A 112,323-nucleotide genomic window follows, 5' to 3' on the forward strand; every position below is an offset into this window, starting at 1 on the left:
CCAGCCCTTGATTGGTCACTTGAAGATGCAGCTTGAAACCGTAGTACCATTGCTTTTTGGAAGCACAATACCCCATATCCGCGATCCCTCGAAACCGCTTGACGCGCTGCATTCTTGCGGGATGGCACAACGGAAGAGGCAAGCTGTCGACGACCGCATAAGCATGGTGTTGGCCGCGTTTCGCCAGCTCATGACGGATCCATTTGATGGCGAAACCAAGCGCCCGGCAGCGGCGGTTGTATCGGGAGCGTTCAAGAAACGAGCCGTTTGTGAACAAATTTCCCGTGACAAAACGATGCCAGGCTCGTTCGGAAGAAAAGCCCAGCAGCTTCCCCAAAAGGTGAACCGCCATGACCACTTCGTCTTCTTGCTTGACCAAGTGACGGTTGCGGCGATGAAGATACATTTGAATCAACGACAGTTGGGCAGAAACAAAACAGAAAATAGCGGCATATTGTTTTTGAAGTTTGGCTGGATCTGTAGTAAAATGAAAGTGCTCTTGCATGGGGGATCTCTCCTTTCGAATGTTGGGTGACACTTTCATTCTACTGGAGATCCGCCAGCAAGGGCTATTTTTATGCTTGATCAAGTTTATCTAGCACCACGGGTTTTTTAAAATTCTTTTCCACAATGTTCGACAAGTTTTTCTGCTTTTTCATTTGGCTAAACTGCATGATAGTCAACTCTCCCCCCTCGCTTAAAGCCAAATGAAAGCTTCCAATTGCATCTATAAATTATAGACAAAGGAGTTTTGCTGCTATATTATAGACAAAGGGGTTTTGTTGCGATGAACATCGTCTGTGCGACATTGAACGCCAAATACATTCATATGAATTTAGCCATCCGCTATTTAAAAGCATACGCTCAGCCCGAATTTGACGTCAAGCTTGTTGAGTATACGATCAAAGACCCGGTGCTGAACATTGTGACTGATTTGTACCAACGCCGTCCGGATGTCATCGGCTTCAGCTGCTACATTTGGAACATTGAAGAAACGATCAAAGTCGTCAAGCTGTTGAAAAAAGCAGCGCCGAATATTGTCATCGTCGCCGGCGGACCGGAAGTGTCGTACGATGTGCGTGAATGGATGGAGCGGGTGCCGGAATTGGATTTTATCGTCATCGGTGAAGGGGAAGAAACGTTTAAACAGCTGCTCTTTGCCTTAGAAGGCCGCAAAGAAGTGGCAGATGTCGCAGGGCTGGTGTTTCGCGATGGAGACCGCATCGTCATGAATCCACAACGGAACAAGCTCCGCCTTGCTGATATGCCGTCGCCGTTTCGCTTTCCGGAAGACATCCCACATCTTCCGAACCGGATCATCTATGTGGAGACAAGCCGCGGCTGCCCGTTCAGTTGCCAATTTTGCCTGTCCTCGATTGAAGTAGGTGTCCGCTATTTTGACCGTGAAAAAATCAAGGATGATTTACGCTATTTAATGAAGCACGGAGCGCGGACGATCAAGTTCGTCGACCGGACGTTCAACATCAGCCGCAGCTATGCAATGGACATGTTTCGCTTTTTAATTGACGAACATGTACCGGGAACGGTATTTCAGTTTGAAATTACCGCCGACATTATGCGCCCGGAGGTCATCGAGTTTTTAAACAAGGAGGCGCCGCCCGGGCTGTTCCGCTTTGAAATCGGCGTCCAGTCGACAAACGACGAAGTGAACCGTCTCATTATGCGCAAGCAAAACTTCGCAAAACTTTCGCGAACGGTGACGATGATTAAAGAAGGCGGGAAAATCGCCCAGCATTTGGATTTGATCGCCGGTCTGCCCGAAGAAGACTACAACTCGTTCCGAAAGACGTTTAACGACGTGTTCGCCCTTCGCCCGGAAGAACTGCAGCTTGGCTTTTTGAAACTGCTGCGCGGCACTGGGCTGCGCCTGCGCGCCGAGGAGTACGGCTATGTGTATATGGACCATGCGCCATACGAAGTGCTCGCCAACAACGTCTTGTCGTTTGATGACGTCATCCGCATCAAGCAAGTGGAAGACGTGCTCGAAAAGTATTGGAACGCCCATCGAATGGACGAAACGATCGAGTACTTGGTGACCGATGTGTTCCCATCGCCGTTTGACTTTTTCCAGCAGTTTGGCACGTATTGGGATGAGCGCGGCTGGGCGCGCATTGGCCATCAGCTTGAGGATTTATTCCGCCGCCTGCATGAGTTTTTACGTACGTGTGCGCCAGATGCCCTGCCTGTCGCCGAATCGCTCATGAAATACGACTACTTGCGTGGACAAAAGCATAAGCCGCGCAAGCCGTGGTGGGAAGAAAAAACGGAGAAAACGACGCGCACGACCGTCTACCGCGCGCTGCTTGAGCGCCCCGAGGCGCTTGGGGAGGACTTTGCCGTCCTCGGGCTCGGGGAAAAGGAATTGTTTAAACATACGGTCGTTGAAATCGTGCCGGTCGATGTCGGCCGCTATATCGCCGCGAAGCAGCTCTCGTTTGCGCCAACGGCCATCGTCGCCTATTTCGACCCGTCTGGCACAGGAGCTACGGTCTTTTCTGCACCGCTTTCCACCCTGTTTGCGTCATCCGCATCGGCTTGAACGCCCAAGCGAAAAAGAGCGCTGTTTCCAGCGCTCTTCTTTGTCCGCCCACCGATCCAATCCCATCAAAACGGCGGTCTCACCGCGGCGGCTATTTTTGTTTTGTCTCCTTCTCCTTTGCTTGCTTTTGCTCCTCGATCAGCCAAAACGGCTGATCACGAGCGAAATCGCCCCATTCAAACGCCATTTCTTCATTCGTTCGAGCGGGCCGCTCCTTATGCTCTTTACCCATCGCCGCCTCCTTGTCTCCCTTTTTTCGAATTGCGGTTCGCGCCGCGGATCATGTCCTCCTCGCCGGCATATTGTGCCGCAAATTCGGTATCCGGCAAACTTTCCGTTGGCGTTTTATTGTTGTTTTTCGCTGCGTCAAATTTCACTTTTCGCTTCATCATCGTTTCGTCTCCTCCTCATCAACCGTTTTCCGCTCATAAGCGACAAGCACAATTTCTTCTCCTGTTTCTTCACGCAGCCGCTGTTCGAGTTGCTGAAGCTGGCGAAGCGTCCCGTCATGAAGACGGGCGACTGGAAATGCGACGTTGGCCACACCCATCCTCCTTTCACATTTTTTCTTATCATGCCTCGTTCAGGTGCGTTTTATCATAGTTCCGAAAGAAGACTCCCACTTCAAGCAAAGCGAAGCGGGAGTAGTTCACGCGTCTCCATAGCCGGTACATCTCCCGTCTGTCATCATCCTAATGGAGTCTATATTTCCACCTATATGATGTACGTTTTTTTTATGGATATGCCGAATGAAAAAGGGCTGCCGCCAAAGGAGGACAACCTTCCTTTCGGCAAACAGCCCCTTTTCGCAATGATCGGTAAACCAGTATGCAAAATATCTGTTATTTTCCACCTGTGAATGAAATCCCTTTAATAAAATAGCGATTGAAAAAGGCGTAAATAACCAATACAGGCATGGTAAATACCATTGATGCAGCCATAATGTAGTTCCAGTAGCTAATATATTGCCCTTTGAAGCTGTTAAGCCCAAGCGGCAGCGTAAACAGCTGCGGATCGGACAAAATAATGAGCGGGCGCATGAAATCGTTCCACGAACCCATGAAGACGAAAATGGCTTGAGCCGCCAACGCCGGACGAGCGAGCGGAAGAACAATCCGGAAAAAGATCCCGAGCCGCCCGAGTCCATCAAGTTCTGCCGCCTCTTCCAACTCTTTTGGAAAGTTAATGAAAAATTGCCTCATCATGAAAATAAACGTAGCGTTCACCATCGTCGGCACGATCATTCCTTGATACGAGTTCAACCAACCGAGCTGTTTCAAAATCAAATAGTTCGGAATCATCGTCACTTGGGCTGGAATCATCAAGACAGCCAAAATGATCAGAAACAGCGGTTTTCTGCCGGGAAATTGCAGTCGGGCCAACGCGTAGCCAGCCATAGAGTTGAACAATAAATTCAGCACCGTCACAGTTCCCGCAACCACAACGCTGTTTAGCAGCCAGCGTGGAAATAGCTCCTGTTCGACAAAAATCTGCTTATAATTATCAAGCGTAAACTTTTTCGGAATAAAGGACATGGTTCCGCTCACAATTTCTTCAAGCGTCTTAAACGACGAAGACAGCGCCCATAAAAACGGAATCATCGTAATCACGGCATATGTGATCAAGACCGCATACAGCAACAGCTTTCCAATGCCCATTTTCTTTTTCATCCATGCTCATCCCCTTAATAAAGAGACTCTTCTTTTGACAACTTCCGTTGCAACAATGTCACGATGAAAATCAAAATCGCTAACGCAAACGCGAGCGCAGCGGCATATCCCATTGTCCCTAATGTTTTAAATGCATATTGGTAAATCAAAAGCACAACCGTCAACGTCGAGTTGTTCGGACCGCCGGAACCGCCCGAGAAAATATACGATTGGTCAAACAGCTGGAATGTCCCAATCAGCCCCATGACCACGACAAATGAAGTCACCGGCCGCAAATAGGGAACAGTAATATGCCAAAACTTTTGCCAAGCGTTCGCGCCGTCCAGCTCAGCTGCTTCATACAAGGAATCAGGAATATCTTGCAACGCCGCCAAATAAATGACCATAAAGTATGGGGCTGTCGCCCAAATGTTCATGATCATAATGGCATTCAATGCTACATCGGGATCGCCGATCCAGTTATATGTCGGCAAACCAACCGCTTTCAATACGTGATTGATAAGTCCATTTTGGTTGTACATCCACATGAAAATGAGCGTCAGCACGGCCGAGGACGTCAACGTCGGCAAAAAGTACACAATGCGGAAAAACTTTTGTCCCTTGAGCCCTGCATTTAATGTCGCCGCTAATACAAGCGCTAAAATGGTCTGGCATGGAACGACAATGACGACATATTTCAGCGTGTTCCATAACGCGATTTTGGCCCGAGTATCATCGGCCATGCGCTTGAAATTGTCCAACCCGACGAACTCAAACGAAGTCGTACCCAACAATTGCACTTTGTGAAAGGCCAGAAAAATCGCAAACAAAATCGGGCCGATAATAAAAAGAAGCAGCACAAATAAAGTAGGAGACAAAAACAAGTAGCTTGCCCCCGCTTCGCGCCACATTCGCTTCGTTGACATTCTTTTCATCTTATTCCCTCTCCTTGCCGAGAATCAAATCGCTGTTCCTCTCTTTCTAACGCAGCCAAAAATAGCTGCGGTTAGAAAGAAAGGAACAGCTCCCTGGCAGAGCATGACCCGTCTGCCAAGGGCTGATTCGCCTTATTTGCTTTCGATTTCGCTGTTCGCCGTTTTTTGTGCTTCTTTCAACGCTTCAGCAAGCGGACGTTCACCGAGGAAAGCGCTGACAAATTGGTTATTGAAGTTATTCGTAATAATCGGCAAGTTCGTTCCATTCTGCCATACGGTCGCATACGATGCGCCAGCGACAAGCGGTGCACGCAGCGGATCTTTGTCAAATCCCAATTCAGCAGCGACCGATTTCCGCGTCGGCAAAGCGTATCCCTTGCTCGTCCATGTTTTCATTCCTTCTTTTCCTGTCAAATACTCGATCAGCTTCCAAGCGGCTTCTTTCTTTTTCGAATCTTTGTTCATGACATAGGCAACCGTATAAGCCATAGTCGTTTTTTTGCCGTTGATCGTTGGAATTTCAGCCGTTCCAAATTCTAAGTTCGGGAACGTCTCTTGCAGGAACGGAATCGCCCAGTTTCCTTCAATGACCATGGCCGCCTTGCCTTGACCGAACATCTCGCCGCCCCATGTAGCCCCAACTTCATTAGGTTGGGCTGCCGACTTATCTTTTAAGTGCATATCAACGATCGGCTGGAGCGCCTCGACTACTTTCGGATCAGCGAAGCTCGCTTTATTATCTGTCACAACTTTGCCGCCTTTGGATTCAGCAATGTAGTATAAGCGAGCCAGTTCCGGAGCAACGCCAAATCCGTATACTTGTTTCCCTTTTGTCAGCTTCTTCGCCACTTCCCGCAGTTCGTCCCAAGTTTTCGGGACTTCAACACCCGCTTCTTCGAACATCTTTTTATTGTAAAACAGTGCTAGCGTCGAATAGTCTTTCGGGAACCCATAAATTTTTCCATCTTTCCCTTTAAACGCATCAAGCATCGGTTTTTCAAAATCGTTAATGTCAAAATCGTCCGTTACATATTTGTCAAGCGGCTCAAGCGCCCCTGTTTCAATCAGAGCTGGGGCTTCAAATGCATCAAGGTAAAACACATCCGGCCCTTGCCCACCCGCTAAACGGGTTTTGATGACATCCATATACTGGTCGGCAATGACTTCATACTTGACCTTAATGTTGGGATATTTTTTTTCAAAATCATCCAACGTTTGTTTCAACAACTTTTGCTCCGTTGGATTGCCGCCCCAGCCAGCTAACGTGACTTCTACTTTCTCGCCTTGCTTACTCCCCCCGTTTGCCTTCTCACTTTTCTCACCACCGCCGCAACCGGCCAAAAGGCTGCCAAACAGCATCGTTGTGATGCCTAGCGCTGCCATCCACTTTGTTTTGCCCATGTAAACAACCTCCCCTAAAAATTGGTTTATATACACAGGGAAAGGAATGCTTCCCCTGCTGTTAACGAAGGACAATATCCCAACCCGTCGTATTCTCATCGATTTGGACATGGAAGTTATCCTGCTCACGGGTAACCGTCAATGACAATCGCCCGCCGCCGATTAGGATGTTTTCCACACGCAACATATTCATCGAATCAAGCAACGTCGGCGACAGATAAATATTCTTTTCCAACGCATTAGGAAACAATCCTAATAACGCCTGAACAAACACAAGCGGCGTCCCAGCCGCCCACGCCTGAGGCGAGCAGGCGACAGGATAGCGGACCGGTTTTCCCTCTGACCGGCTGTAGCCGCAAAACAACTCCGGCAAGCGATCATACTCAAAATGCATCGATGCTTCCATGAGTCCTTCAATGACCGTCTTTGCCTCGCGCCGCCTCCCCAGTTTGCTTAAGCCAAGCAAAATGAGGCTGTTGTCATGCGGCCAAATGCTTCCATTATGATAGCTCATCGGGTTATATCCCGCTTCTCCTTCGGCCATCGTCCGGATGCCGTAACCCGAAAACATTTTTTCCGAAAGAAGGGTGTCAATGACGGCATCCGCCCGCCTTCCTTCGAGCATTCCTGAAAACAGCACATGACCTGGGTTCGATGTAATCGTTCTGACAGGGGCTTTGTTTTCATCTAACGCAAGAGCATAAAATTTCCGATCTTCCATCCAAAACTGTTCTTCAAAGCGCTTTTTCAAAGCTTCCGCCTGCGTTCGAAGCGCTTCTGCTTTTTCCACTTCCTGAAGCTGTTCGAAAATGTCGGCAAGCCCCATTTTGGCTTGATAAACGTAGCCTTGGACTTCAACAAGGGCGATCGGCGCGCGGGCATACTCGCCGTTTTCGTGCACAATCGAATCGCCTGAATCTTTCCATCCCTGATTGGCAATCCCCTTGCTCGACTCCTGGAAATACTCGACAAATAAATCGCCGTCGCGGTCGCCATACCGGTCAATCCAATGGAGCGCCGCATCAATGTTGGATCGAAGCTGCCGGACGAGATCGAAGTTGCCGGTCCATTTGACATACTCCACCAACAGAACTAAAAAGAGCGGCGTCGCATCGATCGTTCCGTAATAAGGGGTAAACGGAATTTGATTCGTATTGGCCAACTCACCGAATCGGATTTCATGCATGATTTTTCCAGGCTGTTCATCGCGCCACGGGTCTACTTTCGTTCCCTGATAGCGGGCCATTGTCAACAACGTGCCTTTGGCTATTTCATGGTTGAACGGGAGCAGCTGCAAAGCCGCAATCAAACTGTCCCGGCCGAAGGGAACGCCAAACCACGGAAGTCCGGCCACCGGAAATGGCCCACAGCCAAGATCCGTAAGCAGCACCCGCAAATCCCCAATGCCCCGGCGGACTAAACGCTCAAACTGTCGTTCGTCCGTGATGACGTTCGCTGTTTCCCTTTCCCAACGCTGATAGGATTCTTGCAATCGTTGAAGCGCCTGTTCAGGCGGAATGACCTCCACTCTGCCTGTTTTGCCGGTGATTGGTTCGACCATCAACGTAACCGTCTGCTCTTCCGCCGGGTCGAGCGCAAAGTCAAAAACAATTTCTCCATGTTCCTTAACGGTTTTCTCCTCTCGATCCCAGCTGACCTTCGTTGCCCGTTCCACTCCGTCGGCTCCCTCGTAATGGAACGTGAGCGAACGTTTTCCAATGGTCTGGCCTGTCCGCTTTCCCACCTCTCCTGTCTGGAAGCCGCGAACGATAAACATATCGGCAAAATCGGCATCCATGTGCACGCTGATTTCCAATTGCACCGGCTTGGGATGATAATTTTTCAGCTTAATGGTTTCATAGAGCACACCCGCATAAATAAATCGTTTGCGCTCAATTTCAACGGATTCGCGCCACAAAATCAGCTCTCCGTCCCGTTCAATATGAGGGTTTGTCAATAAAATGGTAGCGACATAATTTTGCGCCGCATCAGACGCCAGCAGCACCGGTTCTTCCCCATTGATGCGCAAACTCCATTTGCTCAAAAAACGGGTGTCTTTTGTATACAGCCCTAATCCGTACGGATGATGTTCAGGGATATCCCCGTCTTGATCTGTCAATAAAAACACATCGTTTTCTTTAATCACTCGATAATCCATGCTGCTTCCCCCTGATTCTAGGTTGTCATCATCGGCTCAACAGCACGATGTCTTTCCTGCGTCAATTATGCTTACAAGCGAATTCCAAAACGTTTTCATTGATGATTCAAAAAAAGTCTGTCTTCATGACACCACAACAATCCGAAACGTTTTGGATCATAACTGAAACTGGCTCAGGGCGGTGAAAAAAGCCCTCATCCATCTTTTTTCACCGTCGACCCCCGTATTTTCAGTTCTGTTTCCAGAATCTTGACATGGGACTGAGCGTTGCCTTCCAACATATCAATCAACAGCTTGGCGGCCTCATATCCCATAGCAAATTTGTCTTGGGCGATGGTGGAGAGTGCAGGCGATGAATAGGACGCTAAAATAATGTCATCGTAGCCAATCACGGCCACATCATCAGGAACTTGCTTCCCCAACCGTTTTACGGCCTTGATGACACCTAGCGCCATTAAATCGCTTGCACAAAAGAAAGCCGTAATTTCTGGATATTGCTGAAGCAGCCTCAATGCCTCCTGCTCCGCGATTTCTTCGCGGAACGCTCCATTGGCAATCCAATATTCGCGTACGGGCAAACCTGCTTCAATCAATGCTTCCTTGAATCCTTTCTCACGCTGTTCACTCACAAATGCGTATTCATATCCATTGATCATAGCGATCCGTTTATGCCCGAGCTCAATTAAATGACGCACCGCTTTTTTCGCACCCAGCACATTGTCCGTTGTCACATAGCCAACGGTTTTGGACTCGATGGGAATATCAATCAGGACACATGGAATTTCGCTTTCCACGACCTCATGCAAATACGGGTCATCCGTACGAATCCCTTGCAAAATCGCCCCATCGACGCGCCGCTCCCGACAAAGCTGTGTATACGTTTTTTCTCTTTGCTTGGTCGATGTCGTGCTGAACAGCACCATATCATAATCGACTTCACTGACATACTCATTGACGCCGGCCAGCACCTCAAAGGTAAAATTATCCTTGGCACTTTCCCTTGTTAATCCAGAAACGAGCAGCCCGATCGTCTTCGATTTATTCATGACAAGCCCGCGCGCCAGTGTATTGGGGCTGTAGTTCAACTGCTTCGCGATATCCATGATTTTTTGTCTCGTTTTTTCATTCACATCGGAATAGCCGTTCAGCGCGCGTGAAACCGTCGTAATCGAAACTCCCGCTGCCTTGGCAATATCTTTAATGGTTGTCACTGCCATTCCTCCAAAACGTTTTCGGTCATCTGCTCGTTTTCATTATAAACAATAACCGAAAACGTTTGCAATCTTTTTTTTAATGAAAAATTCCTCCTTTAATTCCCAACCATATCTCTTTGTTAGATCGTCCATACTAATCATACCGCATCAAAAAAACCATCAAGGAGGAATTTCATATGGCTCGTTCAAGCAACAAACTGCTTGTTCCAGGCATCGAACAAGCGTTGGAACAAATTAAGTACGAAATCGCCCAAGAGTTTGGCGTACAGCTCGGGGCTGGCACGGTTTCGCGCGCCAACGGCTCCGTCGGCGGAGAAATTACGAAACGGCTCATTGCTCAAGCACAAAGCGAATTGGCAGGCCGAAAAACGGAATAAAGCCGAGCGGAATCACTCGGCTTTTTTCGTTTTGGCATCCATCGCTTTCAAATGGCGGTGGGCGTCGGCTTGGCGGCGATGTCCCTCCTTGCCGCTGTCGCCCCCATTCCCCTTTTTCTTTTCATAATGAGCGCCTGGCCGCAACGGACGGGCGTTCCCATGGCTTTTCCATTTCACATAACTCTCTTTTTCAGGAGAAAGGCTTCCTTTGGTCGGATGAGAATGTTTCTGCTTGCGCGGCGGCTGTTTTTCGTTTTTTGATGGCTTCGGGTTTGACTCGTTATGGTTCTGTTTCTTTGACGGCTGTTGTGTCGGTTGTTCTTTGGCCGCTGGCGTTTTGTTTTCTTTTTCTCCACCTTTGGCCTTATCTTTCCAACCTTCTCCTTTCCGGCCGTTTCCATCTGCCGAGCGGACAGATGCTGGCGCAGCCGGTTTCACCTTTTTCTCGATTTGCAATAGTTTTCCGGTTGTCATCCCCCGTTTGACAGCTTGGTTGCGCACTGCCATCGTACTATTGGCCGTGGTAATGACAATCCGGTCATCCGCCACTGACCGCTGGATTTCCGCGAGCGCTGCGGACAGCTTCCGCGCTGAAGAGGCGTCGCTCTCCCTCTCCACCGTCGTAATCAGCACTTCCCCGCCTTTCTTTAAATACCCCTTTTGTTCGCTTAACGCAATGATTTGTTTCGTTACCGAAGAAAACGGTTGACGTTTCCAGGAAGGAAGCGCCGCCAGCACCTTCTTTCCTTCCTCATTGTAAGCCTTCAGCGTCAACACGCGCAGCTCCGCGTCGACACCCGCTTCTATGCTTGGGTTGATGTCGATCGACATGTAGGCGTACACCGCATTGGAAGGCCATTGAATCCAAGTCGCTAGAAGCACCGTGGCCGCCGTTAGAACGCTTATGAGCGCATATCGAAACGAACGGCGGCGAAACGGAAAAGGACGGCCAACCGCATTCGCTTTGACCTCTTCTCCAATCTCGCATTCTTTTTCTTTTTTCAATCGAAGAAATTCCCCTTCCGGCGTCAATACAGTGACGAACTCTTCATCCAACTCCAGCACAATTCCCTTTTTCACGATGAAAGCACCCCTTTTATATAGTCCTTCAAGTAAATGTAATCGCCTGCCAAAATGACCGCGACCGCAATAATGTATTTTCTGTTTCTCTCAATCGTCTTGCGGCTGACCGACGCCATCGTTTCCAGCTGTTTGATCGGCAGTTGCTTTTTTCGAAACAAAATACCAAGCCATTCGTCATTCGCAACAAGCAGTTCAGCCACACGAATAGCGTTGAGGCGGGCGTCTTTATGTTTTGGCGATTGTTCGACTAAATCGTGAAAATGAATGCCGAATTGTTTCAGCACTTGCTGGTAATGGAGAATTTCTTCCCGACGCTGTTCCTGTTCGATTTGCCTATAAAACTCCTCAACCGATAATTTCGCATCTACGTACGTTTGCGCCGCCTGCTCGCCGTTTTCTTCATCTTCGACATGCCATATGGCCTCTCGCGTTCTCACCTCTTTTCGAATGTAATCGATGAGGCGCCGCTTAATGAGCAGCTCCGCAAACGACAGAAAGGAACCTCCTTTGTGCAACGCATATTTTTCAATCGCTTCGTTAAAAGCGATCAGCCCGATGCTCGCCTCATCATCTTCCTCGCGGATGAACCTCTTGCATACACTTGAGACTGTTTTGACGATAAACGGCTTATATTGCCGGATAAGCTCATTGCGCAACGCTTCATTTCCCCGCTGAATTTCCACAACCGTCCGTTCAAGCGTTCTCTCTCTTCTTTTCAATAATGTCCCAAACACCCTTTTCACCCCGCTCATACAAAACCGGACTGACGCTCGTTCTTTATACTATTCGCACATCGCAATCCAAATATGACCGTCGTTCAAAGGGGATTTTTTTAGCTGTGCAAGTGAACACAGGTCCCCAAAAGAGCCCAACGCCGCCGCGCCGAGCACACGCCTTCCATCGGCAAAAAATCAGGTGTTTTTCCCATCTAATGAAAAAGGGGTGAAACGCGGTGTTGCCGAAAAGTTTGACGAAATGGAAAAAGGGGCTGTTTCCCCATTGGGACAGCCCCCTTTCCATTATGTGGCCGCTCATCCAGCCTTTTCTTCCGTCCGTGCCATTTCATTCAGCTCACTATGCTTGCGGCCGTAGATAAAGTAAATCACTAGACCGATCAGCAGCCACGAGACAAAACCGATCCATGTCATCGCCGGAAGCTGAAGAACGAGGTAGCCGCAGAATAAGACAGCCAAAATCGGGACGACCGGGACAAACGGAACGCGGAATGCCCGCTTTAAGTCCGGCTGCGTTTTACGCAACACCAACACGCCGATCGAGACGGTGATAAAGGCAAAGAGTGTGCCAATGTTCGTCAGTTCCGCCAATTTGTTGAGCGGGATGATGCCGGCGAATACCGCTACAGCCGCTCCCGTCAGCCACGTATTGACATACGGCACTTGGCGCGTCGGGCTGATGCGAGCAAACACTTTCGGCAGCAAACCGTCGCGGCTGATGGCGTAGAAGAGACGCGTCTGCCCATACATCATCACAAGGAGCACGGTCGTAATGCCGGCGATCGCCCCGAGCGAAATAAAGCCCGCCACCCAGTCTTGGTGGATATAGTTTAACGCAAACGCCACTGGGTTTTTCACGTTGAGCTGCTCGTACGGAACGATGCCTGTCAATACGAGTGAAACCGCAATATACAACAATGTGCACACAAGCAACGAGACGATGATGCCAATCGGCATATCACGCTGCGGATTGCGCACTTCTTCCGCCGCCGTCGACACCGCATCAAAGCCGATGTAAGCGAAAAACACCGTCGCCGCGCCGGTCGCCACGCCAGAGAAGCCATACGGCATAAACGGCGTCCAGTTCTCCGGTTTGACGTACCAAACACCGACCGCCAAAAAGAGCAGCACGACCGCCACTTTAATGGCAACGATCACCGCATTAAAACGAGCCGATTTTTTCGCACCTAAATTCAACAAAAACGTAATGAACAGAACGATGATAATCGCTGGCAAATCGATGAACGTTCCTTTCGCCGGATCATACGCACTCGTTAGCGCCTTCGGCAGCTCGATGCCAAAACCGGCAAGCAGTCCTTGGAAATAGCCGGACCAACCAACGGCGACCGCCGACGAAGCAACCCCGTATTCCAAAATCAAATCCCATCCCAAAATCCAAGCGATGAGCTCACCAAACGTGGCATAGCTGTAAGTGTAAGCGCTCCCCGACACTGGCACGGTTGAGGCAAATTCTGCGTAACAAAGCGCCGCAAACACACACGCCAACCCAGACAAAATGAACGAAAGAACGAGAGCCGGACCAGCGTGTTCCGCCGCCGCCACCCCAGTCAGGACGAAAATGCCTGTCCCGATAATGGCGCCGATGCCAAGCATCGTCAAATCAAATGCGCCTAACTCTTTTCGCAGCGAAGCTCCTTTTGCCCCCGATTCTTTCATGAGCAACTGAATCGGTTTTTTACGAAACAAATTCATAGATGTCTCCCCTTGTCGTTTTTTGTAGAAAATTGTTGAATTTTATTGTCGAATACAGTTGTCATTCTACATGATCCTTGTTTTTTTGTAAAGTGCGAAAATAAGAAAAACAGCAAAAAATTTTTTCCGTTTTGTGCGGCAAAGCAAAAAATAGTTTTTTTGAAATAACAAAAAATATTAATTTACAAATTTTTCAGATAAATATATAATGAATATGTGACAAATTTGCGACAGAAAGGAGGATGGTTCTTCCGATCATCGTCATGCATCGATATCTCATTTTGAAAACGCTTGAATTCAAATCAAGGAGGGATTTTCATGGCCGTCAAAAAGCAGTCGTTTTCCGATCCGGTCGGCGCTAATTACGAAGCGATCGCCCAGTCAGCTTCATTTCGCGCCCTCATCCAAGCGAAGAAACGCTTTATCGTTCCGGCGACCGTCTTTTTCTTCGTTTTTTACTTCACCCTTCCGGTATTAACGTCGTACTCGAAAGCACTCAATGCGCCGGCGATCGGGCCGGTCAGCTGGGCTTGGCTGTTTGCCTTTGCGCAATTTATCATGACATGGGCCTTATGCATCCTTTATTCGAAACGCGCAGCACAATTTGATGCCATCGTCGAGCAAGTGAAGCAAGAAGCGAAGGAAGGAGGAAACGCCTAATGCACGGGTTGGCCTTTTTCCTCTTTCTCATCATCGTTGCCTTGACGCTCGTCATTACGTACTACGCCTCCAAGCGCACGAAAACAACGAGCGAATTTTACACCGCTGACAGCAGCCTCACCGGCTGGCAAAACGGGCTCGCCATCGCCGGCGACTATATGTCCGCCGCCTCTTTTCTCGGCATTGCCGGCATGATCGCGCTGACGGGATTTGACGGCTTCTTTTACAGCATCGGCTTCCTTGTCGCTTATCTTGTCGTCTTGTATATCGTCGCCGAACCGCTTCGCAACCTCGGCAAATACACGATGGCCGATATGATCGCCGCCCGTTTTGACGATAAGAAAGTGCGCGGCGTCGCGGCGTTAAATACGATCGCCATCTCGATTTTCTATATGATCGCCCAGCTTGTCGGCGCCGGCGGCCTCATCAAGCTTCTGTTGGGCTTAGACTACGTTTATTCCGTCTTGATCGTCGGCGTTTTAATGACCGTGTATGTCGTATTTGGCGGCATGACGGCCACGAGCTGGGTGCAAATCGTCAAAGCCGTCTTATTGATGGTCGGTACGTTTATCATTTCCATCATCGTCTTTGCTAAATTCGATTTCAGCATCGCCAAAATGTTCCATGAAGTCAAAACCGCGACACCGCTTGGCGAAGCGTTTTTAAACCCGGGCAACAAGTTTAAAGACCCGCTCGATACGATTTCCTTAAACTTGGCGCTCGTGTTGGGGACGGCCGGGCTGCCGCATATTTTGATCCGCTTCTTTACGGTCAAAGACGCGCCGACCGCGCGCAAATCGGTCGTGTATGCAACATGGATCATTGGGATTTTCTACGTAATGACGATCTTTTTAGGGTTTGGCGCCGCCGCGTTCGTCGGCTATGACAAAATCGTCGCCGCCAATCCGGCCGGCAATATGGCCGCCCCGCTGTTGGCAGAAGCCCTTGGCGGAGATTTCTTGTTCGCTTTCATCTCTGCCGTAGCGTTTGCGACCATTTTGGCCGTTGTCGCCGGGCTCGTTCTGTCAGCCGCCTCGGCGTTTGCCCATGACTTTTACAGCCATATTTTGCGGCGCGGCCAAGCGACGGAAAAAGAACAAATGCTCGCCGCCCGCTGGGCGTCTGTCGGCGTTTCCGTATTATCGATTTTGTTGGCGCTGGTCGCGCAAAAAATGAACGTCGCGTTCCTTGTATCACTGGCATTTGCGGTCGCCGCCAGCGCCAACTTGCCGACGATCGTATTCACCATTTTCTGGCGCCGCTTTAACACGACTGGAGCGATTACGGGGATGCTTGTCGGCCTGATCAGCGCCTTGGTGCTCGTCTTCTTCAGCCCGAACGTCTGGTCGCCGCAGCCGGGTGCTGCCATTTTCGTCGGCGAACCGCTCTTTAAGCTCGCCAACCCGGGCATCATCTCGATTCCGCTCGGCTTTGTCGGCGCCATCGTCGGCACGCTCGTCTCGTCGAAAAAAGCGGATGAAAAGAAATATACGGAAATTGTCGTCAAGGCGAATACTGGGATCGGACGCGTGTAACACAACGAAGAAGGGGCTGATCCAAAACGCGAATGCGTTTTGGGTCAGCCCCAAATTGGCGTTACAACAGTTTGTATAGGTAATATTCATTGACAAATTCTCCGCCCACTCTTAATGATTGAACCCTCTCGCCTTCTAATACGAATCCCATCTTCCTATATAAGTTGAACGCCTTATCGTTCCCTTTCATGACCGTAAGTCCTAATCTCGAAATTCCAACTTCCTTTGCCCACTCAAACGCTTTGTTGAATAGTTTAGTGGCAATGCCCTGTCCTTGATAGTCTTCAAGAACTCCCAAAACAACATTGGCAGAATGTCGATTTCGTTTTACATCGCCTCCCTTTTATCATCCTTTATGCCGTCGCCGTACGATGAAACACCTTCGCAAACTGCGTATACCGCTCCACTTGGCGGCGGTCGACTTCATAGCCGATGCCCGGGGCGTTCGGCACGCGGATCAAGCCGCCTTGCACCTCGACTTCCGGTGTGATAATATCCCGCTCCCAATAATGGGACGACGCGGCGGTGTCGCCGGGAAGCGCGAAGTTTTCCAACGTCGTGATCGCGATATTGTGGGCGCGCCCGACCCCTGCTTCCAGCATCCCCCCGCACCAGACCGAAACGCCGCGCTCAGCGCAAAGATCGTGGATGCGCTTCGCCTCCCAAAGCCCGCCGACGCGCCCGATTTTGATGTTGATGATGCGGCAGCTGCCAAGGTCAAGCGCCTTGCGCGCATCGTCATAGGAACGAATGCTTTCATCAAGGCAAATCGGCGTCTGAAGAAGCGGCTGCAGCCGGGCGTGATCGACAAGATCGTCAGCGGCGAGCGGCTGTTCGATCATCATCAGCCCAAATTCATCGAGCGCCTGAAGCCGCTTGGCGTCAGCGAACGTATACGCCGAATTGGCATCCGCCATGAGCGGCACGTCGGGAAACGCGCGCCGCACGTCGCGAATGACATCAACATCCCATCCCGGTTTGATCTTCACTTTGATCCGCCGGTACCCTTGCGCCACATACCGCTCAATCACCTGAAGCAGATCGTCGACCGTCGGCTGGATGCCAATGCTGACGCCGACTTCAATTTCCTTTTTCGTTCCCCCGAGAGCTTGACAAAGCGGGACGCCGAGCCGCTTCGCATATAAATCCCATACCGCTCCCTCAAGCGCCGCTTTCGCCATGTTGTTTTGGCGGATGGCGGCAAATCGCTCTGGCAATTCCGCTGGATGCCTAAGCGGCTTCGAAAACAAGAGCGGCACGAGAAACTCTTCAAGCATATGCCAGTTCGTTTTCACCGTTTCCTCGCTGTACCACGGGGCGGAAAACGCAACCGATTCGCCCCAGCCGGAAACGCCATCGCAGTCGACCGCCTCCACTAAAATAAACTCTTTCGTTTGAAACGTGCCGAAGCTCGTTGTAAACGGCGCCTTCAACTCCATTTGCAAATGGCGCAATATGACGTACTCGATGTTGATCGCCATTCCTCTTCCCCTTTCTGCGGCAGTCATTCGTTTCTCCTCACCCATATGTAGTGCATCGCCGGCTCCCCGGAACGGCGCCAAGCGCCGGCGGCAATCCAGCCTTCCGTGAGCAACCGCTGAAACAGAGCGCGCGTCGCCAGCCGCCACTCAAGCGCCAGCGCGAGATCCCGCTCTTTCAGCTGCGGAAAGTCAAGCGGAACCGCAGCCAACAACAACGGCGCCGCTGTTTCATCGATGTCTCTCAGCAAGGGCCGCAACAGACCGTCAGCCCTTTGACCTGCCTCGAGCACCGTCAGACTTCTGGCCTTGAGAAGATCAGCTTTAGCCAAGCTCCGCTCCCCGGTCGGACGCTCATCAAGCCGCCATTCGACAATGAAGCGGTCGGACGGCAGTTGACCGTTCAACGCGTCATTCATTTCGCCGTAGCAGTTTTCCACATACTCGACGCCAAGGGCCCCAAGCTTCGCCAAGTTCAAATAGCCGTTTCGACTTTGCAACGGGTCATACGTCCAGCGGATGACTCGATAACCGCGCCGCCGCGCTTCTTCCGCCTGTTTCATTTTCAAGCGATAGCCGAGGCCACGATCACGAAACGATTCAGCAATCCCCATCATATGGGAACAAAGATACAATTCCCCATTTCGAAACCCAGGAAAGCTGTAGACAAAGCCGACAAGCTTCCCGTCCGCATACGCCCCGATGATAATGCCCCCGTTTTTCGCCACCGTCAGCGTTTGATGGAGCGGAACCGGCGCCGTTTTCCAAATCTCCTCCTCAAGCCTGGCCATCTCTTTCAACTGTTCGATCGTCTCAATGATTTGCAGCGACAGAGACACGTTCTTTCTCTCCCTGTGGCGCAAACGTCGAAAACGTATGGATGACCGTTCGCGCCAAAATTTCCACGCCGGAAAGCAAATCGTCGCGCCGGAATGTCATCTGCGGATGATGGAGCCCAGGGCGCAAGTCACAGCCTAACCCGAGCATCGTTGTCTTCAGCTCCGGTTTTTGAAAGGAATAAAAATGGAAATCCTCTCCTCCCGATGTCACAACCGGCGGAACGCATTTTTCCGTCCCTAAAGTCGTGATAATCGCCTCCTCCATCAGCCGCACAGCATCTGGATCAGGATCAGCGGCGACGATGCGCGTCCGCTCAACAAGCTCAATATCAGCTCCGTAAATCGCAGCGACCCCATTGATCACATGGCGCAGCCCCTCGACGAGCCGCTCCATCGCCTCGTTCGTTTGCGCCCGCAAATCAAGGGCAAATTCCGCGTAGTCCGGGATCGTGTTCGCATCTTTTTCACCGGCGTGAAACTTCGTCATTTTGATCGACGCTGGCACTTGTGGGTCGATATGAATTTTGCCGAGCTCCTGCACGATGGCGCTGCCGACTTCAATGACGTTGACGCCTAAATGCGGCCGCGCGGCATGCGCCGCCACGCCGCGAATCCGCCCCTCGATGCATTGCGCCGCTCCGTGAATGATCGCTGGAGACGCATAACCGCCTTTTACCTCTTGAATTGGGCGCAAATGAACGCCGTACAAAAACGTTAGGCCATCAGCCGCTCCTTTTTCGATCATCTTCAGCGCCCCCGTGCCTTTTTCCTCAGCCGGCTGGAACAAAAACCGCAGCGTCCCCGGCGGCTCATAGCCGATGCGGCGAAGCAATTTCGCCACGCCAAGCACAATCGTCATGTGAGCGTCGTGCCCGCACGCGTGGTTCGGCTGCCAAACGCCGTCAACTTCTTGCCAAAGAGCGTCCATATCGCTGCGCACTCCGACCATCAACGGCCCTGTGCCAATTTCCGCCACCACGCCCGGACAATCGGCAAACGTCCGCGCCCGATACCCTTCGCGCTCCAACTCTCGGCGAAGAAATTCGGTTGTTTGCCACTCTTCCCAACTGATTTCTGGATGACGATGAAGGTGATCGAAAATCTCCCATAGCTCCGCCTTCATCTGCTGAACAATTTCTTTCATCCCGCTCTCCCCCGCTGTTTAAAATCAATAGAAAAAACATGGTTATATTCATTATAATATTCAAGCAAACAAATACAACGATAGGCAAATGATTGGAAAAAACAACTACACGCAGTTAAGGGCGGCGCTTGACCAGTTGGTTGACGACCTCAGAAAAAATGAGCCCCATCGCAATCGCCCCAGAAATCATGAACGCTTTTGCCGCTAGTGAAATGGCCGCATTGTAATCGTTCATGACAACATGGCGCATCGCCTCAAACGCTGTTCCGCCCGGCACAAGGGGAATAATGCCAGAGACGATAAAAATCGTCGCCGGCGTTCGATAGCGGCGGGCGAACCCGTTGCTTACAAAAGCGACGAAAAACGCCGCTGCAAACGTGGCGGCGACACCGTCCACCCCCGACCGGGCGGCGGCCATATACATCGCCCAGCCGCTCATGCCGACAAATCCGCTGTGCGGCAGCAATCGTTTCGGAATATTGAAAATGACGCCAAACAGCGATGACGCCACAAAGCTAAGCAACAGCTGCACAATCATCATCGGTACTCCCTGCTAACGAATCGATAAAATAAAGGCAATGCCGGTGCCGATCGCAAACGCGGTTAAAAACGCCTCAGCACCGCGCGACAAACCGGCGATCAAATGGCCGGCCATTAAATCGCGCACCGCATTGGTAATCGCCAGCCCCGGCACGAGCGGCATCACCGAGCCAATCATCATGTTTCCTACGTCCCTGACAAATCCGGCACTTTCCATCAACAGCACGATCCCACCGGCGACAAAAGCGGCAAAAAATTCAGCGAAGAATCGGATTTTCACGAACCGATGCATCATTTCAAAACACCAAAACGCCATTCCACCAGAAAGAAGGGAAGGGAGAAAATGATTCATGCCGCCTAACAGCGAGGCAAAACAAGCGCTCGCCGCCGCTGCGGCAGCGGTTTGCTGCCAAAGCGGATAACCGAGTGGCAGCTGCTGAACGCGTTCCAGTTCTTTGCGCGCTCCGTCGAGCGACAGTTCGCCGCTGCTGATGCGGCGGGAAATGTGGTTGACAAGCGCCACCTTGGATAAATCGGTCGAACGCTCGGAAATGCGAATAAACCGTGTTACATTCGTTCCCTCAACGGAAAACATGATGCCCGTTGGGGTCACATAGCTGTGTGAGCGGGAAACACCGAACGAAGCGGCGATACGCCCCATCGTATCTTCCACCCGGTACGTCTCCCCACCGCTTTCAAGCATCAATTTTCCCGCTAATAAACAAACATCAACAATGTCATCCACCCGCTCCGTCATGACCGGTTTGCTCCTTTCGTTTTCGCCCGGCATGGCATTGGCCGGTGCCCCCTTATCCCGTCAGCCCCACTAGGCGCTCATCGCAAAAACAAACTCCCACCAAACGGATTGGCAGGAGTCGCCTTGGATATCGTCGTTACCAAACTTGTTTCCATTATACCAAACAGGCGGCTAACTGCCAAACCGTGAAGGGAATCTCACCGTTTCCCTTTCTTTCCTATTTTTCTGCTTCTTTCGCCTGATTTTTCGCGCCTACAGTCGAAAACAGACGGGTCAACTGCGAAAACGTTATAACGAAACCCAAAGCAAAAGGAGGAACGATGGTGATGAACAAGCGATTTTCGCTCCCTCGCATACTATCAACAAGCGCACTTGCCGCTGCTGTTGCGCTCACTCCTTACAGCCCGGCGGTGTTCGCCAGCACAGGAATCGAGGGGAAAACAGACGGCAACACGGCAACCGAAGCAGATGCCGGTGTCAACCACGACGTCCCGGTTTTGTTGCCAGGCGACTTTTTCTACTTTGTCAAAACCATGATGGAAAAAATCGAACTTGCCCTCACGTTTGACGATGCGGAAAAGGCGAAACGGCTCGCTGAATTCGCTGAAGAGCGGCTAGCCGAAGCAAAGGCGCTGCTTGAACGCGGAGACGTCGAGCAAGCAAAAGAAGTGCTCGCCAATGCCCTGAAACAACAAGATCAAGCATGGAATGTGTATGAAAAAACAAAACAAGCGGATGAACCAAGCGGAGAAACCGCAAAACCTGATGCCGAAGCATTGCGCCAACAGCTGGAAGAAAAATTTTCGCAAAACATCACGGCCTTGCAAGCCGCACTTGAACGGGTGAAAAACCCGCGCGCCAAAGAGGTGCTCGCCCGCAACATTGAAAAAGCGAAACAAAAACTGGAAAATAAAATCGAAAAGCGGCTGGCGAAACAGGCAGAACAAAGCAGCCAAGTAGAGGAAATAGGCGATGAACAAACAGCACCGACAGCACCGGCCGGCGAAACGGAGGAAGCGAAAAACGAGAGCGCACCAACGGCTCCTGAATCCATCGAAACAGAAAAGCCAGCCGCTGCACCGGTGGAAGACGATACAGCGGTTCGTCTAGATGAACAAACGAACACCGCCGCCAAAGCAGACACGAAATCGTCGCTGACGCGAGCCATAAAAGCGGAAGCAAAGGGCAGTGTCCGCCAAGGTGTCGCCGCGAGCGCCAAAGCAAACGGCCGGGAACATCAAGCAGCGGCAGCCGGAAAGCAGCAAGCAGCGTTCCGCGCCTCTGTCTCTGTTTCACAACCTCCGAAACAAACAGCCAAACCGCAGGTGAAAAACGACCATTCGCCGGCCCATAGAAAACAAGACAAGGAAGAAAAGAACAAAAAATAAGTTCCGTTTTTGAAGCTGTTGCTAAAGCAAGGGCTGTTTTCCGAAGCGAACGGGAAACAGCCCTTTCTCCTTGACAATAATGGACATCGTCGTTCCATTGTTCTTTCACCTCCGCCTTAACCGCTCGCTTCCTTGCTCTTGCTTCCGTCATTCAGAATATTCGAGATTCTAATAAACCCCAAAACATAGAGGATCGTAAATCCCCAGCTAATCACTTCGCGAATCACAATCGCTCGGTCAAACGCCTCGATGCTATAGCGAATAATCAAATGCGCCTTGATTGCCGCCGGCAATCCATCGCGCAGGGCAAAGCCAACAGCGCTTCCCCATCCCTCGCCCTCCTTACGTCTACTTGCAGTATACGAGTGAATCACTCACCTCGTTTTCACGCCAATGACCCGCAAACGCCCCGGCTCAATCCAAGCGAATACTTCCCCTTCTCCTGCATCCTCGCCATCCGCGTGGATCAGGACAGGAGCGGCAGGGCGGATGCGCACGTTCCGACCAGTGAACACGCAAACTTCTTTCATTCGTACATGCCCGCCCCAAAATACGGTTAAAAACAGCGCAAGAATTTTCCAACGCGGCATCGGCCCGACGACCGTCACATGAAGCAAGCCGTCATCGGCCCGGACGGACGGAGCGATGCGCATTCCCCCACCGTAGTATGGGTGATTCGAAACCGTTGCCAGCCAGGCCTTCAAAAACGAATAATTCTGTCCATCCACACAAATATCAAGGTCAACCGGTTGATAGCGAAACAACTCTCTTACTAAATAAAACACATAAATGAACGAACCGAGTCCAAAACGATTCAGCCTCCCTTTCCATTTTGAACGGTTGGCCATGCGGGCGATATGGGCGTCAAAACCGCAGCCGATGCTGTTGGCAAACACGCCGTCGGGCACGGCGCTGCTGGCAAAACGGCCGAGATCGAAAGCCAAATCCTTGCCGGATCGAACGTCACTCAACAGCCGTTGGAGCGCCTGTTTCGGTTTTCGGGCAAGACGGAAACCGCGGACAAAGTCGTTTCCCGTTCCGGCGGGGATGCAGCCAATCGCAACGTGCGGAAACGAACCCGCTCCGTTCACCACTTCATGCACGGTCCCATCGCCCCCGACCGCCGCGATCACCGTCGGCTCAACGCTTTCCTCGCCGATTCGTCGGGCGATTTCCTTTCCTTCTCCCTTTCGGCTCGTCCAATATGCCTGATAGGCGATTCCTTCCCGATCCAGCAGCGGTTGCAGCTGCTTCCAAATGGACACGGACCGGCCGTTTTTGGCGGCTGGATTGATAATGAAATAAAGGTTCATCCTCTTCCTCCATTCATAACCCCTTTTCTTACCTATTGGCGGTTGGTTTCATTTTTCCTCTCGTCGAAATGAGAAAAATCCGAACCCGCAAACCGGATTCGGATCCTCTGTCATTCCTCGCCAATAATTTTGACTTCCAACTCCAGATCGACCCCGAATTTTTCTTTCACTGTTTTGCGCACCATTTCGATCGTCGCAATGTAATCGGCAGCGGTCGCATTGTTTTTGTTAATAATGAATCCTGCATGCTTCGTCGACACTTCCGCACCGCCGAATCCTTTTCCCTGAAGGCCGCTGTCTTGGATGAGCTTGCCGGCAAAATAGCCCGGCGGACGCTTAAACACGCTTCCGACCGACGGATACTCAAGCGGTTGTTTCGATTCGCGCTGAAAGGTTAAATCATCCATTTTCGCCTTGATTTGTGCATAGTCGCCCGGCCGGAGCGCAAAGACGACTTCAAGCACAATATCATGCGTCCGGCTGATAATGCTTGTTCGATAGCCAAGCTCCAGCTCCTCGTTTTTCAGCGTTTTCAACTCACCGGAGAGCGTCGCCACTTTGACATGGTCAAGCACATCTTTCACTTCACCGCCGTACGCTCCGGCGTTCATCATAATCGCCCCGCCGACCGATCCCGGAATGCCGCAGGCAAACTCCAACCCGGTGAGGTGTTGTTCAAGCGCGAACCGCGACACCGCTTTAATATCCGCCCCGCTTTGTGCGATCACGTTGTTTCCTTCACGCCAAATGCGGTTCAAATGCTTCAGCTGCATGACAATGCCGCGCAGCCCGCCATCGCGGATGATGACGTTCGAACCGTTGCCAAGAAGCGTAAACGGCAGGCCGTACTCTTCTTTCAGCCGCAACACCTCAATGACCTGCTCGTACGTCTCCGGCCAGACGAGAAAATCGGCCTTGCCGCCGATCCGCACCAATGTATGGTTTTTCATCGGCTCATCGCGAAGGACATTTCTTTCTCCACAAATCTCTACGAGTCTTTGATAAATCTGTTCCGCATGTTCCATCGTTCTGTCACCTTCTTTACTTCTTCCGTGCCGCTTGGCGGCATTCATTCCACATCGTTTCCATTATCGCTGGAATCGCGTCGCATATCAAGTGGGCAATGTTCCTTATTCTGTTTTATTCCGGACCAGGAGAAAAGGTGACGTTCGAAGGAAGACGAGATGTTTATGCCTCTTTCAATATGGAAAAGATGATAACAATCAATCATAGTGTAGGAGGGAGTCCATTGTACGACACGTTAGCGGAAGTCAGCGCCATTCTCGGCCGGTCGAAAGAGGCGCTCAGCCAGTTTCAAGCGATTTTAGAGCCGACGATTGAAAAGGCCGCGGACGACCATGAACGGCTGTATTGGCATCATATTTACGAAGAAGAGGAACACCGGTTTGACCGTTTGACCGCCTTGCTTCCAAAGTTGGAGGAGGCATTGGCGGACGAAGCATTCTTATCGCGGGAAAACGGCGACTTTTTGCGCCTGTTGCAAGACATCAGCCTTGAAAAATTCGGCTTGCACAACTTTTTGGAGCATCTCGATTTGTCCCTCTTCCACTATAAAGGGACGGAACATGAACCACCCATTACGGCACTGCGCGACATGACCGCTGCGGACTACCAGCGGATGAAAGCCGCTCTCGAAACGCTCAATCGCGCGCTGGACGCGCCGGTTTCCCTCGCCGCTTCGGTGCCGACTGACGAAAAAGAGCATCAAAAAGACCATTTGAAACTGGCGCAGTACGCCGTCCCGCCTTCCGACCCGGCGCCTGTCCGCCCATCGATCGGAACAAGACGGCAGCTGACAGTCGGCAGCTTAAAACACGGATAAGAAAGGAGAGTAAACATGGATAAAACGAAGCTGTATCCAGAAGCCCCGCTCACAAGCAGCCAATGGGGCGAGCTTGACGAACTGGTCATTGAAACGGCGCGGCGCCAGCTCGTCGGCCGCCGATTTATCGATTTGTACGGTCCGCTCGGCGAAGGTGTCCAGTCGGTCGCCAACGATATTTATATGAACCCGGAACAGGGGGACATGAGCTTCCACGGCAAAGAGCTGAGCCTTTCCGAGCCGGCGCGCCGCGTGCATTTAACGATCCCGCTTTTGTATAAAGACTTTATTTTGTACTGGCGTGACATTGAACAGGCGAAACAGCTCGGCAGCCCGATCGACTTTTCCGCCGCCGCCAACGCCGCCCAGCAGTGCGCGCTGCTTGAGGACGATTTGATTTTCAATGGTTCAACTGAATTTGATGTGCCGGGCATTATGAACGTCAAAGGAAAAATCGCCCACATTCGCAGCGATTGGATGAAATCGGGCAACGCCTTTACTGACGTCGTCGAAGCACGCAACAAGCTGCTTCAGCTCGGCCATACCGGCCCATACGCGCTCGTCTTGTCGCCGGAATTGTATGCGTTGATCCACCGCGTCCATGAAGGAACGCACGTGCTTGAAATTGAGCACATCCGCGAGCTGATGACCGCCGGCATTTACCAAACTCCGGTCATTAAAGGCAAACGCGGGGTCGTCATTGACACAGGGCGGCAAAACATCGACCTCGCTGTTGCCGTCGATGTGCAAACCGCGTTTTTAGATACGGAAAACATGAACTACTTGTTCCGTGTCTACGAATCGGTTGTGCCGCGCATCAAACGTCCAAGCGCCATCTGCACGCTCGAGGATCCGAACGAGTCAGCATGAGCAGCGCCTAATCCGGAGAAGCGGCACGCGGGCTTCCCTTGCCATCAAACAGCAAGAACGGCATATGGCCAGCGATCCGCGCCATGAAAACGAGGCACAGCAAATTCCCTTTAACGAAGACGCGCCCGGACGATAGGGGAGATCGCCGGGCGGTTTCTTGATTTTCCCATTAAGCGGTGCGGGCCGTTTGTCCTTGAACGTTGGAGACGAGCAGCGACAATTCGGGGCTGAGCGCCTCAACACCGATGTCATCGATAATCATTTTCGCTTCCCGCCAAAAATGAACGGTATAACTGCCTTCATAAATCTCAAAGAGGCGTTTTAAATAGCGCCGCTTGTTGTTGATGGCTTCCCGTTTATAAGCGGCGTTGTTCAGCTCACGAATTTTTTTATGTTCAGGCGCAGAGATGACGCTGATGTCATGAACGTTGACGATGAGCCGTTCCCCTTGTTCGGTCACAAAACCGACCGAATAGTATTGGGCGCCTAGTTGATCGATATGAACGATGCAGACGTTTCGATATTCTTCGCCGGAACGGAGGCGGAGAAGCGCCGCTTCCACCGCGCCGCCGACTTTTCGCTCGTTGGCCAAAATCGCTTTCATATCGCGCAGTCCGTTCATCGGAATGCCCATGGTGTCTCCCCCTTGTCCCTAGCCAAGATGGCGTTTTCGCAATTCCTTTTACTATTATGATACCAATCATTCATTCGGATGTAAATGAGATTCATTTTCAAACTAACCATGTAATTTAAAGGAGATGTGTAAAAAAATGGGTAAAACATTCACGGTCGGCTCACTGAAGCCTGCCGTCCGGCCATCGGAGCGCTCCATTTCTGCCGCGCCGCCTAAGCCCGATGGGCCGTCCGCCGTGCGGCCGTCTGTCATTCAAATCGAACAAAAAGGGAAAACGTTCACCGTGCAGCCAGCCCCCGGCGTTTCGCTTCTTGACGCCGCCCTAGGACAAGGTGTTCTGCTCGATCACAAATGCAAAAAAGGAACGTGTGGCCGTTGCATGGTCACCGTTCTGGCCGGCGCTCACCTTCTCGCTCCGAAAACGCGGCGCGAGCGCGAAAAAACGGATCAACCAGCCAAACGGCTTGCCTGCCAAGCACAAATCCAATAAGCCGAGCGCTATTTTAGCACGATCGGCTTATTTTTTCCCATGCAACCGCTCCCACCTACTTTCTCTCATTGCCTGACTCTTTACGCCATGGTATGATGGTGAGAAATACAAAAAACGGAGGGGATGCCTATGAGAACGGTCACCTTAACCGACGTCTTTGCCTATCCGATTGCGCAAAAATATTTAAAACGATCCGGCCTCGCCCACGCCATCACCGCGGCGTACCATGCCTACCACCTTGCCCTCCGCCACGGAGTGAACGTCGACTTGGCGACAAAAGCGGCACTGCTTCATGATATCGGCCATTACACATGGTACAAAAACGGCCGTTGGGACTACGAACAATACCGGCAAAACGACATCCATGCCATCAAAGGGGCCGAGCGCGCCCATAAGCTGCTGATCCGCCTGGGCGAACATCCGCAAAACGCTAAGGAAATTGCCCTGGCGATTTTGCTTCATACCGATTCCTACCTTCCAGAAGGAGAATGGAAACGAACGCCGCTCCAAGCCATCGTCAAATGGGCCGACGAAGCCGACGAGGAGCCCGGCGGCCGCCACCATTATCGAACGATCAGCGACGACTTAGCGTGGAAAAAAATCCGCCAGCTCGACGAACTCGTCAGCCGTCAGCACGGAAAAGAGCGACTCGGGGATATTGTTTGACCGCTTGCCTTGATGTCGCCATTCCCCTTGAACAGACGCGAAACATCGCCACGAACAATGTATGCTCTGAACGGAAACAGCTCACCCTTTCATCAGGTGGGCTGCTCGCGCGCCAGCGACACAGAACGATACACACCATCGAATGCCCTCTTATATCCTCATCGTCCACTCACGCTTTAAGTTTGGCGTGTTGCTCAAGCCACTCTTTTCGTTCTGATGGGTACACGTACGTGTAACACGTGTACTTCTCGCCATCAGCATCTATGGCGGTCACGGTGATCCGTTCATAATGGTTAGGCTGTCCCGGGCCGTGATACCCTTCAAGCTGGTCAAGTATGGCAAGCGCCGTTTCCGGGTCGCCAAGCTGGTTATAGGCGATGGCGCTTGAACCCAGCTGAGCGAAACGTTGAAAAATCGCTTCCCCCCCTCTTCAGCCATACCTCGTCATTGTCGTGCTCCTCTTCCATGAGCCACTGATTCAATTGCTCGCGCAGCCGTTCGATTTCCTGTTTTTTCCCCACTTCTCCCGTCCCCTTTCGCATTCAAAAGCAAGTTTTTTCTCATTATACCAAGGTAAGGCGCCCAAGCCTACCGTCCGACAACAAGCCGCAACATCTCTTTATTGTATAATGCAGCGAGAATCCCTCCGTTAATCATGTTTTCCGTTAAAAACCCGCGTTGGACGATGCCCCAACGCGGGTTTCCTTACAGCTCATCAAACCCATTATCGACTTGTACTTTCGTATACTGGCGTGGTTTTTGCTCGAAGAAGTCTGATTTGCCAAGGTCAACTTCTTCATACGCTTTAATCCAGCGGAGCGGGTTCGTCCGGTAGCCGTCAAACGGGCGGTCAAATCCGAGCTGGTGGGCGCGGACGTTGGCGTAAAACTTAATGTACGCTTCCAAATCAGCCAAGTCGATGCCATCGATGTCATTCCCAATGATTTCCCGAGCCCATTCGATTTCCAGCTCTACCGCTTTCATAAACGTGTTCCGGACGAAATCGGCAAGCTCCGGCGTCCGATACTCTGGGTATTCGTTCAACACTTCCTTGAAAATTTTTGTAAACAAATCAACATGAATGTGCTCGTCACGGTTGATGTAATTGATCATCGTGCTCGTCGCCACCATTTTTTGCTGGCGCGCGAGGTTGTAGAAAAAGGCGAACCCCGAGTAGAAAAACAATCCTTCTAAAATAACGTCAAAGACGATCGACCGCAGCAAGTTTTCCACATTCGGCTCTTCGGCAAACGCCTTGTAGCCGTTCGTCACAAAATCGTTCCGCTTGCGCAGCGTCGGTTCGTTCCGCCAAAAATCGAATACTTCATCTTGCTTCGCTTTCGGCACAAGGCTCGAGAGCACGTACGAATACGAATGGTTGTGAATGACTTCCTGCTGGGCAAGCATGATCATCAAGGCATTGATGCTTGGATCGGTAATGTAATCCGCCACACGTCCGGCGTAATCGGTTTGGATGCTGTCAAGCAGCGCTAAAAGACCGATGATTTTCAAAAACGCCTCCTGTTCGCGGGCGGTCAGCTGCGGAAACTGCTTCACATCTTGCGCCATATTGATTTCAAACGGTGTCCAAAAGTTGGCGAGCATTCGCTTATATTTCGCATACGCCCATGGGTAGGCAATATCGTCCCAGTTCAACACATTCGAGCAGCGGCCGTTGATGATGCCCGTCGAACGGTTCGGCGCCTCCGGATCCATAATCGGTCGTTTGACTAAGCCGATCGTCATCGTCCATTCCTTCCTTTCGTTTTCTAGTATCATGTGCGCGGCCAACCTCGGACGCCCCTCCCGCACAAGGAAGGGAAAGCCCGACCAAAGGCGTTTGTTGCGCCCCATGGTCAGCTCGCACAAGAATCGCACTCGTCGATCGTCCCCGATGTCGAACGCACGTAATACGTCGTTTTCAACCCCGACTTCCACGCCGTCAAATGCAAATCGAGCAACTCTTTTGCCTTAATCGTGTTCATGACGTAGAAGTTAAAGGAGATGGCTTGGTCGACATGGCGCTGGCGGGCGGCGTTTTGCTTGATGCTCCAACGTTGGTCGATATGGTACGCCGATTTGTAATACCATGTCGTCTGTTCGTTTAAATCCGGCACCGTAACGGGAATCTTATAATCTTTCTTTTCCTCGGCGTACACTTTTAAGAAAATCGGGTCAATGCTCGCTGTACTGCCGGCGATGATCGACGTCGAGGCGTTCGGCGCCACCGCCATCACATAGCCGTTTCGCATCCCATAGCGGGCCACGTCTTGCTTCAGCCGATCCCAATCCAATTCACCGTGGCTTTCGTAGCCGCGCCGCTCAAAATAAGCGCCCGTCTGCCAATCCGATCCTGGAAACGCCGGGTAGCTCCCTTTCTCTTTGGCGAGCTCCATGCTCGCTTGAATCGCCAAATACGCGATCGTTTCATACAGCTCGTCGGCATAGCGGACCGCTTCGTCCGACTCCCAGCGAATGCCTTTTAACGCCAACAAATGATGCCAGCCAAAGGTTCCAAGCCCGACAGCGCGGTATTTTTCGTTCGTCAGGCCGGCTTGCAGCACAGGGATATTGTTTAAATCAATGACATTATCGAGCATCCGCATTTGAATCGGGATCAGCCGCGCCAAAACCCCATCGGTCACCGCCCGCGCCAAGTTGATCGACGATAAATTGCAGACGACAAAATCGCCTGGTATTTTTTCAATGATGATCATCCCGTCTTTTACATATTGCCGCTTCATCACCGTTGGGCTTTGGTTTTGCGCGATTTCCGTGCAAAGGTTGCTGCAGTAGATCATCCCGAGATGGCGATTCGGATTTTGCCGGTTCACTTCATCGCGGTAAAACATAAACGGCGTCCCCGACTCGAGCTGGCTGCGCATGATGCTTTTCATCACTTCGATCGCCGGCACTTTTTCTTTCGACAGTCTTGGTTCGTTGACACATTGCCAGTATTTCTCGCGGAAACTCCCGCACCCTTTTTCCTCATCATAAAAGTCTTCCAAGCTAAATCCCATCACCTTCCGCACTTCATGCGGATCAAACAAATACCAGTCGCCGCGCTGTTCGACTTGCTCCATGAACAAATCAGGGATGCAAACGCCGGTGAACAAATCATGCGTCCGCAGCCGTTCGTCACCGTTGTTGAGCCGCGCATCGAGAAACGCAAAAATGTCTTTATGCCACACATCCAAATAGACGGAAATGGCTCCCTTTCGCTGTCCTAACTGATCGACGCTCACCGCTGTATTGTTCAGCTGCTTCATCCACGGGATGACGCCGGAGGAGACCCCTTTGAATCCTTTGATGTCGCTGCCGCGCGACCGGATTTTGCCTAAATAGACGCCGATGCCGCCGCCCGATTTCGATAAATTGGCGATGTCGGTGTTGCTGTCGTAAATCCCTTGCAAGCTGTCATCGACCGTGTCGACAAAGCAGCTCGACAGCTGGCCGTATGACTTTCCGGCATTGGCAAGCGTCGGCGTCGCCACGGTCATGTATAAGTTGCTTAACGCCCAATACGCTTCCTTCACGAGCTCAAGGCGCCGCTTGGGTGGTTCATTCACCATTAGCGTCATGGCGATGACCAAAAACCGCTCCTGCGGCAATTCATACAGCCGCCGCTCATAATCGCGGGCCAAATACCGATCAGCGAGCGTGCGCAGCCCAATGTACGTAAACAGCTTGTCCTTCTCCGGATCAAGAAACGCGCCGATGGCGTCGACTTCTTCTTTCGTATAACGCTCAAGCAAGAACGGGCTGTACACCCCTTGTTCCGTCAGCGCAACAAGCAGCGAGTAGAAATCGCCATACCGCTCGCGTTCATCGTACCCGCGCTGCCGCGCCGCTTCACGGTACAATTGCCGCAAATACAGCCGGGCGCACACAAATGTCCAGTCCGGCTCATCTTCATCAATGTAAGAAAGTCCTTCCAAAATAGCCGTTTGGTGCAGCTGTTCTACCGTGACGGACTCCTTTCGACTGAGAAGCTGCCAAACACGCTCGACGTATTCATCAAGCGACAGACGGCCGAATCCAGCGGCGGCTTGCCCAATCAGCGACGCAAACTCTTCACGTGAAAAAGAAACCGGCTTCCCTTGGTCATCGATGATGATCATTTTCGTCAATGCGGTCATTCGTTTCCCCACTCCTTCAATAAAAAATCCGCTCGGGCAGGCGAGCGGATGAAACGACAGACGGAAAAAAGGCATACGAAACCCTTTTTCTTTTCCCCTATCGTTTCATCTTCTCACACCCCGAAGAACATGAAACGTTCCAAGCAAGGCAGGTCTCCTGACTCGTGCATCGTCCTACTTTGGGGCCTTCCCAGCGGCGCGCCGAATGGCTCTTGCCGCCAGTGGCCATCCCATTTCGTCCGCACATACAGTTGCGGGGGCAGTTCCGGATTCACACCGGATTCCCTATTAAGTCCTGATGGACACCATTGCTTGGCGCAACGATATATAGTTGTTTAAAAAATAGAACAAAACAATATATAGTAGATGATCATCCTGATGGAACAAGCATATACCAAAACCGGGAGAATTGCAAGAGTGGGCGAATCAAATTTTCTCTTCCTCAAAAAATCATTCCGTTGTTCACATTCTGTTCATAAAAGCATGCTACAATTCACCATGTACGAGAATCATACGAAGGAGGGGGACACAAAATGGGATACAGACCCCAAATCTCACCCGCCCATCAAGAGTGGGCAGTGGAAACACACGAATTGGTGAAAACCTTTGGCGACCACCGGGCCGTGGACGGTCTCAATTTGCGTGTGCGCGCGGGCACCATCTATGGTGTGCTGGGCCCCAATGGAGCCGGCAAGACAACGACAATCCGAATGTTAGCGACGTTATTGCGCCCGGACGCCGGTTCCGCCCAAATTTTTGGGTACGACGTCGTCAAACAACCGCAAGTCGTCCGGCAATTGATTGGTGTCACCGGTCAATACGCCTCTGTTGACGAAACGCTCAGCGCAACAGAGAATCTAATGATCTTTTCTAGGCTTCTGGGACTGAGCCGAACAGAAGCAAGGCGAAAAACAAGCGAATTATTGGAGGAATTTGGTTTGACAGAAGCAGCCAAGCGCCCATTGAAACATTTCTCTGGCGGTATGCGCCGGCGTCTGGATCTCGCCGCCAGCCTCATTGCCCAGCCGCCGCTCATTTTTCTTGACGAACCGACCACCGGACTCGACCCGCGCACGCGCAATCAAATGTGGGAAACGATCCGGCGCTTGGTGAATATGGGAACAACGGTGCTGCTGACAACCCAATATTTACAAGAAGCGGACGAATTGGCAGACCGCATCGCCGTAATTGATCACGGCCGAGTCGTCGCTGAAGGGACACCCGATGAACTCAAGGCGTCCATCGGTCAATCGTCATTGCAAGTCAAGCTGCAACATCCTGGAGAGATCGAAACGGCCAAGCGCATCATTGAGCGCGTTCTCCATGTTCGGCCGACGGTATCCTTAGAAACCGGGAACATCACGGCGCCGATGGCCGATCCAGACCATGTGACGGACCTGCTTGTCGCTTTGCGTCAAGAGGGCATCCACTTAACCGAGTTAAGTGTGCAAAAACCAACCCTCGATGAGGTCTTTCTGACCATTACCGGCCATGGAGTGGAAAAACGTGCAGATGAATCCAATGATGTAAGGGAGGAAGCGATGAGATGAAACCAGTGTCTCCTCAATTGGAGGTCAAACGCCAACAGAAAAACCGTACAAGCGTTTCCCAAGCTGTACGAAATTCGCTGACGATGGCCTATCGTGGTTTGTTGAAGGTGCGGCGCACACCCGAACAATTATTTGACGTCACTTTTCAGCCGATTATCTTCACCTTGATGTTTACCTACATCTTTGGTGGAGCCATCGCGGGGAATGTTCATAACTACTTGCCCATGATCATTCCCGGCATTCTCATCCAAACGTTGATCGGGGCTTCCGTCACTTCAGGAGTTCAACTTCGCGATGATATGGATAAAGGCGTGTTCGACCGCTTTAAATCGCTGCCGATCGCCCGCATCGCTCCGTTGGCTGGGGCGTTATTAGCCGATGTAGTCCGCTATGTCATCGCCACCACCCTGACGTTTGTCATGGGATTTCTTATCGGCTACCGTCCGGAAGGAGGGATCGCCAGTGTGGCGCTTGCGGGCGTTTTCGCCATTGGATGCGCGTGGGCCGTCAGCTGGATCTTTGCCTTCTTCGGCGTCATTGCCCGTCATGCGGCCGCTGTACAGGGAATCTCCATGCTGGCGTTGTTCCCACTGATGTTTGTATCGAATGCGTTCGTGCCGGTCAAGACGATGCCCGATTGGCTACAATGGATTGCCAAAGTCAATCCCATTTCCCATATGATCGCGGCCGTCCGCGAGTTGACGAATCACGGAACGATAGGCACCGATTTCGTCCTCTCCTTGCTCGGCGCGGCAGCCATTGTTGCGATCTTTGCTCCGATCACCGTTCGTGTCTATATGCGCCGCGCATAACCACTGGGGATGTCCGCGATGAGCATCCCCGCTTCTCCAATGAATATTAAAAATCAAACCCATCGTTTCATTATCTGCTGTCACGACGAAATTATAAACGAACCAGCTTCAACATTGACGAAGGCCAAGCAAAAGCGACACAATGGAAAATAGCATGAAAGGACAATGAAAGGGGATGACGATGACACGAATTTTAATCGTCGATGATGACGCGCATATCCGCGAACTCGTCAGCCACTTTTTAAACTTAGAAGGATTTACAATCCATGAGGCGGCTAACGGAAAAGAAGCACTTGACGTATTGGAAACAGTGAAAGTGGATTTGGTCATTATGGATATTATGATGCCGGAAATGGATGGTTGGGAGCTATGTCGCGAACTGCGCGACTACGACGATGTCCCCATTTTAATGTTGACGGCCAAAGGGGAAACAAGACAGAAGGTGAAAGGATTCGAGCTCGGGGCGGACGATTATCTTGTCAAACCGTTCGACCCACTTGAGCTCGTCGCCCGGGTCAAAGCATTGCTCAAACGGTATCGAATCGCTACATCGCAAATCGTACAAATAGGCCGTTTATCGTTAAACCGCAAGACGTACGAATGCCGTTTGGGAGACCAAGAGATCTTCTTGCCGCCGAAAGAATTTGAACTGCTTTTTAAATTGGCCAGCTATCCGGGCAAAACGTTTACACGCGACGAGTTGATTGAACAGATCTGGGGCTACGATTATGATGGGGATGAACGAACAGTGGATGTGCATATCAAACGATTGCGCGAACGGTTTGCCCAACCAGATTCTCCATTTTCCATCCGCACGATTCGCGGGCTCGGCTATCGGTTGGAGGCACAGTCATGAAACGATTGCGATTTGTGCTTAAATCCATCTTGACGGTTATCGCTGTAATGTCCATCGTCTCTCTCTTTTGGACTGCGGCATATTTCATCACAGAAGCGCTCTACACCCAATTCGCTTGGCGGCCGCACCCGCTCGTTCGTCAAATCATTTCATCGATCCTCGGCTTTTTGCTGTTCGGGATGACTATGAGCGCGATCAGTCCTTTTTTGCGAAAGCGCGAAAAAGTATTTTGGCAACACTTAATAGATGCCATTAATCGAATCGCCAAAGGCGATTTTCGAGTAAATCTCCAGGCTGACTGGGGCGGACGGAATCATCCGTTTGCCGAACTCGTGACACGCATTAACGACATGGCCGCGAATTTGCAGGCCATGGAAGAAATGCGGCAAGAATTTATTTCTAATGTGTCTCATGAGATCGGCTCTCCGCTCACATCGATCCGCGGGTTCGCCCGAGCGCTCAAAAACGAGGACCTAAGCCGTGAACAGCGGTTGCATTATCTCGACATTATTGAAACGGAGTGCGTCCGTTTGTCGAAGTTAAGTGAGAATTTGCTGCGGTTGGCGATGTTAGACTCCGATCACTACCCGTTTCATCCCACATCCTATCGCTTGGACACACAGCTGCAAACACTCATTCTTCACTGCGAGCCACAGTGGGCGGAAAAAGAATTGAACATGTGTGTCCTGTTTGAGAAAGTCATCATTACAGCCGATGAAGATTTGCTTAGCCAAGTATGGCTGAACTTGATCCATAATGCGATTAAATTTACACCGAAAGGGGGAACCATCACCATCCAGCTACAACGCCGCGGTGAACAAGCCATCGTCACCGTTTCCGATACAGGGCCAGGAATCAACGAACATGACCAGCTCCGCATTTTTGAACGATTTTATAAGGCCGATAAATCCCGCCATCGCGCCGCAGGGGGTAGCGGGCTCGGGTTGTCGATCGCCAAGAAGATTGTCGATATCCATCATGGAATCATCTCCGTGCAGAGCCAGCCGGGAGAAGGAGCGACTTTTACGGTGGAACTCCCCGTTCATGGCCCGGTTTCTTAGCCCTCTCCATTCCCTATGACAAAAACAAACGAGCAGCATGTTCTTCCTTTTGGTGAAACGCCCATTTCGCGACATTGCTCTCGTCATCTAGAAGGTTGTGATGGAATAGAAAACTTTGGTTGAGCGGGAGGATTTCTAAAATGGTGAAACCTTACGAAATCGTTTTTTGTCTGAACAAAAAAACAGACCATGTTCAAGGAAATCATGGTTTTTCACCACCCTCTAAAACAATGGGTTCCTGTTTCGAATATCAAAACGGGCTGAATTCCTTCACTTGAAAGTCAGCCTCTTTCAATCAAGAGATGAACAAACGTCCCGGCTGAGCCCCGGGACGCTTCCTTTCTCTGCTACGCCTCCAAAACAGACGCTGGCCGCTTCTCGTTTTGTACGGATTGAGCAAAATCGTACTTCTTTTCCACATAGACTTGATGCCAAACCATAAACGCCAAGACCGTCCACAGCTTGCGGCTATGATCCGCCTTGTGGCGGGCATGTTCATCCAGCAGCCGATAGAGCACGTCCTTATGGAACAGATGATCAGTTTCGCTTTCGTTGATGAGCTGTCTCGCCCAGTCATACATTTCGTTTTTCAGCCAGTGGCGAATCGGCACGGGAAACCCTAATTTTTTCCGGTTTAACACATGATCCGGTACGATGCCCTCGGCCGCTTTGCGCAAAATATATTTCGTCGTGCCGTTGGCTGTTTTCATGTCAGGGGCGATTTGCCTAGCAACCTCAAATACCTTTTTGTCTAAAAAGGGAACGCGCAGCTCAAGCGAATGGGCCATCGTCATTTTGTCCGCTTTGACTAAAATATCGCCCCTTAGCCATGTATGAAGATCAATATACTGCATCCGGTTGACGGGTGGGTAATGAAGCGTTTCGCGGTAAAAAGGAGCCGTCACCGCCGTATATTCGCGCCCCTCTTGGTACGTTTTGAGCAACGCCGCTTTTTCCTTTTCGCTATAGATTTTCGCATTGCCGACATACCGTTCTTCAAGCGGCGTCGTTCCGCGCTCCAAAAAGCTTTTTCCTTTCATTCCGTCCGGAAGCATCTTCGCGATCACCCGCAACACCGCTTTTACGATGTTTGGCATGCGCGCAAACAGCCGCAACGACTCTGGTTCGCGGTAAATGTTGTAGCCGCCAAACAGCTCGTCCGCCCCCTCGCCGGAAAGCACAACCGTGACATGCTTTCTCGCCTCACGAGCGACAAAATACAGCGGCACAGCCGCAGGATCGGCAAGCGGATCGTCCATATGCCACATAATTTTCGGCAGCTCTTCCATATACTCCTGCGGTGAGATGACATAGCTAATGTTGTCTACCCCAAGCTTCTCTGCGGTTTCTTTTGCGACATCGATTTCACTGAACCCTTCCCGCTCAAACCCGACGGAAAATGTCTTCAGGTGCGGATGGAATTGTTTCGCGATGGCGACGATGAACGATGAATCAATGCCTCCCGACAAAAACGCACCGACCGGCACATCGCTGCGCATATGGACGTTGACCGAATCAAACAGCGCATCGCGGATTTTCTTTACAAGCTCCTCTTCCGATTGGCGAATGGGCTCGAAGGATGCCTTCCAATAACGATGAATGGTGAGCGGTTTTCCGACTTTTTTCTTGAGATAATGCCCCGGCTCCAGCTTGTAAATGCCGGCCGACATCGTCAGCGGCTCAGGGACATATTGGAATGTTAAATAATGCTGCAGGGAATCACCGTTTGGCGATTCCTGTCTGAGGGCCAGCAAGATGCTTTTCTTTTCCGAAGCGAAAAACGTGCGATCTCCTTGCTCCGCATAAAAAAACGGCTTAATGCCGAACGGATCCCGCGCCGCAAACACCGTTTTCTCTTGCTTGTCCCAAATGACAAACGCAAACATCCCGCGCAGCTTTTCGACCGCTTTTTCTTTTTCCGCGCTGTAAAGGGCAACAATCACCTCGGTATCCGAATGCGTCGCAAACGAATATCCTTTCGCCGCCAGCTCTTCCCGCAATTCAAGATAGTTGTAAATTTCCCCGTTAAAAATGATCCAATATCGATCGTTTTCATAAGACAGCGGCTGATGTCCCGCCTCCAGATCGATGATGCTCAAACGCCGAAAACCAAAACTCACGTAGTCATCAAAAAAATACCCCTCATCGTCGGGGCCGCGATGGGTAATCAGGCGGTTCATCTCCACCAACGTTGTTTTCCATGTTTGCTCAATCGCTCTTGGGCGATCATGAATACAGCCAATAAAACCGCACATGGCGATGATTGTCCCCCCACTTTGCTAAGAAGAATCCAAAAACAACACCAAAAACCTTTTTGTTTAAAACTAAAATGATTTATACAAAGACACTTTCATTCTATCGTACACAACATCAAGTTTCAAAAACAATCTGTTTCCATTTTTTCAGGAAAACTGCTTGCAAGATTTTCAGTTTCTCATAATATTAACGATAAAATATGGAGAAAGTGTGAATTTCACCATTTTTGCACATCGATCTGTTACTATAAAAACACACACGTGTTATAAAGGAGTTGAGAATGGCTTGTTAGCGTTTATCCTTTTTTTGACTTTTCTCATCGTTTCCCTTTGTTTTGTTCTCTTGAGAAGACCTCTAAACGGGAGGATGGATCAACTGTCGCTCGGATTGTATATTTCCTGTTTCTTGCTATTGGCCGCCTCATTATCCTATTATGCAAGTTCGGCCCAGACAGGCGATGCCATCAAAGCCTTCATACAGAACAGAAACAGCAGAGAAACCAATCCGTCCCCCAGCAATCAAGCAAAGGAGGCGAATCGATCAGTTGCCTCTTCAAAGAAACAAGCGCTAAGGACATCCGTCCTGATTGACGCCCCCCTTTTGTCTCAGCTTCCGGAACTGCCGAGGGGATGCGAAGTAACCAGCTTGGCCATGCTCTTGAATCATGCCGGCATTCGCGTCGATAAGATGACGTTGGCGAAACAAATCAAGAAAAATCCTACTCCGTATCAAGTGCGAAATGGCCAAGTGTTTTACGGCCACCCAAATGAAGGGTTTGTCGGCGATATGTATACGTTATCGAAGCCTGGATACGGCGTGTACCATAAGCCGATCAAGCAGTTGGCTGAGCGGTACTTGCCTAACCAAATCATCGACTTAACAGGGCAATCGTTTGAGAACATCTATACATACTTGGCCAAAGGCACACCGGTTTGGGTGATCACCAACACCACCTTTCGTCCTCTTCCTCCCTCTGCCTTTCGGGAATGGCAAACCCCGCAAGGCCCGATCAAAATCACGTACCGGGAACACGCGGTGCTCATTACGGGATACGATGAGCAGTACATTTATTTCAATGATCCATTGACCGCTGTCAAAAACCAAAAAGCGCCGAAACAAGACTTTATCGACGCTTGGGTTCAAATGGGACGGCAGGCGATTACCTACCACCGTTAGACATCGGTGAATCCGAATCGCTTGCCTTTTTTTACATTTCAGTTGAACGATTTTCTCCATACATTTTGCACATCTATTTTTTATCATATCATTGCATCTCCCACTACAAGCTTAAGGAGGGAAAACGACATGAAAAAATGGCTGCTTGGCGCCATTTTCGCAGGAGTAGCAGCGATTGGCGCAGCTTGCTCAAATCCATCTTCCATGCAGGGACACGACATGTCCGGCATGAATATGGAAAAAGAAAATACTTCCGCTGAAACGAGCAAGCAGCAATTGCCTTTAGCAACCAATACAGAAGTATTATCCGGGAAAGAAATTCACCTTACTGCGAAGGAAGCGTTATTACCCATTAATGGTCAAATCAAACTCCCGGTATACACGTATAATGGATCCGTGCCTGGTGCACAAATCCGCGTGAAGCAAGGAGACAAAGTAAAAATCGTAGTAAAAAATGAATTGCCGGAACCGACAACGATTCACTGGCACGGCTACCCTGTTCCAAATAACCAAGATGGAGTACCGGGTGTCACGATGGACGCCATTAAACCGGGTGAAACGTTTACGTATGAATTTACAGCAACCGTGCCGGGAACGTATTGGTATCATTCCCATCAAAAAAGCGCCGAGCAAGTGGACAAGGGATTATACGGTACATTAATCGTAGAACCGAAAAATGAAGAAAAAGTCGATCGAGATTACACGCTTGTATTAGATGAATGGATGAGCGACCCGGACGCCGAAAGCCATATGGACATGAATATGAGCGGCATGGATCATAGTAATATGAATAATGGAAATAGCTCTGATAATCAACAAATGGATATGAACAGCATGGGACATAATATGAATATGTACGATATTTTCACGATTAACGGAAAAAGCGGGGCTGCTGTCCAACCGTTAAAAGTGAAAAAAGGCGAAAAAGTGCGGCTTCGTCTGATCAATGCAGGGTACATGTCCCACAAGCTTCATTTGCATGGACATGAGTTTAAAATTGTCGCAACGGACGGCCAACCGTTAAAGAACCCGCAACCAATCAAAGATGAACTGTTGAATATCGCTCCGGGTGAGCGCTACGACATTGAGTTTATCGCCAATAACCCGGGTGAATGGCTGCTGGAATGCCACGGCAATATGAAAGGCACCGATGGCATGAAAGTGAAAATTCAATACGAAGGACAAGCAAACAATACGGACAAAGCAAATGCAAAAGAAAACCTCCCTGTCGTGGATATGACAACATATGGAAAATATGAAACAGGTCCATTTACGTTAGACCAAAAATATGATGTAGAGTATACAATGGATTTAGGAACGGCCATGGGCAAAAATGGCATGATTTTCACGATTAATGGGAAAACGTATCCTGACACAGCGCCTATTCATGTGAAGACAGGAGATTTCGTAAAAGTAAAAATCGTGAACAACTCGCCGATGGATGTACATCCGATGCATTTACACGGCCATTTCTTCCAAGTGTTAAGCAAAAACGGCAAGCCGGTCACAGGCTCTCCATTGATAAAGGATTCCTTAAATGTAAACCCTGGTGAAGAATATGTCGTCGCGTTTAAAGCGGATAATCCGGGAAATTGGATGTTCCATTGCCATGACTTGCACCATGCTTCAGCGGGAATGGTGACAGAAGTCAAATATACCGACTACAAATCGGACTATACTCCAGATCCGAATGACACAACCAATAAAGGTGAATAAAAAAGCTGAAGGGGCTGACCCAAAACACAAATGCGTTTTGGGTCAGTCCCTCTTTTTTTCCGCGCCTGTTACTTTCATTATAACATCTCGCTTTCTCGATATTCTTCAAGAAGAGAAAAAACTTTCCCCAGCCGAGACCCGCTACGTTCTAGATAAAAAAGTGCCCCGTCATCACTTCGGGACACCTTCCGTATGTTATTTCACATCATATCCTTGCTCTTCAATCGCTTCTTTCAGTTTTTCTACGCTGACCTTTGTTTCATCATACTCCACATCGACAGTTCCTTCTTGCAAATGCACCTCTACACGGCTGACGCCATCCAACGCTTGAAGGGCATTGGTCACTGCCGCTTTGCAATGTCCGCATGTCATTCCTTGTACTTGTAATGTAATCGTCATCATCCATTCCTCCTTAAATGTTTATAGTTTCACGCGTTTCAAACGAAGCGCATTGGTAACAACCGACACCGAGCTGAACGCCATCGCTGCCCCCGCGATCCATGGTTCTAATAATCCGAATGCGGCGACCGGAATGCCGATCGTATTATAAAACAACGCCCAGAACAGATTTTGCCGAATGTTTTTCATCGTTTGGCGGCTCAACTCAATGGCTTTCGGGATATGGCGCAAATCGCCGCCGACCAAGGTCACGTCCGCGGTCTCGATGGCGACATCAGCTCCCGTGCCAATCGCCATCCCAATATCCGCTTTGGCCAGAGCTGGAGCGTCATTAATTCCATCACCGACCATCGCCACACGTTTTCCTTGCTTTTGCAATTCCTCGACGATGTTCGCTTTGTCTTCCGGGAGCACCTCGGCGTACACATGCTCAATGCCGACTTCATTGGCGATCGCTTCCGCTGTCCGTTGATTGTCCCCTGTTGCCATATAGACATCGATGCCCATTTGTTTTAATGTTTGAATTGCTTCTTTGGAGCTTTCTTTTACCGTATCCGCGACAGCAATGATGCCGGCAAGCTGTCCATCGATGGCAACGAGCATCACTGTTTTCCCTTGTTTTTCAAGCTCTACCATTTTATCTTCATGCACAGAAATCGCTACAGAGCGCTCCTTCATCAATTTTCGCGTCCCAATAAGGATGCTTTTTCCGTCAATGACCGCTTCAATTCCGTGGCCGGTAATGGCGGAGAAGTGCTCCAATGGCTTCATCGAAATCGCTTGTTTCTTCCCGTATTCAACAATCGCATGAGCCAGCGGATGCTCCGAAGCGCTCTCGGCGGAAACCGCATAATCGAGCATGTCCTCGCGGAAGGCTAGCACATCGGTGACTTCCGGTTTTCCTTTTGTCACGGTTCCTGTTTTATCGAGTAATACGGCATTGATTTGATGCGTTCTCTCTAGGTACTCACCTCCTTTAAAGAGAATTCCTTGTTCTGCCCCTTTGCCGGTGCCGACCATAATCGATGTCGGTGTGGCCAAACCGAGCGCACAAGGGCACGCGATGACAAGAACGGCGATGGCCGCCTCAAGCGCTTTCGCCAAATCACCCGGCGCAACGAAGAAGTACCAGATTAGAAAGGAAACAACCGCAATTCCGACAACAATCGGTACGAAAATGCCGGAAATGGTATCCGCCATCCGCTGAATCGGGGCTTTCGACCCTTGCGCCTCTTCAACGATTTTAATGATATTGGCCAGCGCGGTATCTTTTCCGACTTTTTCGGCACGAATGGTCAGTACGCCATTCGTATTCATCGTCGCCCCGATCACATAGTCGCCTTCCTTCTTATCAACCGGGATCGATTCACCGGTAATCATCGATTCGTCTACGGAAGAAGCGCCGGAGATGACTGTACCGTCTACCGGAATTTTTTCTCCTGGCTTGACAAGGATCGTATCGCCGATCACCACTTCCTCCAGCGGAACTTTCATTTCTTCCCCATTCCGAATGACGGTCGCTTCCTTCGCCTGCAGGCTGACCAACTTCGAGATTGCTTCGGTTGTCCGCCCTTTCGCAAGCGCTTCAAAGTATTTGCCGACAAGCACAAGCGTAATCAAGACGGCGCTCGTTTCAAAATACAGCCTCGGCATATAGTCAGGATTCCCAAGCGTCCGAAAAGCTTCATACAAGCTGTAAAAGTACGCAGCCGATGTTCCAAGCGCTATGAGAACGTCCATGTTTGCGCTCTTATTTCGTAACGCCCGGTACGCCCCGACATAGAAGGGACCGCCGATGTAGAACTGAACCGGTGTAGCTAAAAGAAGCTGGAACCACGGATTCATCAGCAGATGCGGCATCGGCAAGCCTATATCAAACGGCATATGGGCAAGCATCGTATAAAGCAGCGGCAACGATAAGATGATGGAAATGGCAAGTTGCCGTTGTTTTTGTTTCAACCGCTCTTCTTTCCGGCCAGCATCGTCTTGTTCTTCGTTTCGAATTTGCCCCTTATACCCAAGCTTTTTGATTTTCTCTAAAATGTCTTCGACAGATGCAACACCCTCCTTGTATTCAACCACCGCGCTGTTTGTCGCCAAGTTGACAGCAGCGCTTGTCACACCTTCCATCCGATTCAACCCTTTTTCAATCCGTGTCGCACAGGCCGCACATGTCATTCCTTCAATATCAAGCGTCACTTTTTCTGTCGCAACGCCATACCCCAAATTCTCAATTTTCATTTCGATATCGGCTATATTTTGCTTCGATGGATCATATTTAATCGTTGCTTTTTCCATTGCCAAATTGACATTGGCTTCTACGCCATCCATCTTATTTAATACTTTCTCAATCCGATTGGCGCACGCGGCACATGTCATGCCGGTCACTCTAAGTGTGACATGCTTTTGTTCACTCATAATGCTTCCCACTCCTTTCACTTTGAGAACTGTTTAATGACATCCATTAATTCGCGAATGGATTCTTCTCCACTTCCTTCGCGGATCGCTTTAGACACACAATGGCTGACATGACGTTCTAACAAGTTCAATCCTACTTTATTTAACGCTGCCGTGATCGCTGAAATTTGCACTAAAATATCAATACAATAACGATTGTCCTCCACCATTTTTTGCACACCGCGCACTTGTCCTTCGATGCGCTTCAAGCGCTTGATGATGCTTTCGATTTCCTGTTCCGTTCGTGGAACCATTTTTTTATCCATATTATGATCTTCATAATGGTTCATCAAACATCACCTCTTTTAATTACATTATACCGGTAATGGGTATAAAACGCAACAGAGATACCCTCTACAAATCATGTTCACCACAAAACCGTAATCAATACCTGCGCAGGAAAAAGCCCGCTTTCCACAAAAAATTCACAATTTTATTTTACAGTATCGTTATCAAGATCGAAAAGAGAGGATCGATCAATATGAACGATATCAATATATTTCTAGCTTTCGGAGCGGGATTACTGTCTTTTATATCCCCTTGTTGTTTACCGCTATACCCAGCTTTTTTATCTTACATTACTGGAGTATCCGTTGATGAAATAAAGAAAGAAAATGGGATGCTTCAAAAACGAGCAATACTCCATACATTCTTTTTCTTGCTCGGTTTTTCCGTCATCTTCATCGCTATTGGTTTTGGTACTTCTGTAATAGGAAAACTATTCGTTGATTACCAAGATTTAATCAGACAAATTAGTGCCTTATTCATTGTCTTTTTTGGTCTCGTCATTTTAGGTGTATTTTCACCTTCCTTTATGATGAAAGATAAACGGTTAGTTTTCCGGAACAAGCCTTCCGGTTATTTTGGCTCTATTTTAATTGGCATAGGATTCGCTGCGGGCTGGACTCCCTGCACAGGTCCAATTCTTGTATCAGTGATCGCGTTGGCGGCTACCAAACCGAGTGCAGCCATGTTATATATGTTCGCCTATGTATTAGGGTTTGCCGCACCTTTTTTCATCATGTCGTTTTTTATCGGCAAGTTAAATTGGATAAAAAAATATAACACTGTCATCGTCAGAGTCGGGGGAATTCTGATGGTTATCATGGGAATTATGCTGTTTCTTGATTGGATGACAAAAATTATCATCTTTTTTACCGATTTGTTTGGAGGATTCACAGGTTTTTAATATCAAAAACATCCCCCTGAGTGGATAGTCACAATTCCTGTCACTTCCACTCAGTGGGAACCATCATTTACCTTTTATTGAATTCCTGAAATCATGCGATCCATCGTTTCATAAGACATAGGACCTACATATTTATTTCTGATAACTCCATTTTTATCAATGATATACGAGGTAGGAATCGTTATTGCACCATATAGATTTCCAATGTCTCCTTGCTCATCAAGCACAACTTTAAATGTGATCCCTTTCGCTTCCACAAAATCGCTCACCGCATTAGAACCTCTTTCGCTATTCGTCAAGTTGACTGCCAAAATTTCTACATTGCTATCTTTATTGTTTTCGTAGAACTTTTGCATTTCCGGCATTTCAGCTCTGCAAGGCGGACACCAAGTAGCCCAAAAATTCAATATCACTGTTTTTCCACGCAAATCAGACAATTTTATTTTATCCCCTGTAATTGAAAGTAATTCAAAATCCGGAGCAACCTCTCCTTTATTCGTGCCGATTTTTCCCCAATCCAATGAAGTAGATAGAACTGATTTTGATTTGACCTTTCCCGCTTCCTGTTGACTGTTAAAAATAGAAGATACAGCAATACTTACCACCATCACACCTAAAGCGAGTTGATTGATTACATTTCCCCGTCCTTTGTTCCTATCCTCAAGAGCCGCTTCTCTTTCTCGCCTCTCTAACCAATATGAAATACATATAAAAACGATAACGAGAGAGCCGTACAACCATACTTCTTTTGATATGATTACTGTATTTACAACATATTTTTTATACAGGGCTAGTTCGAATTGAATGAGATGGAACCATATCAGAAGTTGCAATAAAGTTTTTTGAGTTTTGACTCGTGATGCTACTATAAAAAAACAAATCGCTACTATTGCTTGCAAAATGATGAAATAATTTTGGGAATTTTCCATTACTCGGATCCATGCAAAAGTGCTAAAATAGCCAAAATATACTGGAACCATTGCCCGCGTATAAGAAGCCACAGGAATATTCTGCTTTTTTACGTATAGCCAAGTATAGACCGTGATAAAAACAATCGCCATACTAATGCCAACATATCCCCCATTAAAATAAAGGATTGTCATCGGATTTTGTAAAACTGAATTCGGATGTAAAACGACATAACTAAATTTCCAAATAAGTACACCGTTAATAAAACTGTTCAAAATTAAATCCATGATATTTCGCTCTATTTTTAATACTTTAATACCATAATAAAACATGACATAACTTATCAATAAGCCGCTGATAAGCAAAAGATTTTCGCCCTGAACGACTATATTGCCGAATTGCAATATACATTCCCCCAAAATTCATATTTCTATCGGTATTAGAAAGGATTCTTCTTTGCGACGAAAAAAATACAACTATAACTACATCACCCTAACCATCTTGAAACGTTCTTCCAAACATTGTTACTGCATCATCTTCTTTAAAACCAATAAGTGATGGTATCTAACACGCCAAGCAATACCATCACAATTCCAGCGGTTTGCTGAATGAGCTTCCCTACCCGTCTTCCTTTTTTCATGACAGCACCGCTCAATCCTAAGTACCAAAGGATGAGGATGAAGAAAATAACCGGTACAGAAGTTCCGACGGCAAAGACGCTCGGCAACAACACTCCATAAGACGTTGAGTATACGAGAGGCATTAGAGTAACAAAAAATAGAACAAACATCGTTGGACAAAAAGCCAACGAAAAGCCAAATCCCATGAAAAACGAACCGATTTTTCCTTTTGCCCATCCCTTCGGCACTCTGAACAAAGTGACATTCCAATACATTTTAAAAAGCCCTAACAAATACAAGCCTACGAGAACAAGAATCGGGCCAATCAGCTTTCTTAACCATGGAAAGTATAGTGTCAGTGTACTTTGAATCTCCTTCCCCATCAACCAGACGATCAAGCCTAACCCGGAAAAAGCGATGACCTTTCCGAAAATAAATAAAAGCAGTTCTTTCCAAGCGATCCCCTTTTGCAGAGATTGGTTGCTGTACAACGTGATTGCTCCTAAGTTGCTAGTCAGCTGGCACGGAGCCATCGCTCCGACGATGCCAAGAAGAAACGCTGACAAAACAGGAAGCGCTGTTGTGCTGTTGGCCATATTCAGAAACGGCTGGCTCAGCAGGTTGCTGATTTGGCTTAGGAATGAATACACTCTTCTTCTCACCCTCTCCATCCGTTACTTATATTGTAGCAGTGAATTTTGCAAAAATTATGGAGCGATATATTTTTAGGCAAACAAAAAGACATGCGCCCGCATGTCCCTATATTTCCCCTTCTGATGCTAGTTTTGTCCAACTTCCACCGTTATTTTTTGTCATAAAAATATCCCCGTTCATTGTAACGATCACAATTTCTTTGTCGTTTGCTGGATTAGAAGTTATATACATGATATGATCTTTTTCATCCAATGGCGGAACAGCAAGAACTTCTTCGTGTTTTGTGTCTAATGATTGTTTGATGAGTATAGACTGATCATTCTCTACAGCTGCAAATACAACCGACTTTTCTTGAAACATAAATGTCGTCGTATCAATTTTTCTCGTAAACCGTTCAAACGTATTCCCGTTATCTCTCGAAATGAAAACTCCCTCGGCTGTACTAATCCCGACCATATTTTCATCCGTTGGGTGAGCCACAATCGTTCTCGCTGCCGTTTGCGGCAGGCCATTCAATTGACTTGGCGACCACGTTTTGCCGTCATCTTTGCTGTAAAATACCCCTCGTCCGAGCGTTTCATTTTCTTCTTGATTCACCACATAGATGGTATGGCTTTTATAACCAACCGTCATATAATGGAAATCGGACTGTTTATAAAATCCTAAATTCATTAATGTTTGTCCATTATCAAAACTTTTCACAAGACCAAGTGGATTTCCTAACGATGAACCTTCTTCAGGATGTCCCGATGAATAAAAGCCGTCGTCCGTAGCTGAAAAGCCCATATAATCATGTTTATTGGAAACCGTTTCATACCACTTATTGTCTTGGTAAACGAGCAACCCTTCATGAGTAGCAAAGTAAACCGCATTTTGATTGCCTGCATAACCAACCCCATGCAAATGTTCGATCTTCCCTTCCTTTTTTTCTTTAAAGAAAGGATTATTGGTAACAGATACATTCGATTTTGACTGTTCTTTGCTCGTAATAAAAGCCTGTTCTTTTTCGTTGGATGATGAACAGGCGCTTAGAAGAAGAGCGGATGTGATGATGATGACTTTCTTCATTTTTGTCATAGATGTTCATTCCCCTTCATGCATAGTGTAAATCGTTGCATACTTTTATACTTTATCGGATAAATTTGCAGAATGTATGGATTTCAATAAACTGTAACGATTTGAAGATATTTTATTGCTATTGTGAAATTAATCACAGCAACCTCCCCCATTTGCCACTATCATGTCGGTAGACTCAACCTAAAGCAAAAGGAGGAAACCGCTCATGCGCAAAACCGCGATTGTATGGTTATCGTTATTGGCGATGTTGGCGTTTGTTCTCGGGGGGTGCGCAGCCAATTCCCCTCAAGACAAAACCGAACCAGAGAAAAATGGGCAGCCAGCCGCCCTTGAACAAACACAAGAAACGAACAAATTCTACTTTACTGCCAACGAGGGCGGAAGCATTTCAAAAATTGATGCGAGAACAAACAAAGTGGTCGGAACGATCAAAGTCGACGGCGCGGTCCATAACGTCCAAGTTTCTCCCGACGGAGCTATTCTCGGCGCTACGTTAGTTCCGGCCATGCACCACGGGCATGATCAGTCGATGGATATGAAAGGAATGGCGTTGTTTTATGATACGGAAACGAATGAATTAATCAAAAAAGTGGAAGTGGGGCACCATCCCGCCCATATCGTGTTTACTGAAAACGGCAAATACGCCCTTGTGACCAATAATGAAGACAATAACGTTTCCGTTATTGATCTGGCGAGCTATTCAGTCATTGAAACCATTCCAACCGGAAAAGGCCCGCACGGGCTTCGCATTTCCAAAGACAGCCAATACGCGTACGTCGCCAACATGGGGGAAGACAGCGTCAGTGTTCTCAACTTGCAAACAATGAAAGAAGAAAAGAAAATCACAGTCGGATCCATCCCTGTCACAACCGGCATTACTTCGGACGGCAAAACGTTAGTCGTAACGTTGAATACCGAAAATGCCTTGGCCATTGTTGACGTAACAAGCGGGAAAGTGGAAAAAGTCCCTGTCGGGCAAGGGCCAGCCCAAGTGTACGTGTCCCCTGACGATACGTTTGCTTATGTCGCCAATCAAGGGACGAAAGAGGCGCCCTCTCATTCTGTAAGCAAGATAAACTTAAAAACGAAACAAGTCGTGGCCACAATTGAAACAGGAAACGGAGCGCATGGGGTCGTCACAAGCCCGGATGGCAAGTATGTTTTCGTTACGAATATGTTCGACAACACCGTGAGCGTCATTGATCAAGAACAAAACAAAGCAATCCAAACGGTTCAAGTAGGCGAAATGCCCAACGGGATCAGCATCATGCCGTAAAGGAAAAAGCAGCAGGTTGGACGTTCCAGCCTGCTGTTTTTTCTGCGGAATAACGGATTTTCATTTTTCCCTTTTCCTCGGGCTCAGTACGGCAATATACACATTGCCATCTTGAATATAAGCGTCAAATGTATCTAACGGTCTTGGCGGTGGCCCCCCTACATTGATACCGTATTCGTCATATTGCCCCGCGTGGCACGGACATAAAAAGCGGATGCCTGTTTTCTGCATGTTCTCCTCAGCATCTCCAACGGTACACCCTAGATGGGTGCAAATCGGGGACATAATGAGTAAAGAACCATCTTCATTTTTGTTAATGTAGACAAACCCTTCCCTTTCCTGTTTGGTCCATGCATCTTTTATGGTGACTTTATACGGCACCTTTTTAGGGAATTCTCCCTTTTCTAATTCGCTTAGAGGACCGAGATTGGCCATTGAACTTGTATTGACCGTTTTCTTATCGTTGCTGCAGGCAGCCAGTCCTGCAGGCAATACCGAAACAGCCAGCAGTCCAGCCGCCCCCTTTAACGACCTGCTAAGAAACTCTCGTCGATTCAACATAAGATTTCCCCTCCTTGCCTCCTCTAATAGTAGGGAGGTGCGTGAAATAAGAGGCGAATCGATCAGCGTTTATCGCGCAATGCGAGTTTTACTGCAAAATACACTACCAATCCAATGGCAAGCAAATTAAGAAACCAGCCGAGAATGCCAAACCCCATCATCCCCCAGCCACTCATCATCCCGCTCATCATCCTCATCACCTCCTGCATGATCTAAAAATAATTCTCACCTATCGCTAACCATTTATGTCATAATTTCGCCTGACTTGAATGAAAAATCTAATTGGAACTCCAAGCACCCTTTTCCGCATCTTTAGCATTTGCCAATACTCCCATTCACACTTGATGCAGCCCAAAATTGATCCACAACGTTTTCATCATCTCCCCTTTTGCTTTACTTTCAGAATAGAGAAAAAGTGTGGAGAAAATATTGATAAAAAACTACAAATATTTGTCAAGGCTTTCACAAAAGTTCATTTCCCTTTTGGTCGCCACGCCTTCTATTGGTCAAAACAAATGCCGAGAAGGTCTGGGCAGCCATCATCTTATGAAACTTTCGCAAATCCAACCATACCAGATTCTTTATGCCCTGGAACCGTACAATAAAATCGAAACACACCGCTTTCGATTGGTATGAACGTCACCTCGGCTGTTTTCCCCGGCAAGGAATGAACATGAATGTCCGCATTTTCTGCATGGTTTCCATGGTCATTCTGTTGTAACAAAATCTTCATATTTTCGAATTCGATATCGTGTTCCATTTGACCGCTATTTTTCAGAATTAAGGTAACAGGCTGTCCTACAGTCAGTTGCAAACTCTCAGGAAAGTAATAAAATTCAGTCGCTTCAACCACTACCTTTTTCCCCTTTGTTTCGATGCTTAACGGAGATGCAGTTTGGTTGTGGTCCTCCATAAAATGGTTCATAGGCGGATTCGTTATCGGAAGATTAGAAGATCGAGAAAATTCATTATATAAATGGTTATACAAATAGAAAAACAGCGGAAGGACGATTGCTAACCATAGCGGGTTATGGAATAGTTTATTTATCAAAAACGCACGGTTAAAACCCGTTTCTTGTTGAAGCATGTATAGAACAATACAAGCCATTCCAACAAATAGAACAAGCATGATGTGAACCGTAGAATCCCGATATTCAGGCGCAATCATTTCTCCTAACATCGCTCCCATCATGCCGCCCATGACTCCTGATAAAACACCGTCGATGATGGCCATGATGCTAATCGGCATCCCAGCTAAAAATCCAGCTAAAAACCCGAAAGCCATTCCTAAAATGGTTGACAAAAAGAGATTGCCGTTGTAAGAAATCCCAGCCAGCAGGCCGCCTGTCAGCCCAACCAACATTCCTAACGCCATCGCCGCCATCATTCCAGCCATGCATGTGATTTTCTTCCTTTTGATAAAGATGAAAGCAATCACAATGAAAGACAAAACCGCCACGATTCCCCCAGTGAATAACATCGGCAACGGATGATCCCTCCTGCAAATGTTTATTTGTACACATATATGTGTGCAAATAACAGGTTAGTCCATGTCAGTGAACATACCGGCTGAGTTTGAACGAAAACAGAGGGCGTGTCATCCGATTACAGCTTTTTGTATTACACCTGCATGTATTCTGTTCTTGAACGCTCTCCCACCTACGCTTAGAGGTGGGAGATTCTTGGGAACACCCGCCCCACGGCAGGCTGTCAACCAAGCCATCCCCGTGCGTCCCACGGTTCAGCTGCCTTACAAAGACAGCAAACGAAGCCCCTCATTTTGGAACACTCTTTGCAGCCAAGCCCCGCCCCTGTTGTTTCATACGCTTGATTCCACTCGGCCAAAAGACTTTACACAAACCGGCAGCACCCAATCGTTTGGTTGATGAGCTCCGCTTGTTTTCGGGTGGGATCCAACCGAAACCGATAGGCTCTATGCATGACCTTCCCTCCTATTTTAGGGAACGTTTGTTCTGTTCGTGCCCATTTTATACCTTTTGTTCTTTTGATGCAAGAGGAAGATCGATGAGGGAAGACACCGATTCATCCCCTACTGACGCTCACGCGTGGAAGTGGAGGTCTTCTCGGTTCGGGATGATCAAACGACTATCCACACATGCCGCAGCATATGATGAAATTGTGATACCTTCTCTAAAGGGGGAAGAGGGAATGCATGGTTACTTGCCGGGAAATCCTCAAACGCCTATTATCACGCCCAATGTAAAAGATGCGCCATTTCGGGTTCTCAAAAACGGGGTAAAACAATTTCACTTGCGGGCGGAACCGGTCGTGCATGAGTTGGTAAACGGAATTAAAATCCGCGGGTATGGATACAACGGAAGTATTCCCGGGCCGACGATTCTTGTCAATCAAGGGGACTATGTTCAAATTACAGTCGAAAACCGTTTGCCAGAAGCGACATCCGTCCATTGGCACGGATTAATTGTTTCCAACCGAATGGACGGCGTACCCGGCCCTGGGGGCAGCCCGATTATCCAACCGGGGGAAAGTTTTACGTATGAATTTCGCATCCAACAGTCAGGAACGTTTATGTACCACAGCCATGTCCATGATGCAAAACAAGAGTTAATGGGATTAGCAGGCATGCTTATTTCGCGCGGCATATACGAAGAACCTGTGGACCGCGATTATGTTCTGTTGCTTCAAGAGTGGGCTGTGCAGATGGAGATGCGTCAGCAAACTAGCAGCCATCCAATGAATGATCACCCTTCCAAACGATCGGCTTCAAATATATATGACATCGATCCAATGTCAATGATGTTTAATTTTTTCACAATTAACGGCAAAGCCTATCCTGATACCGCTCCTTTATTTGTCCGATATGGCGAGCGCGTCCGTATTCGCCTTGGCAATTTAAGTATGGATTCTCATCCGATGCATTTTCACGGGCATGAGTTTAGTGTCACCGCGGTTGACGGAAATCCGATTCCTATGATGGCAAGATTAAAACGAAACACGATTAATGTAGCGCCAGGAGAAACATGGAACATCGAATTTTTGGCCAACAATCCGGGAAATTGGGTCTTTCACTGTCATAAACCTCACCATACAACGAACGCACATGCAATGGAGGGAATGGGCGGCATGCTTACGATAGTCCGCTATGCGAAATAGATGAGCATTCAAGAAAAAACGGCATCGCTGCCGTTTTTTCTTCTCTCGATTCTCTTGCACCTGCTTGATAGTCAAGCAAATTATTTAACTTACTCGGACTCACCGTCAGCCGAAAGAAAAAGTGAACGGCGCGCTCACCGTTCGCGATGCGTATGAATCCATTGCACAAACTGTTCGATCACTTGATCCAACAAGTCGATGGTTGCCGTATCTAATCGATTGGCGTTAACCGAAACGCATGATAAACTAAGCGTATATTCAAACAAAGTTTGGAGGGACAACCTTGGATCAGTTGCTATACGTGTTCGTAAAAGTAGTGGAAAAAGGAAACTTCACGAAAGCAGCTGAGGAGCTGCATATGACACAGCCTGCTGTCAGCCAGCACATCCAAACGCTAGAGCGATTATTCGATACGAAACTTCTGGACAGGACAAACAAGTACGTCAAATTGAATAAAGCCGGCGAAATTGTTTATCACTATGCGAAAGAAATACTCGGACTGTATACACGCATGAATCAACTGCTTGATGATTTAATGAATCGAGCCAGCGGGGAGCTGTCGATTGGGGCCAGCTACACGTATGGCGAGTATGTTCTTCCACAGATGATCGCAAAATTGCATCAACACTATCCACTCATCAAACCAACCATCACGATCGGGAACTCGAATGAAATTGTTGAAATGGTGCGCGACCATCAGCTGGATGTGGGGATTATCGAAATGGATATCGAACCGAAAAATGTATATATTGAACCATTTGCCAAAGATCAAATGGTTGTCGTTGCTTCTGCTCATCATCCGTATGCCCAAAAAGAGACGGTGCAGATGGAAGACCTCCGCAACGCCACATGGATTGTTCGCGAAACAGGATCTGGAACAAGAAAAGCAACGGACGAATTTTTTCTCAAACACAACTTCTTTCCGTCTTCAATCATGGAATTCGGCAGTACACAGCTCATTAAAGAAGCGGTAGAAGCTGGTTTGGGGCTGACCTTTCTCTCTCTCTGGACGATAAAAAAAGAACTTTCATTTGGTACGTTAAAAATCATCCCGATCAATGATGAACCATTTTTTCGCCACTTTTCTCTCGTTACACCGAAAACTCCGTTTTATACAAAAGCCATGGAAGTGTTTTTAACCATAGTACGTACTCACCAACCTTCAATCAGCCATTCACCACAACCACCATCTCCCTAATAAAAAGACGACCGGCAGCGTTTGCGGGCCGTCTTTTTCCTTGAACGTTAAGCGATAAAAAAAGATAAAAAAGACAATAAAAGAGACACAATACACATGGCAAGAAGAGGACGCAATCCGTTTGTCCGCAATTTTCGCAAATCAACATTCAATCCAAGGCCGACCATCGCCGCCGTCAAAAGAAATGAGGTGAAGGAAGAGATATAGCTTAAGACGTTTTGAGAAACAAGAATGGCGTTTCCAAGCACATAACTACCAAGTAAACTCATCATTATAAATCCAAGCAAAAACCAAGGAAATTCTACTTTCGTTTCTCCCCCCTCCTGGCCATCGTCTTTTTTTCTTCTCCAATAAATGAGGGCAAAACTGAGCGGCACAAGCCAAAGCACTCTTCCTAACTTTGCCAGCAACGCCATAGCCAATGCATCCTGCCCAGCTGGAGCGCCCGCTAACGCGACGTGGGCAATTTCATGCAAACTCATCCCGCTCCAAATACCGTAATGTAAAGATGAAATGGGCAAAACAGGACGAATCAGTGTATACGCGATCGAGAACACCGTGCCGACAAGTGCAATCATTCCAACCGAGATAGCCGTTTCGTCGTCGTTCGATTTTAAAATGGGAGAAACGGCGGCAATCGCGGCCGCCCCGCATACCCCTGTTCCAATGCCCAGCAATAAGGATAAAGAAGGACTTGCTTTCAACACGTTTCCAACCCAAATAGTCATTAGAATGGCAAACACAATGACCGCCGCATCACGAATGACAAGCCCCCATCCTTGATGAATCAAAACATCCATATTCAACTTTAGACCAAATAACATAATGGCCAATCGCAACAAATATTTTGAAACAAATTGGATGCCCGGTCGAATCGCTTCTGGATAACCAAACAGCTGCCGATACATCACAGCAAGCAAAATGGCACAAGCGAGCGGACCTAAATGATCCAGTCCAGGTATGGATGCCAATGCCATTCCAACGGCGGCCACCAAAAACGTAAAGGCCACTCCTCCTAACCAAAAACGTTTACTTTTTTCATGGGCAGTCGAATATTGCCAAGCATTCATATTTTGATTCTCCACTCGAATCCCCCCTATTGGTATCACATAACTGTTTTTATCATATGTCCCTTCCATCAATAAGTAAAATAATAGTTTATTATTTTTATAATAAGAAATCACTTATTATAAATCCCTAAAAGTGATAAACGAGAAACTAATATTTTGATTAACGAAGAGGCAGATTCACCCGTTCCCTCAAAACGCCGCCATGATCATTGACATGAACTTTCCAGCCTCACCCACGACGCCGCAACTCGAGCCAACGATCAATCAAATGAAAACGGAGAAAAAGCTTGTTCAAAACATAGTTTTCTTTCCCTGCTCCACGTTGTATAATCAAAAAAGAGGAGGTGAACAAGCATGGAACGCGATACCATCGTGAAAGAAGTAGTCGAGGCGCTGAAAATGTTTTCCCACGACATCCGCACCCAAATTGACGAAATGGGAAGCCAACTACGAGCAGAAATCCAAGACACAGCTAACCAACTGAGAGCAGAAATGCAAGACATGGCTAACCAATTGAGAGCGGAGATGCAAGACACAGCCAACCAATTGAGAGCGGAAATGCAACAATTTCGCGCCGAGGTGAACGAGCGGTTCGACCGACTCGAACAAAAATTCGCTGGCTTGCGCGTGGAGCTGACCGAAACGCAAGAAACCGTCCATTTCCTCGCGTCCAAAACCATCCAGCACGAGAAAAAACTCCACCATTTGGCCAAGCAGCTTGAATCCATTCGCTAGTTTTCCTTCATCCGAAAGCCGCGTTTGACTGCGAGTCAAGCGCGGCTTTGATTTTTGCATCTCGGCTTCTTCGATCCCGATCAAATCCCTCCTGCCCGGCCGCGCACGAAGACGGAAGAGAAGCTGACGATTTATCCGTCATCATGAACACAATGGTTTCCAATACGCAGCCAAAACTCTGCCCCCGGACAAAACGCCAAAAACAGAGAATGCGCGCCGATAAAGTATGATGGGGCTTTTGCGTGCATAATTGATGCTCCTTTTGACGCACAATATAAATTACAAAAGAATCCTTTTCATGATTTGAGGGAGGAATCATCCATGTCATTTTTGTGGAGCTTGATTGTCGGGGGCGTCATCGGTTGGCTGGGAGGTCTTCTGACGGGCCGCGATATTCCAGGAGGAATCATTGGCAACATTATTGCTGGGTTTATCGGAGCCTGGCTTGGAACGGCGCTCTTTGGCAACTGGGGGCCGACCATCGGCGGATTTGACATCATCCCCGCGCTGATCGGTTCGGTTATCCTCATTTTGCTTGCAAGTTTTGTCATTCGCAGATTGCATAGGGCGGCGTGATTCCAAAAACCTTAGGGTCGCAATGGATTCCGCTTATGCAAGACTCATAGCGCAATCTTTCATCTCCAAATTCATGCTCACACATGAAGGAACCGGGCTCTTCTCAGCCCGGTTTTTAAAGTTCGTTACTTAGTTCGATATAATTGAAAATCATCCAGCGTTCCCCAAGCGCCGCCATTTGCCTTGATGCTCACTCCGATCGTCACAGTTCCATCACCAATATAAATATCATGAATCTCAGGATGACTCCAATTCAACCAACCATTCACCACGGCAGCTGCCCGATACTCTTTACCTCCTGTTTTCGCATACAAGTATATTTCCGCATCGGAGGCATCTCCTCCTTGCAAAAACATCGATAAATCATAATATCCCGGCTCTAATCCGGTGATCGTCTGTTCTACCTGGAAATCAACAGCCTCGCTCGAATAGAAGTGAAGGGAATAGTTTCCCGATTTCGCATCCGCAGCTTTCTCCAAATAATCCGTATGTGGAGAAGTGCCGTTTCGATAAATGATGGTCCACATCGTTCTATCTTGATCCTCGAAGCTCGGATTCACTACATAGTTTTTCGGTGTAATGTCAAGATAGGCTTTTACCGTCTCTCCACCCTCCACTATACCTTGAATCACATGTGTTCCGATGCCAATTCTCAGCGCTTGATCCAACTCGTCCTGATCCCATTTCACAGAAACAGAGCGTTGGCTCCCATCATTATAAGTAGCTGTTACCGTATCAGGCAACTCAACCGGTTCACCAACTATAGCGCGAATATATATGTCTTTGATTTCATCGATTTTCAAAGGAGCTACAGCTCCTGTGTTTACATATTTAAACACATATAATGATGGTAAAGGTCGACCATTAAAATCAAACAGCGCTTGATTATCTACAGCACTTCCCCCATGCCATATCGCCGCATCAGGATCATATTCAGCAGCAAAACTAGACGCCCAACCAGATCCATATTTTTCCCACTTTTTCTCGTTTTGCTTCAGACGTTCAGGAGGGCCAACAGGAATCCATGCAGGTTCCCAGTAAAACACCCCGATCCCCCGTTTACCTACAGCCGCCACCGCCTGAATCACATCTCGAATCGAGTTCGCTTGCCCTTGGACAGTAATCGGATAGTTCAGTATTTGTCCAGAACTCTTTGGAGCTGTATTTTCATGGCCGTCTCCATCTTTTTTCGTATATGGATACGATGTTTCTGCCACCATCACTTTTTTATGATACGTATTGGCTACATGTTTCAACACAGACGTTAAATTGGCTAAAGTACCATGCCAAAACGGGTAATAGGAGCTAGCGAACACATCGTAATCCACTTTATGTTCAGCAAGCATTTTCGCTATGGATGCATACCTGCCTGGAGTTTCGGGATTCGTAAAATGAAGCGCAACCAGTATATTCCGATTCATCTCCCTTACTGCACTGCTTCCTGCATTCATCAACTCACATATTTTCGCCCAATCCGTTTCCCCGACAAAAGCTCCATTTGTTTCATTTCCGATTTGAACCATTCCGACTTGAATTTTTTCTTTCAACATTGCTTTTAAACTTTCCTTCGTGAATCGGTATAAAGCTTTCTTTTTTGCTTCAAAATTGAGATTTGCCCATGCTTTGGGAGGACGTTGTTTGGCAGGGTCGGCCCAAAAATCAGAATAGTGGAAGTCCACTAGCACCCTCATCCCATTGGCCGTAGCTCGCTTTCCAATCTCAATGGCTTTTTCCAAATCGTTATTCCCGCCTCCATACCCATGCCCTTTCGCATCATAAGGATCGTTCCATACGCGCACCCGTACATAATTGATCCCGGCTTCTTTTAGCGTTTTAAAAATATCTTGCTTCTTACCAGCCGCGTTGTAAAATTTCACTCCGCTGTTCTCAAGTGCGATAATACTCGAAACATCAACTCCTTTAACGAACCCTTTGCTTAGGCCATCTACCCTTTTTACGAAAATATCAGCCGGAACAGGCTTTGGCCCCTCTCGGCCTCCCGCACTGTTCAGCGATATCAACTGAAAATGATCCATATAGCCCCAAGCGTTCGGTTTCCCAGTAACTATTGCACCGACTTCAAAGTTCAACGCTTCTTCTTCCAGTGTGAATTCCAATTTAACCGTCTCCCAAGAATTATATCCTTTTGTAACAACAGCCTCCGCCATCTGATCGCCTGCGAACAATTGAATATGACCCGCTTCGTCTCCTGCTCCTCCCATTGATTGAACAGAAAGTTCATAACTCCCTGGCGGCAGCTGTCCGATCGTTTGCTTCAATGTAAATGTTTGATTTCCGTTCGCTATATCGCGGACCCAGTATTTAAAGGCGCTATCTCCCTCATTCGGAACGATCCATGCATCATTTGAATAAGAAAAGCGCTGTAGATCAACAGAACTCCAATCCTGTGTAATGACTGTCCATGACCCATCAGCCCAAAAATCCGATTCAAATCCCCCGTTAATTAAATAATTATACGAATCAGCCGCTGCTTTATGAATATGATTGGACGAAAACGGCATGATCATCACCATCATGGCGACTAGTATGAAAAAAAATCGTTTCCTCATCCTCTCCCCCGCCTCCATGAATATTTTCAGAACATAGCACACATACTTGATTGGCTACCTTATGAAACCCAACCGTCCTACTTGATTTGGTGCTTGAACGATTCTCTCTCCTTTATCTCCTTTTCTCCACGACTCGCACCTCGTATTTACCTAGCGTGATCTCCCCTACGATTTCCTCGCCAGTGAACAGATCCTTCACCTTTTCCTCAACAACAACAGCCTGTTTCTCCTCTGTAAAATTCATAATAAACACATAATCACATTCCGGCGCTTGCCGCGCTTGCACGGATACTCCTTTTCCATGCTTTACAAACAAGACAGGCCTCAGATCGAGCTTTTCCATCAATTCTTGATAAAAATCTCTATGGAATTGATCCTCTAGGCGGCCGCCAATATAATAGGCTTGACCTTTCCCGTATTGGTTGCTCGTCACAGCGGGCGTACCCGCATAAAAATCATCTTCATAAACTCCTTCGACTGTTGCAGTATACACCTTGATCACCGTTGCATAGTCTTTCAACTCGTAAGACTGTCCACGATAATGAACCGAATTTCGATCGCGTGGATAAAGGGTATCCGTTTCGATCGGTTCGATGCCGAATGTTTTCCTCAAATCGGGATGCCAGCCACCTAAATACGCTAAATCACATTCATTGACCATTCCGCTTATATAAGTCATGACAAGCGTCCCTCCGCTCCCTACAAACTGTTTCAAACGAGCAATCGTCTCTTCGCTCACTAAGTAAAGCATCGGCGCAATCAGCAATTTGTAGCGGGAAAAGTCTTGTTCCTTCGTGATGACATCAACAGGGATATCCCGCTCCCAAAAGGGGCGATAATGCTGTACGAGCGTTTGTGGATACCGTTTCGTTTCAGTCGCAAATCCTTGCGCATCATTTAACGCCCAATTGTTTTCCCAATCATACAAAATGGCCACTTCCGCCGGCCGATTGGTTCCGACGATGCCAGACATTTTCTCGAGCGCTTTCCCAACTTTAGAAACCTCTTGAAATACACGGTTATCCGTGCGATTGTCATGGTCGACGACTGCACCATGAAGTTTCTCAAACGCCCCCCGCGACTTGCGCCATTGAAAATAGAGGATGCTGTCGGAACCATGAGCGATCATTTGCATCGAAGATAAAAAGTGCATGCCTGGCCGCTTCGCTTTGTTCACTTTATGCCAGTTCACTAAACTCGGCGTGCATTCCATCAGTAAAAATGGCTGCTGCTTCAAACTTCGATACAAATCATTGATAAAACCGACTTTCATAGCCAAATCAGCAGTGCTCTCCCAATCATTGTGCCAAGCAGGATAGGCGTCCCAACTAATGACGTCAAGATGCTTTGCAAACTTGCTGTAGTCAAGTCCTTGAAAAGGAATTAAGTCATGCGTATCCGCCATAAAATTCGTTGTAATCGGAATATGAGGCGTCAACTCCCGAAGCGGAACGATCTCGTTTTCAAAAAAGGAAATCGTCTGATCTGTCACAAACCGTTTCCAATCAAGATTCAACCCATGAATCGTATGCTCACCAATCGGAGACGGCGACTCGATTTGCGACCAGTCGGTGTACGTATGGCTCCAAAATGACGTCCACCAAGCGGCATTCAGCGCGTCAAGATCATGATTGTATCTGTTTTTCAACCATTCACGAAACGCTTCTTGGCACAAATTACAATGGCATTCCCCGCCGTATTCATTGGAAACGTGCCACATGAGCAAAGCAGGATGATCTCCGTACCGTTCCGCCAGCAATCGATTGATATGTTGAGTTTTTTCACGGTATACGCTCGAGGTAAAACAATGATTATGACGCCCGCCATGCAACTGTCGAACACGCGCCGCATTCACCCGCAACACTTCCGGATACTTTTGCGACAACCATGCTGGCCGGGCGCCGCTTGGCGTAGCCAAAATCACCCGCCCGCCAATACGGTAAATGTCGTCAAACACTTTATCGAGCCATTCAAAACGATAAACCCCTTCTTCCGGTTCGAGAGCAGACCAAGCAAATACACCAATCGTGAATGTGTTTGTGTGGGAGAGTTTCATCAACTCAAGATCCGCCTGCAAAAGATCCGGCCGATCCAACCATTGATCAGGGTTGTAATCTCCTCCATGAAGAATGAAGTTCGCTTGTGTTGTATACGTTCGTTCATATTTTGGCATTACGTCGTCTCCTTTCCCTGCATCATCCTTTGATTCCACCCAATGTCAATCCGGACACAAAGTTCCGTTGCAACATCAAAAAGACAATCGCTACCGGAATGCTAATCAGAAGCGCCCCGGCTGCAAACGTCGTATAGCTCGCCCCCATCACTTCGTTAACGAGATTATACAGCCCTATCGGAAGCGTATAAGCATCAGGAGTTCGGAGAATGGCCGATGATAACACAAAATCACCAAGCGGTCCGGTAAATCCGTTCATCGCCACGACTGCAATCATTGGTTTAGACAGCGGCAAAAGAATTTGGAAAAAGATCCTCGTATTGCTCGCTCCATCGATTTTGGCACTTTCGTCCAGATCTCTCGGGATCGAATCCATATATCCCTTCATCAAGTACGTATTCATCGGAATTTGCCCGCCGATATAAAGCAAAATTAATAGCCAGTGACTATTGAGCATCCCAAGCATTTGCGCCAAAACAAACAAAGCGATCAACGCAGAAAACTGCGGCACCATTTGCAGCAGCAAAAACAACGTTAAAGCATTTCTTCTTCCCTTAAATCGAAAGCGCGAAAATGCATAGGCGGTAAACGAAACACTAATCACGGAACCAAGCATCGTAAAAAAGCTAATTTTCATCGAATTCCAATACCAGCGTTCGTACAATAAGCTTTCTTTGCCCGCAAACAACTCGCGATAATGATCAAGCGTCGGTTTTTTGGGGATAAGGGTGGTGCTGATTAAACTGTTCCCCGGATTCAGGCTGGCACCAATAGTCCAAAGCAGCGGATAGATGATTGCCACGGCGACAAACGTTAAAATGGCATAGGATACGAAGAGGCGAAGGAATTTTTTTGACCTGACACTGGATCTCATGTTCTATACTCCCTCTTTAAAAGAATTGGTCCGTCGAAATTGCCATAACGCAATCCCCATGACAAACAAAGATAACAAAATTGTTAAAGCGGCAGCCAACGCATATTGGCTTGATTGCATCGTCAATTTATAAATCCAAGACACAAGGATATCCGTTCCTCCCGCTGTCGATCCCGGAACAGCCGGTCCGCCTCCATTAAACAGATAAATAATGTTGAAGTTATTAAAGTTAAAGGTAAACTGTGTAATAATAATCGGGGCCATCGCCAACAGCACCATCGGCAATGTAATATATCGAAATTTGGCAAACATGGAAGCTCCGTCAATCGTCGCTGCTTCATACAATTCTTCAGGAATCGACTGCAAAACACCCGTCGTCACGACAAACACATATGGGAATCCCAACCATCCTTGCATGAGGATGAGCGCCACCCTCGTCCAATGCTCATCAGTCATCCAAGGGATTGGATCGATGCCAAGCGCCGCTAAAATTGTATGATTGATGGCTCCAAAACTGTCATTAAATAAGCCAGCAAACACTAAAATCGTCACAAATCCCGGCACAGCCCACGGCAATACGAAAATGGTTCGATACAATTTCTTCAACCGAAGGTCTTTTTGGTTGACGATCACCGCCAATAAAATACCTGCCGCCACTTGAAGAGTGGAAGCAACGAGTGTCCAAATGACCGTCCATGACAACACATCAAAAAAGGTTGAGCGCCAAATATCAACCGTAAAAATTTTGAGGAATGTATCGAACCCAACCCAATCGACCAACTTGGCAGGAGGAGTATGATATAAATCATAGTTGGTGAAAGCTAAAGCAAAACTGAACAACACTGGAAAAATAACAGAAAAAACCAAAAGAAAAAAAGCAGGGCTGCTAACAACATACGGGTATCCTTGTTCCACAAGTTGATGGTACTCTTCTTTCAGAGTATTCAACCGATCCCCCCTATCCCTCCGCTCACCATTTTTATAAGCGTCCCACAAATTGAAACAATAAAAAGCCAATCCAAACAAAGCGACAATGACCGCAATAATCCCTTCTGCCAAAAGAAAAATCGAATTATCGCGTTGCACTTCTGTTCCAAGCGTCACAATCCCCCAAAACCCCATGTTGAACAGATCGGCAAACGCCGTCAAAAAAGAGGCAGCGAAAACAAGAAACAAAACTCCCTTCGCCCATTGTCGGTTATACCATTGACCTAGGCCAGGAATAATCGATAAACATAAGGCCATTTTCCGGTGTGACATGGACTCCCCTTCTTTCCTTGAAGAACACATTTTTTCAACACAAAACGCATCAAACAAAAAGATCGTTTCACACCATCACGATCGATTTATTGCAGGTCCTTGCACCTTGTTAGAAACGAAAGCGCAAGGACCTTGTTCTCTCCCCTTATTTGCCGCTATGTTTCGCCTTAATTTGCCCTTTGATCGTTTTCACGGCTTGATCTAATGCCGCTTTCGGATCTGCTTTTCCAGTCGCAATCGTTTGCAATGCCGAATCGGCCGGCTTCCACACCTCATTCATTTCCGGAATATTCGGGATCATTTCAGAAAATTGAGATTGCTCCGCAACCGCCCGTGCCGCCTCACTGTTTTTCACCACCGGATCATCCGCCAACGCTTTGACGGCTGGAACCTCTTTTGTCACTTCATAACGTTTTTTCGAATTTTCTTCATTCGCCAGAAAGATCACCAATTTTTCAGCAAGATCTGGATGTTTCGAGTAGGCGCTTACGTTGTAGCTTTTTACCCCAATAAATGCGCTCATATTTTTTCCGTTCTGTAACGCTGGAAGTTTCGTCACTCCAAAGTTGATTCCCGCTTTTGTAAACGGCTCAATATTCCACGGACCAGAAATGATCGCTGCTGCTTTGCCTTCCGTAAACAGCGATTCAAGTACATTAATCCCCTGCTCACCAATCATTCCTGACGGAAATAGACGTTCTTTATAAAATTTTTGAATCATTTTAGCCCCTTCGACAGCGCCGGCATTATTTAATCCAATATCGTTCGGATTGTAATTTCCGTTTTCGTCCTTGCCAAAAATGTAGCCTCCATACGCACTCATCACACTTTGAGCATAGTAAATCTGGTCAAACAGAGCCAAAAAACCAAATTTTTTGCCATCTGTTACTTTTTTGGAATACTCATACCATTCCTCAAGCGTTTTCGGCAATTCCTCTTCGGAAATAAGATCTTTATTGTAGTAAAGCATCGTTGTCTCGACCGCTTTTGGCAAACCATACACTTTGTTGTTTACTTTTTGCGACTGCATAGCGGCTTCCGTATAGATGGATTGAATGTCTTCCTCAACATTCAATTCTTTAATGAGCCCTTCCGTCACGGCTGTCCCAATTTGATCGCTCGGCATCGTCAATACATCCGGTCCAGTGCCAGCCGGCCCGTCTAAACGCAAATCCTCAATTTGTTTCGCATACGGCTTCTCAATGATTTTTACTGTCACATTGTTTTCCTTTTCAAATTGGGCAATGGCATCTTTAATTCCTGCGCTTTTTTGAATGTCTTCCCAAACGACGAGCTCTACTTTTCCATTGCTCTCTTTGTTTTCTCCTGCACGAGATCCTTGATTAGCATTTTCTTTAGGCCCACATGCAGCTAAAGACAAACTAAAAGCCATCACACTCATAAGCGCAAGATGTTTACTAATACTCCTCATCATTTTCCCTATTCCCCCTTCTTATTTGGAAGCGCTTAACTACCTTCAATATAGCACCAACAATAAAAAATGTAAACAACTTTTTACTAAAATTAATAAAAATATTTACGAAACAAAAAAGAGGGCTAGTTCGTACTTTTCCGTACGATAAGCTCAGCCCCTAACAGCAATGTCTTCACAATGTTTCTCTTTCTTTGTATCCGCTCGAGCAACAACTCGATCGCACTTTTGCAAATTTCATGAATATCAATATGGAATGTCGTCAATGGCGGTGATACGTATTTGGTAATGCTGATGTTATTGACGCCGATGACGCTCACACGCTCAGGGATAGGAATGCGATGCTCATTCAACGCCTGCAGACAACCGACAGCAATGGGATCCGCCGCTACAAAAAACGCGGTAGGCAATCGATCCCCTAGGGTTTCAATGGCCTTGGTCATGAGTTCATAGCCATTGTCAAATGAGAATCCCCGGTGGCAAAAAATATACTCTTCGTTGAGCAACCCCTTTGCTTTCATATAATGTCGAAACGCCCGCTCGCGCGAGTCCATCTCATCCTTTCCTGTATTCGGATTCGGATACGTCCCGCCAATAAAGCCGATGTCCGTATGCCCTTTCTCAAGAAAGAAGTCGATCGCTCGCTCAGTGATCTGCGTTAAATCCGGGCGCACCGAATCAAAACAGCGCGGGTCGGGCGACAAATCAATAAACACACCATTTGTCGTCATCGATCGCAGACGTTCAAGCTCCCGATCCGAAAAAATTCCAACGGCAATAAACCCCTCAATGTTCTCTGGAATTTGGTCAATGCCATCTGAAATTTTATACATTTGCAGTTCTAGATTAAACTCTTTCGCCAGATTTTCTATTTCCATCCTCATTGTTTTGTAATACACGTCTTCTAATTCCTCTTTATCCGTCAACCAATATAAAAAAGCAATATTGCGAATCACTTTTCTGATGGTTTTCTTGCGGTAGTTCAACTTTTCTGCTGCTTCATAAATTTTCTCCCGCGTCTCCTCGGATACCGAAAGATCTGGATCATTGTTCAATACCCGCGAGACAGTTGAAATGGAATAGCCTGCTTGTTTAGCAATGTCGCGAATCGTGGCCATATGCATTACCCCATTCTGCTTAGGTTGTATCCATGAGTATTATAACAAATACGCAATATTTTTACTAAAATTATTTACTATATGATCCTGAATCATGGCAACTTCCTTCTTATTGAGCTAAATTATTGGCATTCTTGCTAGACAGTATTCCCCACTCTACCATTTTTAGAATTCGAATTAGGAACAATACACTATTTATGAATTCCTCTTTTATTACTATAATAATGGATATGTTTGACAAAGAATAGAGAGGGGGAGCGCTCATTGAAAACGTTGAAGCTAGGAACAAAAATCAATATTTTGATTTTTTGCATCATTATTCTATTAACCATTGTTTTGACGGCTGCTGCCATCATCCAAATCAAAAAAGGAATCCAAAAAGAAACGCTTGAAAGAGTCAAATCCAGTCTTTCCTTGGCCTATCACTATCTTGACGAAAAATATGAAGGGAGTTGGGCTGTCAAAAACGGAGCGCTTTATAAAGGAAGCGAGAAAATCAATGGCAACAATCAACTCGTTGACGAAATCGGAAACCTAACGGGCGGAACGGCCACGATCTTTCAAAATGAAACACGGGTTGCCACCAACATTATCGTGAACAATCGACGGGCTGTTGGCACAACCGCGCCTTCAGAAGTGGTGGAACAAGTGTTAAAGAAAGGGAACACCTTCTTCCGTGAAGTGAATATTTTGCATCAATGGTATCAAGCTGCATATATGCCGATCAAAAACGATCGCGGAGAAACGATCGGGATGTTTTATGTGGGGATTCCCCAAACATATGTGGACACAGCCGTGTCTTCCCTTTTGAAAACATTGATCCTTTCTGCCGTCATCATACTCGTGATGGCATCAGCAGCCACAATATGGTTCTCGCGTCGCATCCATGCTCGATTGGCCGCCGTCTCCAGCGCCCTCCAGCGAGCAGGGAATGGAGACTTTACGGTTGCCATCAATGACCAAACTCGTGATGAAATTGGACAAATTGTCGAAAGCTATAACAAAATGAAAGACGATCTTTCTCAAATGCTGACCCGAGTCGCGGATGCATCAGAGCAAGTCGCCGCGGCTGCAGAGGAACTGACAGCGAGCGCGGAGCAAACAGCCTTGTCAACGGAACAAGTTTCTGTCGGCATCCAAGAGGTCGCCAGCAGAGCGGACAGCCAAAGCAGCCAAACCAATGAAATCGCCGCCGCCATGGAGCAAATGACGCAGGGCGTCTCGCAAATCGCGGAGCGTACGACAGCCATCGCCCACTTGGCCGTCCATATGACAAACTTAGCCGAAGACGGGAAAACATCGGTCGAAAAAAATGCCGAGCAGATGCAGGACATTCATCAAGCCGTGCTCCGGTCAGAACAACTGATTCACACGTTGCAGGAGCGGTCAAAAGAAATCGAAGCGGTCGTCCACACGATTCATCAAATCGCGGAGCAGACGAATCTCCTTTCCTTAAACGCCGCCATAGAAGCGGCGAGAGCAGGAGAACATGGGGCGGGATTTGCCGTCGTGGCCGATGAAGTGAGAAAATTGGCCGAACAAACGCAAGCAGCGACAAAACAAATTACCCATTTGTTGTCTAGCATCCATCAAGATGTAGAGAACACATCAACGAGCATGGAAGATGTGATGCAAAATGTTCAAGACGGCATCGATGCTTCCCAAGAAACAGCAGCGAAATTCAACACAATTTTCGCAAACTCGCAAACCATCTCAACCCAATTGGAAGACGTATCAGCATCCGTACAGCAGCTGTCAGCCGGTATTCAAGAACTGGATTCAGCCGTTGCGGAACTCGCCGCTGCAGCCGAAAAGACGATGGAGACGTCCAAAACAATGGCCCATTCCACCGAAGAACAGCTCGCTTCCATGGAAGAGATTGCGTCAGCAGCCGCTTCATTGGCGAATGTATCCGAAACGTTGCAAGAAATGGTGCAAAAGTTTACGATTGCATCAAAACACTCGCTTGATTCAAACGGGTAAGCAAAAAATGTATATGTTTTACATTCACTCTTTTTCTTTACTAAAATAAGCTATTTTTGATCACTCTGATTCAACCGGGTTCGACAGCAGCCGGACAGATAAAATGCCTCTCATCCTTTGAGACAGAAAGGTTGGGAGGCATTTTAGTCATATGGTTATTTATGAAAAATGTTCAAAGAGGACTTCAGTCCCAAATCTGTAAAGCACTGCGCTTATTTGACCGTCAGTTTGGTTCATGAACAACTGAAATCGTTCTGCGCGCTTCCACAATCCCCCGCAGCTTTCATCATCCCCCACAATGCAAAATCATGATTCGATCAAGCGAACAGCGTCACCGCTGTCCGCTTGACGAGAGCAACGCTTCTTTGACCAACTCCATCGCGTGTCCATCGTTCGGGTCATTCGTCCCCAACTCGCCGCGGAAGGCTTTCTGGAGAACGGATTGTTTTACTAAATCGAGCTTTTCCTCCGCTGCCAAAACGAGTTGTTTTTCGTTCTCTAATTTTTCTAATAAGTTGTCGAGTTTCTTGGCGATGCGTTTTTGTTCGTTTAGGGGAGGCAAGGCAAAAGGAAAATCTTTGATTATCGTTTGAGAGATATTCGGTTGGGCTCCACCTTTACCTAACGCTACTAAATCACTTCTTCGTGCAAAAAAATAGTAAAACATATATTTTGAATCTAAAAACTCATACGGTTGACCGACTGCACAGGCCTGATTTGTAGCAGCATCTATACCAAGTATGCCAAGTCTCCCAATTGTTGCACCATACATTGCAATGACTATAGATCCTTTTGGAAATATTTTTGCACTGGACTTCTGGAGTCCCTCTTCTGTAATAGTTTCTTCAGAGCCGGTAATTATTCCATCATTTAATTCGCCCGTTTTAATCCAAGGAATATCCCCACCGTAATATTCTAATCTCTTTCTTGAAGGGGTCCCCCCTGACCCCCACTTTGCTACATGGCCTGATCGAACCCACACCCAATTCCCCGGCACCTCATAAGGCCATTGTTCTTTCGGAATGACGTCTTTTTCACTTAGATCATCGGATGTTTCCAATATACTTTTCTCGCTCGGGTCATTTGTCCCTAATTGCCCTTTAAACGCCTTCTCCAACATGACCGCCCGCCGCCGTTCGATCGACTCCTTCACTTCTTCAATCAGCCGCTTTGCTTCGTCGATTTTCGCAAACAGCCGCTCAATTTTATCAGCGATGCGTTTCTGTTCGTTTAGGGGAGGCAAGGCAAAAGGAAAATCTTTGATTATCGTTTGAGAGATATTCGGTTGGGCTCCACCTTTACCTAACGCTACTAAATCACTTCTTCGTGCAAAAAAATAGTAAAACATATATTTTGAATCTAAAAACTCATACGGTTGACCGACTGCACAGGCCTGATTTGTAGCAGCATCTATACCAAGTATGCCAAGTCTCCCAATTGTTGCACCATACATTGCAATGACTATAGATCCTTTTGGAAATATTTTTGCACTGGACTTCTGGAGTCCCTCTTCTGTAATAGTTTCTTCAGAGCCGGTAATTATTCCATCATTTAATTCGCCCGTTTTAATCCAAGGAATATCCCCACCGTAATATTCTAATCTCTTTCTTGAAGGGGTCCCCCCTGACCCCCACTTTGCTACATGGCCTGATCGAACCCACACCCAATTCCCCGGCACTTCGTACGGCTGCTCGTCTTTGGGCACGAGCGCTTCTTCGAGCAGCTGTTCCATCGATTTTGGTTTGGCCTTGCTCATCGTTCTGACACCTCGAGTCGTTCAGCGACGTGGAGCATTTCGGTTTTGGCCGGTTCGTAGCGGGTCGGGTGTTCGGCCGCTTTCAGTTCGGCAATGACTTCATGGAGCAGCGAGATGGCGAGCTCTAATTTCTCCACCGCTTCTTCAGCCGAGTCGATCGGGTCGGGCAAGTTGTCGTACACGGACAGCGATTCGTCGGCGATGAGACCGATGTCGAGGCTGTCGCCTTTTTTGGCGATGTCGTCGCGGGTGAAGACGTTCCACCGTTCATCGTCGACTTGATGGCGGTCTTCGGCGGTGTAGGCTTTCGTAAATCCGGCGAAATGGTCTTTCGTCAACGGATTGCGCTTGCCAAACGACGGCATGTTCGTGCGAAGATCATACACCCATACTTCTTTCGTGTTGCCCGTGTCTGTTTCCCCGCGGGTGAAGAACAAGACGTTCGTTTTCACCCCTTGGGCGTAGAAAATGCCGGTCGGCAAGCGCAAGATCGTATGGACGTTGCATTTGTCCATCAAGTCGCGGCGGATGTCGGCGCCGACGCCGCCTTCAAACAGCACGTTGTCGGGCACAACGACCGCGGCGCGCGCCTTGCCGTTTGGTCTGAGCGCCCGGTAAATGTGCTGGAGGAAGTTCAGCTGCTTGTTTGACGTCATAAACGTAAAGTCGGTCCGTGTCGCCCGTTCCCCGCCTTTTTTTGTGCCAAACGGCGGGTTTGTCAAAATGACGTCATACCCTTTCAGCCGCTCGCCAAGGGGAGAGAGCGTGTCGCCAAGCAAAATGTCGCCGTGCACATCATGCAAGAGGGCGTTCATGACCGCGAGGCGGTGCGTGTCGCGGACGAGCTCGACCCCGGAGAACGCTTCATATTTCTGGAACCGAATTTCTTCTTCCGATAAATCAAAATAGTCGTCCGTTTTCGCCCGGACGTGGCGGCTGGCGGCGATCATAAAGCCGAACGTCCCCGCCGCCGGGTCGTGGCAGCGCTCGCCGGGCTTCGGGTCAACGAGTTCGACGATGACGTCAATCAGCACGCGGGGGGTGAAATATTGCCCCGCGCCTGATTTCAATTCGCTCGCGTTTTTCTCGAGCAGCCCTTCGTACAAGGCGCCGAGCCCTTCTTCTTTCGCGTTGTACCAGTCAAGCGCGTCGATGGTGCGGATGATTTTTTCCAAGTTTTTCGGCTCACGGATGTTGGACGTCGCTTCGGTGTAAATTTGCCTTAACAGTTCGTTCTCTTCCTGCCCAAGCGCCATGAGCAGCTGTTGGTAATACGTTTTCAGCTCGATTCCATCCTTTTTGGCGAGCACGTCCCAACGGTATGGCTCGGGGATGATGTATTCTTGCCCGGTTTCTTTCATCATTTTCAAAAACAGCAAATACGTCAGCTCGGTGACATATTGGTGGTACGTGATGCCGTCGTCGCGCAAGACGTTGCACAAGTTCCACAGCTTTTGGACAATTTCTCGGTTGTTCATCTCTAGGCTTGCTCCTTCTTGGCGTAGTTGTACAAGTTTTCATTAATTTCGCGCACGATTTGCGGCAATTGACCGCCGAAAATATTGTTCAGCTGCTTAAAGCCGCCGTGGCTTTTAAACGGTTCGTAGTCAAACGCTTTTTCCGGGTCGGGATGGAGGACGTATTCTTGCAGCAGCTGTTTTTCGATCCGCTCAAGCCATTTCTTTTGCAGCGGCGGCCATGGTTTCATCCGGTAAATGGCGTTCATGGCGCGGCGAATTCGTTCTTCATGACTGATGAGCGGGTCGCCGAGCGCCTGTTGGCGGATGAAGGCGATAATGTCAGCGGCGATGTCCTCATTTTTCGCCTCCCGCCATGCCGCCTGCAGTTTTTTCTCGGAAAAGCCTCTTCGGTCAAGTTCCAATCGCAGTTGTTTCAACTCTTCCCTCGTCAGTTCGGACGGCCGCTGGCAGACAATCATCAGCGCCGGGATTTTATTCATGTTCGTGCGGATAAATTCACCGAACGCCTCTAAATAGTCGTCCGGTTTTTCCGCATTGCCGTAGCCTCGTTTGACGCCAAGCAGCTTGTCTTCATGGTGGGAAATGTATTGCTTGCGCTCGCGGTACCGGTTTTCGTCCAAATAGCGGAACATCGATTTATATTCTTTCAGCCCGTCTTTCAGTTCATCAGACGGCAGCGATTTCAGCCAGTCGATGAATTCATCGACCGTTTTTCCGCCGGAAAGCACGCGGAAATCTTCGTGTTGCCTGTCGGACCACGTCCGCTTTTTCCGTTGCATCTTCGCAATGATTTGTTCTTTTTGGTATTCCAGATGGGCGGTCTGTTCAAGCTGTTCGAGTTCATCGAACAGCTCCGTCAGCGTCGCCTGCGGACGGGCGACGATCGGTTTCATGCTTGTATACGGCTTTAACGTTTCGTAAATGCCGACGGCGTCAAAGATGTTGAAATGGTCTTTCCCAATCTCATCGCACCGCCTTGTCGCCCGGCCGAGCATTTGTTCATACAAAATGCGCGAGCGAACGCGGCGCAAAAAGACGAGGTTCGTAATCGCCGGCACATCGACCCCTGTCGTTAACAAATCGACCGTCACCGCGATTGTCGGGTATTTTTCGTTTTTAAACCTGCGGATCGCTCCTGACGGGTCTTTGATCGATCCGGTGATTTTCATGACCGCATTGTCATCGAACTCTCCGTATACGCGCGCAAATTCTTCTTTCAGCAGTCGGACGACGAGATCAGCGTGATCGTCCGTCGCGGCAAAAATGAGCGTCTTCCCTTCATCATCCGGAGCGATATAGTTGACGAGCTCGCGAATGATGACGCGGTTAAAGCTTTCCGTTACGACTTTCGTGTTAAAGTGCGAAACATCAATGTTCAGTTCATCCTCCAAATACTCTTGCGACACCGTATGGGATACGGCGTCGTAGACATCAACCGTCTCTCCTTTCGCCCACGTAATCCCTTCCCGTTTCAGCACCGTATCAAACTGATACGGCGGCTCATGGTCGACCAAATACCCGTCGATGACCGCCTCGCGATACGAATACGTAAACACGGGCGGGCCGAAAATGTCCGTCGTATGCAAGGCGGGCGTCGCGGTCAAACCGATGCGGACGGCATCGAAGTAATCGAGCACTTGCCGATACTTGCTTACATAATCGCGATGGTCTTTAAACTCCAGCTCGATTTCGTTCATTTCTTTATCCAACGTATAGCCGCGGTGGGCTTCGTCGACGATGATGCAGTCATACTGGTCAATCGGCGGAACGTCTTCGGGACGGTCGTTGTAAAAAATGCGCTTCAACATTCCTTGAACGGTGGCGATATGCACTTTCGTCTCCGGATCGGGCTTTTGGTCGTACAGCGACTGCAAACCGTAAATCTCGGCAAACGTCTGAAAGTGCTCCATTCGGCTTTCTTTAAACGCCGCTTCCGCTTGTTCGGCGAGCGCTTTTCGATCAACGAGAAACAAAATGCGCCGAAACCGTTTCGCTTTGAGCAAGCGGTAAATCAAGCCGATCGCCATGCGCGTTTTTCCCGTTCCCGTCGCCATGGCGACAAGCACGCTCCGGCGCTTGTCTTCAAGCGCCCGCTCAACAGCCTGAATCGCCCGCACTTGGTACGGCCGCAGTTTCAAATAATCAAACGTTTCATCACGCAGCCGCTGTTCGGATCGTTCAATGTCTTGTTCCAGCAGCTGTTTCAACCCGTCCGGCGTATACCAGCCTTGCAGCGGGCGCGGATGGTTCGTCGATTTCCGGGCGTCCAAAAACCAAATGCCGGACTTTTGTTCAAGCTGTTTCACGTACGGACGGCCGTTGGTGGCGAACAAAAATGGAACGAAATACTCCCCCCACGGCTCGTGAATCACTTCTTGCCCATGGCGCACAACGAGACGGGCGTATTGTTTTGCCTGTTCGATATCGGCGGGGATGTCTTTGCTTGCGCGTTTCGCTTCAATGAGGCCGACCAGCTCCAAGCCGATAAAAAGAGCATAATCGGCAACCCCGTGCCGAAGCGGCCATTCGGCAATCGCCAAATTCCGCCCCTTCTCTGGCCGCGCGCCTTTGGCAAAGCGCAGTTTTTCCGAATCAGCCTCCCAGCCAGCCGCCCGCAGCTGTTCATCGATGATGAGGCGCGTCTCTGCCTCAGTCAGTTCGAAATTCGCCACCGCCCGCCGCGAATAGTCACGCCGCTTTTGTTTTTCCTCGGCACTCGTATACAGCCCCGTCTCGCGGATGTGCGAAAGCTCCGCTTCCAAGTCGGCAAGCCGCTGTTTATACGATTCGATGAGCCGATTCAGTTCATCCGTCGATTCAGATGATGGCGGCAGCGGCTCTCGATACTGGGGAGCTTCGAACGACCAGTCACCGTACACTTCCATAAACCATACAGCTAGGCGAAACGCCATGTGCAATAGCGTCTTTGCCTCATGCACGTCCCCATAATGGGGATCATGCACCGCTTGATTGCCTTTTAAGCGGATCATCGTGAAGATGTCATATATCTCTTTTGGGATGATTTGTTCATACAGCAGCACCTTGAGGCGGTCTTGCTGATCGGTGCCGCGCTCTTCGCGAATGCCTTCGAGCGCCAATATGTATTTCGTCATCGCCTCGGCCAACTTTCGCAGCTCGCTGATCGCCACGTTTGGGTTTTGATGCACATGCCGCTCGGCCGTCTCCCCTACTCGGGCAAGCACATCCCATTTTCCTTCTAGAAATTGAAAGTTATGCGCCATGTCCATCCCTCATCTTTGTCTCTTTTGCAACTTTCTTCTTTTGCCATTATCATATCATGAAAAAAAGCCCGCTGAAAACGGGCTGTTTGTGTTCCCAGACAGGACCATAAAAAAGCGAACAAGGGCGGTTGCTGTCCTCAGTGTCATTGCTGATGTGAGAATCAACTCGCGATGGCAAGGAAAGAGCAGCGCCAATGAAACATCTTTTAACCAATTCGAAATCTTTGATTGCTCATGATTTCATCAATCATCTCATCTATGTCATCCTTACGTTTCCCGCTAGTATCCAAAAGATGCTTTCGATCGAATCCTGATGCATGGAACTCATTCAGCAAAATGAGGCAGCGTTCCCCCATTTGTTGCTCGGGGGCCCTCATCTCATCCCTTTGCCTTAACGTTTTCCCATCTGCCCACAAAACAACATACATAACCGTTACGTTTAAATCCTTTACATTTTCATACAACCATATCGCTTCTTGGGGAAAGGCAATATAATCCACTACCACATCATTGCCGTATTTTACAAAATTTCTTGCAAGACTTAGAATATTATCCCAAATTAGTGAAAGCTCTTCTTTACTTTCCCACGGTTTTTTCCGTCCATTGATATGCATATGGCTGATGTCATCGCCGGAAATATACGCACTACGCTCCAACTTGTTCGCCAATGCTGTTGAAATTGTTGATTTGCCAACTCCAGCGGGGCCTGATATGACATAGACTGTTCTTGTTTGATGATTTTTCATATGCATCCCTTTTTACCTGCTCAATATAGTTTTATTACCCGTGGTAATAAAAACGACAACATAAACCTGAATCCGTGATAAAGACGCGTTCAAAGCTGCCAAGAAAACTGGATCAATCAACAAAATATTGCACTCGGGGTTTTTCACCTAATAGGTGAACATTCGAAATGGAGTCGAAGTCTCGGCACGATTGGGCTTCCCAGCATTTTGGATACACTTCTGTCACAGATTCGGGATAAACAAAAAATCCCTTGAAGCCTTCTAGCTCAAGGGATTTCACTCGATGATTCCGACTGGGCTCGAACCAGCGACCTCCACCCTGTCAAGGTGGCGCTCTCCCAGCTGAGCTACGGAATCATATTTTGTTGTTCGCTATCGAACACATTTCTAATTATATAGACGAGCATACAGGTTGTCAACAACTTTTTTTAAAAAAATCGCTATTCATGATGAAAAAAGGAAAGGTGCCTTCCCCGAAAGGAATAATGCGTGTTGGAACGGTTCGACATCGTATTTTTTCTACATTCTGATTGTTCTATCAAACGAGAATTTGCTTGCAAAGGCTGGGGGAATTGATGAAAAACGCACGCCGCTTCCGGTGCCGCTCAAAATGAAACTGCAGCTGACGGTCTTGTTCAGCAGTACATTTCCTGTTTTATTGTTCAGCTTAGCGATGGAAATCAAATGGTCGCTCGCCGGACCGAGTGCATCCCATTGGTCGTATTGGCCCTGGGCAGCCGTGATTTTGCTGTTTTCGATCGCGTTTTCCGTTTTCTTGACTCGCTTGTTGGTCGATGAGATCCATGAGCCGGTCAGTGTGCTGTTAAGTCATATGAAACGGGCGGAAAACGAAACGTATAAACCCGTCGCCCACAATGTGTATACCGATGAATTTGCCTATTTACTTCGCGGATTTAATCATATGATCGACGCTGTGCATCGACGCGACCGAACGAACAAAGAACTGCTCAACCGTTTCATCACTGTCCTGACAGCGGCGCTTGACGCCCGCGATCCTTATACAGCTGGGCACTCGCTGCGCGTGGCCCGTTACGCACTCGCGATTGTGGAAAAGCTTTCCCTTCCGAATGAACAGCTTGATGCCTTGTATCGTTCCGCTCTACTGCATGATATCGGAAAGATCGGCGTTCCCGATGCCATTTTGCTTAAAGTGGGAAAGCTAAGCGATGATGAATTTGCCCGGATCAAAAAACACCCCGCCCTTGGAGAAGCCATTTTGCGCGAGATTAGGCCGATCGAAGCGATTGAGCCGCTGTTAGCCGGCATCCGCTCCCATCACGAACGCATCGATGGGAAAGGATATCCAGACGGTTTAACAGGCGACGAGATTCCGTTGTTTGGCAAAATCATCGCCGTGGCCGATGCATTTGACGCCATGACTTCCGATCGTCCGTACCGTAAAGGGATGGATATTCATCAAGCGGCAGACATCTTGAGAAAAGGAAAGGGAACGCAGTGGGACAGCGAACTCGTCGATCTCTTTTTGAAGCACTTAAAAGAGGAGCGGCTGTTGTCAACCTCAGCGGCATCTTGACCCGCCCGCCAAGCTGTGAAGGCTTGGCGGGCTGATGGCTATGGCGTTGAAACTGACGGCCGCTCTTTCACAAACGACAGCGCCTGCTCAAAATCGGCGATCAAATCGTTGACATCCTCAAGTCCGACGCTCAGCCGCAGCAAGCCGTCGGTAATGCCGCGCCGGAGCCTCTCTTCTTTTGGCATCGCCGCATGCGACATTTTCGCTGGGTGCGATAAAATTGACTCGACAGCCCCAAGGCTGACGGCGAACACGGGCAGGCGGACGTTTCGGACGAACGTCCGAGCCGCTTCTTCATCGGCTAAACGGAACGACAGCACAGCGCCAAACCCGGCCGCCTGATGGCGCTGGATGTCATGGCCTGGGTGGTGCGAAAGCCCCGGATAATACACATCTTCCACTTTCGGATGGCGCGCCAAATACTCAGCGATGACCAGGGCGGATTCGGACGACTGCTTCAGCCGAACGTGGAGCGTTTTTAATCCCCGCAGCACAAGCCACGCATCTTGGACGCCAAGGACAGCGCCAAATGCGTTTTGCAGTTTGTACAGCTCTTTTCCCAACTCTTCATCTTTCACCACGGCCAATCCGGCGACGACGTCGCTATGGCCGGCTAAAAATTTCGTGGCGCTGTGAAGGACGACATCGACGCCAAGGTCAAGTGGCCGCTGCAACGCCGGCGTCATGAACGTATTATCCAAGAATGTCAAACAGCCATGCGCCTTCGCCAGCTTGACGACGCCTTGAATGTCGGTCACTTTTAACAGCGGATTGGACGGCGTTTCCATATAAATGACTTTCGTGTTCGGCCGGATGTTTTCCGCCACTGCGTTTAAATCGGTCATATCGACAAACGTATATTCAATGCCAAAGCGGCCGAGCACCTCCGTAATCATCCGGTACGTGCCGCCGTAGACGTCTTCGGTCACGAGGACGTGGTCGCCTCGGGACAAGAGCAAAAACGCCGTCGAAATGGCCGCCATGCCAGAAGCGAAGGCAAACCCGCGCGTTCCGCCTTCTAACGCCGCAATCGTTTCCTCAAGCGCCTCGCGCGTCGGGTTGCCGGAGCGGCTGTAGTCGTATTTGCCGAACGTGTCGAAATCGAACTGATGGAACGTGGAGGCGTGCTGGATCGGCACGCTCACCGCTCCCGTGTGGCGATCGACTTTCCATTCATTATGGAGCAGTTTCGTTGAAAACGACCATTCCCGTTCCATCGCTTACACCTCTTTCATGTTTTTCAATGCCTGCGCCAAGTCGGCGATCAAATCGTCAACGTGCTCAATGCCGACCGAGAAACGGAGCAGTCGGTTGCAGACGCCGTTTTGGATGCGGATTTCTTCCGGAATGTCGGCGTGCGTCTGCGTCGCCGGGTACGTGATGAAGCTTTCGACTCCGCCTAAGCTTTCCGCGAATGTAATGAGGCGCAAGCTTTTTAAAAACCCGTTCACCCACTTTTCATCGGCAATCCGGAACGACAGCATCCCGCCTCTCCCTGGATACAGCACATCAGTGACATCTTCATGTTCGCGCAAAAAGGCGCTCACTCGCTTCGCATTTTCTTCATGCTGGCGCATCCTTAACGCCAACGTTTTCATCCCGCGAATCAACAGCCATGAATCAAACGGCGACAACACCGCGCCGATGGCGTTCTGGTACTCGGCCAGGCGTTGACAGAGCTCCTCGCCCTTGGCGACGACAAGGCCAGCCAACACGTCGTTATGGCCGCCTAAATATTTCGTCGCGCTGTGGATGACAATATCGGCGCCTTGTTCGATCGGGCGTTGAAGCACCGGTGTATAAAACGTGTTGTCAACAATCAACAAAAGCCCATGCCGTTTGGCGAGCTTGGCGACCGCCGAAATATCCGCCTCCTGCATCAATGGGTTCGTCGGCGTTTCCAAAAAGATGGCTTTCGTTTTTTCCGTGATTTTTTCTTCCACAGCATCAAGATCGGCAAAATCGACGTAATGAAAGCCGAGACCGTACTTGCGCCAGCCGCGCTCAAACAGGCGGTACGTCCCGCCGTAAAGGTCGGCCGATACGAGAAACTCGTCTCCGCTCTCAAACAAGGCGAGCACTGTCTGAATGGCGGCCATGCCGGAGCTGAACGCATAGCCTTGGTCGCCGCCTTCCAGTCTCGCGATCGCTTCTTCGACGATTTTGCGCGTGGGGTTGCCGGTGCGGATGTAGTCAAACCCAGTCGACTCTCCGATGCCGGCATGGCGGTAGGCGGTGGAAAAATAAACCGGCGGGTTGACCGTCCCCGTCACCGTTTCGCTCCGGTTGCCAATTTGCGCTAACAACGTCTCCAGTTTCTCCATCTCATCTCTCTCCTTCTGCTGAAAATTCCATCATGGATCAACGGCCGACCACTTAATGCCCAACGAAGCACCACTGTCCGTTGGGCAGCGGCCAAGCGCCTTCGTCCGAAACCGCCTCGCGGTTGATGGAAGCGGCCGCTTGAGTAAATAAAAAAAGTCTTCTAAGAAGAAGACTTTTCCATACGCACATGGTCATGCTTCTTCTTATCTGCCGAATTGAATGCTCAATTCGCTGGATTTAGCACCTGGCCGCCGGGCGGCTGGTTGCTGAAGCTTCATTGGGCCAGTTCCCTCCGCTTCTCTTGATAAGAATGGGACGCGTATTCAATTTTTTTAAATTTAATAAAAATGTAACGCATTCCCCACGTTTTTGCAAGCCATTTTTTTGTCAGCGGTGCGATTCGGCAAATTCGCGAAAAATTCGAGCCCTTCATTAACATCTTTGGGCGCAAATATGTTACAATAACAGATGAACTTACGCTTTCATGGAGGATGGTCATGGCGACAGCAACAGGAACGATGCGCGACTGCAAGTTGTACAGCGGAGAGCTGCAAGAAGAAATCGAACTGCTCATCTACTTGCCAAGCAATTTTTCGCCGCTTTACAAATATTCTTTATTAATCGCGCAAGACGGCAAAGATTATTTTATGTATGGAAAAATGAAAACCGTCATCGAAACGCTGATGGCAGAAGGAACAATCGACCGGACGATCGTCGTCGGCATCCCGTATCGGAACGTCAACGACCGCTACGAGAAATACCACCCGGAAGGACGAAAGCACGAAGCATACCTTCGTTTTTTAGCCCATGAGCTCGTCCCGTTTTTGGACCGCGAACTGCCGACATACCAAATGGGCAAAGGCCGGGCGCTGATCGGCGATTCGCTCGGCGGAACGGTGTCGCTTCTAGCCGGGTTGTTGTATCCGCATACATTTGGGAAAATCGCCATGCAGTCCCCCTATATCGATGACTCGGTATTGGCGCGCATCCGCTCATTCCGCGATCCATCGCTCCTTTCGCTTTACCATTCTGTTGGCACAGAGGAAACAGCGGTGAAAACGACGGATGGCCATGTGCGCGATTTTATCACCCCGAATCGAATGGCGCGGGACTTGTTTATGGAAAAACGGTTTGCTTATACGTACCATGAGTTCGAAGGCGGCCATGCGTGGACGTATTGGCAGCCGGATGTACCCCGGGCCGTAGCCGCTGTTTTATCATTATAGGACAAAACGGAGCAACTTCAAAGATGTCGAAGCCGCCGCATCCATTCCGTGCGTTTCCTGTGCATGGAAAAAGAACTGGTTCAAGGAGGGAAAACAAAATGAAGTACGGCATTGTGATCTTTCCGCCAAAACGGATTCAGGACTTCGCCAACTCGTACCGGAAACGGTACGACAGCCATTACGCCCTCATCCCGCCGCATATTACGCTGAAATACCCATTTGAAGCGGATGAGGAGCAAATAAAAAAAATGGCGAAAGAGTTGCGCCGCATTGCGGCGGAAACACCTCCCATTCCGATCAAAGTGACGAAATTCAGCTCGTTTTACCCGACAAGCAACATCATTTATTTGAAGGTGGAACCAAACGACGTGCTCGAGCGCCTTCATGAACAACTGCACAGCGGCTTGTTCGCCGGAAAGCCGGAGTTTGTGTTCGTGCCTCACATTACGATCGGCCGCGATTTGCCGGGCGCAGAATATGCGGACGTCTACAGCCAGCTGAAGCTGCAAGATGTGCACTTCGAGGAGACCGTCGACCGCTTCCATCTTCTCTATCAGCTGGAAAACGGCTCGTGGACCGTCTATGAAACGTTTATCGTCGGAGGAAAGGAAACGGTCTGAGATGAACATTGCGATTGGCACAACGCAAGATCGCGCTTTGTACGAAGACGCCTTGCGCGTCCGCCGGCTCGTATTCATTGAGGAGCAAAACGTGCCGGAAGACGAGGAAATCGACGCATTCGAGGACGACTCGTTCCACCTCGTCCTGTATGATGGCCAAACACCGGTGGGTGCTGGGCGACTCCGTTTCATTGACGAAGGCGTCGGCAAAATCGAGCGCATTTGCGTCCTGCCGTCCTACCGCGGCCGCGGCGCCGGACGGATGGTGATGGAAGCGATCGAACAGCTGGCGAAAACAAAAGGGGCGAAAACGGCGAAACTGAACGCCCAGACGCACGCAGAACCGTTTTACCAAAAGCTCGGCTATACGACCGTCTCCGGCGTCTTTATGGACGCCGGCATCCCACATGTCACGATGGTGAAATCGCTCGAATGATGGCCATAGAACAGCCTCGTCTACACTGATCCAAGGCTTGGGATCATCGAACATCGTTTCGCTCTCCTGAGCCAAGCAGAGCAAAAGGGAGCTGTGCGCACGCAAGCTCCCTTTTGCTTACTTTTTGTTGTTCAGCATATTGGCGATCGTATTGAAATCAATTTGCTTGCCGTTATGGACGATCGCCTTGACGATTTGATCCTCAAGTTCTTTTGGCACTTTCCGGTTGGCAATTTGCGCCACCCGCTTCACCACTTGGCGCACCGTTTTTTCATCGCTGAAATTGGCGTTTTGCAGCGAGTTGGCGAGCTCAAAAACGTCTTTCATATTGACACCTGTTTTCTTTTCGATGTTTTTAAAAAATTGCTGATCCATCGTTCCGCCTCCTTCTCCCTGCTATATCGTATGATGCTCCCGCCTCGGCGTGCATCAAATTAGGGAAAGAAAAATACGAGCCGCTCCGTGGCGCCGAAACGGCCCGTACCCCTTTCGCTTTTTCCGTTAGGCGACAAATGCCGCGCCGACAATAATCAACAAAATGAACAACACGACAATCAGCACAAAGCCACCGCCATAGCCACCGCCATAGCCGTAGCCGTAAGGATAACCATAACCGCAGAAGCCCATCATAATGTGCACCTCCTTCTCCGTTTACTGTATCGTATTCACCGGCTTAGCGGGGCGTATGGGCGCAAAGGCCATTTTGTCATCCAAATCGGCGGAACAGCTCGGCAAATTCCCGCTCCTTTTTCGCAAACCATTGCTCGATGTAGTCTAAGTTGCCTTGCACACTTTTTAAAAATCCATTGTTCAATTTTTCGATTTCTTGCAACTGTTTGTTAAAGTCCTTTCCCCATTGTTCAAACAGGCGGATGAACGTTTCATGCCCTTCTTTGCGTGACGCAACCCAACCTTCGAGCGCCTTTTCCAGTTCTTTGCTCACACTTTCCCCCCCTTTCTTACTGTTGTATGCAAAAACGACTGCCCGAGGTGAAGGCATCCCCGTTCTTTTTTTGCCTTGCCATATGATAAAGTAAAGATGAACGTCAACATGAAAGGGAGGAAACGAATGTGAAACGCATTGAAACAGTGGAGCAATTCGAGGCGGTCATTTCCGGTGATAAACCAACGATCATCAAGTTTTACACAACTTGGTGTCCGGACTGCGTGCGCCTCAATATGTTCATCGATGACATCGTTCGCGACTATAGACAATATGATTGGTTTGAAATCGACCGTGACCAGTTTCCGGAACTTGGCGAGAAATACCAGGTACTTGGCATCCCGAGCCTGCTTGTCTTCCGCAACGGAAAAAAAATTGCTCATCTGCACAGCGCTGACGCCAAAACGCCGGAAGAGGTGCGCGCCTTTTTGCAGTCCCTGCCGGAGTAAGACGGGGCGGCATCCTTGCCTCGCCAGAGAAGAAGGGCAACAAAAAGAGGCTGTCCGAGAAGGAAGCTTTCCTTCTCGGACAGCCATGCGAATGAACAGACAGCTCCTTATGGATCGCCGATTGTGGAAACGGAAGCCGTCAATATTCAATTTCGTCGTAGTCTTTCGGCTGGCGCGTCAGCTGCGGGCTGTCAAACATCAATTCAATCGAAATTTCCTCATCGGTCGTCCGCGTCCGCTCGGAGCGGTCGTTTGGTTTCAATTGGACTTGAATTTCCTCATCCGTCGTTTTTATCCGTTTGTCTTCCATCGTCTTTTCCTCCTGTGTCATCAGTTTCGCAAGAGCGGTTCGACTTTTTGCACAAGCTCTGCCATTTTTGCGGCGTTTCGTTCATACAGCGCCTTCGCCTCTTCGGAATTCGTCTGCAACGCATACAGCTCCAGATCAGCCTGCACTTTTTTCATCGCGGCCAAGAGCAGCTTTTTCTCCTGCGGCTCGGCAATTTGGATCTTATCATCGTACAAATCGATCGTCAGCTGTCCGTATGAATCGACTTGGGCGAGAAACACATTTTCAATCGCCACTCCTTGTTTGTCAAGCTGTTCCTTCAGCCAGCCGCGGCCAAGCCCCATCGTAGCGAGTGGCTCATCCAAAATCATGCCGTCCATAATGACCGTTTGCGGCTCTTTTTCCCGCGGTGGGTTTGGGAACACATCTCCGACGGTGAGCGGCTGCTTTTCCCGCTTCAGCAACACGTTCAAGTCGCCGTTTGGCTCAAGCACCGCAAACTCGACGTCGGCGACGCGGAACACATCTTTTTTGCGCAGCTGTTCGAGCAGCTCGTCAACCGTATATTTCTCCCGTTTCAAGTTTTCCTCTAAAATTTTGCCGTTTTTAATAAAAACCGTGGAATTGCCCTCGACAAAATCGCGAAATTTCTTGTTGCGCAGCGAGAGACGAGCGACAGCCACTGGAAACAGCGACCAAATCAAAATGCTGGTGATGCCTTCTTGCAACGAAATTCCTAAATCGACCGACATCGTTCCAGCGATATCGCCGACGGTAATGCCGACGATGTATTCAAAAAACGACAATTTTGATAATTGCTTTTTGCCGAGAATGCGGGTGATCACAAACAACCCGATTAAAATGCAAATCGAACGAATGGCGGTTTCTAACCATATAGGCATCGATCATGCTCCTTACTTTCCGTGGTATTGCGGCTCTTCGAACTCGAGCCGGCCGATCCGGTCTTTGATGTCCGCGATGATCTCCTCTGTCGCAAGCATCGCTTCATGAAACGTCCGTTGCGCCGTTTCATCCTGGGAAGTGAGCGCCAGCTGTTGCAGCCCAGCGTGAATGCCTTTTAAGCTCGCCAACGTTTGTTTCACCTGCGAAGCAACGGTCATGGAAGATCCCTCCTATCCTTTCGGGCGGAACAAGAGCGCCCCGATAAACCCAAAGACGATCGCCGCGGAGATGCCGGCGCTCGTCACTTCAAACATGCCGGTCAATACGCCGATAATGCCGTGTTTTTCCGCCTCTTGCATCGCGCCGTGAACGAGCGCGTTTCCAAAGCTCGTAATCGGAATCGTCGCCCCGGCGCCGGCAAAATCAATGAGTGGCTCATACAAACCGAATCCATCCAAAATCGCCCCGACGACGACGAGAATCGTCAACGTATGCGCAGGTGTCAGTTTAAACACATCCATCAAAATTTGCCCGATCACGCAAATCAGCCCGCCGACGACAAACGCCCAAAAAAACATAGCCAACACGCTACGCCTCACCTCCATACTCGATCGCCACCGCGTGGGCGATGCATGGAATCGTCTCGTTTTGCTGGAACGATAGCGGCGACAATAGCGCTCCTGTCGCGACTGCCAAAATGCGCTTCAGCTCGCCGCGCCGCATCCGTTTGATGAGATGCCCGTAAACGACAACGGCGGAACAAGCCGCCCCACTTGCGCCGGACAAAACCGGCTGCCCATCGCGGTAAATGAGCAGTCCGCAATCTTGGTAGCGCTCTTCATCGATGTCAATGCCGTGCTGACGCAGCAAGTCAAGGGAGACTTGGCGTCCGATTCGCCCTAGATCGCCGGTGACGATCAAATCGTAATACGATGCATCGATTTGCATGTCGCGCAAATGCGCCTCAATCGTATCGACCGCCGCCGGCGCCATCGCCCCGCCCATGTTGAACGGATCGGCGATCCCCATATCCACAACGCGGCCGATCGTCGCTGCCGTCACGCGCGGCCCGTCCCCTTTCGGGCTGACGATCGCCACGCCAGCTCCCGTTACCGTCCACTGCGCTGTCGGCGGCTTTTGCCCGCCGTATTCGGTTGGATAGCGGAACTGCTTTTCGACAGCGGTGTTATGGCTTGACGCACCGGTTAAGATATAGTCTGCCCCGCCATAGTTGGCAATAAAAGCGCTGAGCGCAAGCCCTTCCATGGAGGTTGAGCAGGCGCCAAAAATGCCAAGGTGCGGCATGCCGAGCGTTCGGGCGGCAAAACTTGTCGGCGTCATCTGGTTGATCAAATCGCCGGCGATGAGAAACTGCACGTTTTCCTTCTCTAACCCGGCCTTTTCCATCGCCTGAAACGCCGCCTCCTCAAGCAACACGCGGTGCGCCTTCTCATACGATTCCTCGCCAAGCCATAAATCTTCATGCAAAAGATCGAAATCATCAGCGAGGCGGCCGTTCGCTTCAAACGGCCCGCCGACGGCAGCGGTCGCGATAATCGCCGGCTTGTTGGCAAACACCCATGTTCGGTGCCCTTTCAGCATTACAATCCCCCCCACTGGGTCGCAATCGTTTTGACAAGGGCGATAACAAAGGCGGCAAACGTACCGAACAAGATGACCGATCCGGCGAGCTTGAACATGTTCGAGCCGACGCCTAACACAAATCCTTCCGTCCGGTGCTCAATCGCCGCCGAGATGACGGCGTTGCCAAACCCTGTCACCGGCACGGCGCTTCCCGCCCCAGCGAATTGGGCGATCCGGTCATAAACGCCAAGCCCAGTTAAAATCATCGACAAAAAGACCATCGTCGCCACCGTCGGATTGCCTGCCGTTTGCTCGGTAAAGTCAAAAAAATACATGTAAAAATAAGAGATCGCCTGTCCAATCACGCAAATGATTCCGCCAACGAGAAACGCGCAAACACAGTTGCGAACGATAGGGCGCTTCGTTTCCCGCTCTTTTTCGAATAAATGATATTCCTGCTGAACCGGGGTCAGCTTTTTCCGTTTTTCATTCGCCATAATGACACCTCTTATGTTTGCTCTTTGCTTAGCTTTTCAATGCGCCTGATTTCCCGATTGACTTTTCGTTCATCCCAGCGTCGATTGTCCATGTTAGCTTTTAATTCCTTCGTCTTCCAAAAAATTTTCAAATCGCTCGAGGAAACAACGTCATAGCCAGGAAACAGGTCGCGCAGTTTTTGGTCAATGTCTTTCTCAATTTGTTTTCGACTCCACCGCTTCATATGGGGAATTTGATAAGCAATGAGCAACCGATCCCCGCTGTTGACCGCCACCACGTCCCGAACATCGTCGCGCCCGCGCAAATAGCTGGCCGCCCGCTCGGCCGGACCTTGGTTCAGCTCCGCATGTTTCGCCGTCCCGGACGTTTGGGTTCTCAGCAGGTTTGCCCCTTGCAGCGATTGCTTTTGTTCCGTTTCTTCTTTGGCGCAGCCGCCGACCGCGATCATCGCAACGACGGCCGCCAACCACCATTTTTTCATCTTCATCAACCCATTCGTTTTTATGTATTTCCGCCAAGTCGGGAAAGGTTGGCGTGCTGTGCCAACCTTTCCGCCTGAACCATCCCATTCGCTTCTGCGAAGGTTATTGTTGTTTATATTGTGGCTCTTCGTTTTGAATTTCTTGCATGCGCGAGTTCACCAAATCAATGACCGCCTGCGTTTGTTGGGCAGCTTGTTGGTAAAGCTGTTTCGCGGCTTGGTTTTCGGTTTGCAAAGCAAACGTTTCGAAGCTCGCTTGAGCCGATTTTAACCCCGCCAATGTTTGTTTCACTTGTGTTGCAACCGTCATGATTCATGTCCTCCTTATATGGTGTAAGATTGGTGGTGACAATGTTTAGAATGGTTTTTCGCCGCCAAATTATAATTGTCATTTTCTGCAAAACGTTCTCCCGCCTTTCCAGCCTTTCCGGGCACGAAAAGGGCGCCTTCTGCAGGCGCCCATACGGTTTACGACTTGTTATCAACTTTATCGGAATAACCGCGGCCGAGCGACGGGTTGTTTAAAATACCGGCCATCACCAAAATGCTTAAGAAGGCATGGTACAGTTGTTCATATTTGCCAAGATCAATGTCGACGCCGAATGTCTCAAGCGCAATCACGGCAAACGATCCGATTGCCAGCCAAAGCCCGTAATTTTTAAAACGCTCCACCGTTTGCGTCCCCCATTTGCTTTATGGCTAGATCCACGAGAACGGTCTCCGTTCTCCTTCGTTTCGATCATGGCCTCCTTCACCATGTTCTTCCTTATCCCGGTCCCGCACATCTTCAACGGCTTCCATTTCCGTATCATCGCGGTGCGGGAACAACCATGGATCGCGGATGCGGCCGCGCGGCATAATGACGATGTCATCGGCATGAATGATCAATTTATCGACATGAATCACTTTCGCTTTTTTCCGATCCGACATGCCCTTCCCCCCTTCCTTTCGCCTAGTTGCACTGTTAGACTATGCAAGGAGGCGAAGCGAAGTATAGGCATCTCTCACAGATTTCCGTTATTTCTTCTTGATGACGGCTGGCCGACCGCATCCGCATCCGCATCCGCTCGGACGCCGCACAGGCTGCGTTGTCGAAGAAAGCACCCTTGTCACCGGTTTCGACGGAGTAGGCTTCTTCATTCCTCATCCCTCCATCCCGAAAAAGTGTAGCCCTCGCCGATCAACCAATTTATGTTCAAGTCCATTTCCGTACGATTCGTCTCTAATCGAAACGGCATAAAAACAAACAATGTCTAACGGCGAGAGAAAAAGCGAGCGGCTACTGCTATTGTATGGCTTGGCGAGCCAAGGGTGCCTCTCATTTTTCGTTTCGCTCCGGGTGTGGCATGATGGCATTTTCTTGCCTCAGTGTGCGGAAAAACCAGCTGTCCGGCCGTTCGTCCTCATCTGCCTTGCCCGTTTTTTCGCTCCATGGCGATTGCAGCAGCTGGCGGCGAAGCTCGTCATTTTCCTTCGCCAGCTGTTTGAGCTGCTCGTAGCGCTTGGCGCTTTGGTAAGCCAGTTCCTTTAACACAATGTTTTCGGCTTCCACCTCTTTCAGCCGGCGCTCCAGTTCAGCCATTCGCTCAGCAAGCCGCTGTTCACCTGTCCCCCTTCTCTCTTCATTCATCGCCCCATGTTTGTCTTTCATCATTCGACATCTCCTCCTTTGATTCATCGTTGTCTGCACCCACCAGCAAAAAATCCGCATCTGTCCCAACACATTTACCTAAGCCGTTCCATAGTATACAGTAGTCCCAAACCACCAGGCGTTGGGGAACAACTGAACGATAGGAGGAACGAAGAAAATGGGTCATCATCACCGTCGCGATACAGAAAGAGTATGCATCAGAACGCGCAAAATTTACGACTGGGTGACGCGCCAAGTCGATGTGCCATTGCGAAGCTTCAGCGGCGAGGATTTGGAAGCGATTTTCCCGATGGACCACTGCCAGCGGGAAGGAACGATTTGCGATTTTTTGGGAGCGCAACATACAAACCCGCAACACTTGACGATCCGTTGCTTCCTGACAGACGCCGACGGAAACCCGATCGACTCGGTCGTTGACCAGGACGCATTGATTTGCCAGGAAATTACGCAGCCAAACGGCCGGCAGTCCGTAAACGTCACCCTTCCTTCTGGGGAAACGGTGACGCTGCAAAAAGTCAAAGCGCTCATCAAAGGGCATGTCGTCGTGCAAATTGTCAGCCCAGCCGGCACGGTCATTTGCCAATCGAAACCAATTCCGTTCGCTACAGCACAAACGTTCATCTTGTGCGCCCCAGAAGGCACGCAGCTCAACTGCCATATTTCGTTCTTCGAATGCGACACGAGCCTAGTCTGCACAGACAACTTTGCACAACTTGATGTTTCCATCACCTTATGCCTTGAAGTCCAAGTGGAAGCTGATGTCAAAATCGAAGTCGAAGCTCGTTTCTGCCAACCGCGCGAAGAATTGGCCGAAGCCGTGCTTTGCCCGACAACCAAATTCCCGCCGCAATGCCCGGACGTATTCCCGGCCATGTAGCGTCCTGCACCGTTCAGGCTGTTGTTCCAACAACAGCCTTTTTTATATGGCATGCACCCGCAATGGATACATAAGATGAGAATGGAAGGGGTGGAAACCGTATGAAAAACAAAAACGACCAACACCTCCGTCTGCAGCAGCAAATCATCCACTACCGGTCAGAAGCAGCCTCATGCCGGCAACAAGTGCAGCAACTGGAGGCCGAGTTGGCCAAGGAAAAAATGCGCAGCGCCTATTTGAAAGAGAAGCTGCGTGAAGCAGAAACAACCAACGTTGAAACGTACAAGAAAAAAATCGCCGCCTTGGAACGCCAGCTTCTGTTGTGTGAAATTGCACTGGAAGAAACGCGATATAACACCTCAAAAGAGACACAGACACCAGCGTTTGAACGAGCTGCTGCCGTGTCAGCGTTGTTTCACTATTCTGTCGTCGTTCCGACGCATCTTGATGAGGAGGAGCTGACCATCATCGGCGATTTCATCATTCGCAATCACGGAACAGCGCCGCTTCACCATTTGATTGTCTGTCTCCGCCTTTCGCCTCCAAAAACGGCGGTGCTCAGCGGGAAAATTGTTTTGCCAAACAGCGGACGGGCCGAGCAGGAAACGCTGATCTCCAATAGCGCGGAAAGCTGGACGTTCACCCACGAAAACTGGCGGGAAAAAGTGCGGCAAAGCGGGGAATACTGGCTTGCCCCGCTTTATGACGCCCCGCTTGAACCAAGCGAGGAGCGGCGCTTTTCCCAGTTCGAAATCACTGTTCCCCCGTCCAGCAATGCCCGCTCATTGACGGTTGATGGATTCGTGTATTGCGCAGAACTGCCAAAGGGCGTTCCTGCCGCCAACCATATTGCCATTCAATGGTGACCCGCTCGTTTTCCGCCTTCATGCCGACCAGCGGCGCACCTGCTGTTTGGGCCGGCCGTTTTGGGCCGGCTCCGCTATTTCCTATTTCAAACAATAGCAGTTGGACGTTTCCTTCCATCAACGTCATCCCGACAAGCTGCGCGGCTGTTTTTGCATCACCGGCTGACGACGACTTCCATCCACACCGCCGGCCATTCCTTCAGCGAACGTTGCCCAACCAGCATCAGCGATTCGCTGTCCATTTTTTGACCAAAACGACGCCCGCCGGCATCCCTCATTGGCTGTGTCATGACCTCAATAGCCGCCTTTCTCCTTACGACAACCATTTACTAACGATCGTCTCCATGATCGCCGCCCCGCCGGCAATCGCTAGAAGCATAATGAGCGGCTCAAAAACATTCGGCCAAAGCATTAGGCCAATATAACAAAACGCCGCACACCAGATCCCCGTGCACCAGTAGCAGCTCAGCAGTTCGCCAAACCAGCGACGCAGCCCGCCTCCCTTGAAAGAAAGAAACACTTGTTTGCTTCCGTCCGGAAGCTCCTGCTCCGTCCATTCGTGAAAGGGACGGCGAATCCAGGCGGTGATCGCGTCATATACGATGAGCCGTGTCAGGCGAAAGCTGGCTAAACAAAGAAGGACAAATGAAAACGGATCGTCCATGCTCCCCTCCCCTTTCCATGATTATGACCGCAAAAAACCGATTGCCTTCTGTCGTTCCCATTTGGCAGCTAGCGAATTCTCTTTGGTACAGACGTTTACCCAAACGCTCTCCTACGCCAATCATATGATGGAGTATAGGTTTTTAACACAAGAGACTAGAAAGGAGGCGACGCGATGTACCATGTCTTTTTCAACCGACGCCCAACCCGCCCCCGCCTTCCCCGTGCTCTTTACGAACAGCTGGCCGCGCTTCCACTCAACACTGAGGTTAACGTGCACACCACCAACGAGACGCATTACAATGCGCTTTTTCTCGGCTTCGAGCCGCGGACGAACAGCGTCTCGCTATTGGTTGACCGCTTTTATAAAGAGGGGGGGCGCTCGCTTACGATCGATGCTGCCACGATCACCTCAATCGATCTCCCTGCCTCCATGAGGCCAGCTCCATCCGCCGACACAGATGAAGAGGAAGAATAGCTAGAAAAGAAGGCACAGCCGGCTGACGCCAACCAGCGCGGTCGGCGCTTATTTTTTTGGCGGCGCCGTTTTCTCATTGACTAGTGCGCTTGTCTATACATTCGCTTCTCGTATTACATACACTTTTACTAATCGACAATAGATGCTAGGAGGAACTGATCTTGGCTTCGAAACGATCTCGCTTGTTGTTTGACATTTTAAGCAGTTACGACCTGACTGGAACTGAAGTCGATATCATGAAGGAACTGAAAAACGACAAAGTATGGCTTGTGCGAAACAAAAAAACGAGGGAACGGTACGTGCTGAAACGGCTGAGCGAAGACAAAACGAATTTTCCGATTTTGCTTCATTCAAAGCTGTACCAAGAAGGATTTCATGTCCCAAAAATCTTCCAAACGAAAACAGACCAATATTACATCCACCGAAAAGGCCATTACTACTATTTGATGGACTACATCGTCCCAAGCGGAACGAAGCCCTCTTTCCAACAACGGATCGAAGGGCTCGCCCGCTTTCATGCTCACAGTCTGTTTGCCGATTGGATCGGCCCCTGCCCTTCATCGTTTCCGGAGCCAAAAGACGTGCTGAGCGCACATCGGCAAAAAGCAGCACAGTTAGAGGAGCAGGCAAAGGCCATCGATCATGGTGACACTCTTTCTCATATAATGGAACAGATGGCCCGGATCGCTAATCAAAGTTATGCATGGCTTGAAAAAAGCAATCTAGCTGATTTTTGCCGCACAGCGAAAGAACGAAAGGCCATTTGCCACGGGGATTACAACAGCAACAACCTTTTATTGGCGGAAAACCACGAAGTCATGATGATTGACTTTGACCGCGCCTACTATGGCCTCCCGCTTGATGATTTTCGCTTTCTGCTTGTTTCATTGATGAAAAACCCGAAAAACGATGCGGTAAAGCGAACGAAGCTGCTATTTGACCTTTATTTCTCCATTTGCCCGCTGTACGCTCCGTACAAGAGCGTCTATGTCGCTGATGCTATGTTTCCTCACGTGTTTTACAGCGAAGCGGTCGGCCGTGAAAAACAAAAGCAAGCGTTGCACAGCCCATCGTCCTTGGACTTGCTCACCCGCCTCGCCGAACAGGAAACAAAAAAATTCGCATTCTTGTCCGATTTTTTCAAAAGCGAGGGATAGAGAAAAATGAAACAAACGATCGCCCACTTTCTTCATGAAAAAATGAAAATCAATCAACGTTTTATTTACAACCAAATGGTTCATTTAAAAAAATACCGCCCGATCATGATCGGGTCATTCGCTGATGACGGCATCCATCCGTTTCCTCTCATCAACTATTACCGCCTCAACGACATCGACGATTTCGGCCGCTTCGCCAAAGAACAAAATATTGTCGCCATTCACGCTCACCATGGAAAGCATGCCGTCGAAATTCTTCCGCTTTGCATCGCCCATCGCATTCCGCTTGTCGTCAGCATCCGCGGCCGCGATGGATCGGCGAAGCATCAAAGTTTGCGGCGCAATCAAAAACGGTACAATTTGCTCAAACAGCATGGGGCGCTCTTTCTTCCTGTCTGCCGCTACCTTGCCAATGAACTGATCACGCTAGGCTTTCCGCCGAAAAAAATTCAAGTTCTCTACGGCGGCATCGAGCTCGATTTATTTCCGTACCGGGAACGGACGATTCCTGCAAACGGAGACATCATCATTCTCTCGATCGGCCGGCTCGTCGAGAAAAAAGGGTTTTTAACGCTCGTGCGCGCCTTTTGGCGCGTGCATGCAGTTCATCCGCGCTGCCGCCTCCGCATCATCGGCAGCGGCAAAGAGGAAGAAAACATCCGCCGGCTTGTCAGCGAGCTGAAGCTCGATCCGTTTGTCGACCTGCTGGGTGCCATGGATGCCGCTTCAATCGCCCGCGAAATGGAACGCGCCCATCTATTTTGCTTGGCGAGCGAGACCGCTTCTGATGGAGACATCGAAGGCATCCCCAACGTGTTGAAAGAGGCGATGGCAAGCGGGCTGCCGGTCGTCTCAACGAATCACGCCGGCATCCCCGAATTGATCGAACACAAACGCACCGGCTATCTCGCACCAGAAAGAGACGATCTTGAGCTAGCGAACGGCATTCGCTTTTTTCTGGAACATCCGGAACGAATTCCATCCTTCACGAAAAAAGCGCGCAAAGTGATTGAACAGCGGTTTGATATCACGAAACAAATCAAGGTGCAGGAGCGGCTGTATGATGAATTCATCAAAAAAACCAGGTAACTGTCACCTGGTTTTTTTTGATGCTCAATTCTTCCCCTTTCCTTTCCAAACAGTAGAAAGGTTGTCCGACGAAAATAGGCCGCACCATTTCCAGCGTTTTAGGCGCTTGCCATGTAGCAAACCACACTTGTCCGTTAATACGCTATAAAAGCCGGAGATTTCACGAAGGAGGCCTATTAGCATGAACATCTGCATCATTGGCGCTGGCTACGTCGGACTAACCACCGCTGCCGTCCTTGCTGAACTTGGGCATGAAGTGCATTGCATTGATCATGATGAACGGAAAATCCGCCTGCTCAATAACGGGGAAGTTCCGTTTTATGAGCCAGGGCTCGAAGAATTGATTGCCAAAAATGATAATTATTTGACGTTCAGCGGCCGCTGGGATGATATCAAACGGGCGGCCGTCGTTGTCATTTGTGTCGGCACCCCGCCGCGGCCCGACGGCGGCACCGATTTGCGCTATATTGAAGCGGTGCTCGACCGCTTGGCAACGACGATCAAATCGTACAAAACGATCGTCACGAAAAGCACTGTCCCGCCGGGGACGAATGAATGGATGCGTGCCGAGCTTATCCGCAAAGGAGTGAAACCGCAGTTGTTCCGAATCGTATCCAACCCAGAGTTTTTGCGGGAAGGGTCGGCTGTCTACGATATGTTTCACCCAGACAAAATCGTCGTCGGACTCGAACCGGATGATGACCAATCGCTTGCCGTCATGCAGGCGGTGTATGCCGGCATCAACGCCCCTTACCTCACAACGAGCCTGACCGGCGCGGAACTGATCAAATACGCCGCCAACGCGTTTTTGGCGACCAAAATTTCCTTTATTAACGAAATGGCGCGCATCTGTGACGCGTTTGCCGTCGATGTCAATGACATCGCCCGCGGGATCGGCCTCGACCCGCGCATCGGCCCACACTTTTTGCGGGCCGGCCTCGGCTATGGAGGATCTTGCTTTCCAAAAGATATCAAAGCGCTCGAACATGCGGCGCGTTCGCGCCAAGTGGAGCCGCATTTGCTGAAGGCGGTGCAGACCATCAACGCCACCCAGCTTGACGTTTGCTTCCAAAAACTCAATGAGCAACTTGCCCCATTGACGGACAAAAAGATCGCCGTGCTTGGCATCTCCTTCAAGCCGAATACAGACGATACGCGTTTTTCCCCCGCTGAAGCGCTCATCCGCCGATTGAGTGAAAACGGCTGTACGGTTGCCGCCTACGACCCGAAGGCAACGCTCTCGGAGCCGCTCACCCGCGTCACACAAGTCCAGTCGGTGCACGAAGCGATCCAAGGGGCGGATGGCTTGGTCATCGCCACCGATTGGGACGAATTCCGCACGCTTGACTGGGGGCAAGTGAAAGCGGCGATGAATGGGACGCTCGTGTTTGACGGTCGAAACTGTTTGGATCGCCATGCAGTCGAACAAAGCGGTTTGCGCTACATGGGGGTGGGGCGCCCGTGAACATTCTCGTCACCGGTGCGGCCGGATTTATCGGCTCCCATTTATGCGAAAAACTGCTGGAAAACGACGAGCATCATGTGATTGGCGTCGACGGCTTTCTCGGACCGACGCCGGCGCCGCTAAAAGCGAAGAACATTGCCCATTTGCAGTCTCATCCACGGTTTACCTTTCTTGAGCTGGATTTGTTGACAGCCGATTTGCCGTCCTTGCTGCAAAACGTCGAAGCGGTCTACCACTTAGCCGGCATGCCCGGTGTGCGAACGAGCTGGGGGACGGAGTTTGCCGCCTATGCTGCACACAACATTTCCACTACCCAGCGGTTGCTTGAGGCATGCAAAGACCGGCCACTCAAACGGTTCATCTACGCTTCGACCTCATCCGTCTACGGCGAGCGGAGCGGCCCGTTGTCGGAAACGCTTGAACCGGCCCCGCTCTCCCCATATGGCATTACGAAGCTCACCGGCGAACATTTATGCCGCGTCTATTTTCGCGAGTTCGCCGTACCGATCGTCATTTTGCGCTATTTCACCGTCTATGGCCCGCGCCAGCGCCCGGACATGTCGTTTCACCGCTTCATCCGCCAGCTGCTCGCTGGACAACCGCTCACCGTGTTCGGCGACGGAACACAATCGCGCGATTTCACCTATATTTCTGACTGCGTTGATGGAACGATCGCCGCGCTCGAGCGGGATGGCGTCATTGGAGAAACGATCAATATCGGCGGAAAAGAACGAGCATCGGTCAATGAGGTGATCCGTCTGCTGGAAACGCTGACGGGAAAACAAGCGATCATTCAGTATACCCCCTCCGCCCGCGGAGAGCCGAAACAAACGTGGGCCGACTTGGCAAAAGCGGAGCGGCTGCTCGGGTACAAGCCGGTTGTAACGCTTGAGGGCGGCCTACAAAAAGAGATCGAATACATCCGTTCGCTGTATGAGGGTGAGCATTCATGAAAATCGCCTATGTCTGCACGGAAAAGCTGCCCGCCCCGGCAGTGCGGGGCGGGGCCATTCAAATGATGATCGATGGGATTGCTCCATTGATCGCCCGACGCCACGAACTGACGATTTTTTCAATCGCTGATCCGCTTTTGCCGCCTGAAGAGACAGACGGAGACATCCACTACATCCGTTTTCCAAAAGCCACGTATGAAACGGATGTGGCACGTGCGTTGGCCGCGCACAAATTCGATGTCGTCCACGTCTTCAATCGTCCTGTTCCGCTCATCGATTACCAAGCGGCGGCTCCGCAAAGCGCCTTTGTGCTAAGCCTGCATAACGACATGTTTTCCCCGCTGAAAATTACAGCAGAACAGGCGAAGCGGGCGCTAGACGCCTGCACCTTGCTGACCGCCGTCAGTGAATACATCAAACGGACGGTGACAAACCGTTACCCAATCGATCCTCAGAAAGTAAAAGTCGTTTATTCCGGAGTCGATGCTTCCCAATACATCCCCGTCTGGACGGAAGAAGGCAGGCGCATCCGCCAAGCGGAACGCGAAGCGTACGGACTCACCGATAAAAAAGTCGTTCTCTTTCTCGGCCGACTCAGCAAAACAAAAGGACCGCATTTGCTGATTCAATGCCTGCCATCCCTTTTGATCCGCCATCCCGAGGCAGCGCTTGTCATCGTCGGCGGAAAATGGTTCGGCGACACCGGCCGAAGCGAATACATCGACTGGCTTCATGAGCTCGCGGCGCCGATGGCCGATCGCGTTCTGTTTACGAATTACGTTCCGCACAGTCATATCCCCAAACTGCTCTTAATGGCCGATGTGTTTGTATGCAGCTCGCAATGGCACGAGCCGCTCGCCCGCGTTCATTACGAAGCGATGGCCGCCGGCATTCCGGTCGTGACAACCAACCGCGGCGGCAACACCGAAATCGTCCGCCACGGCGAAACCGGCTTTGTCATCGATGACTACCAAAACCCGCACGCTTTTTTTGAAGCGATTGATTACATGCTTGTGAACAAACATGAAGCGGAAACCATGGCGAAAAAGGCAAGAACGCTCGTTGAACAGCAATTTCAATTCCACCATGTGGCCAAGCGGTTTGAAACGGTTTATATCGAAGCATGTTCCTCTCTTTCCCCAAACCAATAAGGGCTGTCTAAGAGAAATGTTTTCGGGACAGCCTTTTTCTCTTTCTCCGATGAAATCAACCATGCCGCTCCTTGTGCATCTATCCCCACTCGTCACACTTTCGCCGCCCCCCAGTTCGTCAAACTGCAGAGGCTTCGGGAAATATCCTCTATTTAATGAGCTTACCCAGTCCAATTTCGTTCTCCATACATATCCTAGTAGCAATCACACATATTTCACTTCGTCCATTCCCAAATACCTGACAGGAGGGATAGCATGAAAGACATCGTTATTGAACCATGGCTCGTCGATGAAACGACCCATGAATTTTTTATCCCTGAGTATATCATCCAGCTGGCAGAGGAAGTGCTGAAAAACTACGATTTATCCGTTCAAAACATGCAAATCGTTACGACAAAACCGGACAAGGGAGGAGCGATTTGGAAGCTCGAAACGAAATCAGGCCCGAAAAGTTTGAAGCTGCTGCACCGGAGGCCGACAAGGAGCCTATTCAGCCTAGGAGCACAAGAATATTTAGTGGAAGTGCGCAAGGCAAGAGTGCCGCCAATTGTAAAAACAAAGGATGGAAAAAGTTATGTCGAGGCAGGAGGAAAACTATGGTTTGTGGCGGAATGGATTGAACCGTTGACGCCAGTTACAAAGGATTTGGAAGGAGCAAGAAAGCTTTGTTATGCCCTTGGTGAATTCCATCGGCTAAGCAAAGGGTATGTCCCCCCAAAACAGGCGGAAATGGCTTCGCGGCTGCACAAATGGCCAAAAAACTATGAAAAAATGATTACGAAAATGAGCTGGTTTCGGAACATTGCCAAATACTACCCTGAAATGCCGGCAAGCCCACCATTATTAGAGGTAGTTGACCGATTTGAAGAACAGGCGCGAAAAGGCATGGAACGATTCCTGCAATCCAGCTATGTTGAATTCGTCAAGCAAGGAACGGCTCATTGGGGGTTGGTTCACCAAGACTACGGTTGGTCCAACGGCCAAATGGGCGCGGACGGAATGTGGATTATTGATCTCGACGGAGTTGCCTTTGACCTTCCGATTCGTGATTTACGAAAACTCATTAGCGGCACAATGGCGGATTTATACAAATGGGATGCAACATGGGTGCGGGAAATGATTCTAGCGTACCACGAAGCAAATCCAATCACACCTGAATTATACGAGCTTTTGATGATTGACTTGGCCATGCCAAACGAATTTTATAAAAATATGAAAGAAGTCGTCTATGAACCGGAAATTTTTCTCAATGAACAAACAGCACAGTTAATTCAAACGATTGTCGAAACCGACCAGTCAAAGTGGCCTGTATTGGCAGAAATCGAAAATGACTGGAAAGGAGTGGGATAAATATGAGGATTTTGATGGTTTGTACAGAAAAACTCCCCGTTCCCCCTTTATTAGGCGGGGCCATTCAAACGTATATTTCCGGCATTCTTCCACATGTAAGCCAATTCCATGATATTACCGTTTTAGGCATCAGCGATTCGTCGCTTCCCGAGCAAGAAACCATCCATGGCGTTCACTACGTGCGCGTACCGGGAAAAATATTTGAAATATACCGGGAAAACGTTGTTCGTTATGTGGAAGCGAACAAGTTCGATCTCATCCATATCTTTAACCGCCCCCGCCTTGTTCTGCCCATCCGGCAGGCAGCGCCCGACGCTAAAATGACGTTAAGTATGCACAATGATATGTTTCAACCGGAAAAAATCGATCCAGAAGAAGCAACGGCGGCCATCGCAGAAGTGGCCTACATCGTAACCGTGAGCGATTATATTGGCAATGTCATCCGCAGTCTATATCCGCAGGCATCGCCAAAATTGCGCACGATTTATTCTGGAGTAGACAGCGAACGATTTTTGCCGGGAAATCATCCAAAAATGCAGAAAATACGCAACGACATTCGGCGGGCACATGGGTTGGAAAACAAAACGGTCATTTTGTTCGCCGGAAGGCTGTCTCGCAATAAAGGGGTCGATAAACTCATTCTAGCATTGCCGGAGCTGGCAAAAAAATTTAAAAACTTAGCCCTGGTGATTGTCGGGAGCAACTGGTTTAGCGAAAATGACATTACTGATTATGTCGCATATGTAAGAGCACTGGCGAAACGAATGCCTGTCCCCGTTGTCACGACAGGCTTTGTCCCACCGAATGAAATCCAAAATTGGTTTGCGGCGGCTGATTTGTTTGTATGCACCTCGCAATGGCAGGAACCGTTGGCGCGCGTCCACTATGAGGCCATGGCAGCAGGCCTTCCGATCGTAACGACCGCGAGAGGCGGCAATCCGGAAGTCATTTTCGCCAATGAAAACGGCCTTATCGTAGAAAATCCGGAGGACCCGAGTGATTTTGCCAACAAGATTGCCCAAATATTATCGGATCAATCATTGATGAGAAGAATGGGAGAAAAAGGCCGGCAGCTTGCGATTTCGATCTATCATTGGGAGCGAGTCGCTTCCGAGTTATTGGAAGTTTGGGAGCAGGCGGAGAAAACAGAACAAGCTGTAGTGAGTGAAGAACAAGCAGCCGGCATGACAATAGAACCGCTGAAAGAAGATGCAACAGAACAACTGAACCGGCCAACCCCTAAAGCGGATGCAAAAGAAAAAGTCCACTCGAAAAAGAACGCGGCAGCGTCATCCGACAAAACGAAAAAGGGAAAAACCAAAAAAGAGCGTGCCATATCAATGGAAGACCATCAACAAACAGCCAAACAAAAAGAAGCTGCGGCAGAGCGAACTGAACTCGCGAAAAGCGCCCCAGCTCCTAAACAGCCCCAAACCGGCCGCCACATAAAACCTTTTACCATTGCAAGCGGCAACCAACAAACGCTGGACGCGTCGCCTAAAACGCATTTGAACCGCAAATTGGCTCAAGCGAAACATGACACCAAACATTTTACGATTGCAAGCTCACACTAACACGAATCGAAAATCGCCAAGAAGAAAATGACGGACATCCAAAATAAAAATGAGAATACACTCCCACAGCAAATGAAGGAAACAAACCCTCATCATCCTTTCCTGGCGCCGCAACGCATTCAGGCAAAGATGCGTTTCAACGCAAGGAAATGCGTTACTGCACAAACCCGATCATCGTCACCGCGAGAAGCTGCGCGCGCCCGATGACCGTTTCGTTTCCCTGTTCATCGGCGATCGTCAACTCGGTCGCCGTGCACTTCTTTAATATGCCTTCATAGCTCTTATCCTTCATGACAAATTGACATTTCAGCGGCGGCAAATGGCCGGGCAGCTCCGCCAAAAAGGCCAGCCGCTCGTCGAGCGCCATCGCTTGGAATTCTTTTTTGGCAAAAAATTCAGTCGGTTCCTCCTCGCCGCCTCGTTCATCGTTGGAATTTCCTTCCTCTTCCTGTTGCGTTCGGCTAGTCCACATAAACGTTTCTTGCATATGCGCCGCCGCCCGCATCGCTTTTGGCTGCACAATGTAAAGCAACGGCTCCGTCTCCACAACGTTTTGTTTCCGCACGTCGATCCCCCTTTTCCATGCTTGCCTTACCTTATATATGTATGCCCGTGATCTCAATAATTGCCCAAGTCAAGCAAAAAACAGCCGCTCCATCAACAGGAACGGCTGCTCGCACGTTTTTAATATCCTAAAATGTGGTATCCCGAGTCGACGTGAATAATTTCCCCGGTGATGCCGCGCGACAAGTCGCTGAACAAAAACAGCGCCGCATCGCCGACTTCTTCTTGGGTCGTCGTCCGGCGGAGCGGAGCGCGTTCTTCGATTTGCTTTAAAATCGAGTTGAAATCGCTCACCCCTTTGGCCGACAGTGTGCGAATCGGTCCAGCGGAAATGGCATTGACGCGGATGCCGTATTTGCCTAAATCGTTCGCCAAATATTTCACGCTCGCATCAAGCGACGCTTTCGCCACACCCATAATGTTGTAGTTTTGCACGACGCGCTCGCCGCCTAAGTACGTGAGGGTGACGATGCTGCCGCCTTCCGTCATCAGCTCTTTCGCCTCGCGCGCAACCGCGGTGAGCGAATATGCGCTGATATTGTGGGCGAGCAAAAAGCCTTCGCGGCTGACGTTCATATATTCCCCGCTCAAGTCTTCTTTATTGGCGTAGGCGATGCAATGAGCGACGCCGTGGATGACGCCGACTTGTTCTTTGATTTGCGCGAAACATTGAACGATGTCTTCATCTTTTGCCACATCGCATGGCAGCAGAAGCGAACGTTCGTCCCCAAGCGTATCCACAAGCGCCCGCACCTCTTTTTCAAACCGCTCTCCGGCATACGTAAACACCAACCGAGCGCCGGCAGCGTGAAGCGAACGAGCAATGCCCCAGGCGATGCTTCGTTTGTTCGCCACCCCCATCACGACATATGTACGTCCTTCCAACGATAAGACCATTCGTTCATCCTCCCAATTATCATTTATTCTTAGCACCAGGTGTTAATTCTATTATAGGCGATGCGGCGGCCGATGTAAATGCACGCTTCCCTTTTGCCTTCCGATTCCTTCATGCTGGCGGCGGTTTTTCCCACTTTGCAAAACCGGCGCGATTCGCTAATATGGTATATGGCACATTTGAATGGAGAGGATCGTTCCATGGATCATGATCGTTTTTCCAAATCGAAGCTGGATTACCATATGCTGTTCCTTTTATTCTTGATGGCGGTCGTCAGCGCCATCGCCATCCATAGCGCAGAACCGATGCTGCCGGAGAAACTGCAAAACGTCAACTTCGCTTCGAAACAGCTGCAATGGTACGCCATCGGCGCTGTCGTGATCGCCTTGACGATGATCATTGACTATGATCGGCTGTTTCAAATCGCTTGGTATTTGTATGGATTCGGGATGTTGCTGTTGCTTGGGCTGGAATTGAACGTCCCAGGATCAGTAACCATTAAGGGGGCGACGAGCTGGTACCATCTACCTGGAGGCAACTTTCAACCATCCGAGCTGATGAAAATTTTTATGATCATCGTCCTAAGTCGCATCATCGTCAACCATCGGGAAAAATATCCCGAACCGACGATCAGCGATGATTTTAAATTGCTTGGCAAAATCGCTTTGACCGTCTTGCCGCCGCTTATTTTGCTCGCCAAGCAGCCGGACATGGGCATGTCGATGGTGTTTATGGCCATCACCGCCACCTTGGTGCTCGTTTCCGGCATCCGCTGGCGCATCATTTTCGGCATTGTCCTTTCCGGTGTAACAATGGTGGCAGTCGTTGTGTTCATTTTCTTTTATTTTCCTGATTTCTTCCATAAGTACATTATTAAAGAAGATTACCAGTTGAACCGGTTTTACGGCTGGCTGGCTCCATATGAATATTCCAACGAACAAGGCTTCCAGCTCATCCGTTCGCTTATGGCCATTGGGTCAGGGGAACTGTATGGGAAAGGATTGGGCAACTTACAAGTCTATTTGCCGGAGGCGCACACAGACTTTGTGTTTGGCGTCATCTCAGAACAGTTCGGATTTGTCGGCTCAAGCATCGTCGTGTCTCTCTTTTTCCTGCTCATTTATCGCATGATCCATATTGCCTTGGAGAGCAACGATTTATATGGCAGCTATTTATGCGCCGGCGTCGCGGGCATGATTACGTTCCAAGTGTTCCAAAACATTGGCATGACGATTGGACTTTTGCCGATCACGGGGTTGCCGCTTCCGTTCATCAGCTATGGAGGAAGCTCGCTGGCGACTTATATGCTGGCGATCGGCCTCGTCTTAAACGTTCATTCGCGAACGCGGAAGTTTATGTTCGCAAGCGATGAATAAAGCCGCTTGCTGTGTCCGCAGGCGGCGTTTTTTGTCGCCATCAAGCTCAACTCCACTTCTTTGTTTCCTGGCCGCGGGCTCCGCCGTTTGGGCGTTGCCCCCGCAAAAGCCGCGATGAGACGGGCAAAACCGCCGCATCTTTTCTTTTCCTGACTGAACGGACATACTGGTAGTACAACCACTATGGCGAGAAAGGAGCACATTCGATGCAAGTGGACATCATCGGCGACATTCATGGCTGCTTCCGTGAATTCGCCGCATTGACGGAAACACTCGGCTACCATTGGGACGAAGGGGTGCCGATTCATCCCGACGGACGAAAGCTCGGCTTCGTCGGCGATTTGACCGACCGCGGTCCTGAATCGCTGAACATGATCGAGATCGTCTGCGCCCTTGTTGAGCGAAATTTGGCTTACTACGTGCCAGGCAACCATTGCAATAAGCTGTACCGCTTTTTTTTAGGACGAAACGTGCAAATCGCCCACGGGCTTGAGACGACGGTCGCAGAATATCGCACCTTGCCTCCAAGCGAACAGGAGATGATCCGCCGCAAGTTCATCCGCCTGTATGAACAGGCGCCGCTGTATGCGGTGCTCGATGAGGGGCGCCTTGTCATCGCCCACGCCGGCATCCGTCACGACTATATCGGGCGGACGGACAAAAAAGTCAAGACGTTCGTCCTGTACGGGGACATCACCGGCGAAACGAACCCGGACGGGACGCCGGTGCGCCGCGACTGGGCGAAACGGTATCACGGCAGCGCATGGGTTGTATATGGCCACACGCCGGTCGAAAAACCGCGGTTTGTCGGGCGGACGGTCAACATCGACACCGGCTGCGTATTCGGCGGCGCGCTGACCGCCTTGCGCTATCCGGAAATGGAAACGGTCTCCGTTCCTTCCTCGATGCCGTTCGTTCCGGAAAAATTCCGCACGTTCTCCTAATCAGCGCACCTTCTGCGCGTTGCCTCGATGAGGAGCTCCATATCGTCAGGAAGCGGGGCGGAACATGTATACCAGCGCCCGGCAAACGGATGAAAAAACGACAGTTGCCGGCTATGAAGCGCCTGGCGGCCGATCATCTCCCGGCTCCCGCCGTACAGTTCATCGCCGGCGAGCGGGTGGCCGAGATAAGCCAAATGGACGCGAATTTGGTGCGTGCGCCCCGTCTCCAGCCGGAGCGAAACGTATGTATAGCCATAAAGCCGCTCAAGTACACGAAAATGAGTGACAGCCGGCTTCCCGTCTTCCCGCACTTCGCGAGCAATGATGCTGTCGCTTTGGCGGCCGATGGGGGCGTCAATCGTCCCTTCATCCTCGACAATGACGCCATGGCAAATGGCCTCATACGTGCGCACAACGTGCCCTTTTTGCTGCAATGCCGACAACAAATGATGAACGTGGCGGTGCTTGGCGACGAGCACGAGCCCGGACGTGTCGCGGTCAAGCCGGGTGACGATATGGACGGTCGAGTCGAGCTGCTGCTTTCGATAATGGTGAAGCAAGCCATTGGCGAGCGTCCCGCCCGGATGGTGGCGCGACGGAATCGTCGCCAATCCCGCTGGTTTGTTGACAACAAGGACGTAATCGTCTTCATACAGAATGTCAAGCGGCATCGCTTCTGCGTCCATCCAATCGCTTGTCCGCTCCGGCGGAAAGACAACCGACAGCGTCTCGCCGGCGCGCAGCACATGGCGGACGGTGACGGGCCGACCGTCAACCAACAGCGCCCCGCCATGGAATTTAATATCGGTAAGCGCCGTCCGCGAAATGCCGTTCTCTTGCAAAAACTGGCGCAACAGCTTTCCGTCGTGCTGTTCATCGATGGAAAAGGTCATGGTAAACGGCGGCAATGTTCGTCACCTTTCTGATCAAAAATCTCCGTCTTGCTCATCGTGTTCCATCCACTTTCCTTTGGCGCCGCTAAAACGGAATCGGCATCCGCGCCAAAAGACCATCACCTCGCCGCAAACGGGAAGCGTTGCCTAACCAAGGAGGCGGGTTTTCCCTCAGTCGGCGATAAACGAGTCGCGCACCCGCCGCCAAAACGGAAACGGCCGAAAGCGGGCGAAACGCACCTTTTCATCGGCCACCCGGCATTGAATCGACTTCACTTCTTTATGCAACAGTGACAAATGGTCGATCGTAATTTGAAAATCGACGTGGTTGACCGGCTTGAGTAAACACGTATGGTGCGCCGGCAGCACGAGCGGCGAACCGATTGTCCGAAACACGCGGTTGTTGATCGACGCCATCTCGGTCACTTGAATCGCCTCAAGCGAAGGATGCAAAATCGCGCCGCCGAGCGCTTTATTGTAAGCCGTGCTGCCGGTCGGCGTCGAAATGCACAACCCGTCGCCGCGGAACCGCTCAAACAAGTCGCCGCGAATCTCGACATCCATCACGAGCGTCCCGCTGACGCACTTGACTGTGCATTCATTGAGCGCTAAATACTTTGCCTCGCTTCCACCGTTGAGATAGCGGATCGTCACCTCAAGGAGCGGGTATTCGACCACTTGGTACGGCGTCTTAGCGATGGCGATGACGAGCTTTTCGAGTTCCTCCGGCACCCAGTCCGCGTAAAAGCCGAGATGGCCAGTATGGACTCCGACAAACGCCGTCTTGTCCAACCGATGGCAATAGCGATGGAACGCATACAACAGCGTTCCATCACCGCCAACCGAAATGACGAGATCAGGTTCCTCTTCATCGTAACGCAAGTCAAAGTCAAGCAAATACGTTTTCATTTTTTGCGCCAGAGCGTTTGATATGTCGTCGCCTTTGGACGTGATGGCGAACACGAGCGGCGCGTCCGTCCGTTTCATTGCCCTTCTCCTTTTGCTTCTTGTTTTCGAGAAAAAGCAGCCTGCGCTTCTTGAATTTCAAAGCGGATTTTCGACATCTCCTCATCGAGGCGATAGGCCGCCTCCGCGGCGCGCTGCAGCCGAACTTTGATATCTTCGGGGAAACGCCCGCTGTACTTATAGTTCAACGAATGCTCAATCGTCGCCCAAAAGTTCATCGCCAACGTTCGAATTTGAATCTCCGCCAAAATGTTTTTTTCACCGCGGATCGTCTGCACTGGATAGCGGATGACGACATGGTACGAGCGGTAGCCGCTCTCTTTTTTTTGCGTGATGTAATCGCGTTCTTCAACAATCGTAAAATCGTTGCGCTGGCGCAATAGCTCGACGACGGTCTTAATGTCATCGACAAACTGGCACATGATGCGCAGCCCCGCAATATCTTGCATCTCTTCCTCAAGACGGTCGAGCGGGATGTTTTTCTTTTGCGCCTTATCCAAAATGCTGGCGACGGGCTTCACCCGTCCGGTGACAAACTCAATCGGCGAGTGCGCTTCAATCATCTCAAATTGGGCGCGAATGCCCCTTAGCTTCACTTTCAGCTCCTCAACCGCCTGCTTATACGGGGCTAAAAACAAATCCCAATGGTTGACCATCGTACCACCTGCCTACATGTTTTCGATCTCCCGCGGCTTACGTCAAGAGGGCGCAACCGCGCCTCTTTCTTGCTGCACGATGCGAATTCACCGGGCCGCTCCCTGTTCGAACGCGCCGGAAAGGGAAAACCCCCGGCTTATTGCTCAAAAAACACGTCTTGCACCGCCTGTTCAAGCGCCTCGCCATAGTTGGCGTTGCCGCGAATATTTTCAAGCAAATAAGACAGTTCATCGTGAAACTGTTCAAGCTCAAGCGTCCTCTCTCCACATCGAAGCCAGACCGGCTCCTTGGCGTCAAGCGCCGCCTTTAGCTCAGGCCACCACGGCTTCGGAATCATGACATATAGAAAGCGGTCATCGGTTTCCAAAATGTACGCAAACGCCAACGCATCCGAATCGACAAGCATATGGCGTTTCGGCGTTACGCGGGCAAGCGGAACCGGAGCATCATTGACATACAGCCAAAGCCGGCCGCCTTCCCGCTCCACCCGCTCGACGATCCATTTTTCGTTCATGTTTTCTCTCCTTCCGCATCAACCATCCGCCCTTTATTTTACCATATTCACCCTATACAGGCGAAATAATTGATATTCGCCGGAAAACAGCTGATAATAGAGGGAGACGACTATCCTGTCTGAAGGGGATTCACGATGCATCAAGAAATCGAAATCGAATTAAAAAACTTGTTAACGGCAGCGGAGTTTGCTGCCGTCCGCGCCGCCTTCCGCCTTGATGATGGCGCTTTCTTCCGCCAGGAAAACCATTACTTTGACACCCCGTCATTCGCCCTGAAAGAACGAGCGGCAGCGCTGCGCATCCGGGCGAAAGAGGGACGCCTGACCTTGACGCTGAAACAAACGCGGGCGGACGGGACCATTTTGGAAATCCATGAGCCGCTTTCGCTGTCTGAAGCGGAAGCGTTGCTTGCTGGTATAGCGGCGCCGCGCGGGGCGATCGCCGATTTGCTTGCAGAACTGGGCATCAACCCACACGAGGTGCGCTGCTTTGGCTCCCTTGTCACCGACCGAGCCGAATGGCCGCATGAAGGCGGCACGCTATGCCTTGACCATAACTGTTACTTGCAAAGCGAAGATTACGAACTTGAATATGAAGTGGATCACGTGGAAGCGGGTGAAAAGCGGTTTTTGCGCCTGCTTGAGGCGCTCGGCATCCCGCGCCGCCCGGCGCCAAACAAAATCGCCCGCTTTTACGCCCGCATGAAAGAAATGGAGGAAAGACGATGACCGTTTCGCCATTAAAGCTGCTCATCGAATGGCAGGCGCTCAATGCGTTCTCACCCGGACGCTCCAGCCTGTTGCCATCGCCGGTGCCATCCTTGTTTTCAAGCTTGCTTGCCGAATCTCTCAGCCGCGGTGAGGAATCTTCTGCCGAGGCGCCTCAAGCTGCCCTAAGCGGTCAGCCCCCGGCGCCCGCCGGCCATCGCAGCGCCCCGCTCGAACATGAAGCGGGTGCTGCAACCAACTCATCTTCTTCCATCGATGCTTTAATCGCGGCGGCAGCGGAAAAATACGATGTTGACCCGCAGCTCATCCGCGCCGTCATTCGCCATGAGTCAAATTTCCGTCCCGATGCGAAAAGCCCGGCTGGAGCGCTTGGACTCATGCAGCTCATGCCAAGCACGGCAAAAATGCTCGGCGTCAACAACCCGCTTGATCCGGCGCAAAACATCGACGGCGGCGTAAAATATTTGCGCCAGCTCCTTGACCGGTACAGCGGCAATATCACTCTCGCCTTAGCCGCCTACAACGCCGGGCCCGGGCACGTCGACCGCTATGGGGGCGTGCCGCCATTTGCCGAAACGCGGGCGTATGTCGAACGCGTGTTGAAAAGCTACCGCACATAAACGAGCGGCGCTCGAGTCACTTTGTTTGAGATCCATGCGTGCTGTTGATAAAATAGCAATCAAACGACAACGAATGATTTTCAAACAAAAGGAGCATCCGCGATGGGTGAACAATGGCAAACTCTTTATGAGGCGATCGGCGGAGAGGAGACGGTTGCGAAACTTGTCGAAGCATTTTACCGTCGCGTGGCCGCGCATCCGGACTTGCGGCCCATTTTCCCTGACGATTTGACGGAAACCGCCCGCAAGCAAAAACAGTTTTTAACACAATATTTAGGCGGCCCCCCTCTTTACACGGCAGAGCATGGACACCCCATGCTGAGGGCGCGCCATCTCCGCTTTGAAATCACGCCGAAGCGGGCGGAAGCGTGGCTTGCCTGCATGCGGGCAGCCATGGACGAAATCGGCTTGTCCGGGCCGGCGCGCGAACAGTTTTATCACCGGCTCGTACTCACCGCCCATCATATGGTCAATACCCCAGATCATCTGGACAGAAAGGAGCATACCCTTGAGTGAGAAGTTTGCTGGGAAGACGACATCAACTTGCTACCCTTCCCAGCCGCTAGGCAACACGAACAAACCGCTCGAGCTGTATTTGTTTATCGATCCTTTATGCCCGGAATGCTGGGGGCTTGAACCAGTCATCAAAAAACTGACGATCGAATACGGCCGTTTTTTTACCTTAAGGCACATATTGAGCGGAACATGGGCGACATGGAGCGCGCGCAAAGGAACGAAGCCGGAGGCAATGGCCAAAGCGTGGGAGTGGGCGGCGAACCGCACCGGCATGTCATGCGACGGCAGCGTTTGGCTCGAAAACCCGATTTCGAGCCCGTTCGCCCCATCGCTCGCCATTAAAGCGGCGGAAATGCAAGGAAAGCGGGCTGGCCTTCGCTTTTTGCGCAAGCTGCAAGAACAGCTCTTTCTCGAAAAACAAAATGTCGCCGATTTGTCGGTGCTCGCCGAATGCGCCGTCAAAGCGGGCTTGGATGTCGATGAATTTTTGCGCGACATGCACTCGCCGGGAGCGGCGAAAGCGTTCCAATGCGATTTAAAAATCACCTCGGAAATGGACGTTGACGAAATTCCGACGCTTGTGTTGTTTAATGAAAACATTGAAGACGAAGGCATTAAAATTTCCGGATGCTATCCGTACGACATCTACGTCGAATTGATCGCTGAAATGCTCGGCTTCCATCCTGAACCGTCCTCTCCTCCTCCGCTGGAATCATTTTTAAGCCATTTTAAATTCGTCGCCACAAAGGAAGTTGCCGTTGTGTACAACTGGACGATCCAAGAAGCGGAAACGGAAATGAAAAAGCTGCAGCTAAAGCAAAAAGTGGAGCGGGTGCCCGTCAAACACGGAACATTTTGGCGCTATATCGATGATTCCCGTCCCTAGCAGCAGGGATGGGCGCAAGAAAAAGCCCGGCTGACGCCGGGCTTTTTCTTGTTGCCAAGACAACAAAGGGGATGGGAGAAATTGTTCACGGTCAAACAAAGGGGTATCAGGTTTTGTCTTCCGTTCACGTTTTTATCTTACCAAACGTCCAACTAAATTGGCAACCCGTTTGCTCGTTTGTTCACATTATTGTCATAATTCGCCCTGCGTCATGATCAGGCAGACAAACAGCATATAATCAACTAGGCTCTTCACCAAAAGTTGTACTTGATTTTTTCTGAACATACCCTATTTACGCTTGTGAGGGAAAATCAACAAATCAGTGATTTTTGCACATCTTTGTGCAGGAAACCGTATTGCTTGTCAAATACATGTTGTGGTGAAGAGCCATCAACTAAAGCAAATGGGAAGAGGTGGCCATCGCCATGAAGCAGCGCATCGTCTTATCCCTTTGGGCGGCGGCATCCACTGCCGCCTTTATTCTGAACTTGTTGGGCCTCATGCAGCTCCTTCCGCTTTGGGCGACCATGCCGCTTTTGTTTCTCTCCTTGCTTGGATTGGCAGCGACATGGAACCGCCGCCATCAGTTTCGTGGATTTCCGTCCAAACGAATGCGGCTGTAGCGCCGCATTCGTTTCATTTCTCAAGCAGCCGTTCCATCTCATCAAGCTTCTCCGCAAACACTTGGCACGCTTGGCGGATCGGCTCGGCGCTCGTCATGTCGACGCCGGCTTTTTTCAACACTTCAATCGGGTAATCAGAGCTGCCGGCTTTCAAAAAGTCGATGTACCGTCTCACCGCCGGTTCGCCTTCTTCCAAAATTTGTTTACTGAGTGCAGTCGCCGCGCTGAAGCCGGTTGCGTATTGGTACACGTAGTAGTTGTAATAAAAATGCGGAATGCGCGCCCACTCGAGGCCGATTTCTTTGTCCACGACAATATCATCGCCAAAATACGTTTTATTTAAGTCGTAATAAAGGGCGCTCAACGTTTCGGCCGTCAACGCTTCGCCTTGTTGCGCCTTCAAATGGATCAAATGCTCAAACTCCGCGAACATCGTCTGGCGAAAAACCGTGCCGCGGAACCCCTCAAGATAATGGTTGAGCAAATAGAGCCGCTTTTTCTCATCATCGATCGTTCTCAGCAAGTAGTCGTTCAACAGCGCCTCATTGCACGTCGACGCCACTTCGGCGACGAAAATTGAATAATGCGCATATGGATACGGCTGCGTTTTGCGCGTATAGTAGCTGTGCACCGAATGGCCAAACTCATGCACAAGTGTAAACAAATTGTTCACATTGTCCTGCCAGTTGAGCAAAATGTACGGATGGGTGCCGTACGCTCCCGACGAATAGGCGCCGCTTCGCTTTCCTTTGTTTTCGCGCACATCGACCCAACGGTTGTCAAGACCTTCTTTCACGATCGCCACATATTCCTCGCCAAGCGGCGCGAGCCCTTCAAGCATATATTGCTTCGCTTCCTCGTACGTCACTTCCATTTTCACTTCTTGCACAAGCGGCGTGTACAAATCGTACATATGCAGCTCATCAAGCCCAAGCACTCGTTTGCGCAGCCGCACGTACCGATGCAACAGCGGCAAATGTTCGTGAATCGCGGCGATTAGATTGTCATAGACGCTCTCCGGAATGTTGTTCGCATCCAACGCCGCTTCTCGCGCCGAACGGTAGCGGCGGATGCGGGCGAAAAAGTTGTCTTTTTTCACCGTGCCGGCAAGCGTATTGGCGAACGTATTTTGAAACTTCTCATACGTATGGTATACGGCGTAAAACGCATCGCGGCGGACGCGGCGGTCCGTGCTTTCTAAAAAGCGGATGAACCGGCCGTGCGTGACTTCGACTTCCTCGCGGTTTTCATCGATGATCGTCGGAAACGTCAAATCAGCGTTGTTCAACGCGCTGAACGTGTCGGATGTCGCCTGCATCACCTCGGCTGCCTGCGCCAAGATCGCCTCCTCTTCTGCCGACAGCACGTGCGGGCGCTGGCGCGTAATTTCGTCTAACGCGTGCGCATACAAGCGAAGCGGCTCGTATTGTTCCAAAAACGAGCGCAGCACCGCTTCATCGATCGCCAAAATTTCCGGCACGATAAACGCCATCGCGCTCGATGCTTCGCTGTACAAGCT

116 protein-coding genes, 1 tRNA gene, 2 pseudogenes and 2 riboswitches (1 of these 121 only partly in view) are annotated in these 112,323 nt (G+C 49.6%); of the genes and pseudogenes, 44 read left to right on the forward strand and 75 right to left on the reverse strand.

What is annotated here, in order from left to right:
• Nucleotides 1–505 (reverse strand): annotated as a pseudogene (locus ACVBDQ_RS03835) (IS982-like element ISGsp1 family transposase); the annotation flags it as partial.
• Nucleotides 506–787: 282 nt separating this feature from the next.
• Between ACVBDQ_RS03835 and ACVBDQ_RS03840 the strand changes: the two are divergent.
• Entirely contained in the window at nt 788–2,560 is a 1,773-nt protein-coding gene (locus tag ACVBDQ_RS03840; RefSeq protein WP_318549582.1) for a B12-binding domain-containing radical SAM protein, read from the forward strand.
• Between the two features lie 91 nt (nt 2,561–2,651).
• On the opposite strand, the gene ACVBDQ_RS03845 is transcribed toward ACVBDQ_RS03840, so the two are convergent.
• The 8 genes from ACVBDQ_RS03845 to ACVBDQ_RS03880 form a co-directional block, all read right to left on the reverse strand.
• Nucleotides 2,652–2,792, reverse strand: a complete 141-nt coding sequence (locus ACVBDQ_RS03845) for a hypothetical protein (RefSeq protein WP_318549583.1) — start codon at nt 2,790–2,792, stop codon at nt 2,652–2,654.
• Complete coding sequence (locus ACVBDQ_RS03850) at nt 2,785–2,952, reverse strand: hypothetical protein (protein WP_011230441.1); 168 nt, start codon at nt 2,950–2,952, stop codon at nt 2,785–2,787. Before ACVBDQ_RS03850 ends, ACVBDQ_RS03845 begins: the two co-directional genes overlap by 8 nt.
• Complete coding sequence (locus ACVBDQ_RS03855; protein ID WP_013523245.1) at nt 2,949–3,104, reverse strand: hypothetical protein; 156 nt, start codon at nt 3,102–3,104, stop codon at nt 2,949–2,951. Before ACVBDQ_RS03855 ends, ACVBDQ_RS03850 begins: the two co-directional genes overlap by 4 nt.
• A gap of 298 nt (nt 3,105–3,402) precedes the next feature.
• Nucleotides 3,403–4,230: a carbohydrate ABC transporter permease gene (locus ACVBDQ_RS03860; RefSeq protein ID WP_023634100.1), complete on the reverse strand. Its 828-nt coding sequence runs from the start codon at nt 4,228–4,230 to the stop codon at nt 3,403–3,405.
• A 14-nt stretch (nt 4,231–4,244) separates the two neighbouring features.
• Nucleotides 4,245–5,144: a carbohydrate ABC transporter permease gene (locus ACVBDQ_RS03865; RefSeq protein WP_023634101.1), complete on the reverse strand. Its 900-nt coding sequence runs from the start codon at nt 5,142–5,144 to the stop codon at nt 4,245–4,247.
• 132 nt (nt 5,145–5,276) lie between these two features.
• Nucleotides 5,277–6,545: an ABC transporter substrate-binding protein gene (locus ACVBDQ_RS03870; RefSeq protein WP_023634102.1), complete on the reverse strand. Its 1,269-nt coding sequence runs from the start codon at nt 6,543–6,545 to the stop codon at nt 5,277–5,279.
• Nucleotides 6,546–6,606: 61 nt separating this feature from the next.
• Nucleotides 6,607–8,703 (reverse strand): amylo-alpha-1,6-glucosidase, encoded by a 2,097-nt coding sequence (locus tag ACVBDQ_RS03875; RefSeq protein ID WP_318549586.1) that lies wholly within the window; start codon nt 8,701–8,703, stop codon nt 6,607–6,609.
• A gap of 194 nt (nt 8,704–8,897) precedes the next feature.
• The gene (locus tag ACVBDQ_RS03880) at nt 8,898–9,914 is read right to left on the reverse strand and encodes a LacI family DNA-binding transcriptional regulator (protein WP_144329747.1); all 1,017 of its coding nucleotides are present in this window, start codon (nt 9,912–9,914) and stop codon (nt 8,898–8,900) included.
• A 179-nt stretch (nt 9,915–10,093) separates the two neighbouring features.
• Between ACVBDQ_RS03880 and ACVBDQ_RS03885 the strand changes: the two genes are divergently transcribed.
• Nucleotides 10,094–10,294: an alpha/beta-type small acid-soluble spore protein gene (locus ACVBDQ_RS03885; protein WP_011230435.1), complete on the forward strand. Its 201-nt coding sequence runs from the start codon at nt 10,094–10,096 to the stop codon at nt 10,292–10,294.
• Between the two features lie 12 nt (nt 10,295–10,306).
• Here ACVBDQ_RS03885 and ACVBDQ_RS03890 read toward each other — a convergent pair whose 3' ends face one another.
• The 3 genes from ACVBDQ_RS03890 to ACVBDQ_RS03900 all read right to left on the reverse strand — a co-directional run bounded on the left by ACVBDQ_RS03890 (nt 10,307) and on the right by ACVBDQ_RS03900 (nt 13,824).
• A complete protein-coding gene (locus tag ACVBDQ_RS03890) occupies nt 10,307–11,374 on the reverse strand; it encodes an anti-sigma factor domain-containing protein (RefSeq protein ID WP_318549588.1) in 1,068 nt (355 codons plus the stop codon).
• Complete coding sequence (sigI, locus tag ACVBDQ_RS03895; protein ID WP_021321416.1) at nt 11,371–12,129, reverse strand: RNA polymerase sigma factor SigI; 759 nt, start codon at nt 12,127–12,129, stop codon at nt 11,371–11,373. Before sigI ends, ACVBDQ_RS03890 begins: the two co-directional genes overlap by 4 nt.
• A 279-nt stretch (nt 12,130–12,408) precedes the next feature.
• Nucleotides 12,409–13,824: an amino acid permease gene (locus ACVBDQ_RS03900; protein WP_014195252.1), complete on the reverse strand. Its 1,416-nt coding sequence runs from the start codon at nt 13,822–13,824 to the stop codon at nt 12,409–12,411.
• A 318-nt stretch (nt 13,825–14,142) separates the two neighbouring features.
• Between ACVBDQ_RS03900 and ACVBDQ_RS03905 the strand changes: the two genes are divergently transcribed.
• Together ACVBDQ_RS03905 and ACVBDQ_RS03910 are read left to right on the forward strand one after the other, a co-directional pair.
• Nucleotides 14,143–14,484 (forward strand): DUF485 domain-containing protein, encoded by a 342-nt coding sequence (locus tag ACVBDQ_RS03905; protein ID WP_011230430.1) that lies wholly within the window; start codon nt 14,143–14,145, stop codon nt 14,482–14,484.
• Nucleotides 14,484–16,019, forward strand: a complete 1,536-nt coding sequence (locus tag ACVBDQ_RS03910; protein ID WP_014195250.1) for a solute symporter family protein — start codon at nt 14,484–14,486, stop codon at nt 16,017–16,019. The genes ACVBDQ_RS03905 and ACVBDQ_RS03910 overlap by 1 nt, the downstream gene beginning before the upstream one ends.
• Nucleotides 16,020–16,080: 61 nt before the next feature.
• Here ACVBDQ_RS03910 and ACVBDQ_RS03915 read toward each other — a convergent pair.
• The 6 genes and pseudogenes from ACVBDQ_RS03915 to ACVBDQ_RS03940 all read right to left on the reverse strand — a co-directional run.
• Nucleotides 16,081–16,329, reverse strand: a pseudogene (locus ACVBDQ_RS03915) (N-acetyltransferase family protein); the annotation flags it as partial.
• A 43-nt stretch (nt 16,330–16,372) separates the two neighbouring features.
• A complete protein-coding gene (menC, locus tag ACVBDQ_RS03920; protein ID WP_014195248.1) occupies nt 16,373–17,500 on the reverse strand; it encodes an o-succinylbenzoate synthase in 1,128 nt (375 codons plus the stop codon).
• Between the two features lie 23 nt (nt 17,501–17,523).
• Nucleotides 17,524–18,336: a GNAT family N-acetyltransferase gene (locus tag ACVBDQ_RS03925; RefSeq protein WP_020279521.1), complete on the reverse strand. Its 813-nt coding sequence runs from the start codon at nt 18,334–18,336 to the stop codon at nt 17,524–17,526.
• Nucleotides 18,311–19,480: a M20 peptidase aminoacylase family protein gene (locus tag ACVBDQ_RS03930; RefSeq protein WP_014195246.1), complete on the reverse strand. Its 1,170-nt coding sequence runs from the start codon at nt 19,478–19,480 to the stop codon at nt 18,311–18,313. Before ACVBDQ_RS03930 ends, ACVBDQ_RS03925 begins: the two co-directional genes overlap by 26 nt.
• A gap of 115 nt (nt 19,481–19,595) precedes the next feature.
• Entirely contained in the window at nt 19,596–20,021 is a 426-nt protein-coding gene (locus tag ACVBDQ_RS03935; RefSeq protein ID WP_020279520.1) for a threonine/serine exporter family protein, read from the reverse strand.
• A 12-nt stretch (nt 20,022–20,033) separates the two neighbouring features.
• Nucleotides 20,034–20,777, reverse strand: a complete 744-nt coding sequence (locus tag ACVBDQ_RS03940; RefSeq protein ID WP_063167400.1) for a threonine/serine exporter family protein — start codon at nt 20,775–20,777, stop codon at nt 20,034–20,036.
• Between the two features lie 326 nt (nt 20,778–21,103).
• Here ACVBDQ_RS03940 and ACVBDQ_RS03945 point away from each other — a divergent pair, with 326 nt between their 5' ends.
• Nucleotides 21,104–22,165 carry a DUF5667 domain-containing protein gene (locus ACVBDQ_RS03945; protein WP_227016057.1) on the forward strand — a complete coding sequence of 354 codons (1,062 nt, stop codon included), beginning with the start codon at nt 21,104–21,106 and terminating at the stop codon, nt 22,163–22,165.
• Nucleotides 22,166–22,281: 116 nt separating this feature from the next.
• On the opposite strand, the gene ACVBDQ_RS03950 is transcribed toward ACVBDQ_RS03945, so the two are convergent.
• The 3 genes from ACVBDQ_RS03950 to murB all read right to left on the reverse strand — a co-directional run bounded on the left by ACVBDQ_RS03950 (nt 22,282) and on the right by murB (nt 24,503).
• Entirely contained in the window at nt 22,282–22,539 is a 258-nt protein-coding gene (locus ACVBDQ_RS03950; protein WP_014195242.1) for a hypothetical protein, read from the reverse strand.
• Nucleotides 22,540–23,478 carry a diacylglycerol/lipid kinase family protein gene (locus tag ACVBDQ_RS03955; protein WP_014195241.1) on the reverse strand — a complete coding sequence of 313 codons (939 nt, stop codon included), beginning with the start codon at nt 23,476–23,478 and terminating at the stop codon, nt 22,540–22,542.
• A 110-nt stretch (nt 23,479–23,588) separates the two neighbouring features.
• On the reverse strand, nt 23,589–24,503 hold the full coding sequence (gene murB, locus ACVBDQ_RS03960; protein ID WP_014195240.1) for a UDP-N-acetylmuramate dehydrogenase: 915 nt from the start codon (nt 24,501–24,503) through the stop codon (nt 23,589–23,591).
• A gap of 224 nt (nt 24,504–24,727) precedes the next feature.
• Between murB and ACVBDQ_RS03965 the strand changes: the two genes are divergently transcribed.
• Together ACVBDQ_RS03965 and ACVBDQ_RS03970 are read left to right on the forward strand one after the other, a co-directional pair.
• Nucleotides 24,728–25,321 (forward strand): IMEF encapsulin system ferritin-like cargo protein, encoded by a 594-nt coding sequence (locus ACVBDQ_RS03965; protein ID WP_014195239.1) that lies wholly within the window; start codon nt 24,728–24,730, stop codon nt 25,319–25,321.
• 15 nt (nt 25,322–25,336) lie between these two features.
• Complete coding sequence (locus tag ACVBDQ_RS03970; protein WP_011230417.1) at nt 25,337–26,191, forward strand: family 1 encapsulin nanocompartment shell protein; 855 nt, start codon at nt 25,337–25,339, stop codon at nt 26,189–26,191.
• 169 nt (nt 26,192–26,360) lie between these two features.
• Here ACVBDQ_RS03970 and ACVBDQ_RS03975 read toward each other — a convergent pair whose 3' ends face one another.
• Nucleotides 26,361–26,825: a hypothetical protein gene (locus ACVBDQ_RS03975; protein ID WP_011230416.1), complete on the reverse strand. Its 465-nt coding sequence runs from the start codon at nt 26,823–26,825 to the stop codon at nt 26,361–26,363.
• A 136-nt stretch (nt 26,826–26,961) separates the two neighbouring features.
• Here ACVBDQ_RS03975 and ACVBDQ_RS03980 point away from each other — a divergent pair, with 136 nt between their 5' ends.
• Both ACVBDQ_RS03980 and ACVBDQ_RS03985 read left to right on the forward strand, forming a co-directional pair.
• Nucleotides 26,962–27,315, forward strand: a complete 354-nt coding sequence (locus ACVBDQ_RS03980; protein WP_011230415.1) for a 2Fe-2S iron-sulfur cluster-binding protein — start codon at nt 26,962–26,964, stop codon at nt 27,313–27,315.
• Between the two features lie 129 nt (nt 27,316–27,444).
• Nucleotides 27,445–27,981, forward strand: a complete 537-nt coding sequence (locus ACVBDQ_RS03985; protein ID WP_100659876.1) for an HD domain-containing protein — start codon at nt 27,445–27,447, stop codon at nt 27,979–27,981.
• A 169-nt stretch (nt 27,982–28,150) separates the two neighbouring features.
• Here the strand turns inward: ACVBDQ_RS03985 and ACVBDQ_RS03990 are convergent, their stop codons facing one another.
• The 4 genes from ACVBDQ_RS03990 to ACVBDQ_RS04005 all read right to left on the reverse strand — a co-directional run bounded on the left by ACVBDQ_RS03990 (nt 28,151) and on the right by ACVBDQ_RS04005 (nt 32,195).
• A complete protein-coding gene (locus ACVBDQ_RS03990; protein ID WP_310794013.1) occupies nt 28,151–28,396 on the reverse strand; it encodes a gamma-glutamylcyclotransferase family protein in 246 nt (81 codons plus the stop codon).
• Nucleotides 28,350–28,502, reverse strand: coding sequence for a hypothetical protein (locus tag ACVBDQ_RS03995; RefSeq protein ID WP_231926000.1), 153 nt, complete (start codon nt 28,500–28,502; stop codon nt 28,350–28,352). Before ACVBDQ_RS03995 ends, ACVBDQ_RS03990 begins: the two co-directional genes overlap by 47 nt.
• Before the next feature lie 184 nt (nt 28,503–28,686).
• Complete coding sequence (locus ACVBDQ_RS04000; RefSeq protein ID WP_069304081.1) at nt 28,687–29,727, reverse strand: ribonucleotide-diphosphate reductase subunit beta; 1,041 nt, start codon at nt 29,725–29,727, stop codon at nt 28,687–28,689.
• Nucleotides 29,728–29,837: 110 nt separating this feature from the next.
• Entirely contained in the window at nt 29,838–32,195 is a 2,358-nt protein-coding gene (locus ACVBDQ_RS04005; RefSeq protein WP_083227462.1) for a ribonucleoside-diphosphate reductase subunit alpha, read from the reverse strand.
• Nucleotides 32,196–32,250: 55 nt separating this feature from the next.
• Nucleotides 32,251–32,446: riboswitch (cobalamin riboswitch) on the reverse strand.
• A 207-nt stretch (nt 32,447–32,653) separates the two neighbouring features.
• Here ACVBDQ_RS04005 and ACVBDQ_RS04010 point away from each other — a divergent pair.
• From ACVBDQ_RS04010 to ACVBDQ_RS04025, 4 genes are all read left to right on the forward strand, one after another.
• Nucleotides 32,654–33,670 carry an ATP-binding cassette domain-containing protein gene (locus ACVBDQ_RS04010; protein ID WP_011230411.1) on the forward strand — a complete coding sequence of 339 codons (1,017 nt, stop codon included), beginning with the start codon at nt 32,654–32,656 and terminating at the stop codon, nt 33,668–33,670.
• Nucleotides 33,667–34,482: an ABC transporter permease gene (locus ACVBDQ_RS04015; RefSeq protein WP_011230410.1), complete on the forward strand. Its 816-nt coding sequence runs from the start codon at nt 33,667–33,669 to the stop codon at nt 34,480–34,482. The genes ACVBDQ_RS04010 and ACVBDQ_RS04015 overlap by 4 nt, the downstream gene beginning before the upstream one ends.
• A gap of 181 nt (nt 34,483–34,663) precedes the next feature.
• On the forward strand, nt 34,664–35,338 hold the full coding sequence (locus ACVBDQ_RS04020) for a response regulator transcription factor (RefSeq protein WP_011230409.1): 675 nt from the start codon (nt 34,664–34,666) through the stop codon (nt 35,336–35,338).
• Complete coding sequence (locus tag ACVBDQ_RS04025) at nt 35,335–36,399, forward strand: sensor histidine kinase (RefSeq protein ID WP_011230408.1); 1,065 nt, start codon at nt 35,335–35,337, stop codon at nt 36,397–36,399. The genes ACVBDQ_RS04020 and ACVBDQ_RS04025 overlap by 4 nt, the downstream gene beginning before the upstream one ends.
• Before the next feature lie 347 nt (nt 36,400–36,746).
• On the opposite strand, the gene asnB is transcribed toward ACVBDQ_RS04025, so the two are convergent.
• The gene (gene asnB, locus ACVBDQ_RS04030; protein WP_011230407.1) at nt 36,747–38,654 is read right to left on the reverse strand and encodes an asparagine synthase (glutamine-hydrolyzing); all 1,908 of its coding nucleotides are present in this window, start codon (nt 38,652–38,654) and stop codon (nt 36,747–36,749) included.
• 286 nt (nt 38,655–38,940) lie between these two features.
• Between asnB and ACVBDQ_RS04035 the strand changes: the two genes are divergently transcribed.
• The gene (locus ACVBDQ_RS04035; RefSeq protein ID WP_013146009.1) at nt 38,941–39,831 is read left to right on the forward strand and encodes a C39 family peptidase; all 891 of its coding nucleotides are present in this window, start codon (nt 38,941–38,943) and stop codon (nt 39,829–39,831) included.
• A gap of 129 nt (nt 39,832–39,960) precedes the next feature.
• Nucleotides 39,961–41,547: a multicopper oxidase family protein gene (locus tag ACVBDQ_RS04040; RefSeq protein ID WP_011230405.1), complete on the forward strand. Its 1,587-nt coding sequence runs from the start codon at nt 39,961–39,963 to the stop codon at nt 41,545–41,547.
• A 195-nt stretch (nt 41,548–41,742) separates the two neighbouring features.
• Here the strand turns inward: ACVBDQ_RS04040 and copZ are convergent, their stop codons facing one another.
• The 3 genes from copZ to ACVBDQ_RS04055 are packed head-to-tail and all read right to left on the reverse strand — an operon-like array spanning nt 41,743 to nt 44,693.
• Nucleotides 41,743–41,946: a copper chaperone CopZ gene (gene copZ, locus ACVBDQ_RS04045; protein WP_011230404.1), complete on the reverse strand. Its 204-nt coding sequence runs from the start codon at nt 41,944–41,946 to the stop codon at nt 41,743–41,745.
• Between the two features lie 21 nt (nt 41,947–41,967).
• Entirely contained in the window at nt 41,968–44,364 is a 2,397-nt protein-coding gene (locus ACVBDQ_RS04050; RefSeq protein ID WP_318549600.1) for a heavy metal translocating P-type ATPase, read from the reverse strand.
• Between the two features lie 17 nt (nt 44,365–44,381).
• Nucleotides 44,382–44,693, reverse strand: a complete 312-nt coding sequence (locus ACVBDQ_RS04055) for a metal-sensing transcriptional repressor (protein ID WP_011230402.1) — start codon at nt 44,691–44,693, stop codon at nt 44,382–44,384.
• Between the two features lie 191 nt (nt 44,694–44,884).
• Here ACVBDQ_RS04055 and ACVBDQ_RS04060 point away from each other — a divergent pair, with 191 nt between their 5' ends.
• On the forward strand, nt 44,885–45,592 hold the full coding sequence (locus ACVBDQ_RS04060; protein ID WP_138187343.1) for a cytochrome c biogenesis protein CcdA: 708 nt from the start codon (nt 44,885–44,887) through the stop codon (nt 45,590–45,592).
• A 74-nt stretch (nt 45,593–45,666) separates the two neighbouring features.
• On the opposite strand, the gene ACVBDQ_RS04065 is transcribed toward ACVBDQ_RS04060, so the two are convergent.
• The 3 genes from ACVBDQ_RS04065 to ACVBDQ_RS04075 form a co-directional block, all read right to left on the reverse strand.
• Nucleotides 45,667–46,905 (reverse strand): TlpA disulfide reductase family protein, encoded by a 1,239-nt coding sequence (locus ACVBDQ_RS04065; protein WP_021321435.1) that lies wholly within the window; start codon nt 46,903–46,905, stop codon nt 45,667–45,669.
• A 137-nt stretch (nt 46,906–47,042) separates the two neighbouring features.
• Nucleotides 47,043–47,771 (reverse strand): urease accessory protein UreH domain-containing protein, encoded by a 729-nt coding sequence (locus tag ACVBDQ_RS04070; RefSeq protein ID WP_014195228.1) that lies wholly within the window; start codon nt 47,769–47,771, stop codon nt 47,043–47,045.
• 109 nt (nt 47,772–47,880) lie between these two features.
• A complete protein-coding gene (locus ACVBDQ_RS04075) occupies nt 47,881–48,852 on the reverse strand; it encodes a F510_1955 family glycosylhydrolase (RefSeq protein WP_014195227.1) in 972 nt (323 codons plus the stop codon).
• Between the two features lie 205 nt (nt 48,853–49,057).
• On the opposite strand from ACVBDQ_RS04075, the gene ACVBDQ_RS04080 reads away from it, so the two are divergent.
• Entirely contained in the window at nt 49,058–50,128 is a 1,071-nt protein-coding gene (locus tag ACVBDQ_RS04080) for a YVTN family beta-propeller repeat protein (protein ID WP_014195226.1), read from the forward strand.
• 60 nt (nt 50,129–50,188) lie between these two features.
• Here ACVBDQ_RS04080 and ACVBDQ_RS04085 read toward each other — a convergent pair whose 3' ends face one another.
• From ACVBDQ_RS04085 to ACVBDQ_RS04100, 4 genes are all read right to left on the reverse strand, one after another.
• Nucleotides 50,189–50,689 (reverse strand): QcrA and Rieske domain-containing protein, encoded by a 501-nt coding sequence (locus ACVBDQ_RS04085; protein WP_021321438.1) that lies wholly within the window; start codon nt 50,687–50,689, stop codon nt 50,189–50,191.
• Between the two features lie 62 nt (nt 50,690–50,751).
• Nucleotides 50,752–50,880 carry a hypothetical protein gene (locus ACVBDQ_RS04090; RefSeq protein WP_011230394.1) on the reverse strand — a complete coding sequence of 43 codons (129 nt, stop codon included), beginning with the start codon at nt 50,878–50,880 and terminating at the stop codon, nt 50,752–50,754.
• 353 nt (nt 50,881–51,233) lie between these two features.
• Nucleotides 51,234–52,169 (reverse strand): blue (type 1) copper domain protein, encoded by a 936-nt coding sequence (locus ACVBDQ_RS04095; RefSeq protein ID WP_020279695.1) that lies wholly within the window; start codon nt 52,167–52,169, stop codon nt 51,234–51,236.
• A 371-nt stretch (nt 52,170–52,540) separates the two neighbouring features.
• On the reverse strand, nt 52,541–52,630 hold the full coding sequence (locus ACVBDQ_RS04100) for a helix-turn-helix domain-containing protein (RefSeq protein WP_015374211.1): 90 nt from the start codon (nt 52,628–52,630) through the stop codon (nt 52,541–52,543).
• A gap of 228 nt (nt 52,631–52,858) precedes the next feature.
• On the opposite strand from ACVBDQ_RS04100, the gene ACVBDQ_RS04105 reads away from it, so the two are divergent.
• Nucleotides 52,859–53,824 carry a multicopper oxidase family protein gene (locus ACVBDQ_RS04105; protein WP_021321439.1) on the forward strand — a complete coding sequence of 322 codons (966 nt, stop codon included), beginning with the start codon at nt 52,859–52,861 and terminating at the stop codon, nt 53,822–53,824.
• Between the two features lie 134 nt (nt 53,825–53,958).
• Here the strand turns inward: ACVBDQ_RS04105 and ACVBDQ_RS04110 are convergent, their stop codons facing one another.
• Nucleotides 53,959–54,090 carry a hypothetical protein gene (locus tag ACVBDQ_RS04110; protein ID WP_255347947.1) on the reverse strand — a complete coding sequence of 44 codons (132 nt, stop codon included), beginning with the start codon at nt 54,088–54,090 and terminating at the stop codon, nt 53,959–53,961.
• Between the two features lie 17 nt (nt 54,091–54,107).
• Between ACVBDQ_RS04110 and ACVBDQ_RS04115 the strand changes: the two genes are divergently transcribed.
• Nucleotides 54,108–55,022 (forward strand): LysR family transcriptional regulator, encoded by a 915-nt coding sequence (locus tag ACVBDQ_RS04115; RefSeq protein ID WP_047817989.1) that lies wholly within the window; start codon nt 54,108–54,110, stop codon nt 55,020–55,022.
• A 47-nt stretch (nt 55,023–55,069) separates the two neighbouring features.
• Here ACVBDQ_RS04115 and ACVBDQ_RS04120 read toward each other — a convergent pair whose 3' ends face one another.
• Entirely contained in the window at nt 55,070–56,092 is a 1,023-nt protein-coding gene (locus ACVBDQ_RS04120; protein WP_062899083.1) for a YeiH family protein, read from the reverse strand.
• Between the two features lie 354 nt (nt 56,093–56,446).
• Here ACVBDQ_RS04120 and ACVBDQ_RS04125 point away from each other — a divergent pair, with 354 nt between their 5' ends.
• Both ACVBDQ_RS04125 and ACVBDQ_RS04130 read left to right on the forward strand, forming a co-directional pair.
• Nucleotides 56,447–56,827, forward strand: a complete 381-nt coding sequence (locus tag ACVBDQ_RS04125; RefSeq protein ID WP_011230390.1) for a hypothetical protein — start codon at nt 56,447–56,449, stop codon at nt 56,825–56,827.
• Between the two features lie 321 nt (nt 56,828–57,148).
• On the forward strand, nt 57,149–57,403 hold the full coding sequence (locus ACVBDQ_RS04130) for a GlsB/YeaQ/YmgE family stress response membrane protein (protein ID WP_021321608.1): 255 nt from the start codon (nt 57,149–57,151) through the stop codon (nt 57,401–57,403).
• 125 nt (nt 57,404–57,528) lie between these two features.
• On the opposite strand, the gene ACVBDQ_RS04135 is transcribed toward ACVBDQ_RS04130, so the two are convergent.
• From ACVBDQ_RS04135 to ACVBDQ_RS04160, 6 genes are all read right to left on the reverse strand, one after another.
• A complete protein-coding gene (locus tag ACVBDQ_RS04135) occupies nt 57,529–59,973 on the reverse strand; it encodes a glycosyl hydrolase 53 family protein (RefSeq protein ID WP_138187341.1) in 2,445 nt (814 codons plus the stop codon).
• A gap of 112 nt (nt 59,974–60,085) precedes the next feature.
• Nucleotides 60,086–62,146 (reverse strand): beta-galactosidase, encoded by a 2,061-nt coding sequence (locus ACVBDQ_RS04140; protein WP_110107359.1) that lies wholly within the window; start codon nt 62,144–62,146, stop codon nt 60,086–60,088.
• Nucleotides 62,147–62,168: 22 nt separating this feature from the next.
• Nucleotides 62,169–63,020 carry a sugar ABC transporter permease gene (locus ACVBDQ_RS04145; RefSeq protein ID WP_014195208.1) on the reverse strand — a complete coding sequence of 284 codons (852 nt, stop codon included), beginning with the start codon at nt 63,018–63,020 and terminating at the stop codon, nt 62,169–62,171.
• 3 nt (nt 63,021–63,023) lie between these two features.
• Nucleotides 63,024–64,280, reverse strand: a complete 1,257-nt coding sequence (locus ACVBDQ_RS04150; RefSeq protein ID WP_014195207.1) for a carbohydrate ABC transporter permease — start codon at nt 64,278–64,280, stop codon at nt 63,024–63,026.
• Nucleotides 64,281–64,425: 145 nt separating this feature from the next.
• The gene (locus tag ACVBDQ_RS04155) at nt 64,426–65,712 is read right to left on the reverse strand and encodes a sugar ABC transporter substrate-binding protein (RefSeq protein WP_025039188.1); all 1,287 of its coding nucleotides are present in this window, start codon (nt 65,710–65,712) and stop codon (nt 64,426–64,428) included.
• 125 nt (nt 65,713–65,837) lie between these two features.
• Complete coding sequence (locus ACVBDQ_RS04160; protein ID WP_025039187.1) at nt 65,838–66,830, reverse strand: LacI family DNA-binding transcriptional regulator; 993 nt, start codon at nt 66,828–66,830, stop codon at nt 65,838–65,840.
• A 264-nt stretch (nt 66,831–67,094) separates the two neighbouring features.
• On the opposite strand from ACVBDQ_RS04160, the gene ACVBDQ_RS04165 reads away from it, so the two are divergent.
• On the forward strand, nt 67,095–68,813 hold the full coding sequence (locus tag ACVBDQ_RS04165; protein WP_138187032.1) for a methyl-accepting chemotaxis protein: 1,719 nt from the start codon (nt 67,095–67,097) through the stop codon (nt 68,811–68,813).
• Nucleotides 68,814–69,144: 331 nt separating this feature from the next.
• Here ACVBDQ_RS04165 and ACVBDQ_RS04170 read toward each other — a convergent pair whose 3' ends face one another.
• The 5 genes from ACVBDQ_RS04170 to ACVBDQ_RS04190 all read right to left on the reverse strand — a co-directional run bounded on the left by ACVBDQ_RS04170 (nt 69,145) and on the right by ACVBDQ_RS04190 (nt 76,395).
• Complete coding sequence (locus tag ACVBDQ_RS04170) at nt 69,145–70,569, reverse strand: restriction endonuclease subunit S (RefSeq protein WP_446663044.1); 1,425 nt, start codon at nt 70,567–70,569, stop codon at nt 69,145–69,147.
• On the reverse strand, nt 70,566–72,047 hold the full coding sequence (locus tag ACVBDQ_RS04175) for a class I SAM-dependent DNA methyltransferase (protein ID WP_033010489.1): 1,482 nt from the start codon (nt 72,045–72,047) through the stop codon (nt 70,566–70,568). The genes ACVBDQ_RS04170 and ACVBDQ_RS04175 overlap by 4 nt, the downstream gene beginning before the upstream one ends.
• A gap of 2 nt (nt 72,048–72,049) precedes the next feature.
• A complete protein-coding gene (gene hsdR, locus ACVBDQ_RS04180) occupies nt 72,050–75,292 on the reverse strand; it encodes a type I restriction-modification system endonuclease (RefSeq protein ID WP_110107789.1) in 3,243 nt (1,080 codons plus the stop codon).
• Between the two features lie 206 nt (nt 75,293–75,498).
• A complete protein-coding gene (locus ACVBDQ_RS04185; RefSeq protein WP_014195200.1) occupies nt 75,499–76,044 on the reverse strand; it encodes an AAA family ATPase in 546 nt (181 codons plus the stop codon).
• A 278-nt stretch (nt 76,045–76,322) separates the two neighbouring features.
• Nucleotides 76,323–76,395: transfer RNA gene (locus tag ACVBDQ_RS04190), tRNA-Val, on the reverse strand.
• A 193-nt stretch (nt 76,396–76,588) separates the two neighbouring features.
• Between ACVBDQ_RS04190 and ACVBDQ_RS04195 the strand changes: the two genes are divergently transcribed.
• On the forward strand, nt 76,589–77,593 hold the full coding sequence (locus ACVBDQ_RS04195; RefSeq protein WP_446663045.1) for an HD-GYP domain-containing protein: 1,005 nt from the start codon (nt 76,589–76,591) through the stop codon (nt 77,591–77,593).
• Between the two features lie 38 nt (nt 77,594–77,631).
• On the opposite strand, the gene metC is transcribed toward ACVBDQ_RS04195, so the two are convergent.
• Nucleotides 77,632–78,810, reverse strand: a complete 1,179-nt coding sequence (gene metC / locus ACVBDQ_RS04200; RefSeq protein ID WP_138187997.1) for a cystathionine beta-lyase — start codon at nt 78,808–78,810, stop codon at nt 77,632–77,634.
• A gap of 3 nt (nt 78,811–78,813) precedes the next feature.
• Nucleotides 78,814–79,917, reverse strand: a complete 1,104-nt coding sequence (locus ACVBDQ_RS04205; RefSeq protein ID WP_138187999.1) for a methionine biosynthesis PLP-dependent protein — start codon at nt 79,915–79,917, stop codon at nt 78,814–78,816.
• 201 nt (nt 79,918–80,118) lie between these two features.
• A riboswitch (SAM riboswitch) is annotated at nt 80,119–80,229 on the reverse strand.
• Between the two features lie 186 nt (nt 80,230–80,415).
• On the opposite strand from ACVBDQ_RS04205, the gene ACVBDQ_RS04210 reads away from it, so the two are divergent.
• The 3 genes from ACVBDQ_RS04210 (at nt 80,416) to ACVBDQ_RS04220 (ending at nt 82,200) form a co-directional block, all read left to right on the forward strand.
• Complete coding sequence (locus ACVBDQ_RS04210) at nt 80,416–81,144, forward strand: alpha/beta hydrolase (RefSeq protein WP_025038942.1); 729 nt, start codon at nt 80,416–80,418, stop codon at nt 81,142–81,144.
• 98 nt (nt 81,145–81,242) lie between these two features.
• The gene (locus ACVBDQ_RS04215; RefSeq protein ID WP_011230365.1) at nt 81,243–81,764 is read left to right on the forward strand and encodes a YjcG family protein; all 522 of its coding nucleotides are present in this window, start codon (nt 81,243–81,245) and stop codon (nt 81,762–81,764) included.
• 1 nt (nt 81,765) lies between these two features.
• Complete coding sequence (locus ACVBDQ_RS04220) at nt 81,766–82,200, forward strand: GNAT family N-acetyltransferase (protein WP_011230364.1); 435 nt, start codon at nt 81,766–81,768, stop codon at nt 82,198–82,200.
• A gap of 117 nt (nt 82,201–82,317) precedes the next feature.
• Here the strand turns inward: ACVBDQ_RS04220 and ACVBDQ_RS04225 are convergent, their stop codons facing one another.
• The 3 genes from ACVBDQ_RS04225 to ACVBDQ_RS04235 form a co-directional block, all read right to left on the reverse strand.
• Nucleotides 82,318–82,575, reverse strand: coding sequence for a stage VI sporulation protein F (locus tag ACVBDQ_RS04225; RefSeq protein ID WP_011230363.1), 258 nt, complete (start codon nt 82,573–82,575; stop codon nt 82,318–82,320).
• 126 nt (nt 82,576–82,701) lie between these two features.
• The gene (locus ACVBDQ_RS04230) at nt 82,702–82,830 is read right to left on the reverse strand and encodes a YjcZ family sporulation protein (RefSeq protein ID WP_013146038.1); all 129 of its coding nucleotides are present in this window, start codon (nt 82,828–82,830) and stop codon (nt 82,702–82,704) included.
• Between the two features lie 76 nt (nt 82,831–82,906).
• Nucleotides 82,907–83,143 (reverse strand): hypothetical protein, encoded by a 237-nt coding sequence (locus ACVBDQ_RS04235; RefSeq protein WP_011230361.1) that lies wholly within the window; start codon nt 83,141–83,143, stop codon nt 82,907–82,909.
• A 128-nt stretch (nt 83,144–83,271) separates the two neighbouring features.
• On the opposite strand from ACVBDQ_RS04235, the gene ACVBDQ_RS04240 reads away from it, so the two are divergent.
• Nucleotides 83,272–83,592: a thioredoxin family protein gene (locus tag ACVBDQ_RS04240; protein WP_011230360.1), complete on the forward strand. Its 321-nt coding sequence runs from the start codon at nt 83,272–83,274 to the stop codon at nt 83,590–83,592.
• Between the two features lie 139 nt (nt 83,593–83,731).
• On the opposite strand, the gene ACVBDQ_RS04245 is transcribed toward ACVBDQ_RS04240, so the two are convergent.
• The 11 genes from ACVBDQ_RS04245 to ACVBDQ_RS04295 form a co-directional block, all read right to left on the reverse strand.
• The gene (locus ACVBDQ_RS04245) at nt 83,732–83,902 is read right to left on the reverse strand and encodes a hypothetical protein (RefSeq protein ID WP_011230359.1); all 171 of its coding nucleotides are present in this window, start codon (nt 83,900–83,902) and stop codon (nt 83,732–83,734) included.
• 20 nt (nt 83,903–83,922) lie between these two features.
• Nucleotides 83,923–84,783 (reverse strand): DUF421 domain-containing protein, encoded by an 861-nt coding sequence (locus ACVBDQ_RS04250; RefSeq protein ID WP_013523193.1) that lies wholly within the window; start codon nt 84,781–84,783, stop codon nt 83,923–83,925.
• A 12-nt stretch (nt 84,784–84,795) separates the two neighbouring features.
• On the reverse strand, nt 84,796–85,002 hold the full coding sequence (locus tag ACVBDQ_RS04255; protein ID WP_011230357.1) for a DUF1657 domain-containing protein: 207 nt from the start codon (nt 85,000–85,002) through the stop codon (nt 84,796–84,798).
• 12 nt (nt 85,003–85,014) lie between these two features.
• On the reverse strand, nt 85,015–85,371 hold the full coding sequence (gene spoVAE / locus ACVBDQ_RS04260; protein WP_013146042.1) for a stage V sporulation protein AE: 357 nt from the start codon (nt 85,369–85,371) through the stop codon (nt 85,015–85,017).
• 1 nt (nt 85,372) lies between these two features.
• A complete protein-coding gene (gene spoVAD / locus ACVBDQ_RS04265) occupies nt 85,373–86,386 on the reverse strand; it encodes a stage V sporulation protein AD (protein ID WP_068894944.1) in 1,014 nt (337 codons plus the stop codon).
• Nucleotides 86,386–86,865: a stage V sporulation protein AC gene (gene spoVAC / locus ACVBDQ_RS04270; RefSeq protein WP_011230354.1), complete on the reverse strand. Its 480-nt coding sequence runs from the start codon at nt 86,863–86,865 to the stop codon at nt 86,386–86,388. Before spoVAC ends, spoVAD begins: the two co-directional genes overlap by 1 nt.
• 11 nt (nt 86,866–86,876) lie before the next feature.
• Nucleotides 86,877–87,353 carry a YhcN/YlaJ family sporulation lipoprotein gene (locus ACVBDQ_RS04275; RefSeq protein WP_011230353.1) on the reverse strand — a complete coding sequence of 159 codons (477 nt, stop codon included), beginning with the start codon at nt 87,351–87,353 and terminating at the stop codon, nt 86,877–86,879.
• 97 nt (nt 87,354–87,450) lie between these two features.
• Entirely contained in the window at nt 87,451–87,657 is a 207-nt protein-coding gene (locus ACVBDQ_RS04280) for a DUF1657 domain-containing protein (protein ID WP_011230352.1), read from the reverse strand.
• A gap of 158 nt (nt 87,658–87,815) precedes the next feature.
• Entirely contained in the window at nt 87,816–88,019 is a 204-nt protein-coding gene (locus ACVBDQ_RS04285; protein ID WP_013523190.1) for a hypothetical protein, read from the reverse strand.
• Nucleotides 88,020–88,046: 27 nt separating this feature from the next.
• The gene (locus ACVBDQ_RS04290) at nt 88,047–88,277 is read right to left on the reverse strand and encodes a hypothetical protein (RefSeq protein WP_011230350.1); all 231 of its coding nucleotides are present in this window, start codon (nt 88,275–88,277) and stop codon (nt 88,047–88,049) included.
• A 388-nt stretch (nt 88,278–88,665) separates the two neighbouring features.
• Entirely contained in the window at nt 88,666–89,001 is a 336-nt protein-coding gene (locus ACVBDQ_RS04295; protein WP_014195191.1) for a spore coat protein, read from the reverse strand.
• A 154-nt stretch (nt 89,002–89,155) separates the two neighbouring features.
• Between ACVBDQ_RS04295 and ACVBDQ_RS04300 the strand changes: the two genes are divergently transcribed.
• Together ACVBDQ_RS04300 and ACVBDQ_RS04305 are read left to right on the forward strand one after the other, a co-directional pair.
• Nucleotides 89,156–89,875, forward strand: coding sequence for a hypothetical protein (locus ACVBDQ_RS04300; protein WP_011230348.1), 720 nt, complete (start codon nt 89,156–89,158; stop codon nt 89,873–89,875).
• A gap of 101 nt (nt 89,876–89,976) precedes the next feature.
• A complete protein-coding gene (locus ACVBDQ_RS04305) occupies nt 89,977–90,741 on the forward strand; it encodes a hypothetical protein (protein WP_011230347.1) in 765 nt (254 codons plus the stop codon).
• Nucleotides 90,742–90,896: 155 nt separating this feature from the next.
• Here the strand turns inward: ACVBDQ_RS04305 and ACVBDQ_RS04310 are convergent, their stop codons facing one another.
• Together ACVBDQ_RS04310 and ACVBDQ_RS04315 are read right to left on the reverse strand one after the other, a co-directional pair.
• Nucleotides 90,897–91,031, reverse strand: a complete 135-nt coding sequence (locus ACVBDQ_RS04310; protein ID WP_014195190.1) for a hypothetical protein — start codon at nt 91,029–91,031, stop codon at nt 90,897–90,899.
• A gap of 23 nt (nt 91,032–91,054) precedes the next feature.
• Nucleotides 91,055–91,405 carry a DUF1360 domain-containing protein gene (locus tag ACVBDQ_RS04315; protein WP_011230345.1) on the reverse strand — a complete coding sequence of 117 codons (351 nt, stop codon included), beginning with the start codon at nt 91,403–91,405 and terminating at the stop codon, nt 91,055–91,057.
• 174 nt (nt 91,406–91,579) lie between these two features.
• Between ACVBDQ_RS04315 and ACVBDQ_RS04320 the strand changes: the two genes are divergently transcribed.
• The 8 genes from ACVBDQ_RS04320 to ACVBDQ_RS04355 all read left to right on the forward strand — a co-directional run bounded on the left by ACVBDQ_RS04320 (nt 91,580) and on the right by ACVBDQ_RS04355 (nt 100,621).
• Nucleotides 91,580–91,882, forward strand: coding sequence for a hypothetical protein (locus tag ACVBDQ_RS04320; protein WP_011230344.1), 303 nt, complete (start codon nt 91,580–91,582; stop codon nt 91,880–91,882).
• A 161-nt stretch (nt 91,883–92,043) separates the two neighbouring features.
• The gene (locus tag ACVBDQ_RS04325) at nt 92,044–93,039 is read left to right on the forward strand and encodes an aminoglycoside phosphotransferase family protein (RefSeq protein ID WP_011230343.1); all 996 of its coding nucleotides are present in this window, start codon (nt 92,044–92,046) and stop codon (nt 93,037–93,039) included.
• A gap of 6 nt (nt 93,040–93,045) precedes the next feature.
• A complete protein-coding gene (locus ACVBDQ_RS04330) occupies nt 93,046–94,128 on the forward strand; it encodes a glycosyltransferase (protein WP_011230342.1) in 1,083 nt (360 codons plus the stop codon).
• 181 nt (nt 94,129–94,309) lie between these two features.
• The gene (locus tag ACVBDQ_RS04335) at nt 94,310–95,593 is read left to right on the forward strand and encodes a UDP-glucose dehydrogenase family protein (protein WP_011230341.1); all 1,284 of its coding nucleotides are present in this window, start codon (nt 94,310–94,312) and stop codon (nt 95,591–95,593) included.
• Nucleotides 95,590–96,546 carry an NAD-dependent epimerase/dehydratase family protein gene (locus ACVBDQ_RS04340; protein WP_011230340.1) on the forward strand — a complete coding sequence of 319 codons (957 nt, stop codon included), beginning with the start codon at nt 95,590–95,592 and terminating at the stop codon, nt 96,544–96,546. The genes ACVBDQ_RS04335 and ACVBDQ_RS04340 overlap by 4 nt, the downstream gene beginning before the upstream one ends.
• Nucleotides 96,543–97,697: a glycosyltransferase family 4 protein gene (locus ACVBDQ_RS04345; RefSeq protein ID WP_138188003.1), complete on the forward strand. Its 1,155-nt coding sequence runs from the start codon at nt 96,543–96,545 to the stop codon at nt 97,695–97,697. Before ACVBDQ_RS04340 ends, ACVBDQ_RS04345 begins: the two co-directional genes overlap by 4 nt.
• 255 nt (nt 97,698–97,952) lie before the next feature.
• Nucleotides 97,953–99,047, forward strand: coding sequence for a CotS family spore coat protein (locus ACVBDQ_RS04350; protein ID WP_014195186.1), 1,095 nt, complete (start codon nt 97,953–97,955; stop codon nt 99,045–99,047).
• A 2-nt stretch (nt 99,048–99,049) separates the two neighbouring features.
• Nucleotides 99,050–100,621, forward strand: a complete 1,572-nt coding sequence (locus ACVBDQ_RS04355) for a glycosyltransferase family 4 protein (protein ID WP_014195185.1) — start codon at nt 99,050–99,052, stop codon at nt 100,619–100,621.
• Nucleotides 100,622–100,775: 154 nt separating this feature from the next.
• Here ACVBDQ_RS04355 and ACVBDQ_RS04360 read toward each other — a convergent pair whose 3' ends face one another.
• Nucleotides 100,776–101,186: a CotO family spore coat protein gene (locus tag ACVBDQ_RS04360; RefSeq protein WP_011230336.1), complete on the reverse strand. Its 411-nt coding sequence runs from the start codon at nt 101,184–101,186 to the stop codon at nt 100,776–100,778.
• 119 nt (nt 101,187–101,305) lie between these two features.
• Entirely contained in the window at nt 101,306–102,082 is a 777-nt protein-coding gene (gene fabI / locus ACVBDQ_RS04365; RefSeq protein WP_011230335.1) for an enoyl-ACP reductase FabI, read from the reverse strand.
• Nucleotides 102,083–102,280: 198 nt separating this feature from the next.
• Between fabI and ACVBDQ_RS04370 the strand changes: the two genes are divergently transcribed.
• Nucleotides 102,281–103,456: an FtsW/RodA/SpoVE family cell cycle protein gene (locus tag ACVBDQ_RS04370; RefSeq protein WP_011230334.1), complete on the forward strand. Its 1,176-nt coding sequence runs from the start codon at nt 102,281–102,283 to the stop codon at nt 103,454–103,456.
• A gap of 206 nt (nt 103,457–103,662) precedes the next feature.
• Nucleotides 103,663–104,400, forward strand: coding sequence for a bis(5'-nucleosyl)-tetraphosphatase PrpE (prpE, locus tag ACVBDQ_RS04375; RefSeq protein ID WP_446663046.1), 738 nt, complete (start codon nt 103,663–103,665; stop codon nt 104,398–104,400).
• Here the strand turns inward: prpE and ACVBDQ_RS04380 are convergent.
• From ACVBDQ_RS04380 to ACVBDQ_RS04395, 4 genes are all read right to left on the reverse strand, one after another.
• The gene (locus tag ACVBDQ_RS04380; RefSeq protein WP_011230332.1) at nt 104,397–105,308 is read right to left on the reverse strand and encodes an RluA family pseudouridine synthase; all 912 of its coding nucleotides are present in this window, start codon (nt 105,306–105,308) and stop codon (nt 104,397–104,399) included. The two genes, prpE and ACVBDQ_RS04380, sit on opposite strands and share 4 nt — an antisense overlap.
• A gap of 156 nt (nt 105,309–105,464) precedes the next feature.
• On the reverse strand, nt 105,465–106,280 hold the full coding sequence (locus ACVBDQ_RS04385) for an NAD kinase (RefSeq protein WP_011230331.1): 816 nt from the start codon (nt 106,278–106,280) through the stop codon (nt 105,465–105,467).
• Complete coding sequence (locus ACVBDQ_RS04390; protein ID WP_011230330.1) at nt 106,277–106,915, reverse strand: GTP pyrophosphokinase; 639 nt, start codon at nt 106,913–106,915, stop codon at nt 106,277–106,279. The genes ACVBDQ_RS04385 and ACVBDQ_RS04390 overlap by 4 nt, the downstream gene beginning before the upstream one ends.
• A 137-nt stretch (nt 106,916–107,052) precedes the next feature.
• Nucleotides 107,053–107,430, reverse strand: coding sequence for a UPF0738 family protein (locus tag ACVBDQ_RS04395; protein ID WP_011230329.1), 378 nt, complete (start codon nt 107,428–107,430; stop codon nt 107,053–107,055).
• A gap of 135 nt (nt 107,431–107,565) precedes the next feature.
• On the opposite strand from ACVBDQ_RS04395, the gene ACVBDQ_RS04400 reads away from it, so the two are divergent.
• From ACVBDQ_RS04400 to ACVBDQ_RS04420, 5 genes are all read left to right on the forward strand, one after another.
• Nucleotides 107,566–108,159, forward strand: coding sequence for a CYTH domain-containing protein (locus ACVBDQ_RS04400; protein ID WP_011230328.1), 594 nt, complete (start codon nt 107,566–107,568; stop codon nt 108,157–108,159).
• Complete coding sequence (locus ACVBDQ_RS04405; protein ID WP_011230327.1) at nt 108,156–108,779, forward strand: lytic transglycosylase domain-containing protein; 624 nt, start codon at nt 108,156–108,158, stop codon at nt 108,777–108,779. Before ACVBDQ_RS04400 ends, ACVBDQ_RS04405 begins: the two co-directional genes overlap by 4 nt.
• A 102-nt stretch (nt 108,780–108,881) precedes the next feature.
• Complete coding sequence (locus ACVBDQ_RS04410) at nt 108,882–109,295, forward strand: globin domain-containing protein (RefSeq protein ID WP_011230326.1); 414 nt, start codon at nt 108,882–108,884, stop codon at nt 109,293–109,295.
• Complete coding sequence (spxH, locus tag ACVBDQ_RS04415) at nt 109,288–110,181, forward strand: ClpXP adapter protein SpxH (protein ID WP_011230325.1); 894 nt, start codon at nt 109,288–109,290, stop codon at nt 110,179–110,181. The genes ACVBDQ_RS04410 and spxH overlap by 8 nt, the downstream gene beginning before the upstream one ends.
• Before the next feature lie 425 nt (nt 110,182–110,606).
• Nucleotides 110,607–110,804, forward strand: a complete 198-nt coding sequence (locus ACVBDQ_RS04420) for a hypothetical protein (RefSeq protein WP_011230324.1) — start codon at nt 110,607–110,609, stop codon at nt 110,802–110,804.
• 13 nt (nt 110,805–110,817) lie between these two features.
• Here the strand turns inward: ACVBDQ_RS04420 and pepF are convergent, their stop codons facing one another.
• Nucleotides 110,818–112,323 carry the 3' portion of an oligoendopeptidase F gene (pepF, locus tag ACVBDQ_RS04425; RefSeq protein ID WP_446663056.1) on the reverse strand. The gene runs 318 nt beyond the window's last position, so the window shows 1,506 of its 1,824 coding nt (coding positions 319–1,824); its start codon lies beyond the right edge, outside the window; it ends in the stop codon at nt 110,818–110,820.

It is taken from the genome of Geobacillus sp. CCR, assembly GCF_052906625.1.

What these genes read in the sequence shown, in the direction of transcription:
- ACVBDQ_RS04305 (WP_011230347.1), top strand. Translation starts at nt 89,977, where the DNA reads ATGAAAAACAAAAACGACCAACACCTCCGTCTGCAGCAGCAAATCATC.
- ACVBDQ_RS04010 (WP_011230411.1), top strand. Translation starts at nt 32,654, where the DNA reads ATGGGATACAGACCCCAAATCTCACCCGCCCATCAAGAGTGGGCAGTG.
- ACVBDQ_RS04320 (WP_011230344.1), top strand. Translation starts at nt 91,580, where the DNA reads ATGTACCATGTCTTTTTCAACCGACGCCCAACCCGCCCCCGCCTTCCC.
- spoVAC (WP_011230354.1), bottom strand. Translation starts at nt 86,865, where the DNA reads ATGGCGAATGAAAAACGGAAAAAGCTGACCCCGGTTCAGCAGGAATAT.
- ACVBDQ_RS03985 (WP_100659876.1), top strand. Translation starts at nt 27,445, where the DNA reads ATGAGAACGGTCACCTTAACCGACGTCTTTGCCTATCCGATTGCGCAA.
- ACVBDQ_RS03905 (WP_011230430.1), top strand. Translation starts at nt 14,143, where the DNA reads ATGGCCGTCAAAAAGCAGTCGTTTTCCGATCCGGTCGGCGCTAATTAC.
- ACVBDQ_RS03875 (WP_318549586.1), bottom strand. Translation starts at nt 8,703, where the DNA reads ATGGATTATCGAGTGATTAAAGAAAACGATGTGTTTTTATTGACAGAT.
- ACVBDQ_RS04040 (WP_011230405.1), top strand. Translation starts at nt 39,961, where the DNA reads ATGAAAAAATGGCTGCTTGGCGCCATTTTCGCAGGAGTAGCAGCGATT.
- ACVBDQ_RS04005 (WP_083227462.1), bottom strand. Translation starts at nt 32,195, where the DNA reads ATGCCTTTTTTCCGTCTGTCGTTTCATCCGCTCGCCTGCCCGAGCGGA.
- ACVBDQ_RS03870 (WP_023634102.1), bottom strand. Translation starts at nt 6,545, where the DNA reads ATGGGCAAAACAAAGTGGATGGCAGCGCTAGGCATCACAACGATGCTG.
- ACVBDQ_RS04280 (WP_011230352.1), bottom strand. Translation starts at nt 87,657, where the DNA reads ATGACGGTTGCAACACAAGTGAAACAAACATTGGCGGGGTTAAAATCG.
- ACVBDQ_RS03850 (WP_011230441.1), bottom strand. Translation starts at nt 2,952, where the DNA reads ATGATGAAGCGAAAAGTGAAATTTGACGCAGCGAAAAACAACAATAAA.
- ACVBDQ_RS04140 (WP_110107359.1), bottom strand. Translation starts at nt 62,146, where the DNA reads ATGCCAAAATATGAACGAACGTATACAACACAAGCGAACTTCATTCTT.
- ACVBDQ_RS04130 (WP_021321608.1), top strand. Translation starts at nt 57,149, where the DNA reads ATGTCATTTTTGTGGAGCTTGATTGTCGGGGGCGTCATCGGTTGGCTG.
- ACVBDQ_RS04060 (WP_138187343.1), top strand. Translation starts at nt 44,885, where the DNA reads ATGAACGATATCAATATATTTCTAGCTTTCGGAGCGGGATTACTGTCT.
- ACVBDQ_RS04175 (WP_033010489.1), bottom strand. Translation starts at nt 72,047, where the DNA reads ATGAACAACCGAGAAATTGTCCAAAAGCTGTGGAACTTGTGCAACGTC.
- ACVBDQ_RS04100 (WP_015374211.1), bottom strand. Translation starts at nt 52,630, where the DNA reads ATGCATAGAGCCTATCGGTTTCGGTTGGATCCCACCCGAAAACAAGCG.
- ACVBDQ_RS03845 (WP_318549583.1), bottom strand. Translation starts at nt 2,792, where the DNA reads ATGGGTAAAGAGCATAAGGAGCGGCCCGCTCGAACGAATGAAGAAATG.
- ACVBDQ_RS04395 (WP_011230329.1), bottom strand. Translation starts at nt 107,430, where the DNA reads ATGAACGAAAAATGGATCGTCGAGCGGGTGGAGCGGGAAGGCGGCCGG.
- spoVAD (WP_068894944.1), bottom strand. Translation starts at nt 86,386, where the DNA reads ATGCTGAAAGGGCACCGAACATGGGTGTTTGCCAACAAGCCGGCGATT.
- ACVBDQ_RS04080 (WP_014195226.1), top strand. Translation starts at nt 49,058, where the DNA reads ATGCGCAAAACCGCGATTGTATGGTTATCGTTATTGGCGATGTTGGCG.
- ACVBDQ_RS03900 (WP_014195252.1), bottom strand. Translation starts at nt 13,824, where the DNA reads ATGAATTTGTTTCGTAAAAAACCGATTCAGTTGCTCATGAAAGAATCG.
- ACVBDQ_RS03970 (WP_011230417.1), top strand. Translation starts at nt 25,337, where the DNA reads ATGGATAAAACGAAGCTGTATCCAGAAGCCCCGCTCACAAGCAGCCAA.
- ACVBDQ_RS04215 (WP_011230365.1), top strand. Translation starts at nt 81,243, where the DNA reads ATGAAGTACGGCATTGTGATCTTTCCGCCAAAACGGATTCAGGACTTC.
- ACVBDQ_RS04155 (WP_025039188.1), bottom strand. Translation starts at nt 65,712, where the DNA reads ATGAGGAGTATTAGTAAACATCTTGCGCTTATGAGTGTGATGGCTTTT.
- ACVBDQ_RS04405 (WP_011230327.1), top strand. Translation starts at nt 108,156, where the DNA reads ATGACCGTTTCGCCATTAAAGCTGCTCATCGAATGGCAGGCGCTCAAT.
- ACVBDQ_RS04250 (WP_013523193.1), bottom strand. Translation starts at nt 84,783, where the DNA reads ATGCCTATATGGTTAGAAACCGCCATTCGTTCGATTTGCATTTTAATC.
- ACVBDQ_RS03930 (WP_014195246.1), bottom strand. Translation starts at nt 19,480, where the DNA reads ATGAAAGAAATTGTTCAGCAGATGAAGGCGGAGCTATGGGAGATTTTC.
- ACVBDQ_RS03975 (WP_011230416.1), bottom strand. Translation starts at nt 26,825, where the DNA reads ATGGGCATTCCGATGAACGGACTGCGCGATATGAAAGCGATTTTGGCC.
- ACVBDQ_RS04050 (WP_318549600.1), bottom strand. Translation starts at nt 44,364, where the DNA reads ATGAGTGAACAAAAGCATGTCACACTTAGAGTGACCGGCATGACATGT.
- ACVBDQ_RS04400 (WP_011230328.1), top strand. Translation starts at nt 107,566, where the DNA reads ATGCATCAAGAAATCGAAATCGAATTAAAAAACTTGTTAACGGCAGCG.
- ACVBDQ_RS04095 (WP_020279695.1), bottom strand. Translation starts at nt 52,169, where the DNA reads ATGTTATTCACTGGGGGAATCGTGGCGGTTTTGTCTTTCATTGTGATT.
- ACVBDQ_RS04125 (WP_011230390.1), top strand. Translation starts at nt 56,447, where the DNA reads ATGGAACGCGATACCATCGTGAAAGAAGTAGTCGAGGCGCTGAAAATG.
- ACVBDQ_RS04000 (WP_069304081.1), bottom strand. Translation starts at nt 29,727, where the DNA reads ATGACGATCGGCTTAGTCAAACGACCGATTATGGATCCGGAGGCGCCG.
- ACVBDQ_RS04245 (WP_011230359.1), bottom strand. Translation starts at nt 83,902, where the DNA reads ATGGAAGACAAACGGATAAAAACGACGGATGAGGAAATTCAAGTCCAA.
- ACVBDQ_RS04160 (WP_025039187.1), bottom strand. Translation starts at nt 66,830, where the DNA reads ATGGCCACGATTCGCGACATTGCTAAACAAGCAGGCTATTCCATTTCA.
- ACVBDQ_RS03935 (WP_020279520.1), bottom strand. Translation starts at nt 20,021, where the DNA reads ATGATGATTGTGCAGCTGTTGCTTAGCTTTGTGGCGTCATCGCTGTTT.
- ACVBDQ_RS03840 (WP_318549582.1), top strand. Translation starts at nt 788, where the DNA reads ATGAACATCGTCTGTGCGACATTGAACGCCAAATACATTCATATGAAT.
- ACVBDQ_RS04315 (WP_011230345.1), bottom strand. Translation starts at nt 91,405, where the DNA reads ATGGACGATCCGTTTTCATTTGTCCTTCTTTGTTTAGCCAGCTTTCGC.
- ACVBDQ_RS04025 (WP_011230408.1), top strand. Translation starts at nt 35,335, where the DNA reads ATGAAACGATTGCGATTTGTGCTTAAATCCATCTTGACGGTTATCGCT.
- ACVBDQ_RS04120 (WP_062899083.1), bottom strand. Translation starts at nt 56,092, where the DNA reads ATGAATGCTTGGCAATATTCGACTGCCCATGAAAAAAGTAAACGTTTT.
- ACVBDQ_RS04370 (WP_011230334.1), top strand. Translation starts at nt 102,281, where the DNA reads ATGGATCATGATCGTTTTTCCAAATCGAAGCTGGATTACCATATGCTG.
- ACVBDQ_RS03910 (WP_014195250.1), top strand. Translation starts at nt 14,484, where the DNA reads ATGCACGGGTTGGCCTTTTTCCTCTTTCTCATCATCGTTGCCTTGACG.
- ACVBDQ_RS04335 (WP_011230341.1), top strand. Translation starts at nt 94,310, where the DNA reads ATGAACATCTGCATCATTGGCGCTGGCTACGTCGGACTAACCACCGCT.
- ACVBDQ_RS04275 (WP_011230353.1), bottom strand. Translation starts at nt 87,353, where the DNA reads ATGAAGATGAAAAAATGGTGGTTGGCGGCCGTCGTTGCGATGATCGCG.
- ACVBDQ_RS04105 (WP_021321439.1), top strand. Translation starts at nt 52,859, where the DNA reads ATGCATGGTTACTTGCCGGGAAATCCTCAAACGCCTATTATCACGCCC.
- ACVBDQ_RS03980 (WP_011230415.1), top strand. Translation starts at nt 26,962, where the DNA reads ATGGGTAAAACATTCACGGTCGGCTCACTGAAGCCTGCCGTCCGGCCA.
- murB (WP_014195240.1), bottom strand. Translation starts at nt 24,503, where the DNA reads ATGGAACATGCGGAACAGATTTATCAAAGACTCGTAGAGATTTGTGGA.
- ACVBDQ_RS03885 (WP_011230435.1), top strand. Translation starts at nt 10,094, where the DNA reads ATGGCTCGTTCAAGCAACAAACTGCTTGTTCCAGGCATCGAACAAGCG.
- ACVBDQ_RS04170 (WP_446663044.1), bottom strand. Translation starts at nt 70,569, where the DNA reads ATGAGCAAGGCCAAACCAAAATCGATGGAACAGCTGCTCGAAGAAGCG.
- ACVBDQ_RS04310 (WP_014195190.1), bottom strand. Translation starts at nt 91,031, where the DNA reads ATGACACAGCCAATGAGGGATGCCGGCGGGCGTCGTTTTGGTCAAAAA.
- ACVBDQ_RS04225 (WP_011230363.1), bottom strand. Translation starts at nt 82,575, where the DNA reads ATGGATCAGCAATTTTTTAAAAACATCGAAAAGAAAACAGGTGTCAAT.
- ACVBDQ_RS04135 (WP_138187341.1), bottom strand. Translation starts at nt 59,973, where the DNA reads ATGAGGAAACGATTTTTTTTCATACTAGTCGCCATGATGGTGATGATC.
- ACVBDQ_RS04020 (WP_011230409.1), top strand. Translation starts at nt 34,664, where the DNA reads ATGACACGAATTTTAATCGTCGATGATGACGCGCATATCCGCGAACTC.
- ACVBDQ_RS04185 (WP_014195200.1), bottom strand. Translation starts at nt 76,044, where the DNA reads ATGCATATGAAAAATCATCAAACAAGAACAGTCTATGTCATATCAGGC.
- ACVBDQ_RS04330 (WP_011230342.1), top strand. Translation starts at nt 93,046, where the DNA reads ATGAAACAAACGATCGCCCACTTTCTTCATGAAAAAATGAAAATCAAT.
- ACVBDQ_RS04300 (WP_011230348.1), top strand. Translation starts at nt 89,156, where the DNA reads ATGGGTCATCATCACCGTCGCGATACAGAAAGAGTATGCATCAGAACG.
- ACVBDQ_RS03955 (WP_014195241.1), bottom strand. Translation starts at nt 23,478, where the DNA reads ATGAACCTTTATTTCATTATCAATCCAGCCGCCAAAAACGGCCGGTCC.
- ACVBDQ_RS04350 (WP_014195186.1), top strand. Translation starts at nt 97,953, where the DNA reads ATGAAAGACATCGTTATTGAACCATGGCTCGTCGATGAAACGACCCAT.
- ACVBDQ_RS04205 (WP_138187999.1), bottom strand. Translation starts at nt 79,917, where the DNA reads ATGGAGAAACTGGAGACGTTGTTAGCGCAAATTGGCAACCGGAGCGAA.
- ACVBDQ_RS04075 (WP_014195227.1), bottom strand. Translation starts at nt 48,852, where the DNA reads ATGACAAAAATGAAGAAAGTCATCATCATCACATCCGCTCTTCTTCTA.
- ACVBDQ_RS04390 (WP_011230330.1), bottom strand. Translation starts at nt 106,915, where the DNA reads ATGGTCAACCATTGGGATTTGTTTTTAGCCCCGTATAAGCAGGCGGTT.
- ACVBDQ_RS03945 (WP_227016057.1), top strand. Translation starts at nt 21,104, where the DNA reads ATGAACAAGCGATTTTCGCTCCCTCGCATACTATCAACAAGCGCACTT.
- ACVBDQ_RS04295 (WP_014195191.1), bottom strand. Translation starts at nt 89,001, where the DNA reads ATGATGAAAGACAAACATGGGGCGATGAATGAAGAGAGAAGGGGGACA.
- ACVBDQ_RS04085 (WP_021321438.1), bottom strand. Translation starts at nt 50,689, where the DNA reads ATGTTGAATCGACGAGAGTTTCTTAGCAGGTCGTTAAAGGGGGCGGCT.
- copZ (WP_011230404.1), bottom strand. Translation starts at nt 41,946, where the DNA reads ATGACGATTACATTACAAGTACAAGGAATGACATGCGGACATTGCAAA.
- metC (WP_138187997.1), bottom strand. Translation starts at nt 78,810, where the DNA reads ATGGAACGGGAATGGTCGTTTTCAACGAAACTGCTCCATAATGAATGG.
- ACVBDQ_RS04015 (WP_011230410.1), top strand. Translation starts at nt 33,667, where the DNA reads ATGAAACCAGTGTCTCCTCAATTGGAGGTCAAACGCCAACAGAAAAAC.
- ACVBDQ_RS04355 (WP_014195185.1), top strand. Translation starts at nt 99,050, where the DNA reads ATGAGGATTTTGATGGTTTGTACAGAAAAACTCCCCGTTCCCCCTTTA.
- ACVBDQ_RS04220 (WP_011230364.1), top strand. Translation starts at nt 81,766, where the DNA reads ATGAACATTGCGATTGGCACAACGCAAGATCGCGCTTTGTACGAAGAC.
- fabI (WP_011230335.1), bottom strand. Translation starts at nt 102,082, where the DNA reads ATGGTCTTATCGTTGGAAGGACGTACATATGTCGTGATGGGGGTGGCG.
- ACVBDQ_RS03940 (WP_063167400.1), bottom strand. Translation starts at nt 20,777, where the DNA reads ATGACGGAGCGGGTGGATGACATTGTTGATGTTTGTTTATTAGCGGGA.
- ACVBDQ_RS04420 (WP_011230324.1), top strand. Translation starts at nt 110,607, where the DNA reads ATGAAGCAGCGCATCGTCTTATCCCTTTGGGCGGCGGCATCCACTGCC.
- ACVBDQ_RS04290 (WP_011230350.1), bottom strand. Translation starts at nt 88,277, where the DNA reads ATGTCGGATCGGAAAAAAGCGAAAGTGATTCATGTCGATAAATTGATC.
- ACVBDQ_RS04385 (WP_011230331.1), bottom strand. Translation starts at nt 106,280, where the DNA reads ATGAAACGGACGGACGCGCCGCTCGTGTTCGCCATCACGTCCAAAGGC.
- ACVBDQ_RS04090 (WP_011230394.1), bottom strand. Translation starts at nt 50,880, where the DNA reads ATGATGAGCGGGATGATGAGTGGCTGGGGGATGATGGGGTTTGGCATT.
- menC (WP_014195248.1), bottom strand. Translation starts at nt 17,500, where the DNA reads ATGGCGATCAACATCGAGTACGTCATATTGCGCCATTTGCAAATGGAG.
- asnB (WP_011230407.1), bottom strand. Translation starts at nt 38,654, where the DNA reads ATGTGCGGTTTTATTGGCTGTATTCATGATCGCCCAAGAGCGATTGAG.
- ACVBDQ_RS04345 (WP_138188003.1), top strand. Translation starts at nt 96,543, where the DNA reads ATGAAAATCGCCTATGTCTGCACGGAAAAGCTGCCCGCCCCGGCAGTG.
- ACVBDQ_RS04255 (WP_011230357.1), bottom strand. Translation starts at nt 85,002, where the DNA reads ATGACCGTTGCTTCGCAGGTGAAACAAACGTTGGCGAGCTTAAAAGGC.
- ACVBDQ_RS04145 (WP_014195208.1), bottom strand. Translation starts at nt 63,020, where the DNA reads ATGAGATCCAGTGTCAGGTCAAAAAAATTCCTTCGCCTCTTCGTATCC.
- ACVBDQ_RS04210 (WP_025038942.1), top strand. Translation starts at nt 80,416, where the DNA reads ATGGCGACAGCAACAGGAACGATGCGCGACTGCAAGTTGTACAGCGGA.
- ACVBDQ_RS04055 (WP_011230402.1), bottom strand. Translation starts at nt 44,693, where the DNA reads ATGAACCATTATGAAGATCATAATATGGATAAAAAAATGGTTCCACGA.
- ACVBDQ_RS03860 (WP_023634100.1), bottom strand. Translation starts at nt 4,230, where the DNA reads ATGAAAAAGAAAATGGGCATTGGAAAGCTGTTGCTGTATGCGGTCTTG.
- ACVBDQ_RS04410 (WP_011230326.1), top strand. Translation starts at nt 108,882, where the DNA reads ATGGGTGAACAATGGCAAACTCTTTATGAGGCGATCGGCGGAGAGGAG.
- hsdR (WP_110107789.1), bottom strand. Translation starts at nt 75,292, where the DNA reads ATGGCGCATAACTTTCAATTTCTAGAAGGAAAATGGGATGTGCTTGCC.
- ACVBDQ_RS04150 (WP_014195207.1), bottom strand. Translation starts at nt 64,280, where the DNA reads ATGTCACACCGGAAAATGGCCTTATGTTTATCGATTATTCCTGGCCTA.
- sigI (WP_021321416.1), bottom strand. Translation starts at nt 12,129, where the DNA reads ATGAGCGGGGTGAAAAGGGTGTTTGGGACATTATTGAAAAGAAGAGAG.
- ACVBDQ_RS04230 (WP_013146038.1), bottom strand. Translation starts at nt 82,830, where the DNA reads ATGATGGGCTTCTGCGGTTATGGTTATCCTTACGGCTACGGCTATGGC.
- ACVBDQ_RS03865 (WP_023634101.1), bottom strand. Translation starts at nt 5,144, where the DNA reads ATGAAAAGAATGTCAACGAAGCGAATGTGGCGCGAAGCGGGGGCAAGC.
- prpE (WP_446663046.1), top strand. Translation starts at nt 103,663, where the DNA reads ATGCAAGTGGACATCATCGGCGACATTCATGGCTGCTTCCGTGAATTC.